This window comes from Cohnella xylanilytica, assembly GCF_014212175.1.
In the GTDB taxonomy this organism is placed as follows: Bacteria; Bacillota; Bacilli; order Paenibacillales; family Paenibacillaceae; genus Cohnella; species Cohnella xylanilytica.
The window spans coordinates 1-112,470 of sequence record NZ_JACJVR010000005.1; the positions used below are offsets into that span (position 1 = coordinate 1).

Below are 112,470 nucleotides of genomic sequence, written 5' to 3' on the forward strand. Positions count from 1 at the left end.
TTCTGCTGGCCGTCGTCGGCCTGGCGGGGGGCTTCGCAGTCGGCAGCGCGTTCGTGGCCCTCTTGATCGTGCTCGACCTGATCCCGCGCCTCGTGCAGCTGACTCGGGGCCATCGCCGCTCCGGGTGGTTCGAATCGGCTCTGCTTATGGGGGCGTTGTATTGGAGTTGCGCGGATTTTTTCGATTGGGTGCTGCCGCTGCCCCTCGCCGTCCTGCTGGTGCCGTCCGTCTTCCAGGGGGTGTTCGTCGGCATGCTCGCGGCGGCGCTGACCGAAGTGTTGAATGTCATTCCGATTCTGACGAAGCGGCTGAAGCTGAAGGAGTACCTGTTCGCGCTTCTGCTCGCGATGGTGCTCGGCAAAGTAGCCGGCTCGCTCGTCGACTGGCTCATCTTGCAGCCGAAATAATCGAAGTCATCTACGGAGAAGGAGATGAAGCGGATGGAGACGAACGAACACGGCAGCATGGATCTGCGGCTGGAACGGCCCCCTGCCGGCCCGGGCCCCGGGGACGAACCGCGCGGCGGCCGGGAGGAGGCGCCGGGGATGATCCGGCCGAAGCCGGTCGAGGAGTTCATCCGGGACGGACGGGAGCGCCATGGCGGAAGCCGAAGCTTCGAGTCTCGGGAGGAGCGGCGCGACGACAGCAGCTTCGAACCTCGGGAGCAACGGCGCGACGACAGCTTCGAGGCGAGAGAGAAGCGTCATGACATGCGAAGCGCCGAGACGCGCGAGGCCGGCCGAGATTCGGGAGCGCACGATGAGCGAAGCCTGGAATCGGGACGGGGGCAGGAGTCCGAGCGCGGCCGGGAAGGCGAGAAGAACCGCGAAGCGGGAGCGGCTTCGGGAGCCAGCCAAGGACGAGGCGAAGAAGCGGAACCGGACGACCGCATCGAGCCTCGCTTCGAGGAATGGCTGGATCAATTGCGCGAATTCGCCGGCTACGAGGCGAGCTTCGACGTGCAGGTGCGCCAGATGACGTTCGGCGGACGGCGGACCGGGCTGCTGTTCCTCAGCACGTTCGCCAAGGATTCCGCCCTGACGGAGATTCTCAAGCGCCTCTCCTACCTGGATCCGGAATCCGAAGTCGATCGGGACGCGCTCGAATCGTATTTGCTCCTCTACGTGCCCGCCATTCAAGTGACGAGAACCCGTTCCCGGTCGAAAATGATCGAGGAGATGCTGATCGGCAACACGGCGCTGTACGTGGACGGCGATTCGGAAGTGCTCCTCATCGACGCGAAGCAGTACCCGGCCCGCACGCCCGACGAGCCGGTGCTCGAGAAGGTCGTCCGCGGCAGCAAGGACGGCTTCACCGAGACGCTGCTCGTCAACGTCGCCCTCGTGCGCCGGCGGATCCGCGATCCGCGCCTTCGCTTCGAGATTCTGAAGGTCGGCAAGCGGACGCAGACCGACGTGGCGATCGGCTACATCGAGGACATCGCCGATCCGAAGCTGATCGAATCGCTGCGCGACAAGATCCAGGCGGTCAACATCGACGGCATTCCGCTCGCGGACAAGCAGCTCGAGGAGATGACCGTCAAGACGAACTGGAATCCGTTCCCGCTCGTGCGGTATTCGGAGCGGCCCGACGTCGTCGCCTCGCATCTGCTCGACGGCAGCGTCACCGTGATCGTCGATACGTCGCCTAGCGTCATGCTGCTGCCGACGACCTACTTCGATCTGATCCAGCACGCGGAGGAGAACCGCCAGAGCCCGTTCATCGGCACTTACCTGCGCTGGGTGCGCTTCTTCGGCATTCTGTCGTCGATCTATCTGCTGCCGCTATGGTACCTGTTCGCGCAGAACGCGTATCTGCGCCCGCATTGGCTCTGGTTCCTCGGCGCCGACAAGACCGGCCAGCTGCCCCTGATCGTCCAGTTCCTGCTCGTCGAGATCGGCGTCGATCTGATGCGGCTCGCGGCCGTCCATACGCCGTCGCCGCTCGTCACCGCGATGTCCCTGGTATCGGCCATCCTCGTCGGGGACATCGCGGTCAAGACGGGGCTCTTCGTGAACGAGGTCATTCTATACATGGCCGTGTCGGCGATCGGCATGTTCGCGACGCCGAGCTACGAGCTCGGCCTGGCGAACCGGATCGTGAGGCTCGCGCTGCTGCTCGCGACCTACCTGTTCCAAGTGATGGGATTCGTCATTTGCGCCACCGTCATTTTCATCGCGCTCGTGCTCGTCCGCTCGTTCAACGCTCCGTACATGTGGCCGCTTCTTCCGTTCAACGCGAAGGCGCTGTTCGCGGTCGCCTTCCGCCGGCCGCTGCCGGAGAACAAGACGAGGCCGTCCATCTACCGGACGAAGCGCAACCGCAAGCAGCCGGTCGGATAGTCCGGGCGTTTGCCGCGGGGCAGGAATGCAAATGTTCCGGTAAATTCTCCATTTCCCAAGCGGACGGTTTCGGCTATACTCGGGTTATAGTGCAAACTTCAACGGATGTATCGCGTCGGTGTGCGACCCGAGTCCGAATCTTACATGTCAAAGGGGAAATAGCGATGTATTTGCATGGAACGAGCCGTATCAACGCCAAGGGTCATCTGGAGATCGGAGGATGCGACGTCACCGATCTGGCCAAGGAGTTCGGGACTCCGCTGTATATCGTGGACGAAGCGCTCGTCCGCCAGCGCGCGCGCGAGTATATGGAAGCGTTCCGCGAGACGGGGCTCCGCTTCCAGGTGGCGTACGCCTCCAAGGCGTTCTGCGTCATGGCGATGTGCCGCCTCGCCGAAGAAGAAGGCATGAGCCTCGACGTCGTCTCGGACGGCGAGCTGTACACGGCCCTGCAGGCGGGCTTCCCGCCGGAGCGGATCCACTTCCACGGCAACAACAAGACGCCGGAAGAGATCGAGATGGCGTTGAACGCGAACATCGGCTGCTTCGTCGTGGACAACTTCATGGAGCTGTCGCTGCTGAACGCGATCGCGGCCGAGCACGGCAAGACCGTCAACATTCTGCTGCGCGTCACGCCGGGCGTCGAAGCGCATACGCACGATTACATCTCGACGGGCCAGCAGGATTCGAAGTTCGGCTTCGACGTCGGCAACGGCACGGCGTTCAAGGCGGTCGAAGAAGCGCTGAAGCAGCCTCAGCTGAAGCTGCTGGGCGTTCACTCCCACATCGGCTCCCAGATCTTCGAGGTCGATGGCTTCCGCATGGCGGTCGAGAAGGTCGCCGCGTTCTCCATCGACGTCCGCTCCAAGCTTAACGTGACGTTCCCCGTCATCAACCTGGGCGGCGGCTTCGGCATCCGCTACGTCGAAGGCGACACTCCGCTGCCGCTCGGCACGTACGTCAAGGCGATCACGGACGCCATCATCAGCGAGTTCACCGCCGCGGACTATCCGCTGCCGGAGATCTGGATCGAGCCGGGCCGCAGCATGGTCGGCGATGCCGGCACGACGCTGTACACGATCGGCTCGAGCAAAGACATTCCGGGCGTGCGCAAGTATATCGCCGTCGACGGAGGCATGACGGACAACCCCCGTCCGGCCCTGTACGAATCCAAGTACGAGGCGATCCTCGCCAACCGCGCGAACGACGAGCCGAGCGAAGTCGTCTCCATCGCCGGCAAGTGCTGCGAGAGCGGCGACATGCTCATCTGGGACCTGAAGCTTCCGGAAGCGCGCAAGGACGACCTGCTTGCGGTATTCTGCACGGGCGCGTACAATTATGCCATGGCGAGCAACTACAACCGCATTCGCCGTCCGGCCGTCGTGTTCGTCAAGGACGGACGCGCAGATCTGGTCGTCGCGCGCGAGACGTACGAGAACATCGTCGGCAACGACATCATTCCGGAGCGTCTTCGCAAGCAAGCGGTCGCGAAATAAGAGAGGATGAATCGATATGGCTAAACAAGCGGTTATCAAGATGGAAGACGGCAACGAGGTCGTTCTCGATCTGTTCGAGAAGGACGCTCCCAACACGGTGGCGAACTTCGAGAAGCTGGCGAATTCCGGCTTCTACGACGGCGTCGTGTTCCACCGCGTCATTCCGGGCTTCGTCGCCCAAGGCGGCTGCCCGAACGGCAACGGCACGGGCGGACCGGGCTACGAGATCGACTGCGAGATCAACCCGAACAAGCACGAGCGCGGAGCCCTCGCGATGGCGCATCGCGGCCCGAACACGGGCGGCAGCCAGTTCTACATCGTGTACCAGCCGCAGCCGCACCTGGACGGCGTACACACCGTCTTCGGCAAGGTCGTCTCCGGCATGGAGCACGTGGACAACTTCCGCGGCCGCGACAAGATGGAATCGATCCGCGTCAGCGAAGTCGGCTGAGGCGAAGGCGGGAGGAGAAGCTTGCGAGGGCGCCGGGAGGCGTCTCTCGCAGGCTTTTTTTAGCTGCCTCTTGCGACTGCAAAGGCCGAACCGGTAGGCCGGCAAATCCGTAAACCGATCATATCGGGTAGGAGCGGGAGCGAGCCCGCCGACCTTCCAAATCGTTCTCGCTCGTCCGGAAGAAGGGGACGCGCGATTTCGCGGGAACGGCGCATCCCGCCCGGTTTCGAAGCTATCCATGGACAAAGCCGCCGGAACACAGAATGAAAAATGCCTTGCATTTTTCAATTTGGAGTGGTACCATTCCAATCAACGTTAGTTGCCGGGTTTTGCCGCCCGCCTAACGGTGATTTCGAATAGCATTGAATCAGCGACTTACCTTCGGGGCGAGGTGCAATTCCTCACCGGCGGTGATCGGCGGCCGGGAGCCGCGAGCCTCTGACGAAGAGGCCGCGTCCGGTACGCCGTCAGTCCGTGACCCGTCATTGCACCTACCGGTCAACCGGTGGGCGTGATGCGGTGGACCCGGTGCGAATCCGGGACCGACAGTAACAGTCTGGATGGGAGAAGGGAGCGCAGCGCGGCCGTGCCGCGTCCATATGGCTGCCGACGCCGGCTGGCGCCGATCGATTCCGCATGCTCTCGTGAACGGGGATGCTAAGTTCCTTTTTTCACAAGTGATTGCGGAACGGATCGCTGCAGTCTAGGCGAGTTGAAGTACGGGCTCCGACCTGTATTTCTCGTTCGGCGTCCCTATCGACGCGGAGATGAGGTCTATTTGACGCTGTGTGACCAGAGCCCCCGGGGGAATCCCGGGGGTTATTTTTGCGTAGGGAGAGGTGCGGCGTGGATCGGATCAATGACGAATTTTACATGCGCCTGGCCTTGAACGCCGCGGCGGGAGCGGCCGGACAGACGGGGATCAACCCGATGGTCGGCTGCGTCGTGGCGAAGGACGGAAGGGTCGTCGGCATCGGGGCTCACCTGAAGCGCGGCGAAGGGCATGCGGAAGTGCACGCGCTCAACATGGCGGGCGACAACGCCCGGGGAGCGACCGCGTACGTGACGCTCGAGCCTTGCAGCCATCACGGGCGGACGCCGCCCTGCTGCGAACGGCTCATCCGCGAAGGCGTGGCGCGGGTCGTCGTGGCGACGACGGACCCGAACCCCGTCGTCGCGGGCCGGGGCATCGAGCGGCTGCGCGAAGCCGGAATCGCGGTGGACGTCGGATTGCTCGGCGAAGAATCGCGCAAGCTGAACGAAGCGTTCAACAAGTACATCGTGACGGGGCTCCCCTTCGTCACGATCAAGACGGCCGTCACGCTGGACGGCAAGATCGCGACCCGGACGGGGCATAGCAAGTGGATCACGGGCCCGGACGCCCGCGAAGCGGTCCACACGCTTCGCCACCGGAACAACGCGATCATGGTCGGCGCGGACACGGTGCTGGCCGACGATCCCGAGCTGACGACGAGGCTGTCCGTCCCGGGACTGAACCCGGTCCGGATCGTCGTCGATTCGACGCTCCGGATTCCGGTTACGGCCCGCGTGCTGAACGCGGAGGCGCCGACCTGGGTGCTGACGGCGGCGCGGGCTTCCGCCGAGCGGGTCGAAGCGCTGCGCGGCGCCGGCGCGGAAGTGATCGTATGCGGCGACGGGCCGCGGGTCGACCTGGCGGCCGCCGTGGCGGAGCTCGGCAAGCGGGAGATCGCCTCCGTGCTGGTCGAAGGAGGAGGCGGGCTGAACGGCGCGCTGATGGAAGCGGGGCTCGTCGACAAGCTGATGCTGTTCTACGCGCCGAAGATAGCCGGCGCGGACGCGCCTTCGGCCTTCGGGTTCGCAAGCCCCGAGTCGATGGGGGACGCGCTTCGGATCGAGAACGTCGAGATCGAGCGCTTCGGCGACGACTGGTGCGTGACCGGATATCCGGCGAGGCGTTAATCATGGCATTGGAATCGGCTAGGAAGGAGAGTCGGGTCATGTTCACGGGACTCATCGAAGAGATCGGCGTCCTGCGCAGGGCGCAGCGAAGGGGCGAAGCGATGGTGCTGACGCTCTCCGGCTCGAAGGTGCTCGAGGACGTCAAGCTGGGCGACAGCATCTCGGTCAACGGGGTGTGCCTCACCGTCATCGCCTTCGACGGAGGCTCGTTCTCCGTCGACGTGATGCCGCAGACGTTCCGGCACACGAACCTGAGCGAGTTGAAGCCGGGCAGCCCGGTCAACCTGGAGAGGGCGATGATGGCCGGCGGCAGGTTCGGAGGCCATATCGTGCAGGGCCATGTCGACGGAACGGGCGTCATCGTCGGCCGTTCGGCGGAAGCGAACGCGGTCGTCTTCACGATCAAGCCGCACGACGAGGGGCTGCTGCGTCACGTCGTCTCCCAAGGCTCGATCACGCTGGACGGCATCAGCCTGACAGTCGCGGTCGTCGACCGGGAAGCGGGAACGCTGACGGTGTCCATCATTCCCCACACGCTCAAGGAGACCGCCTTGCAATATAAGCAAGCGGGAGATACGGTCAACGTCGAATGCGACATTCTGGGCAAGTACGTCGACCACTTGCTGAGCCAGCGGGGGCGCGGAGCTTCCGAAGCGGCGCCTGCGAGGGGCCGAGGCGGCTTGACGGAAGAGCTGCTTAGAGACTACGGATTTTAACATAGAAGGAGGACGACGGCATGAACGACGCAACGGTCAACAACGGCGAGGTTCCGTTCGTGTTCGACACGATCGAAGACGCGATCGCGGATCTCAAGCAAGGCAAGGCGATCGTCGTCGTGGACGACGAGGACCGCGAGAACGAAGGCGACCTGATCGTGCTCGCGGAGCAGGCGACGCCCGATATCATCAACTTCATGATCACGCAGGGCAGAGGGCTCGTCTGCGTGCCGATCACGCAGGAGCGCGCGGAGCAGCTTGACCTTCCGCCGATGGTCAATCACAATACGGATTATCACGGCACCGCCTTCACCGTCTCGGTCGACCACGTGTCGACTTCGACCGGCATCTCCGCCCATGAGCGGGCGGATACGGTTCGCGGCTTGATCGACCCGAACGCGGGTCCGTCGGACTTCCGGCGCCCGGGGCACATGTTCCCGCTGATCGCCAAGGACGGCGGCGTGCTGCGGCGGGCCGGGCACACCGAAGCGGCGGTCGACCTCGCCCGTCTGTGCGGCTCCACGCCCGCGGCCGTCATCTGCGAGATCATCAAGGAAGACGGAACGATGGCGCGGCTGCCCGATCTCGTTCATTTTACCAAGGAACACGGTCTTCGGCTCATCACGATCCAGGAGCTGATCCGGTACCGGAACGAGAAGGAGAAGCTCGTCAAGCGCGAAGTGGAAGTGCGCATGCCGACCGACTTCGGGGAATTCCGGGCGATCGGGTACACGAACGCGGTCGATTCCAAGGAGCACGTCGCCTTCGTGAAGGGGACGATCGACAGCTCGAAGCCCGTGCTCGTGCGGGTTCATTCCGAATGCCTGACCGGCGACGTGTTCCATTCGCACCGGTGCGATTGCGGTCCGCAGCTCGAAGCGGCCTTAAGACGGATCGACGAAGAGGGCAGCGGCGTGTTATTGTATATGCGGCAGGAAGGACGGGGCATCGGCCTGATCAACAAGCTCCGCGCTTATCAGCTGCAGGAGCAGGGTCTCGACACCGTCGACGCGAATCTGAAGCTCGGGTTCGCTCCCGATCTGAGGGATTACGGCATCGGCGCGCAGATTCTGAAGGATCTCGGCGTCCGCAGCATCCGGCTGCTCACGAACAACCCTCGCAAGATCAAGGGCTTGGAAGGATACGGCCTCAGCGTGGCCGAGAGGGTGCCGCTGCAGATGGTCGAGAACGAGGACAACAGCCGGTATCTGCACACCAAGCAAGCGAAGCTCGGCCACCTGCTGTCGTTCCGGGACGACCAGGAACCGGCCGCTGCCGTTCCGGCTATCGAACAGAACGAACCCCGATTGGGCTAACATTATTGAGAGGATGATCGAATATGGCAGTGGTTTACGAAGGCAATCTCGTCTCGCAAGGGTTGAAATACGGAGTCGTCGTCGGAAGGTTCAACGAATTCATCTCTTCCCGACTGCTCTCGGGAGCGCTCGACGCGTTCAAGCGCCACGGCGCCGAAGAGCATGAAGTCGAAGTCGCCTGGGTTCCGGGCGCCTTCGAGATTCCGCTCATCGCGCAGAAGATGGCGGAGAGCGGCAAGTACGACGCGGTCGTCACGCTCGGCGCCGTCATTCGCGGCTCCACCCCCCACTTCGACTACGTCTGCAACGAAGTGGCGAAGGGCGTGGCCGCTATCTCGCTGAAGACCGGCGTGCCGACGATCTTCGGCGTTCTGACGACGGACAGCATCGAGCAAGCCGTCGAGCGCGCCGGCACCAAGGCCGGCAACAAGGGCTGGGAAGCGGCCGCCACCGCCATCGAGATGGCGAACCTGACGAACGCGCTGAAGGGCTGAGCGCCGGATCGGCCGTCGTCTTGACGGGATACCTTCGGCCATAGGCGGAAGGATCCGAATAAGACGTCGGCGGAGAGCGATCGGCGTCAAGGAAGCGCCGCGCAGCGCAAGGCAAGGGGAAGGTGACATTCGGCCATGACGGTTCTTTACAAGCTGGAGACGTTCGAGGGACCGCTGGATCTGCTGCTTCACTTGATCGACAAAGCGGAGATCGACATCCAGGATATCTCGATCAGCGAGATTACGGACCAATATATCGAATACCTGGACGCGATGCAGGAGCTGGAGCTCGACGTGACGAGCGAGTTCCTCGTCATGGCGGCGACGCTGCTCGCCATGAAGAGCCGAATGCTGCTGCCGAAGCCTCCGGTGACGGACGAGCCCTGGGTGACCGTCGACGAGGACGAGGATCTCGATCCGCGCGAGGAGCTGATCCGCAAGCTGATCGAGTACCGGAAGTACAAGGCGATCGCGAGCCAGCTGAGGGAGCAGGAATACGAGCGAAGCCTCGTGTTCACGCGGGATCCCGCCGACCTGGCGCCGTTCGTGCCGGACGTTCCCCGGAACCCGGTCGAAGGCCTTCACGTGGACGATCTCGTCCGCGCCTTCCGCAAAGTGCTGCGGCGCGTGGCCGGACGCAACCGCATCTCGGCCATTCAACGGGACGAGATCTCGATCAAGGACCGCATCCGCGACATCATGGACGCGCTTAAGACGAAGGCGGCGGAAGGGGAGAGCAAGGTGCTGTTCTCCTCCTTGATCGGGGAGCGGATGGACCGGCAGGAAGTCGTCGTCACGTTCCTGGCCATCCTCGAGCTGATGAAGCGGCGCTGGATCGCGTGCTACCAGAATCATTTGTTCGACGAGATCGTGCTGTCCTGGACGGGGAAGGAGGTGGCGGAGGATGGACTATTCGAGATTGAAATCGATTCTTGAAGGCCTGCTGTTCGTCTCGGGCGAGGATGGCTTGAGCGCCAAGGCGATCGCCGAAGTCGTCGAGATGGACGTCGACGTCGTGCGGGACGTGCTGCGGGATCTTCAGAGCGACCTGGCCCGCGACGGCCGGGGAGTCCGCGTCGCCGAGGTGGCGGGCGGCTTCCGGCTGACGACCGCTCCCGAGCACGCTCCCTACTTCGAGAAGCTCGCCTATTCGCCGGCGCGCTCTTCTTTGTCCCAGGCGGCGCTCGAGACGCTGTCGATTATCGCCTACCGGCAGCCGATCACGCGGATCGAGATCGAAGAGATCCGCGGCGTCAAGGCCGACCGGGCGATCCATACGCTGGTCGCGAAGGATCTGATCGAGGAGGTCGGACGGGCGGACGCCCTCGGACGGCCGATCCTGTACGGGACGACGAAGTCGTTCCTCGATTACTTCGGCCTCGCCGGCATCGACCAGCTGCCGGATCCGGTCGTCAGCGAATCGGAGGACGAGCTGGAGGAGCGCACGAAGCTGCTGTTCGAGAGAATCGAAGGGCGACAGCTGTCGCTCGACGACCTGAGAGCGCTGGAAGCGGAATGAAGCGTTGGCAACCGAATGAAATTCGCGAGGAGAAGGCCATACTATCCCCATCGAAAGGCGGGGGAAGTATGGCTTTTGTATGGTTATGGACATTGGCCGCCGCGGCGGCGGCGGCGCTCGTGACGGCGGCGCTGCTGTCCTCGATCCGCATCCGGGTCCGCTATTCGCGAAGCGGCCGGCTCGATCAGCTCGTCATCGTCGTGCGGGCGCTGTTCGGCCTCGTCCGGATGCATACGATCGTCCCCTCGATCGCGATTCGGGGCTGGGACATCGTCTATAACCAGAAGTACCGGACGGAAGCGGGGACGTTCGGCGGACGAGCCCAGAAGAAGCGCCGCTTGTCCTGGAGGACGATCGTCCGCTACCGGGGCGTCATGGAGGACCTCGTGACGTCGGCGGGAGAATTCAAGCGGTGGACGCGGCGGACGCTGCGCAAGCTGGAGTGCACCCGGTGGAGGATGGACGTGACGGTCGGAACGGGAGACGCGGCGCTGACGGGCGTCGTGTCCGGGCTGTTCTGGAGCGTTCTCGGCTGCGCCGTCGCGGCGACGGGACAATTCACGACGCTGCGGACCCATCCGCACGGCAGCGTGAAGCCGGTCTATTCCGGGGAAGAATTCACCCTCGTCTGGGAAGCGGACTTCCGCATGAGCATGGGCACGGCCTTGCTCTGCGGCATGCGGCTGGGCACGAGGGCGCTGAAGCTCGGCAAGACGCTGAAGGCGATGAGAAGGTGGGCGGCGCAGCCCGATCGCGCATGAGGGGAGAGCCCGAGGCCCGAATAGAATCGCCGGCGGACAGGCAAGCTAACGGGAGAAAGGAGGATTCCACAATGTCCGAGCATCCGATTCAAGGCCTAATGCAGACTGCCATGGAAAACATCAAGGAAATGGTCGACGTCAACACGATCGTCGGCGAGCCGGTTCAAACCCCCGACGGCAGCGTCATCATGCCGATCTCCAAGGTCGGCTTCGGCTTCGCGGCGGGCGGCAGCGAATTTATGGGAATGGACGACGCGGGAGCCCACGGCCATTCGAACGCCGGAGGAGCGCACGGCGGCGAGAACGGCAAGAACGCGCACAACGCGTCGGTCCAAATGCCGTTCGGCGGAGGAAGCGGCGGCGGGGTCTCGATCACTCCGATCGCCTTCTTGGTCGTCGGCACGCAGGGCGTCAAGGTCGTCCCCCTCGACAACCAGACCCATCTGTTCGAACGGCTGATCGATTCGGCTCCCCAGTGGGTGGACAAGATCCAATCGCTGTTCCAGCGCAACGGAAGCGAGACCGCAAGCGAACAGATCGCGATCCGTTCTTCCAACAACAGCAGCCTCATGTAACGCGCGCGGGGTCCGCCGACTCCGCTCCGGCCGCAAGGCCGGTTTTTTTGTTGAATCATTTGGGACACGCCTACATAAATTGAAGGTAGAGATCCTTAAGCAGCGGCGGCTCTTCGCAACCAAGGAGGACGAATTCACGAATGACCCGTATCCGAACCCGCAACCGTACCCGAACATGCCTTCGCGCCGGCGGACGAATCGGCAGGTTAGGGCCGCTTCTCCGAAAATCGGCTCTGCTGGCCCTCCTACCGGCCATCGCGTGGACCGCTTGGCCTTCGGCCGCATCGGCCAAGCCCGGTCAAGGAACCGACGGCCCCGGAACGCATGCCCAAGCGGCTTCCCTGGTCGACGTGACGTCGGGCCGGGTGCTCTACAGCCGCAACGGCGACAAGGAGATGCGAATCGCCAGCCTGACGAAGATCATGACGGCGATCGTCGCGATCGAGCACGGCAAGCTGGGCGATACCGTCACCGTCAGCCGGCGGGCCGCGGGCAAGGAGGGCTCCTCGCTGTATTTGAAGGCGGGGGAGAAGATCAAGCTGGAGAACTTGCTGTACGGGCTTATGCTGCGTTCCGGCAACGACGCCGCCGAAGCGATCGCGGAGCACGTCGGCGGCTCGCTCGACGGCTTCGTGTACCTGATGAACCGCAAAGCCGAGGAGCTCGGGCTGTCGCACAGCCATTTCGCCAACCCGCACGGTCTCGACCAGCCGGGACATTACTCGTCGGCCAACGACCTCGCCGCGCTGACGGCGTACGCGCTGCATAACGAAGCGTTCCGCGCCATCGTGAGGACGAAGGTGAGGACCGCTCCGAACCCGCACGAGCAATGGGATTATAAATGGGTGAACAAAAACAAGATGCTCTTCATGTACGACGGTGCCGACGGAGTGAAGACGGGGTATACGAAGCTGGCGCTGCGGTGCCTCGTCACCTCCGCCACTCGCGGCGGGCAGCAGCTCGTCGCCGTCACGCTGAACGACCGCGACGACTGGGCCGACCACCGGAGGATGCTCGATTACGGCTTCGCCCGTTATCCGCTTCAGCGCGTCGTCGCCAAGGGGGACCCGGTCTCCGGTTACCCGTTCGCGTCGCTCGGCGACTTCCGGTACCCGTTCGCCGCCGGCGAGCGGGACAAGCTGGAATCGAAGCTCGCCCCGCTCGACCCGTCGAGCGTCGAGTACCGATTCGGCTACCGAGGCAAGATGATCTTCCGGCTGAACGGCAAGGACATCGGCGCGGTGGGCTTGAAGGCGATACCCGCCGAACCGCCGGCGGCGGCCGGCGAATGAAGGCATAGGTGAACAAAGGAGGCGATCGCGATGGTGAACTGGATCTGGCTCGGCATGATTCTGTTCAGCGTCGTCTATGCCGCCGCGAACGGGCGGGTGCAGCAGGTGACCGAAGCCGCGTTCTCCGGCGCCCAGACCGGCGTAACGGTCTGCATCGGCTTGATCAGCATTCTCGTGTTCTGGCTCGGGCTTATGCGGATCGCCGAAGCGTCCGGGCTCGTGGCCAAGCTGGCCCGGGCGGTCGCTCCGGCCGTCCGCTGGCTGTTCCCGGACGTTCCGCGGGATCACCCCGCGTTCGGCTACATCCTCTCCAACATGAGCGCCAACCTGCTCGGGCTCGGCAACGCGGCGACGCCGATGGGCATCCGCGCGATGCAGGAGCTGCAGAAGCTGAACCCCGACCCGAACACCGCCACCCCGGCCATGTGCACGCTGCTCGCGCTCAATACGGCCAGCATCACGCTCGTGCCGACCACCTTGATCGCGATCCGAATGAATTTCGGGTCGCAGCACCCGACCGACATCGTCGCTTCGACGCTGCTCGCGACGATCGTCTCGACCGGCGCGGCCATCCTCGCCGACCGCTGGTACCGATACCGCAGCGGCCCGCCCCCTCTTATGATTCCATCCGCGACCGAGACGAAAGGAGGCTGAACCGTGGTCTCCTTTCTTCATGCCTTGTCGGCCTGGTCCATTCCGATCATGATCGTGCTTATCCCGCTCTACGCGGCGTTCCGCAAAGTGCCCGTCTACGAGACGTTCATCGACGGGGCGAAGGACGGCTTCCAGACGGCGGTGAGCATCATCCCGCATCTTGTCGGGATGATGACCGCCATCGGCATGTTCCGCGCCTCCGGGGCGATGGACGCGATGCTCGGCCTCGTCCGCCCGTTGTTCGAGCGGATCGGCATCCCGGGCGAAGTGCTGCCGCTCGGCCTGCTGCGGCCGATCAGCGGCTCCGGCTCCCTCGCCTACGTCACCGATCTGATCAAGACGCACGGTCCGGACTCGATGATCGCCCGGATCGCCTCCACGATTCAAGGAAGCACCGACACGACCCTCTACGTGCTGACCGTCTACTTCGGCGCGATCGGCATCCGCAAAACCCGCTACGCCCTGAAGGTCGGCCTGTTCTCCGACGCCGTCGGCTTCTTCGCCGCGGCGGCGGCCTGCTGGCTGTTGTTTTAAGCCCGTCCGCAAGGTATGATGGGTGTTGAGGTGAATGTCATTGGAACGTCTGCAGAAGATTCTCGCGAACGCCGGCGTCGCATCGCGGCGCAAGTGCGAAGAGCTGATCACGGCCGGCAAGGTGACGGTCAACGACAAGGTCGTGACGGAACTCGGCGCGAAGGCCGATCCCTTCGTCGACGTCATCGCGGTGAACGGCAGGAAGATCAAGAACGAATCGAAGGTTTACCTGATTTTCAACAAGCCCAAGGGCGTCATTACGAGCTTGAGCGATCCGAAGGGGCGCTCGATCGTCGCGGACTACCTGAAGGACGTCAAGGAGCGGGTGTACCCCGTCGGACGGCTGGATTACGATACGGAGGGGCTGCTGCTCCTGACCAACGACGGAGACCTGGCGCATAAGCTGACCCACCCGAAGCACCACGTGCCGAAGACGTACCTGGCGACCGTCGAGCGGATTCCGCACGGCGACGCGCTGGCCAAGCTGGCCAAGGGCATCAAGCTGGAGGACGGCATGACCGCTCCCGCCGAGGTCGAATACCACGACGTCGATCCCGACAACAAGCAGGCGACGATCTCGATTACGATCCGCGAGGGCCGCAACCGGCAGGTGCGCCGTATGTTCGAAGCGATCCATCATCCGGTCATCCGGCTGAAGCGGATCGCGTTCGGCGGCATTACGCTGGACAACCTGCAGAGGGGCAAGTACCGCAAGCTGACCAAGGAAGAGCTGCTCGCGCTTCGTGCGGCGGCCGAATCTGCGCCGGATCGTGATTGAAGTCACACAATGTTCAAAACCGGAGGTCGGGACGGTCGTCCCTGGCCCCGGTATTTTCGTTATAATCGAGTAAAACGGTTACGATTCCCATTCCGGGGCGGATCCGTCAGCCCAATCGTACGGTGGTGATAACGTGAAGCGTTACCGCAAACCCATTCAATACGTCATTCTGGCGTTCGTCATCCTGATCGGCGGATACGCGATCGGCCGCTCGTTCTTCCACTCGAAGGAAGTGCTGAAGGCCGGAAGCGAGGCCCCGTCGTTCGTTCTGGCCGATCTGCAGGGCGAGACGCATTCGTTGGAGTCGTACCGGGGCAAGCCTCTCGTGCTCAATTTCTGGGGGACGTTCTGTCCGCCTTGCCGCAACGAGATGCCTGCTCTGCAGGCCGAATACGACAAATGGAAGGACCAGGGGCTCCAGCTGGTCGGCATCAACCTGAGCGAGGACCGGATCACGGTGCAGAGATTCGCTTCGGGAGTCGGGGCGTACTTCCCGATCCTGCTCGACAGGAACAAGAAGACGGAGAAGCTGTACGGCCTGAAGGAATACCCGACGACGTACTTCATCTCGGCGGACGGGGTCATTCAGGACGTCGTCGTCGGGGGACCGATGAGCGAGGAAGACATCGACTCGCGGATCCGGAAGCTGTTCCAACAGTAGTAACGCGTCCAGCGCGAACGTTCGCTTTAAATTAGGAGGCTGTGTCGGTTGTTTCAGAACACCAAATGCGAATGCGGACACCAGAATCCGACGGGGACGGTCCTCTGCGAATCGTGCGGCAAGCCGCTCGTGGAGGACCTGCCTCTCGACAGTCCGCTCGAGATGAGATACGACGGCGCCGCCAGACGCTCGCAGAAGGCCAACCCGGATCTGATCGACCGGGTCTGGAACTTCTTCTCGTCGGTGAAGATCGCCGTCTATTTGATCGTCATCACGCTCATAGGCGCCGCCATCGGCACGATCTATCCGCAGGAGAACACGTTCATCAACCTCGACGATCCCGCCCAGTACTATAAGGACACGTACGGGACGTGGGGACAGATCTATCAAACGCTCGGCTTCTCCCGCACGTACGAGTCGTGGTGGTTCGTCGGGCTGCTCGTCATGATCGGAACGTCGCTCGTCATCTGCAGCCTCGACCGGGTGCTGCCGCTGTACAAGGCGCTGTCGAAGCAGCAGGTGCGCAAGCACCTGACGTTCATCAACCGTCAGCAGACGGTCTACAGCGGAACGCTGGAGCAGGACCCGGAAGCATGGACCGCGGCCTTCGAGCAGCAGCTGAAGCGCAAGCGCTACCGCGTCTGGCGCGACGGCACCGCGCTGCTGGCCGAGAAGAACCGGTTCAGCCGCTGGGGGCCGTACATCAACCATATCGGGCTGATCGTCTTCCTGCTCGCCGTCCTCGGCCGCGGAGTGCCCGCCTGGCACATGGACCAGTACGTGTCCATCGACGAAGGGCAGACGAAGCCGATTCCGAACACGAACTATTACGTGAAGAACGAGAAGTTCACCGTCGAGTTCTACAAGGACGAGGAGCTTCCCGAAGGGCTGAAGGGAACGAACCGGGCGAAGCTGTACGAGACGAAGGCGGTCCTGTACGCTTGCACGCAATATTGCGACGATCCGGTGAAGGACCCGGTGCTGACCGAAGTCGAGAAGCACGACATTCATGTCAACAGCCCGCTCTCTTATAAAGGGTTGAAATTATACCAATACAATTACGAGGAACGGATTCGCCTGATCTCGGTCCGTCCGATGCTCGTCGATTCGCAGACCGGACAATCGTACGGTCCGTTCGACCTGCCGATGAACAATCCGCCATTGACTTATAAGGCCGGGCCTTATACGCTGAAATTAAGCGACGTTTTCCCCGATTTTGGCATGGACGAGCAGAATCGGCCGATGACGAAGTCGCGCGATCCGAACAATCCCGCGTTCGTCTTCATCGTGACGGGCCCCGGCCTGCCCGAAGACGGAGAGATCTATATCTACTTCCCGCTGCCGACCGCCGAAGACAAGACGCTTCAGCAGCAGATCAACGCCAGCTTCCAGAAGAGCGGCAACAATTCCGGAAGGTTCTCCTTCCAGGTCGGGAAGATGGAGAACGTCAAGTTCTCGCAATACACGACTTATCTGAACGTGCGCGTCGACCGCGCGATGCCGTACATCTGGGTCGGCGCGGCCATCTCGATGATCGGTCTCGTCATGGGCTTCTACTGGCAGCACCGCCGCATCTGGCTGCGGATCGACGACGGGAAGCTCTCGCTGGGCGCCCATACGAACAAGAATACGTACGGCATTCGGGCCGAAGTGGCCGCCGCGCTGGGCAAGACCGGTATCCAGGTCGATCCCAAGGCGTTGGATAACAGGAGGAATACACGTTGAATTCTTGGCTCCATACTAGCAGCAACGCGTTTATCGTCGCCTTTTTCCTCTATTGCTTCTCGTTCATCGGTTACGCCGTCGCCGTCGCCGGCCGCCGCTGGAGCAACCGCGACCCGGAAGCCCATACGAAGCGCTGGGGGCGGATCGCGTTCGCCCTCGCCATTCTGGGCTGGATCGCGCATCTGACCTTCTTCTTCACGCGCTGGAAGGGCGGAGGGCACATTCCGACGAGCAACATGTACGAGTTCATGACCTTCCTCGGCATGGCCATCATGTTCGCGTTCATCGTCGTCAACCTGATCTACAAGAATCCGCTCGTCGGCGCCTTCGCGACGCCGCTCGTCGTTATCATCATCGCCTACGCGTCCGTCTTCCCGTCCGAGGTGCAGCCTCTGATCCCGGCGCTCAACTCGATCTGGCTCAAGGTGCACGTTACGACGGCGGCTACGGGCGAAGCGTTCTTCGCGGTCGGCTTCGCCGCCGCGCTCGTCCAGCTGCTCCGGGTCGTCGACTTCTCCCGCACGGACAAGGCCGGCAAGCGCCAGCAGCGCTGGGTCGAAGGCGTGCTGTTCTTCATCATTATCGTCGTCGGCTTCCTCGTATCGGTGTTCGGCTTCCGGGCGGGAGGCTACCATGCCGAGTTCCGGCAGGAGCAGTTCCGCATCGACCAGCAGGGCAACGAGGTGTCCACGGTGGCGAAGGTCGAATACGGGCTGCCTCCGATCGTGAAGCCCTACAACAGCGAGACGCTGTCCATGGACTCGTTCCTCGGCGTCGACAAGCCGCTGTTCGAAGCTCCGTCCTGGATGAACGGCGTCAACGCGGGCCGCAAGCTCAACACGGTCATCTGGTCGATCATCTCCGGCCTCATTCTGTACGGCCTGATCCGGCTCGTCCTTCGCAAGCCGCTGGCGGCGAAGATTCATCCGTACCTGGACGGCATCGACCCGGAAGACCTGGACGAGATCAGCTATCGCGCGATCGCCATCGGGTTCCCGGTGTTCACGCTGGGAGCGCTGATCTTCGCGATGATCTGGGCGCAAATCGCCTGGTCGCGCTTCTGGGGCTGGGACCCGAAGGAAGTGTGGGCGCTCATCACCTGGCTCTTCTACAGCGCTTATCTGCACCTTCGCCTATCCCGCGGCTGGCAGGGGACGCGTTCCGCCTGGCTCGCGGTTATCGGCTTCATCGTCGTTCTGTTCACGCTGATCGGCGTCAACCTGGTGATCGCCGGTCTGCATTCCTACGCCGGCGTCTAAGCAGCGCGTGCGGATAGCGAGTGATCTTGTACCAACCAGCAGCCTTATACGAAGGAGTCGGTCGAAATGAACGAAGTGGGCAACCGGATCTTGGTCGTCGACGACGAGGAGCGAATCCGTCGTCTGCTCCGCATGTATCTGGAGAAGGAAGGCTACGTCATCGAGGAAGCGGAAGACGGGGAGACCGCGCTGCGCAAGGCGCTGCAGACCGACTTCGACCTGATCGTCCTCGACCTGATGCTGCCGGGAATGGACGGCATCGAGGTGTGCACGCGCCTTCGCCAGAGCAAGGCGACTCCCGTCGTCATGCTCACCGCCAAGGGCGAAGAGGTCAACCGCGTGCAGGGCTTCGAGGTCGGCGCGGACGATTACGTCGTCAAGCCGTTCAGCCCGCGCGAGGTCATCTTCCGGATCAAGGCGATCCTTCGCCGTTCGTCGGCGACCGCCTTCCTGTCCAAGGACCTGGCGACGAGCAACAATATCGTGTTCCCGCATCTGGTCATCGAGCACGACGCGCACCGCGTGACGGCCGGGGGCCAGGAGGTCAATCTGACGCCGAAGGAATACGAGCTGCTGCACTATCTGGCGAGCTCCCCCGACAAGGTGTTCTCGCGCGAAGACTTGCTGAAGGACGTCTGGAACTACGACTTCTTCGGCGATCTCCGCACGGTGGACACCCACGTCAAGCGGCTCCGGGAGAAGCTGAACCGGGTGTCCGTCGAGGCGGCGTCGATGATCACGACCGTCTGGGGCGTCGGCTACAAGCTCGAGGTGGCGAAGTAAGCGTATGGCGATCTGGAGAAGCGTAGTCGGCAAGCTGTGGCTGACGATCATCGGACTCGTCGCCGTCGTCATCTCGACCATCGGGCTCTTCTTGCTCAATTACATCGATCTGACGTTCGTCGATGCGGGCAAGATCAAGCATCTATTCGTTTATTCGGGGGCTGTCGGCTTTTTGCTGACAACCTTTTTCGCTTTTTTCCTGCTGACCAAGATCACGCAGCCGCTCCGCGAGATGAAGGAAGCGGCGGACCAGATCGCGCAGGGCGATTACACGGCGCGCGTCGCCATCCGCTCGTCGGACGAGATCGGCGAGCTGGCGAACACGTTCAACGCAATGGGATCGGAGATCGACACGCTCATCCGCGCCTTGGAGCATGAACGCGACCATCTGAGCAGCGTCCTGCGGAGCATGACGGACGCGGTCATCTCGTTCAACAAGGAAGGCGGCGTCATTCTGACCAACCCTCAGGGCAAGAACCTGCTCGAGGAGTGGAATTCGGTCGACTGGAGCGACTCGGACGCCGAGCGCAGGGGCGAAGTGCCGGGACCGCTGCTCGACACGTACCGGACCGTGATCCGCAGCGGAAGGGAATGGACGAACAAGATTCACGTGCAGAGCGAGGTGTACTCCGTCGTCATGACTCCGCTCGTGTCGTCGGACGGCATCCGGGGGGCGGTCGCGGTGCTGCGGGACGTCACCGAGGAATTCCGCGTGGAGAAGCTGCGTAAAGATTTCGTAGCGAACGTGTCGCACGAGATCCGGACGCCGCTGTCGATGGTGCAGGGATACAGCGAGGCGCTTATGGACGATATCGCGGCGTCGCCGGAAGAGCGCAAGGAGCTCGTGCAGGTCATTCACGACGAATCGCTGCGGATGGGCCGTCTCGTCCGAGATCTGCTCGATCTGGCCCGCATGGAGGCCGGCCACCTGGAGATGAACTACCAGGAGCTCGACGTGAACGCGCTGCTCGGCCGGGTATTCCGGAAGTTCTCCGCCCTGACGAAGGAGAGAGGCATCTCGCTGACCAAGTCGGAGGACCGGGACGATCTCGTTCTCGCGGCGGCGGACGGCGACCGTCTGGAGCAGGTCTTGACGAATCTGCTGGACAACGCCATCCGCCACACGCCGGCGGGAGCTTCTATCCGGATGACCGCGGAGAGAATCGGCGGCTCGCGGGGAGACGAGATCAGGCTGACGGTGGAGGACGAGGGCCAGGGCATACCGCAAGAAGATTTGCCGTACATCTTCGAGAGGTTCTACAAGGCCGACAAGGCGCGCAAGCGCGACCACAGCGGGGGAACGGGGCTGGGGCTCGCGATCGTCAAGAACCTGGTGGAGGCGCACGGGGGCAAAATCTCGGCCGCCAGCGAAGCGGGAAGCGGAACGAAGTTCACGATTTTGCTTCCCGTGAACGGCAGACGCTGATATCGAATAGAAGACGAATCGATTATCGCAGAGGAACATCGGGATCGACGCCCTCGGCCCAAGGCCGAGGGCTAACGCGATGAGGGGGAACGCCGCGTGAACTGGGGTAATCGCTTACATCGAACGGCCGAACGTTTGACGGGGGCTCTCGGCTTGAGCCGGGAAGCGTGCGTGTCGCTGTTCATTCACGGATGCTTCCAATTCGGGGCGTCCATGTCGGGGTTGTTCCTGAACTTATACTTATGGCGCTTGACCGGGGATTTATGGATTAACGGGGTATTCAATATCATCGTCTACGCAATGACTCCGATCGCGTTCGCTCTGGGAGGGTGGATCGCGAAGAGGATGGACCGAATGGTGACGTACCGGGTCGGCATCGTTCTGATCGCGGCCTTTTATTTGGTCGTTATTTTCGCCCGGGACAGCGTCGCGGATTATTACCCGTTGTTCGCCACCTGCAACGGGCTCGCGCTCGGCCTCTATTGGATAGGCTACCTCGTGCTCATGTACGACGTGACCGATGCGAGAAGCCGAGGGAGGTACCTCGGCGTCAACATGATCGTGTTCAACTCGGCCGGGCTCGCCGGGCCGGCTCTGGCGGGCTACTTGATCGGCCTGTTCAAGGGGCTGCAAGGCTATATCGTCATGTTCGGCGTCGCCTGCTTCATGTTCCTGGTATCCGCGGTATCCAGCACGCAGATCAAGAGGAAGAGCTCGCATCACCGGACGTATTATTTGAAGTTCGCGACGCCGATCATGAGACGCAACCGCATCTGGCTGCTCTCCTTGATCAGCTTCCTGATGCTCGGCGTGTTCCAAGGCATTATGCTGTTCCTGCCGAACATTCTGCTGTATCAGACGGTCGGCAGCGAGAGATGGGTCGGCCTGCTGACGGTGTTCTTCTCGCTGCTCACGATCTCGATGGGCTTCCTTATCTCCAGACGGAGGGGAGAACGCTCCGTTCGCAGGGACGTACTCGTATCCGTCTTGCTGATCACCGCCGCGGCTTGCGCGCTGCTCGTCGAGATCCGGCTGTGGTCGGTGCTCGTCTTCATGATCGCGTTCTCGTTCCTGAATCCGCTTACCGTCAACTCGCTGACCTTCTATTATTACCGACTGATGGACGATCTCCCGTTAAAAGGGCAATTCCGCATCGAGTCCGTGGTCGTTCGGGAGCTGTTCCTGAACGTGGGGCGCGTCATCTCGATCTTCACCCTCATCCGCTTCGCCGAGAACCCGGAGGCTTCTTCGCTTCCGGTCGTGCTCGTCGCGACGTCGGCGCTGCAATTCGTCATCGTCGGGCTGCTTCGCAAGTCGGAGCGGCTGCCTGCCTAGACGAAGCAAAAAGAACCGGCCGTCGGCCGGTTCTTCGTGTTCCATGACGCGATTCCGTCAAGATTATACCAATTGGATCTCCTTGGCGCTGACGAGATCCGTCAGGGCGGCCACTTGGGACAGCACTTCCTTCGGAACCGCCTTGTCGACGCCGAGGACCATGATCGCCGCTCCGCCGGCGAGCTTCCGGCCGACCTGCATCGTGGCGATGTTGACGTCGTTCGAGCCGAGGCACGTGCCGACGCGGCCGATGATGCCCGGCTTGTCGTGGTGGGAGATCAGCAGGATGTGGCCTTCCGGCGAGACGTCCACCGGATATTGGTCGATCTGCGTGATGCGTTCGCCGAACCCGTTGAGCAGGGCGCCAGCGACGGTGCGCTCCTCCTTGCCGGTGCGCAGCGTGACGGAGACGAGGTTCGTGAAGCCCTTGCTCGCCTGGGACTTGTTGACGACGATATTGACCCCGCGAGTCTTCGCCAGGTGCATCGCGTTAACGGCGTTGACTTGATCCGAACCGAGGTGGTGGGACAGGACGCCTTGCACCACGTAGCGGGTCAGCGGCTGCGTGTCGACGTCCGCAAGCTCGCCGGAGTAGCCGACGACGATCTCCTTGACCGCTCCTTCGGCGGATTGCGCCGCGAAGCTGCCCAGCTTCCGTCCGAGCGTGAAGTACGGCTCCAGCTTGGACAGGACGTCGGCCGGGACCGGAGGCATGTTCACCGCGTTCTTGTAAGGCTCTCCGCGCAGAATGTGCAGGAGCTGCTCCGAGACGTCGATCGCTACGTTCTCCTGCGCTTCGACGGTCGAGGCGCCGAGGTGAGGGGTGACGATGATCTTCGGATGCTTCAGGAACGGATGGTCCGGCTTCGGCGGCTCTTCCTCGAATACGTCGAACGCGGCTCCGGCGACGATGCCGGCGTCGATCGCTTCGACGAGAGCCTGCTCGTCGATGATGCCGCCGCGAGCGCAGTTCACGATGCGCACGCCCTTCTTGATCCGGGAGAACTGCTCCTTGCCGATCATGTGGCGGGTCTCCGGCGTGAGCGGGGTATGCACGGTGATGAAGTCGGCTTCGCGCACGACGTCGTCGACGGAGGCGAGGCGGACGCCGAGCTTCTCCGCGCGCTCTTCCGTCAGGAACGGGTCGTAGCCGAGCACCGTCATGCCGAACGCCTTGGCGCGGGCGGCCACTTCGCTGCCGATCCGGCCCATGCCGAGCACGCCCAGAACCTTGTTGCGCAGCTCGACGCCGACGAACGACTTGCGGTCCCATTCGCCGCCGACGGTCTTCAGGTAAGCTTGCGGAATGTGGCGGGCGAGCGCCATCATCATCGCGAAGGTATGCTCGCAAGTCGTGATCGTGTTGCCGTCCGGAGCGTTGATGACGACGATCCCGCGCTTGGTGGCAGCTTCCAGATCGATGTTGTCGACGCCGACGCCGGCGCGTCCGATCACCTTCAGCTGCTTGCCGGCGGTCATGATGCGATCGGTGACGCGGGTCTGGCTGCGTACGAGAAGGGCGTCGTATTCGCCGATGATCGCGACGAGCTCGTCTTCGGACAGCCCCGTTTTCTTGTCGATGGAGATGTCGGACGCCTCCACCAGAAGAGAGATGCCCAGATCGCTGATCGGGTCCGATACCAACACTTTAAACATGCAAGATCCCCCTAAACTTCATAAGTATAGAAAACACCCTCAGCCTCCCCGTGTCCGCCGTCAGGCGAACGAACGGTGCGATGAGGGTGATGACGCCGAAAGATCGTCCTGTCTGATCCTGCGCTTCAATAACCTTTACTATTTTATAGCAAGGGGACAGGCAAATCAATGGTCAAAAAGCGACAATACGTCGCCGGATCCGACGGATTCGCCTCTTTTACTTGTCCGGCGAGAAAAAGGGAAGCTGCGGAAGCAGCTGCTTCGCGTAGAAGCGATTCTTCAAGCTGAGGAAATCCCCGCTTCGGACCGCGTCCGTCCGGGTGAGCAGCTCGGCGATGGAGCCCATCGTCTTCAGCTTCATCTTCTCGGCTTGGCCGGAGGCGATGAAGCTGTCGATTCGAGCGGTCAGGTCGTGCGGCAGGAAGTCGCTCATCAGCGATTGCTCCTGCAGGTAGCGGGCCGTCAGCTCGTTCTTCGCCACGAGAGGGAGAATCTTCCACTGCGTCAAGCCGATCGTCGTCTTGTAATCGGAATCGAACGGAATGTCCATGTCGACGGAGGAGGCCCACTTGACCATCGAATCGTAATAGCTCCGCTGGGCCGACAGGCCGTTCTTCAAGCCTTCCTTGTAGTAGGCGTCCCCCCGAATCTTGTTCAAGGCGATGCCGGCCGTGCCCTCGTTCGCCGACGCGACGTTCTCCGAGAACGCGGAGGCGTACAGCTTCAAGCTCTTCAGGTATTGGTCCTGCGCTTCCTTCAGAAGCGGAGAGACGGGATTCGTATAGGCCACTTTGACCGATGCGTATTTGCCCGTCGCGGCCTTGGCCAGCTCCTTCAGAGAAGAGGAGCGGTCGATCGAATCGTCGGCGAGCCACTTCTGCTGGGCGGCCTGCCAATCGGACATGAATTCACGATAAGGCAAAAATACGGTATGATAGAAGGATACGAGGTCTTGCAGCTGGTATGCGACGGCCGCGGCGGGAGAGGCGGATTCCGTCGGGGCGTCCTTCTCCTGCCTGGCTTCGGCCTGGGACGTTCCGACTTTGACTCCGTAGAAGAAGGCTCCTACCGCAACGATGAGCATGAAGAGAAAACCAAGAGCGAACATGAGATCAATGCGAGTTAGACGTTTTTCCATCATAGACTCCTCTTTACGGTCGATTTGTTAGGTCTAGTATAGTGAATAATGGAACATCTCAACAATATTAAAGTGATCGAAGCGCAGGGGGAACATGAGAAAATTCGACATTCGCAAGCTCAGGTTGCGCAAGCTGACGCTGGAAGACATGAACGACCGCCTGCTGCTCGTCAATCTGTATTTCACGCAGCTTATTACATTCATTATCGGTTTATTGTGGGTGATTTTACAGGGGAGAAACCCCATTTCTTTGTTCGAAATGCCCGATAGCCCCGGTTTTCTCGGATATGCCGTCGGATTGGCCGCGCTGGTCGTCTTGTTCGACCTCGCGATCTCCCGGTGGGTGCCGGAAGAGGCGATGGAGGACGGCGGAGTGAACGAGAGGATCTTCAAGACGCGGCCGATCTGGCACATCGCCCTCATCTGCCTCGTCGTCAGCGTCTGCGAGGAGCTTCTCTTCCGGGGCGCGATCCAGCACGCCATCGGCCCCTATTGGACGAGCATCGTGTTCGCCGCCATCCACGTGCGCTACTTGCGGCACTGGATTCCGACCGGCCTGGTGTTCGCCATCAGCTACGCGTTCGGCTGGATCTATATTTGGACCGATACGATCTGGGCGCCGGTCGTCGCCCATTTCCTGTTCGATCTCGTCATGGGACTCATTATCCGTTTACGGAGGGAATCGCAAGCATGAAAGAGGAAGACCGTTCCTCGGTGTGGGATCGCTTCATGGAAGCGAAGCGGCACGCGTTCGAGGAACCGGAAGGAGAGGACGCGGAGCCGGACGCTCCGCGGACGCTGGAGGAGCTGGAAGCGGCCATCGCCAAGGCGGCGGAGTCGTCCGGCATTCCGGAGACGGGGATGCCCCCGCGGGCATCCGTCCATCCTTCGAGCCGCCGGAATTGGAGCCGTTGGTTTTACCGCGCGCTGGTCGTTCTGTTCGCGGCGCTGGTATCCGGCCTGTTCTGGTGGGGCAATCAGCAATAGTCTTCGGGCTCCGGCGTACCGGGCGAACGCGGCCTTCAGCTCCCGGCGTCGACGAGAGCCGGGTCGACGAAGGAATAGCCTCTTTTCTCGAGCTCGGTCAAGAGGGGATCCAGCGCTTCGCCCGTCCACGGAAGCTCGTGCATCAGAATATTGCTTCCGGAGTGAAGCTGGCCGGTTACGTTCTTCACGATGGCCGACGTCTTGTCTTTGATCTTCGTCCCGCTCATCTCCCAATCGAGAGAGCCGTTGGACCACGTCATATACAGCAGGCCGTACTCCTTGGCGATCGCGCGGGCGTCCGCGTTGCCGGACGCGTGGGGCGGCCGGAAGAAGGCCGGCGTCTTGCCCGTCGTCTCCTTGACGATGTCCTGCACGTCGCCGATCTGCTTGCGGATCGTCTCGGCCTTCTCCCGGCCGAGCTTGATATGGTCCCAGGAGTGGTTGCCGATCGTCTGGCCGCGGGCGTCGATCTCCTTCAGCAGTTCGGGATGCTCCTTGACGCGGTAGCCGTTGACGAAGAAGATCGCTTTGGCATGGTGCTTGTCCAGCGCGTCGAGAATCGGCTTCAGCGTCTCTTCGGACTTCGGGCCGTCGTCGAAGGTCAGCAGAACGACCTTGGAAGGCGTCTTCTCCTTGTCGATCGGCACGATGTCGTAGTTCTTGTTCATCTTATACGTCTTCTCCGGCGCCTCGTTCTCGGAGGACGGGGACGACCCGGACGGCGATGCCGGCGGGGCTGCCGATGCGGGAGCCGCGGAAGCGGACTCCGCCGGAGAGCCGGAGGCTTGGCCGGAGGGCGGCGCAGCCTTGGCCGATGCGGAAGCGGAAGCGGAAGGAGCGGAGCCTCCGGAGGAGGCTGACGGCTCGAATCCGCCGCAAGCGGGCAAGGCGGCCAAGGACAGGAGCAAGACGGGTACGGCGGCGGCAGAAGCCAAGCGGTTCATGGAAGCAAGCTCCTTCTCGTAGGGGGAATTGGGGCTTGGGCGAGCCGTGTCGTCGCCCGAGCACCTCCGATTTTAGCATATCCCCTTCGTCGCGGCACTGGGGACTCTTCCTTATTTTGAGGGGGAATGAGCCGTCGGAACCGAGCCACACTAGACATTGTCGGACCCGGAAGACGGGGGCCTGAAGGCTACAGGAGGTGCACGGAATGAAGATCGGAACATTCGTATTGGGCGGATTGGCCGGAGCCGCGCTGGTCATGGTCATGCAAAGGAACGGCCGCTTGTCCGCCATGGCGGGAAGCGTCGGCCAGCAGATGCGGAGCCGGATGGGCGGCATGAAGGAAGACGCGATCGGGAAGATGCTGAACATGCGGTTCGGCGGAAGCCGAAGCTCTTCGGGCGGTGACGCCTCCGCGTCCCGCAGGAACAACGCTTCGGACGCCGCGAAGAGCGGCGGTCTGGACGAGATCGCCCATCTGGCCTCGCAGGACTCCGAAGTCCAGCAGCAGGTGAACGAGATTCTCGACCAGAACGGGCAGCACCGAATTTGACGGCGAGCCGCGGCGGACGCCGCATGATGGCCGGACGGCGCTTGGAATGCTCCCCGAGGGGCAACCAGGCGCCGTTTTTTTGCTTTTCGTGGGTTTTCCCTAGTGCATTTCATAGGAAGAAGTGATAACATGTTGTCAAAGCAGAAATCAATCACACATTATATGCCGCGTCATACGCTGTTATCACCCATCGTGCGCAGAAGGAGGATCCTGTCATGAGGATGGAGCGGCTTAGCCAGGACAAGATTAGGATTTTCCTTACTTTTGACGATTTGTCGGAACGCGGGATCCAGAAGGAAGACATGTGGCGGGAGATTCCCAAAGTCCACGAATTGTTCAGCGAAATGATGGACCAAGCTTACAACGAGCTCGGGTTCGACGCTTCGGGCCCGCTGGCGGTCGAAGTGTTCGCGATGCCCGCCCAGGGGATGGTCGTCATCGTCACGCGAGGGAAGCTGGACCGGGATGTCGAATCGTCGTCCGAGGAAGAGCTCGAGGAAGAAGTTTACGAGATGGAAGTTACGCTCGAGCAGAGCGAAGCCATTATATATCGTTTCCGGGACATCGAAGACGCCATCGGGGCCGCCAAGACGCTGAATCATCACTTGACGGAAGAAGGACGCATGTACCGCTACCAGAATCAGTGGGTTCTCTGCTTCGATCCCGCCGGTCTCGAGACCGCGGGGTACAACGCGCTGATCGCGGTGCTCGCCGAATACGGCGAAGCGACGTCCGTCACTCCCGCCGTTCTGGAGGAGTACGGGCAGCTGGTCATCGCCTCCAACGCCGTCAAGGTGCTCGCCGAGCATTTCGCTTGATCGCCGGAAGGATTATCGCATGAACGAACGCGTTCTCTTGTCTGTGGGGTTGGCCGATACCGGTTTAATAAGAAGCGGACATTTTGCGCTGAACGGACGACGTTTACCGCGGAATGTTCGCTTTTTGTTCATGGAAGAATCGAGGAACTTGCTTCCAACCGGGTGTCCTTCGCCGCCGAAGGATGTATAATGGGTTCAGGAAAGGAGGGAGAACGCTAGGTGCTTCTCTTCTCGATGCTGGCCGCGGCCATCGCGCCGGGGATCGCGCTGCTCGCTTACTTCTATTGGAAAGACCGCTACGACGCGGAGCCGCTCCCCATCGTCATCAAGCTGTTCTTGACCGGGGCGTTGACCGTGCTGCCCGTCATGATCGTCCAGAGAGCTCTCCTCTTGTGGCTCGGGGAATCGCCGTTCGCGTTCTCCTTCATCGTCTCGGAGGGCGTCGAGGAATTCATCAAGTGGTTCGTGCTGTTCCACATCATATACAATCATACCGAATTCGACGAGCCGTACGACGGCATCGTCTACGCGACGGCGGTGTCGCTCGGGTTCGCCACGCTGGAGAACGTGCTGTACGCCTTCACCGAGCCGGTCACCTTTGGCATGCTGCTCGTCCGGGCGCTGCTTCCCGTGTCGGGCCACGCGCTGTTCGGCGTGTTCATGGGCTATTCCATGGGACGGGCCAAGTTCTCGTCCGGGAAGCAGATCAAGCTTCATCTGGTCCTCTCTCTGCTGCTGCCGGTGGCCGCCCACGGCCTCTTCGACTTCATCATGAAGACCGTGCCGTCCCGTTGGCTGTGGATCATGGTGCCGTTCATGTTTATCCTGTGGCTGCGGGGCATCCGGAGCGTCAACCGGGCCAACTCGGTCTCCCCCTTTCGCTTGATCAAGCGGGAGGAAGAGGTTAAATCGTAGCGAACCCGTCCATACTTCCGAATATAGACGACAAGGCGGAGTCCGTCTCCGCGCGTACATGGGAGGGTAAGCGATGTCGGCGCCTCGGGTGAAGGTGACGATCCGGTGCAACCGCTGCGGCGAGAAGTTCGTGCTGCGAGGCCGCAGGGAGCGGGGAAGAGTCGATACCGGGTTCAAGATGTGCCTGTGCAGCAACGCGGAAGATTTCGATATCGAAGAAGAACGGGCGTGAATAAAGTCGGCCTCGAATTCCCACAATAACGCCGAACGGCAGTCTGGGAATGAAAGGGGTCGGCTTTTCATGTATAAGCGTCTGAGCGCGGTGCTGTTTCCGATCGCAACGTTGCTGTTTGTCGGGTCCATTCTATGGGGCTATCAGGAGCATCAGGAGAAGAACGCGATTCTGATCAAGGCGGAGAACCAGTACCAGCGGGCATTCCACGATCTGACGAATCATATGGGCCGTCTGCAGGACGAGCTGGGGCAGACGCTCGCCGTCTCGTCGGTATCGCACGGAATGCAACGCAAGGGCCTCGTCAAAGTATGGAGACTGACGGGCGAAGCGCAGAACGAGATCAACCAATTGCCTCTCGCCATGCTTCCATTCAACAAGGCCGGGGACTTCCTGTCGCGGATCGCGGACTTCGCCTACAACACGTCCGTGCGGGATCTGACCAAGGAGCCTCTCTCTCAGGACGAGCTCAAGACGATGAAGTCGCTGTACGCCAAGGCGACGGACATCAATCGGGATCTGGGGAAAATCCAGAACGCGGTGCTGTCCGATCATCTGCGGTGGATGGACGTCGAAGTGGCGATGGCGGGCAAGGACGAGCCTCACAACAATACGATCATCGACGGATTCAAAGCCGTGGACAAGAAAATCTCCTCTTATCCGGAGAACGATTGGGGTCCGTCGGCGATGTCGACCAAGCGCCGCCGTTCGGTGCACGTGCTGTCCGGCCGCGACGCGACTCCCGACGAGATCGGAAGGGCGGCGCTCGCCTTCATCGGCACGACGGTCCACTCCGGTACGGGGCATAACGTGCACGTATCCGAGAACGGCAAGAACACGGACATGCCGGGCTACACGGCCACGGTCGCGGGAGCGAACGGGGAGAACATCCAGCTCAACTACACCCGCAAGGGCGGACAGCTTCTCTGGTACATGAACGCCCGCGACGTGAAGGCGCGCAAGCTCGACTTCGCCGAGGCGAAGAACAAGGCGACCCAATTCCTCGTCCGACACGGGTACAAGGACATGACGCCCGTCACTTACGACGAGTACGACCACGTGGCCGTCTTCACTTACGTCGCGCTGAAGGACAACGTCCGGATCTATCCGGACAAGGTGACGGTGCGCGTCGCGCTCGACAACGGGGAAGCGGTCGGCCTGCAGGCGTCCGACCACGTGTTCGCTCCCAAGACGCCCGCGGCCGGCAGCCCCAAGATCGCGAAGGAGAAGGCCCAGAAGGCGCTCCATCCCGAATTCAAGGTGCAGAATTACAGCTTGGCCGTCATCGAGAACGAGCAGAACAAGCCCGTCTTGTGCCATGAATTCACCGGAGGGGTGAACGGCGGCAAGTACCGGATTTACATCAACGCCGACACGGGGCTGGAAGAGACGGTCGAGAAGATTCCGGAGACGGCGAGGGCATTGTTGAAATAACTCGAAAAAAGTCGGCTGCCCGACGCGCCATTCGAGCGGAGGGCGGCTATTTTTTTCGAAGCGGAGGAGTGTTCTGGGCCTTGCGTCATGGTATAATCGGGAAGTACGGCGGATACGTGCCGAATATGCCGCCTCTTGGAGGGTTCAGGGTGCTTCCCAAAGTTAACCAGACGATGTTTATTCAAGCTTCTCAGGACGCGGGACAAGAGCACGCGGCAACGCTTCGTTCGCGCGTCGCGGACATGAACGCGACTTCCCTATACCTCGAGATCCCGCTGGACGAGAAGTCCGGAAGGTACCATCGGGCCCGGGCCGGCGAGGAATTTCGGGTTACATACTATACGGCCGAAGGCGTCAAGCATCAATTCTCGACGACGGTGACCGGCTTCCGCAAGGAAGAAGCGATGTCGCTGATCGAAGTCCGCAAGCCGGCCGCCGAGGAGATCGCGCGCGAGCAGAGAAGAAGCTTCCTGCGGGTGGAGGCGCAGCTCGAGATCGCCGTCCGCATCGGGGACAAGCTTCGCTTCGTCGCCTTGACGGAGGACGTCGGCGGGGGAGGAGTCTCGTTCCGCTGCGAGAGGAAGTGGCCGATCAACCCGGGGCTGAAGCTGATGTGCTGGCTGCTCATACCGTACCGCTCGGGCAGCATCGAGCACGCGCAATTCGCGGCCGAGGTCGTTCGGGTGAAGGAAGCCGAGCCGAATCATTATATCGTCATGATGAAGTTCGACGACATCTCCGACGTCGATCAGCAGAAGGTCATCCGGTATTGCTTCGAACGACAACTCGATTTTCGCAAGGACTGATGAACATGAACGATCGCGATCGGAACAGGCGGGCGGCCGAATGGTTCGCCGCCGCCGAGAGCTGGATCCGGAAGGGGATCGCCGTTCTCGCGGCGCTGCTCGTTCTGGCGCAGCTGGCGCTGCACTATCCTGCGGCGAGGTCGCTGCTGACCCCGGCCGTCCACGGAGAAGGAACCCGCTACCGTTCGGAATGACGGAACGAAGCCGGTTCCGCTTTTTTGCATCTGCGGGTGGGGTGTGGTATAATTTGCTCATTCGCATGCAGGCATAGCTTGCCTGCGTTTTCTTTAAACGGTTCGGAGAGCAGCAGATCCCCGCCGATTCTTGTCTGAATCGTCAACGCGAAGCCGATTCGCCGTCGGACGACGCCGAAGAAGCCGGTCATGGGGCAGTCGACTAGGAGGAGCTTGCACTTTCGATGAATTCGCATTCGAGGCATCCGATCAACATAGCGATCGACGGGCCCGCGGGCGCGGGGAAGAGTACCGTGGCCCGGCTGGTCGCGAACGCGCTTCAGTATATATACGTGGATACCGGCGCCATGTACAGGGCCGTGACCGCGGTTGCGCTGGAACGCGGCATTCCTCCGGACGATGAGGAAGCCGTCGGTCGATTGGCCGAGAACCTGGACGTCGTCCTGTTGCCCGGGGACGAAGGTCAGAGGGTGTTGGCGGACGGAACGGACGTTACGTCGCGCATACGGACCATCGAGGTGAACCGCAACGTCTCGCGGGTGGCTACATACGAAGCCGTGCGGACGAAGATGGCCGAAGCCCAGAGGCGCATGGCCAAGGCCAAGGGAGTCGTCATGGACGGGCGGGACATCGGGACCCACGTGCTTCCCGACGCCGAACTGAAGGTCTTCTTGACGGCTACTCCCCGAGAGCGCGCCCTCCGCAGATTCAAGGAGATGGGAGATCAAGCGAACATCACCCTGAAGCAGCTGGAGCGCGATATCGCCGAGCGGGACCGAATGGACCAGGAGCGGGAGATCGCTCCGCTTCTTCGCGCGCCGGATGCCAAGTTCATCGATTCGACGGGACGGACGATCGAGCAGATCGTGGACGAGATCGTCGAATGGGGACGGGCGGCATCAAGAACCATTTCGGCGGGGGAGAAGTAGACTATGTTGTATCGGTTCTGTCGGCTTCTGCTTAGAGTCCTGTTCAAGGTCGTCTACCGGTTCGAAGCGAGAGGAGTCTCCCATATTCCGCTCGACGGGCCCGTCGTCCTCAGCAGCAATCACAAGAGCTTGATCGACCCGATGACCCTCGGCATCGCCGTGCCCCGCAAGGTGCATTACATGGCGAAGCAGGAGCTGTTCGGCATTCCGTTGTTCGGCCCGTTCATCCGGGCTCTCGGCGCCTTCCCCGTCAAGCGCGGAGGCGTCAGCAAGGAAGCGATCCGGACGGCGCTCTCGATTCTCGAAGAGGGCAAGGTCATGGGCATCTTCCCGGAAGGAACCCGCAAGGGAGAGAGAATCGACGGAGTCGCGATGGGCAAGCGAGGCGCGATCAGCATGGCCGCCCGTTCCGGAGCCGCCGTCGTGCCGGTCGCTCTCGTGGGGGATTACCGTCCCTTCCGCAAGATGATGGCCGTCTACGGGGCCCCGCTCGACTTGAGCCCCTATCTGGTCAAGGGAGCCGAGGATTACGAGGCGGCGACCGAGCTGATGATGTCCCGGATTCGCGAGATGATCCGAACCGGCCGGCCGGCCGAATGATTCGCCCGCGCCGTGCATGATTCGCGCGCATTACCATCATACTACAGGTATTATTTGGTTTATCACCGTTCCGTGTGATTTAAACGCCGCTATCGATGCGGGTTTAAATAAAGTTGGGGTAGAACTGAGGAGGTATTTTCATGTCTGAAGAAATCAAAGTCCAGGAAGCGGCTGCCGCCGAGACGGTCAGCCAGGATGCGTTGGAGAACGTCGTATCCTTGAAGAAGGGCGATACGGTCAAAGGAACGATCGTCAAAATCGAGGACAACCAAGCATTCGTAAGCCTTGGATATAAATACGATGGAGTCATTCCGCTGCGCGAATTGTCCTCCGTCAATCTGGACAACGCGTCGGACGCCGTTCAAATCGGCCAAGAGGTCGAAGCGAAGGTCGTCAGCATCAACGACGAGAAGGAGAGCCTCGTTCTCTCCAAGCGCCAGATCGACAGCGCCCGCGCCTGGGACGATCTGCAAGCGAAGTACGATAACGGCGAAGCGTTCGAAGTGACCGTCGCCGACGTCGTCAAGGGCGGCCTCGTCGCCGACGTAGGCGTTCGCGGCTTCATCCCGGCTTCGATGGTGGAACGCCACTTCGTCGAAGACTTCTCGGGCTACAAGGGCCGCACGCTCCGCGTCAAGATCAAGGAGATCGACCGCGAGAACAACAAGGTCATCCTGTCCCAGAAGGAAGTTCTCGAAGCCGAGTACGAAGAGCAGAAGCAGAAGATCATGGCTTCGCTCGAGCCGGGCCAAATCATCGAAGGAACCGTTCAACGCCTGACTCCGTTCGGCGCCTTCGTCGATATCGGCGGCATCGACGGCCTCGTGCACGTATCCGAGATCGCCTGGACGCACGTCGCCCACCCGGCCGACGTCGTATCCGAAGGCCAGCAAGTAAAGGTTAAAGTGCTGAAGGTCGATCCTTCGATCGGCAAGATCAGCCTGAGCATCAAGGCCGCTCAACCGGGCCCGTGGGAGACGGCAGCCGGCCAATTCCACACCGGCGAGATCGTCACCGGCGTCGTCAAGCGCCTCGTCAGCTTCGGCGCGTTCGTCGAGATCGCTCCGGGCGTCGAGGGACTCGTCCACATCTCCCAGATCGCTCATCGCCATGTCGTAACTCCGTTCGAGGTTCTGAAGGAAGGCCAAGAAGTCAAGGCGAAGATCCTCGACTTCAACCCGGCCGAGAAGCGCGTCTCCCTCTCCATCAAGGAGACGGAGGAAGCTCCTCCCCGCGAAGAACGCGAGCGCGCTCCTCGCGGCAACCGCGGACCGAAGGAAGAGACCAACCTTCCTCCCGCGGAATCCATGAGCTTCACGCTCGGCGAGAAGTTCGGCGACAAGCTGAGCAAGTTCAAGTAATCGAGATTTCGACACGCCCCGGGATTACGGTCCCGGGGTTTTCTTTTTTTTCTCCTCCTTCGCTCCCATCCCGAGGACCTTCAAGCATGCTAAGGCAGCCGCGCGGCGAATACTAAGGGCGCGCGATAGAGGGGGGAGTCGAATGCCGGCGGGTTACGTATCCGCCGTCGTCTGGATGACGGCGGTCATTCTCTGGTGGAGCGGTTGGAGAAGGGAGATGGCGGACGGGATTCCGGGCTCGCTTATCACTCTCTTCCTGATCGGCTGGGGGCTCTGCGTTCGCGCCACGATCCCGGCAAGCTGGCTCGGACAAGGGGCGCTTGTTCACGGCGCCACGGCGTTCACGCTAGCCGCCGCGGCGGCGATCGCCTTCCGGGTCGAAGGCGCGGGGAGGTTGGCGGCTTGCGCGGCGGGCATCCTGCTGGCGTCCATCGCCTTGTTCCTGGACAAGCTCGCCGAGTTCGTGCCGGGGCTAATGACGATGGAGCCGATCTGGTGCACGTCGGCGATTCTGTCCGTCGTCGCCGCGATCGTCGTCCGCGGAGCGGGCGAGCAGTTCGTCGCCCTGACGCTCGGACTCGCCTTGTCCGAGACGGCCGCCGCGATGCTGGGCGATCCTGCCGGAGGGCCGATTCGGTTCGGGGGCTTCGAGTGGACGGATCGCTGGTGGCTGACGGCGGCTTCGGTCCGGGCGCTCTCGACGGCGGCCGCCTGGCTGCCGCGGCGGGCGGAAGACGGACGGTGGAAGCGCGGCGAAGAGCGATCGTGATCCCAGAGGCCGCCTGCCGCCGTCCGGCATCGAGATTCGGCGTCGGCCAACTAGAGTTAGCCAACGGAAGCTATTTTTGTTATGATGAAGATTGTGAGCAAATATGGTTGACCATTGAGGAGTGAAGGTATGGCAAGACCCGTCATCGCCATCGTAGGACGGCCGAACGTGGGCAAGTCTACGATTTTCAACCGGATTATCGGCGACCGGCTGGCCATCGTTGAAGACAAACCCGGAATCACCCGCGACCGCATCTACGGCTCCGGCGAATGGAACGGCATCGCGTTTAGCGTTATTGATACGGGCGGTATCGAGATCGACGGAGAGGACGGACTGCTGCGGCTGGTACGCGCCCAGGCCGAGCTCGCCATCGAAGAAGCCGACGTCATCGTCTTCATGGTGGACGCCAAGGCCGGCTTGACGAACGCGGACGAGGAAGTGGCGCAGATTCTGTTCCGTTCCGGCAAACCGGTCGTGGTCGGCGTCAACAAAGTCGATAATCTTCAACGAATGGACGATATTTACGAATTTTATTCGCTCGGCTTCGGCGACCCCGTCGCGCTGTCCGGTTCCCACGGCATCGGCATCGGGGATCTGTTGGACGCCGCCGTCGCGAAGCTGCCCGTCACGGAAGACCAGGAATACGACGAAGACGTGATCAAGGTCGCCTTGATCGGAAGGCCGAACGTGGGCAAGTCGTCGCTCGTCAACGCCATTCTGGGCGAGGAGCGCGTCATCGTCAGCGAGATCGCGGGCACGACGCGCGACGCGATCGACACGCCGTTCGAGAAGGACGGCCAGCGGTACGTGCTTATCGATACGGCGGGCATGCGCAAGCGCGGCAAGGTGTACGAGACGACGGAGAAGTACAGCGTCATGCGTTCGATGAAGGCGATCGAGAGGGCCGACGTCGCCTTGATCGTCATCAACGGCGAGGAAGGCATTATCGAGCAGGACAAACATATCGCCGGCTACGCCCACGAGCTGGGCAAGGCTTCCGTCATCGTCGTGAACAAGTGGGACGTCGTCGAGAAGGACGACAAGACGATGCAGAACTTCACGAATACGATTCGCGACCATTTCCTGTTCATGTCGTATGCACCGATCGTGTTCTTGTCGGCGAAGACGAAGCAACGGCTGAACAAGCTGTTCCCCGTTATCGACCGGGTGGCCGAGCAGCACGCGATGCGCGTGCCGACCCATCTGCTGAACGATATCGTGGCGGACGCGGTGGCCGTCACTCCGCCTCCTACGGACAAGGGGCGCCGGCTCCGGATCAATTACGTGACCCAAGTATCGGTCAAGCCGCCGACGCTTCTTGTTTTCGTGAACGATCCGGAACTGATGCACTTCTCGTACGAGAGGTTCTTGGAGAACAAGATCCGGGGAGCCTTCAGCTTCGAGGGAACCCCCCTGCGGCTGTTCACCCGCCGCAAGTCCGATCAGGAATAGGAGAGACGGCATTGACGGGAACGATTATCGCCATCGCGGCCAGCTATTTGCTCGGCTCCGTATCCTTCAGCATTCTATTCGCGCGCTGGCTGCGCAAGATCGACATCCGCGAGCACGGCAGCGGCAACGCGGGCGCGACCAACACGCTGCGCGTCCTCGGCAAGGGACCGGCGATCGCCGTGTTCCTGCTCGACATCGCCAAGGGCGTCGTCGCCGTCCTGCTCGGACGCGCCCTGATGGGAGACGACTACGCCTGGCTGCCGGTCGTCTGCGGACTCGCTTCGATCGCCGGCCATAACTGGCCGATCTTCTTCCGCTTCAAGGGCGGCAAGGGCATCGCCACCACCGTCGGAGCGATGATCGCTCTCGCCTTCGTTCCCGTGCTCATCGCGGGAATGACGGCCATCCTTATTATCGCTCTTACGCGTTACGTCTCGCTCGGCTCGATGATCTTCGCCGTCCTGCTGCCCATTATCCTGGCGATCGGCGGGTGGGACCGGCCGATGATCTGGGGAGCCGTGATCGTGGCCGTCCTCGCGGTGGTTCGCCATCGCAAGAACATCGTCAAGCTGCTGAACGGCACCGAGAACAAGCTGGGAGGCAGCAAGAAAGGAGAGCCGCATGGCGTCTAAATCCGTCGCGGTGCTTGTGGCCGGGAGCTGGGGCACCGCCCTCGCGCGCGTTCTCGCGGACAACGGCCACCGGGTCACGCTCTGGACGAGGAACGCGGCTCAGGCGAAGGAGATCAACGAAGAGAAGCGCAACTCCAAATATTTGCCCGAAGCGCGCCTGCCCGACGCGCTGGCGGCATCGACCGACATAGAGCGGACCGTCGGCTCCGCCGACGCCGTCGTCTTCGTCTCGCCGTCGGCGGCGATGCGCGAAGTCGCCCGCCTCGCCGCCCCGCACTTGAAGCCGGGCGCGCTCGTCGTGCACGCGACGAAGGGCTTCGAGAGCGAATCGCTGAAGCGGATGTCCACCGTGCTGTCGGAGGAGCTCGCGCGGCCGGAGGAAGAGATCGTCGTCCTGTCCGGTCCCAGCCACGCGGAAGAAGTGATCGACCGGCATCCGACGACCGTCGTCGTCGCTTCGAGCTCGATTCCGATCGCGGAAGAGGCGCAGGACCTGTTCATGAACGACAACTACTTCCGCGTCTATACGAATCCCGATATCGTCGGCGTCGAGACGGCCGGAGCGATCAAGAACATCATCGCGCTCGGCGCGGGTCTCTCCGACGGGCTCGGCTTCGGCGACAACGCCAGAGCCGCCCTCATCACGCGCGGGCTCGCCGAGATCGGCCGGCTCGGCGCGGCGATGGGCGCGAGCCCGCTCACCTTCGCCGGGCTCGCCGGCGTAGGGGACCTGATCGTGACGTGCACGAGCCGTCACAGCCGCAATTGGCGAGCCGGGTCGATGCTCGCGCAAGGGCTCGGCCTCGATGAAGTGCTGCGGCGGATGGGCATGGTCGTCGAGGGCGTCCGCACGACCCAAGCGGCGCACAAGCTCGCCCGGCAATTCGGCGTGGAGATGCCGATCACGAACGAGCTTCATCGCGTGCTGTTCGAGAACAAGCCGCCTTCCGACGCCGTCGGCGCCCTGATGGGACGCGTCCGCACGCACGAGATCGAGAGCGCGGGCCTGCGCCTAAACGGGTAAGAGACGACGGCCTGCCCGCACCGTTTGCCCCTCCTCTTCATAGGATACAATGCATCAACCCGGAGGAGGGGAAGCATGGACAAGAAATTTTCCAAGGACATTCTGAACACCGTCAACAAGAAGACGGGCAAAACGATCAGCGAATCGTCGCTCAAGAAGATCGCGGGCAACGTGACCCCGTCGACCTTGCAAAGCGAGACTCAAATCCGGCAGCTGATCAAGCAGGTGTCGACGATGGCCGGCGTGCCGGTATCGGAGGATACGGTCAAGGAGATCGTCGGCGCCGTGAAGAAGAGCGGGATGAACCTCGACAATCTCGAGGGCTTGATGAAAATGATGATCAAAAAGTGAGCTCGGCGATCGGACGGAACAGGGCCATTTCTTTTCCAGACGGAAAGAAATGGTTCTTTTTTTGCGCGGGATGCGACGGTCCGGATACGGGGAAAATAAGGCCGCGACATCATGAAGGAGGAGACGAATCCCATGACAACGGCTCAATTGACGGACGAGCTTCTTGCCGCGATCGCCAAGAGGCGCACCTACTATTCCATCGGCAAAGAAGCGGTCGTCCCGGATTCCCGGATCGAACAAATCTTGCGCGAGGCGATTCTTCACGTGCCTTCGTCGTTCAATTCCCAGTCGACGAGAATCGCGCTGCTTCTCGGCGCCCAGCACGACAAGCTGTGGGATCTCGTGAAGGAGACGCTGCGCAAAGTCGTGAACGACGCCGAGAAGTTCAAATCGACGGAAGAGAAGATGGCTTCGTTCAAGAACGGGTACGGAACGGTGCTGTTTTTCGAGGACCAGGACGTCGTGAAGCAGCTTCAAAGCCAGTTCGAATCGTACGCCGACCGATTCCCGACCTGGGCGGAGCACGCGTCGGCCATGCATCAGTTCGCCGTCTGGACAAGCCTCGAGACGGAAGGGTTCGGCGCGTCGCTGCAGCACTACAATCCGCTTATCGACGAAGAGGTCCGCAAGACGTGGGGGCTGCCGGACAGCTGGAAGCTGATCGCCCAGATGCCGTTCGGCAAACCGACGGGCCAGCCCGGCGAGAAGTCGTTCCAGCCGGTCGAACAGCGCCTCAAAATTTTCAAGTAAGCTTTCCAAAGAAGCGCAAAGGCCAAAAGACCAGAAGGCTAAAAGACCAGAAGAGCAGAAGGCCAAAAGGCCAAAAGGCTAAATACCGAAAAAGCGAAATGCGAAGGATGCCCTGTGCGACAAAGCCGCGCAAGGGCTTCCTTTTTTTTCGTCCCTATTAATGGTATAATATTCTCCGTTTTGTAGGGATATCGCGGAGAGGAATAACGACGATGGATCCGATGATGAAGATGTGGGTGTCGTTCGTGGGGATCGGCCTTATGGTTCTCGCGGCGGTGCTGATTATGGTTACGAGGATGAAGACGAGAGGCGTTCTGCGGTTCCTGCTGTCGCTGGTCGCCTTCGTCATGCTGTTCGCGGGTATGATCTGCGGACTTATCTCCATTGTATAGTAGAGATTCGGGGGAACAACATGATTACGTTGACGGGACGAACCCTGACGAAGACGGTCGAGTCCGGCGTCGGCCGGACGCTCCTGGAGCTGGCCAAGCAGGCCGGCGTCGATTGGCAGTTCAACTGCTCGCGCGGCACCTGCGCCCGTTGCCGGTGCCGGATCGAATCGGGAGCGGACCTGCTGGAAGAGTACACCGACGAGGAATGGGACCGCCTGGGCCCGGAAGAGCTGGATCAGGGATACCGGCTCGGCTGCCAAGCCGTCGTGAAGCGGGACGGCGAGCTGACGGCGGTGAACCGAACTTATTTTTAGATAGCCAAGGACGGAGGGGGCGCGATGTCGGGAACGCCGACGGTCCGGGTTACGTTTCTGCCGGACGGACAGACCGCTGCCGTTCGCTCGGGCACGACGCTGCTCGAAGCTTCCCGGCGGGCGAAGGCGCAAGTCCGGACGCGCTGCGGAGGCGTGGCCGGCTGCTTGATGTGCAAGGTAGCGGTCGACGCGGATGAAGCGGCGGCGCTCTCCGAGCCGACGCCCGCGGAGCGGCGGAAGCTCGGCCCCCTGCTCGCGGAAGGGACCCGGCTGTCCTGCCAGGCGAGGGTACGGGCGGACGTCACGGTCCGCGTGCCGGAGGATCCGCTGAAGGCGGCGGTCCGCAGGATGCTGGCCAAGCAGCGGGAAGAAGAAGAATTGTGGTAATGCGGGAGGATGAACGTTAGATATGACAGCAATGATACGGGGCTTGGCGCGGCGGGGGAGCCGGCGGGCGGCCGCGCTCGCGATGCTCGTCCTGGCCATGGCGGCCTTATCCGGATGTCTGTACCCCGACGACGCGACGCCGGGGCACGATGCCTCCGACCGGCAGGCGGTGCTCGCCGTTCAGGACGCCGTCGACCGGTACAAGGAAGCGACGGGGCTGCTGCCGATCGTCAGCGCGGAGGAGTCGACGCCGGTCTACGAGAAGTTCAAGATCGACCTCGGCAAGCTGAAGCGGATGGATTACCTGGGAAGCATCCCGGGGGCGGCCTTCGAGAACGGGGGGCATAACCAGTTCCTCGTCATCGACGAAGAGACGAAGCCGACCGTGAAGCTTCTGAACATCCCGGCGTTCCAACAGGCGCTGACGGTCCAGGGCAAGGTCGATGCCTACATGAACAAGCACGGAGGCAAGCCGCCGCTCGGCGAGGAGCGCTACCCGGGCTTCTGGAGCGTCGACTTCAAGAAGCTGGGCGCATCGGAGCCCGATGTCCGCAGCATGTACTCCGGGCAGACGCTGTCGTTCCTGGCGGACGAGGCGGGTCGCGTGTACTACGATTACGCGCTGGATATCGCGACGGCCGTGCGCAAGTCCGGCAAGACGCCGTCCGCGGACGAGGATCTGCGCCGGGTTCTGGTGGACGAGTCGTATTACGTTCCCGTCAAGTCGCCCGTCTATGCCTGGGTGAACGGAGAACCCGTCGCGCGCCTGGAGGATTGACGAGCCGCAGACGGACGAGCCGCGTGCGAATCCGATCCGGACGACTGATGGATCGCCTTCGGCGCTCGATTCATGGCGATAGAACCGCATAGAAGGGCCAGACCGCTATTCCCGCAGATGGGATGGCGGTCTTCTTTTTTGTTCCCTCCGACATACGCCGGCCGATCCTCTCATAAGATCATGGGGAATGAGAGGAACGCGGGCCTGTTTTTTAACGGGATTTCTTCTTCGGTTGCGTCATAAACCGGGCTTACGCACATACAATGGTAGCAGTCCAAGTTCGTGTACGAGTCCGTCGCGCTGACGGATCCACGCAGGCTTCGCGATTACGAAGGGGAGGGAATCTCATTGGAAAAAGTGGACATTTTCAAGGATATCGCCGAACGTACGGGCGGCGATATCTACCTCGGGGTCGTCGGCGCCGTCCGGACGGGCAAATCGACCTTCATCAAACGGTTCGTCGAGACCGTCGTACTGCCGAATATCGCGCATGAAGCGGACCGGGTGCGTGCGATCGACGAGCTTCCCCAGAGCGCGGCGGGCAGAACCATCATGACGACGGAACCGAAGTTCGTGCCCAACAACGCGGTGCAGATCAAGGTGGCGGAAGGTCTCGAAGTCAATGTCCGGCTCGTCGATTGCGTCGGCTACGCGGTCGAAGGAGCGAAGGGCTACGAGGACGAGAACGGCCCGCGCATGATCTCGACCCCCTGGTTCGAGGAAGCGATTCCGTTCCAGGAAGCGGCCGAGATCGGAACCCGCAAGGTCATTCAAGAGCATTCGACGCTCGGCGTCGTCGTCACGACCGACGGCACCATCGCCGAGATTCCGCGGAGCGCTTACGTCGAAGCGGAAGAACGGGTCGTGCAGGAGCTGAAGGAAGTCGGCAAGCCGTTCGTGCTCATCGTCAACTCGACCCGGCCGAGAAGCGAGGAAGCGCTCGCGCTGCGGGGCGAGCTGGCCGCCAAATACGATATTCCCGTCATTACGCTCAGCGTCGCCACGATGGGCGAAGAGGAAGTCATGAGCGTTCTGCGCGAGGTGCTCTACGAATTCCCGGTTCACGAAGTGAACGTCAATCTCCCGAGCTGGGTCATGGTGCTCGGCGAGCGCCACTGGCTGCGTTCCAGCTACGAGAACTCCGTCCGCGACACGGTCAAGGACATTCGGCGCTTGAGGGACGTCGACCGCGTCGTCTCGAACTTCCTCGAATACGACTTCATCGCCAAAGCCGGCCTCAGCGGCATGAACATGGGCCAAGGGGTCGCCGAGATCGACCTGTACGCTCCCGATGAGCTGTACGACCGCATCCTGCAGGAGGTCGTCGGAACGGAGATCCGCGGCAAGGATCATCTGCTGCAGCTGATGCAGGAGTTCGCGCACGCGAAGCGGGAGTACGACCGGTTCGCGGAAGCGCTCGAGATGGTCAAGACGACGGGCTACGGCATCGCCGCCCCGACGCTCGCGGAGATGCAGCTCGACGAGCCGGAGCTCATCCGCCAGGGCTCGCGATTCGGCGTCCGCCTGAAGGCGACCGCTCCTTCGATCCACATGATCCGCGTCGACGTCGAGTCGGAATTCGCGCCGATCATCGGAACGGAGAAGCAGAGCGAGGAGCTCGTCCGTTACCTGATGCAGGACTTCGAGAAGGACCCGATCAAGATCTGGGAATCCGATATCTTCGGCCGGTCGCTGCACTCCATCGTCCGCGAAGGCATCCAGGGCAAGATCGCCATGATGCCGGACAACGCCCGCTACAAGCTGCAAGAGACGCTGGGCCGCATCATCAACGAAGGCTCCGGTGGCCTGATCGCCATCATCCTGTAACATTCGCCGCCGATACGGTTCGGCGGGAGAGCGCCTCCCCTCGGGGAGGCGTTTTTTTGATGCGAAAGACCGTCTCAATAGCGATTTCTCGGAATATGAGGGTTCGGAATTCGAAAATCGAACGAATCCCGAAATCCAGTCGGCAGAACGATTGGAACGTTGCCGTTAACGGGTATGCTCGTTCTAAATGGATCGGTCTCAATAGGCGTTTAGAGGGGAGCCGCGCATGGCGGACGGGCGATTGCGAGCTTAAAAGTCAGCGCAGCGTCTTCCCGCGTTCTTACGCGCAGATCAAATCGTGGCTCCGGTCGCCTATAAAGCAACGGTTCCGATTCCGCGCGATTCCAAGCTTGCCGATGGCGTTTTGCGCAAATCTATGAAAATACTCTTGTTATTTCGACATAATTCGCATAAAATTTGATTTTGTGAGCGGTATTCGCGATTAAGTCTGGAAAACCAATTGACATAGTCGGGAATAGCAACTAAGATAAGTTCTAGCAAATGAGACAAGCTATACTAGGGGAGGAACAGAACGACATGAAACAAACGAAACGCATCGGCGTCTGGCTGTCGCTCGTGCTGGTGCTCGCGCTGGCGCTGACGGCTTGCGGCAGCAAGAACAACAATAACGGCGGAGCGAGCGAATCCGCTTCGGCATCGCCTTCCGCGTCGGCATCCGCATCCGGCTCCGCTTCTCCGGAAGCTTCCGGGTCCGGCGTCGAGTCGCTGAAGGGCAAGAGGATCGCCCTGGTCATGCAGTTCAACCAAGGCACGTTCTCGGCTCAATACATCGACGGCGTGAAGAAGCAAGCCGCGAAGTTCGGCGGCGAAGTGACCGTATTCGCGTCCGACAACGACCTGAGCAAGATGGCGTCCAACCTGGACGCGGCCGTCAACCAGAAGTTCGACGGCATCCTGATCGACCACGGCAACGCCGACGCCCTGACGGCCGGCGTCAACAAGGCGAAGGAAGCCGGCATTCCGGTCGTCGCCTTCGACGCGGCGCTTGGCATCGGAGGCGTCACCGACCTGTCGCAGAACGACCAGAAGATGGCCGAACAGACGCTGGAGCAGCTGGCTAAAGACGCCGGCGGCAAAGGCAACATCGTCAAAGTATGGGTAGCCGGCTTCGCTCCGATGGAGCGCCGCCAGGAATCGTACGCGGCCTTCCAGAAGAAGTATCCGGACATTAAGGAGATCACGTCCTTCGGCGATGCGTCCAACCCTCAGCTTGACGCGCAGACGAGAATGGAAGCCATTCTGAAGCAGTATCCGGAGAAGGGCAGCATCACGGCCGTATGGGCGGCATGGGACGAATTCGCGAAGGGCGCCTCCAACGCGATCAAGCAAGCCGGCCGCGACGAGATCAAGGTGTACGGCATCGACATGAGCGACGAAGACCTGGCGATGATCCAGGATCCGACGAGCCCGTGGGTCGCTTCGGCGGCCGTCGATCCGACGACGATCGGCACGGTTCAAGTCCGTTACCTGTACCAAGCGCTGCACGGCGACACGCCGGAGGCGGCCGTACAGATCGACTCCGTCTACGTCAGCCGCGACGCCCTGCCGAAGGACAAGCAAGTGACGACGGCGGACCTGGCCCAGTACGTTCCGGGCTGGGGCGAGAGCGACCAAGGCAACACCGATTACTTGAAAGAGCTTGAAGCGGCCGTCGGCGCGAAATAAGGACGGCTCGAATGAACGGATAGCGGTACGGCGCGGGCGAATAGCCGCGCCGTTTCCTGCTGTCTGAAGCAATCTGCACAAAGGATGTGACGATAGCGAATGGGTAACGCGAACTTGCTTCAGATGAGCGGAATCTCCAAGTCGTTCTCCGGCGTCAAGGCGCTCCACGAAGCCGAATTCGCGGTGCGGGGGGGCGAGATCCACGCGCTGCTCGGGGCGAACGGCGCCGGGAAGAGCACGCTCATGAAGATTCTGTCCGGCGCCTACGAAGCCGACGAAGGCTCCATCCGGATCGAAGGCCGCGAGATCGGCATGCGCTCGCCGGCGGACGCGAAGGCGGCCGGGGTCCACTGCGTCTATCAAGAGGTGGACACGTCGCTCGTGCCGCAGCTGTCGGTCGCGGAGAACATCTTCCTGGACCGCATCGCGTCGAAGAAGACGGGCGCCTGGCTGAATTGGGGCAATCTGTACGCGGAAGCCGAGAAGCTTCTCGCGGAGCTCGGCCTGAGCATCCCCGTCCGCAAGAAGATCGAGGAGCTGACTCTCGCGGAGAAGCAGATGGTGCTCATCGCGCGCGTGATGGTGGAGGAAGCGAAAATCGTTATTTTCGACGAACCGACCGCCCCTCTCAGCACGGAAGAAACTGAGCATTTGTTCCGCATCATGGATAAGCTGAAGGCGTCGGGCATCGGCATCGTGTTCATCTCTCACCGTCTGCACGAGGTGTTCCGGATCAGCGACACGATCACCGTCATGCGCGACGGCCGCATGATTCTGACGGAACCGGCGAGCCGGCTCGAGACGTCCGACGTTATCCATGCGATGCTCGGCCGGAGCTTGGAGGACGAATATCCGAAAATCGAGACGACGATCGGCGAGACCGTCCTGTCCGTGAAGGATCTGGCTCTCGGCAAGCGAGTCCGGGGCGTGGACCTCGAAGTGCGACGGGGCGAGATCGTCGCGGTCGTGGGCCTCGTCGGCGCCGGGAAGACGGAGCTGTCGAGGCTGCTCTTCGGCGCGGACGTCGCCGAACGGGGGACGGTGGAGGTCGCCGGGAAGCGGTCCGACCTCGGATCCCCGACGGGCGCGATCGAATCCGGCATCGTCCTCGTACCCGAGGAGCGGCGCAAGGAAGGCATTCTCGTCAAGGAGTCGGTTCTGCACAACCTGAGCCTGCCGATCCTGCGCCAGATCAGCTCCTGGGGCTTCCTCTCCGGCTCCCGCGAGAAGGGCAACGCGTCGGGCGTCATCGAGCGTCTCGGCATCAAGACGCCATCCGCCGGCCAGCTGACGGGCTACCTGAGCGGCGGCAACCAGCAGAAGGTAGCCATCGGCAAGTGGCTGAACACGAACGCGGACGTGTTCGTGTTCGACGAGCCGACGAAGGGCGTCGACGTCGGGGCGAAGCGCGACATCTTCGTCATCATCGGGGAGCTCGCCGCCCAAGGCAAGGGCATTCTGTATTTGACCTGCGAATTCGCGGAGGCGCTTGGCCTGGCCGACCGGATTCTGGTCATGTGCGACGGACGGATCGTTAAACAATTCCTTCGCGGAGAGGCGACGCAGGAGAATCTGCTCTACTTCGCGAGCGCGGGTCAGGAGGAGCCAGCTTGAAAAACAAACTGATGCAATTCTCGTTCAAATACGGCGCCCTCATCTTCATCGGCGTCATCCTGCTTTTTTTCTCGCTCTATAACGAATTCTTCTTCACCTACGGGAATCTGACCGACATCCTGCGTTCGATCTCGATCGTGACGTTCATCGCCATCGGCGTGACGATCTCGCTCACGGTCGACGGCTTCGACCTGTCGGTCGGCTCGACCGTGTCGCTGTCCACCGTCGTGACGGCGACGATGATGGTCTGGTTCGAGATGCCGCTCGTCGTCGTTCTCGTCGTTCCCCTCGTCGTGGGGGCGCTCGTCGGCCTGCTGAATTCGCTTCTGATCGTCAAGATCCGCATCCCGGACCTGCTGGCGACGCTGGCCGTCATGTACATCATCAGCGGCGTGCACAAGACGTACACGAAGGGCTACGCGATTTACAGCCATATGCAGCGGACCGACGGCACGAAGGCGCCTGGGGAGATGTACAAGGACTTCCTGTGGATCGGGCAGGGCAAGCTGCTCGGCATTCCGTTCCCGGTTATTCTGATGGTCATAGCGGTCGTCGCCGTTCACCTGTTCTTCAAATACACCCGCTGGGGCCGCCAGATGATCATGACGGGCGGCAACGAGGAAGCGGCTCGCCTGTCGGGCCTGCGCGTCAAGCGCGTGCGCACGTACGCGTACATCGCGTCCGGCGTGCTGGCGTCCATCGGCGGCATCCTGTTCGCCGCGCGCGTCGGCTCCGGCCAGATCGACGCCGGGGCGCCGCTGCTCATGGAAGCGGTGGCCGCCGTCTTCGTCGGCTATTCCGTGCTTGGCGCCGGACGTCCGAACGTTATCGGGACGTTCGTAGGCGCCGTCCTGATCGGCGTTCTGGTAAACGGCTTGACGATGCTTCACGTCGAGTATTACGTGAACGATATCGTCAAGGGCGCCGTCCTCGTGCTGGCGCTGGCCGTCACCTTCATCAACATGCATCGCAAGAGAACGTAGCCGCCATAGATGCCGCGAAGTCCCGCGAGCCGCGTCTCGCTTGAAACTTCGCGGCATCTCTGTGTATAATTTCTGGTGAAACGGATAAACAGATAACAAGCCAGTATCCGCCCAGGGAGGTGAAAGTCATGAACAAAACCGAACTGATCGCCAAAGTATCCGAATTGACCGATCTGTCCAAGAAGGACGCGACCTCGGCCGTCGACGCCGTATTCGACGTAATCTCCGAAGCTCTGCAGAACGGAGACAAGGTTCAGCTCGTCGGCTTCGGCAACTTCGAGGTGCGCGAACGTTCCGCGCGGAAGGGCCGCAACCCGCAAACCGGCGTGGAGATCGAGATTCCGGCCGGCAAGATCCCTGCCTTCAAGCCGGGCAAGGCTTTGAAGGAAGGCATTAAATAAAAGAAGATTTGCTTTATTTTGTGATGGTTCCGGGGTTGCGCTTCGCTTTCGGCCTGTGCTATAATCACTCTCGTACTTCTTTCGGGGTATAGCGCAGCCTGGTAGCGCGCATCCTTGGGGTGGATGAGGCCGTGGGTTCGAATCCCGCTACTCCGACCATTACATACGAGCCGCGGCGCTTGATGCGAAGCCCGCTCAACGTTGAAGACCACTTACTCCTAGGAGCAAGTGGTCTTTCCATTGACAGGGACCGCCGCGATCGTTCATAGTGAGATTCAAAGAGGAGGCTGACTATCGATGGATCCGGTAGCAACGAACGGGGAATATATCGTCGTGAAGGCGAAGGACAACGGAGTCCACGTGATCGGACTGACACGGGGGCAGGATACGCGGTTCCACCATACGGAGAAGCTGGACCGCGGCGAAGTGCTGATCGCCCAGTTCACGAACCATACGGGCGCGATCAAGGTGCGGGGCAAGGCCACGATCATGACCAAGTTCGGAGTCGTCGAGACCGACGATTAACGGATCCGCCGGCCGCCGCCGCGGGCCGCTCCGGCGGCCTCATGCCTTCCCGCGCCCGCCCGGACCGCGGAATTTCGCCGGACTATTCTTCGAGTCGCAGGCATAGCCTGCCTCTTTTTTTTGTAGAATGGGTAATGGGGGATAGAAGGACGGGAAGGCGGGGATACGGTGACGTTCGATCGGAGATGGGCCTATCTGCTGGCGGCCTCGTTCGCGGTCGTCGTTCTGCTCGGCCAACTGCCCCGTCTGGACCGATGGACGGAGGAGCGCAGGGAGTCCGCCAGAGCCGCGTTCACGCCGCAGCGCGTCGAAGCTCTCTCGGACGACGTTCTCGTCGACGCCCTGATCTCGCTTCCGCTGGAGCCGCGTCTCTCGAGAGTGTCGTGGAACCACGACATCCTGTCGGTCGATCTGAAGATCGCCCCGGGAACCGATCCCGAGCGGACGTTCTGGATGGACGCCGCGGAGCTCGTCCGGCTCGCCTACGGGACGTCTTCCAACGTCCGCGGGCTGCTCATCCGCGTCTTCGAAGAAGAGGACGGCAAGCGCAGGCTGCTGCTCGCGGCGGATACCCGAGCGTCGGATTGGCCGGACTTCCGGGAGGAGGACCTTCGGCGCGCGCGGCTGGGTCTTGAGCCCGAGTGGGACGGGAAGCTGCGCTTGTCCTGGACGGCGGCGGGAGAGAGGGCGAGAAGAAATTTTGCGAAATCGTGAATTCCTGACCCCTCTTATGCGAGGGCCGACGGGATATGTTATAATAATAGTCACGCAATCGGACCAAGTGCTCCCTTTGAATGCTCGGAGGCTGAACAATGACACGTAAACCTTTGGCACAATTGGCCCAGAAATATATGGACTACGACATGATCTCGATCCATACGGACTTGCCGGAGTTCCCGGAAGGACGGATTCGGCTTCTTCACGCGATGCTGGCCCATCAGCCGGCCTCCGCCACCCGCAAGGAGATGCTGGCCGTCGTCGCTTCGCTCGTCCAGATGGGTCTGGATACCCATGATATGGTAGACGACGGGCCGGCTCCGGAGAGAGGCGGCTTGATCGCCATGCGCGCGCGCCAGCTCAAGGTGCTCGCGGGCGACTACTTCAGCGGCCGCTTCTATAATATTCTGTCGCAGGCCGGCCAGATCGAGATGGTGCGGAGGCTCGGGGACGCGATCTGCGAGCTGAACCGGATCAAGGTCCATTTCTATTCCCGAATGAAGCAGATGAAGCTGGACGCGGAGGAATACTTGCTGCACGGGGCGGAGCTGAAGTCCGGCCTTTTTAAGTCGTTCACGCACCTGATGGGCGGCCTGTACGAGAGGCTGTGGCCGGAAGTCGTCGGAAGCTTCGCCCGCTGCGAGCTGCTCCTGCAGGAGATGGCGCGCATGGAGAAGCCCGGCGTGCTCGGCGGCAGCTGGGGCGTCTGGCACATCCTGCAGGAGGGAACGGAAGAGGATCGCCGGGCGGTCGTCGAGAAGAAGGACGATCCGAGCCTGCTGAGGCCTCTGCTCGACAAGTATTCCGTCTCCGAGAAGCTGGCCGGCCTGCTGGGACAGGCGGTCGCGCATTTGCAGTCGCTGCTGCAGCGGCTGCCCTCCGACAAGCTGGCCAAAGAACTGCAGCCGCTCGTGGAGCCGTTCCTCAGGGCTATCGGCCCCGTGCGCGCAACCGCGATGACAGAATTGGGGTGAGCCGTGTGAACGCTAGGTCCGACAAGAGTCACGTGCATGCCGTCTTCGAGAGCATCGCGCCGAAGTACGACATGATGAACGATATTATCAGCTTCCGCCGCCATAAGGCGTGGCGGAGATTCACGATGCGCAAGATGGACGTCAAGCCGGGCGACACCGCCCTCGACGTCTGCTGCGGCACGTGCGACTGGACGATCGATCTCGCCCGCGCGAACGGCGGGGCCCGGACGGTCGGGCTCGACTTCAGCCGCAACATGCTCGACATCGGACAGGCCAAGGTCGACAAGCTGGGCCTGGGGAGCTCGATCGAGCTCGTCCAGGGCAACGCGATGGAGCTTCCTTTTCCCGACGACAGCTTCGACTTCATCACGATCGGCTTCGGCCTGCGCAACGTGCCGGACATCGACCGCGTGCTGCGCGAGATGAAGCGGGTCGTCAAGCCGGGCGGCAAGGTCGTCTGCCTCGAAGTGTCGAAGCCGATGTGGCAGCCGTTCAAGTGGCTCTTCAATTTCTACTTCCAGAGACTTATGCCGCTTATGGGCAAGTGGCTTGTCAAACGCTACGAGCAATACCGCTGGCTGCCCGAATCTCTCGTGAACTTCCCCGATCTGCAGGCGTTGGCCGAGATGTTCCGGAGCGCCGGCATGCGCAACGTCAGGGCGTACCCGCTCACGGGCGGCGTCGCCGCGTTGCATATCGGGACGAAGGGGAACGACGGAATATGATTCGCAAAATCAAGATTTTCCTCGAAATGATCAAGATCGAGCATACGATGTTCGCGCTGCCGTTCGCGTACGTCGGAACGATTCTCGGCTCGGTGACGGAGAACCATCATCTCCCCACCTGGGCCCAATGCGGCTGGATCCTGATGGCGATGGTCGGCGCGAGAAGCGCCGCGATGGGGCTTAACCGGGTTATCGACCGGGCGATCGACGCGCGCAATCCGCGCACCGAGAAGCGGGCGATTCCCGCGGGCTTGCTGAAGGCCGGAGAAGTCATCCTGTTCATCGTCGTCTCGTTCGCCTTGCTCTTCTGGGCGGCGGCCAACCTGAATTCGCTCGCGCTGAAGCTGATGCCGATCGCGGTCTTCATGACGGTTATTTATTCCTACACGAAGCGCTTCACCTGGCTATGCCACGTCGTTCTCGGCCTGACGCTCGGCCTTGCGCCTTTAGGCGGCTGGGTGGCGGTGACGGGAACGATCTCGCTTCCGGCCGTTATCCTCTATTTAAGCGTGGCGCTCTGGACGGCCGGCTTCGACGTCATCTACTCCTGCCAGGACATCGAGATCGACCGGAAGGAAGGACTGCACTCGATTCCGGCCCGCTTCGGCGTCGAGAAGGCGCTTCGCATCGCGAAGGCCATGCACGCGGTGACGGTAATCGGCTTCGTTCTGCTGCTGGCGACGACCGATCTCAGCTGGTGGTATCTGGCGGGCACCGTCGTCTCGGCGGGCCTGCTGTTCTATGAGCATCAGCTCGTGAAGCCTTCCGACATGAGCAAGCTGCAAGCGGCGTTCTTCACGATGAACTGGGTCGTCAGCACCGTCGTGTTCGTGTTCACGTTCATCGATCTCGTGGTGGTGAAGTCGTGGTAACGGGACAAGCGGGCCGCGCGGCGCCTCGCAGGTGGGTCGTCGGCTGGACGGGGGCGAGCGGGGCTGTCTACGGCGTCACCTTGGTCAAGGAGCTGATCGCCGCCGGCATTCAGGTGCATCTCGTCGTGTCGGACGCCGCCTGGCGGGTGCTGAAGGAAGAGATGGGCTGGGACGCGACGAAGCGCAGGGAAGCGCTGCTATCGGGCCTCGGGCTCGAAGAGGGGGACGAGCGCTTCGTCTACCATCCCCAAGGCGACATCGGAGCCGCGATCGCCAGCGGCTCGTTCGTCTGCGAAGGGATGGCCGTCGTGCCCTGCTCGATGGGGACGCTGTCGGCGATCGCCCACGGCTCGTCGGACAACCTGCTGGCCCGGGCGGCCGACGTCGCGCTGAAGGAAGGGCGTCCGCTGCTGCTCGTGCCGCGCGAGACGCCGCTGAACGCCATACATCTCGAGAATATGCTGAAGCTCGCGCGGCTCGGCGTACGCATCATTCCGGCTATGCCGGCCTTCTATTCCGGGCCGCAGACGCTGGACGACGCCGTGCGGTTCATGGTCGGCAAAGTGATGGATTCCATGGGAATCCCGCACCGGCTGTACAGGAGGTGGGGAGAACCCGATGACCAAGCTTGATTCCGCGCCGATCCGGATCGGCCGCATCGATTACACGAACGTCTGGCCCGTCTTCCACCACTTCGACCCGACGCGGCTTCGCGCCGAGACGGAGCTCGTCTACGGCATGCCGGCGGATCTCAACCGCAAGCTGCGCGCCGGGGAGATCGACGTCGCGGCGATCTCCTCCTTCGCCTACGGCTTAAACTCCGAGGACTATTGGCTGCTGCCGGACCTGTCCGTCAGCGCGCTCGGGCAAGTCCAGTCGCTGCTGCTGTTCCTGAAGTCGCCCCTGGAGCAAGCGCGCGACGGCCGCATCGCCTTGACGACGACGTCGGCGACGACCGTCAATCTTCTGAAGATCGTCATGCGGAAGTTCTATGGGGGGAGCCCCGTCTACGAGACCGCGGAGCCGTGTCTCGACTCGATGCTGGAGAAGGCCGACGCCGCCCTGCTTATCGGCGACCATGCCATCAAGGCGTCCTGGCGCGACCACGGATACCGGGTGCTCGATCTCGGCGATATTTGGAGGCTGTGGACGGGGCGCTGGATGACCTTCGCCGTATGGGCGGTCCGCAAGGACGCCGTGCGCAGGAATCCGGAGGCGATCGCGGAGATCTACCGCGAGCTGGTCGCTTCGAAGCGTCGCTCCGCGGCCGACCCGGAGCCGCTCGTCGGGGAAGCCGTACGCCGCGTGGGCGGCACGCCCGAGTATTGGCGCGGCTACTTCCGCGGCTTGTGCCACGACTTCGGTCCCGACCAGAGGGCCGGACTGTCCCTGTACTTTCAATATGCGAGGGAGCTCGGCCTGTTGGACAAGGCCGTGACCCTAGCGGATTGGCCGGATTCCGTTCACGCTTAAACAGGCCATATTCCCTTCCGAAGGTGAACCTATGAAGTTGATGCAATTGTACGCTTCCTTGAAGTCGGATCTGCAGACGATCGAGGATACCCTCGCGAAGAGCGTGTCCTCCGATCTGCCGCTGCTGAACGAATCCGCCCAGCACTTGCTGAAGGCCGGCGGCAAGCGCCTGCGCCCCGTCATCGTGCTGCTCGGCGGCAAGTTCGGCGAATACTCCCTGGACCGGATCAAGCCGATCGCCGCCGCGCTGGAGCTGATCCATATGGCGTCTCTCGTCCACGACGACGTGATCGACGATGCCGCGACGAGGCGCGGACAGCCGACGGTCAAGGCCAAATGGGACAATCGCATCGCGATGTTCACCGGAGACTACATCAACGGCAAGGCGCTGGTCGTGGCGAGCGAGCTCGGCGATCCGCGCATCCATCAGATTCTGTCCGGCGCCATCGTGCAGATGTGCATCGGAGAGATGGAGCAGATCCGCGACTTCTTCAACACGGATCAGTCGGTCCGCAATTACCTGCTGCGGATCCGGCGCAAGACCGCGCTGCTGATCGCGATCAGCTGCCAGCTCGGCGCCATCGCGGCCGGCGCCGCTCCCGCCGTCAGCAACGCCCTGTACCGCTTCGGCTATCAAGTCGGCATGGCGTTCCAGATTACGGACGATCTGCTCGATATTTGCGGAACGGAGAAGAAGATCGGCAAGCCTCCCGGCAGCGACCTGCGCCAGGGCAACATCACGCTGCCGGTGCTCCACGCCCTGAACGAGCCGGCGATTCGGGACGAGCTGCTGAGAGAGATCGCCCGCATCCGCGACGGCGAGGGGGCCGCGGATTCCGCGGCCGCGGTGAAGCTCGTGCGGGCGAGCGGCGGCATCCGCGCTTCCGAGCTGCTGGCCGACCGCTTCAAGGACAAGGCGCTGCGGGAGCTGGAGAAGCTGCCGAACATTCCGGCGAGGAAGAATCTGGCCGATATCGCGAAATTCGTCGCCCAGAGAAGCTATTGATTATGGTAGAATGAGACAAACGAGGCAACGACGAGAAGGGGGATCGGTAATGGAGAGAACGTATCTGATGGTCAAACCCGACGGCGTGCAGCGGGGACTGATCGGAGACATCGTCGGCCGTCTGGAGCGCAAGGGGCTGCAGCTGGTCGGCGCCAAGCTTATGCACGTCAGCCTGGAACAGGCGAAGAAGCATTACGCGGAGCACGAAGGCAAGGACTTCTACGAGCGGCTCCTGACCTTCATCACCTCCGGACCGGTCTTCGCCATGGTGTGGCAAGGGGACGACGCGGTCGCCGCCGCCCGCCAGCTCATCGGGAAGACGAACGGTCTCGAAGCGGCTCCCGGCACGATCCGGGGGGATTACGCGATACATACGAATTACAATCTGATTCACGGCTCGGACTCGCACGATAACGCGGAACGCGAGATCGGCATCTTCTTCCGAGAATCCGAGTTGACCTCCTACGAGAAAGTCATCCAGAAGTGGATTTAATCGCATCATTGGGAGCGTGTGAACCGGCATGAAGGAACTGGGAGCTAGCCCGCTGCGACGGTCTCCGGAAGACGAGGATTTCGCCAGATTCGTAGCCGATATCCGCCGGACGACCTCGATCGACCTGTCGCAGTACAAGGAGACGCAGATGCGCCGGAGGCTGACGACGCTTCGGCTGAAGCACGGATTCAACGACTTCGCCTCGTACTTCGCCGCTCTCTCGGCCGACGCGAAGCTGCGCAACGAATTCCTCGACCGGATGACGATCAACGTCTCCGAGTTCTGGCGCAATCCGAACCGCTGGCAAGTGCTGAAGGACAAGTTTTTCCCGGAGATGATCAAGCAGACGAACCGGCTGCAGGTGTGGAGCGCCGCCTGCTCGACCGGCGAGGAGCCGTACACGCTGGCGATGATTCTCGACCGTCTCGGCGTCCTCGATTCTTCTTCCATCCTGGCGACCGACATCGACGAAGGGGTGCTCGCGAAGGCGAAGGAAGGCGTCTACCTGGAGCGATCGCTTCGGGACGTTCCGCCCGACTTCGCCCGCGCCTACTTCAAGCCGGAGGACGGCGCCTATCGCGTGGCGGACAAGCTGAAGCGGGCGATCCGCTTCCAGAAGCAGAACCTGCTGCTCGATCCGTTCGGCGAGCGGTTCGATCTGATCGTCTGCCGCAACGTCATGATCTACTTCACGGAGGAAGCGAAGGCGACGCTCTACGCGAAGTTCGCGAAGGCGCTGAAGCCGGGCGGCCTGCTGTTCGTCGGCAGCACGGAGCAGATTTTCTCTCCGGGTCAATACGGCCTGGAGACCGCGGACACGTTTTTCTACCGGCGCACGGTATGAGCTTGCCCCGCGCAAGCGATACTAGGAATAACCAATTCCATACCGGAGGAACTCCATGGATAAGCGCAAAGTGATTGCCGCCTATCGCCGCGGACTGATCTCCTCGCAGGAATGCGCTCAAATCCTGGGGCTCGACAATCAGGATTTGCTCGGGTTCGTGCGGGATACGCTGCCCGAACCGCCGATGAAGCTCCGCAAACAGTCCGTCCGTTCGTGACGGGCTGTTTTCTTGTCAAAATCTTCGAGGCTGTACTATAATGAGCAAAGAGTTTATCGGGTTGAAGCAATAAAGCGCATCGACGGGGGCGTTCGTCCCGGATCGCCGCATCGGACCGAATTCCCTGTATTCGCGACGCCGGAAGAGGGATTCGCCGGGCTTCATATGAGGAGGATCATAGACTTGAGCTTACGTTATCTGACCGCGGGAGAGACCCACGGTCCCCAGCTTACCGCCATCATCGAAGGACTGCCCAGCAATCTCGAGATCGACTTCGAAGCGCTCAACTTCCAGCTGCATCGCAGGCAGAAGGGCCACGGCCGCGGACGCCGGATGCAGATCGAGAAGGATACGGCCCAGATCGTCGGCGGCGTTCGCCACGGACGCACGACCGGAGCGCCGGTCGCCCTCGTCGTCGCCAACAACGACTGGAAGCATTGGACGAACGTCATGAACGTGGAGCCGATCGAAGGGAACGACGAGGCCAAGCGCCGGATTCACCGGCCGCGTCCCGGCCACGCCGACCTGAACGGCGGCATCAAATACGATCTGAAGGATCTTCGCAACGTGCTCGAGCGCTCGAGCGCCCGCGAGACGGCGGCCCGCGTGGCGGTCGGCGCGGTAGCGCGCCAACTGCTCGAGAAGTTCGGCATCCGCGTCGCCGGCCATGTCGTCTCCATCGGCGGCATCGTCGCTCCGACGCCGGACCTGCCGATCGAGGAGCTAATCGCGAAGACGGAAGAATCGCCGGTTCGCGTCGCCGACCCGGAGACCGAAGCGAAGATGATCGCCCTTATCGACCAGACGAAGGCGGACGGCGATTCCATCGGCGGCGTCGTGGAATGCATCGTGACCGGCCTGCCGATCGGCCTCGGCAGCCACGTGCAGTGGGATCGCAAGCTGGACGGTCGCATCGCGCAAGCGGTCGTCTCCATTAACGCGTTCAAGGGCGTGGAGTTCGGCATCGGCTTCGAAGCCGCGAACCGTCCCGGCTCGCAGGTGCACGACGAGATTCTCTATTCGGAAGAGAGAGGCTATCACCGCGCCAGCAACCGGCTGGGCGGCTTCGAGGGCGGAATGACGAACGGCATGCCGATCGTCGTGCGCGGCGTCATGAAGCCGATTCCGACGCTGTACAAGCCGCTGCAGAGCGTCGACATCGACACGAAGGAGCCGTTCACGGCCCAAGTCGAGCGTTCGGACGCCTGCGCGGTTCCGGCGGCCAGCGTCGTCATGGAGAGCGTCGTCGCCTGGGAAGTGGCGAAGGCGTTCCTCGAGAAGTTCGGCGGCGATTCGATGGAGGAGATCCGCGCGAACTACGACAACTACCTGAGACAGGCGGCTGAATATTGATGGCCGGGGGAGCGGAGATTCGGGAGCTGACGGTCGATCTGGGGGAACGGTCCTATCCGATTCTGATCGGGGCCGGGTTGCTGAAGAGAACGGGGAGCCTGTTCGCGGAACGCGGCTTCCCCGTCAAGTCTCCGGTTCTGCTCGTGGCGGACAGCGCGGTGGACGGCCTGTACGCCGGCACCGTCGAGGAGTCGCTGAAGTCGGCGGGCTATTCGGTCGCGCGGGCGGTCGTCCCGTCCGGGGAGAAGTCGAAGTCTCTAGCCGCGTTCGAGGAGCTCGTGACGGCCGCGCTCGAGGCGGGGCTCGACCGCCGCTCGACGGTCATCGCCCTCGGCGGCGGCGTCGTCGGGGATCTGGCCGGCTTCGTGGCCGCCTCCTACATGCGCGGCATCCGGTTCGTCCAGATGCCGACGACGATTCTCGCGCACGACAGCAGCGTCGGCGGGAAGGTCGCGGTCAATCACCGGCTGGCGAAGAACATCATCGGGGCGTTCCACCAGCCGGAGATCGTCCTGTACGACCTCGATACGCTGAAGAGCTTGCCCCCGCGCGACGTCCGGTCGGGCTACGCGGAGATGATCAAGCACGGGCTCATCTGGGACGAATCGTTCGCGCGCTGGTGCGACGAGAACGCCGAGAGGCTGCTCGCTCTCGAGCCCGACGCGCTCGGCCGCGGCCTCTACGAAGGCTGCCGGGTCAAGTCGATCGTCGTCTCGCGGGACGAGAAGGAGAACGACCTGCGCGCGATTCTGAACCTGGGGCATACGATCGGCCACGCGCTCGAGGCGGTCTCGCATTACGGGGAGCTGCTGCACGGCGAAGCGATCTCGATCGGCATGGTCGGCTCGGCCCGGCTCGCCGCCAAGTTCGGCTACGGGGACGAGCTTGCGGCCGAGACGGAGCGGCTGCTGCGCAAGTTCGGCTTGCCGGTGCGAATCCCGGCCGGCTACGACACGGACGCGATCATGAGCGCGATGCAGCACGACAAGAAGTTCAAGGAAGGCAGCATGGTGTTCGTGGTGCCGAAGCGGATCGGAGAAGTGGAGATTCGCGGAGACGTCCCGGTCCAGTGGGTGCGCGACATCGTGGAGCAACTGAAGGAGGAGGCCGGCAAGCCATGAGCGTAAGGGGAATTCGCGGGGCGATCACGGTAGAAACCAACGAGAGGCAGCAGATTCTGGACGCTTCCGTCCAGCTCATGAACGCGATCGTCGAAGTGAACGGGATCGCGCCGGAGGACATCGCCTGCGTCTATATTACGGTCACGCAGGATATCGACGCGGCGTTCCCGGCGAAGTCGATCCGCGAGCTCGAGGGCTGGGAGTACGTTCCGCTCATGTGCTCGGTCGAGATTCCCGTGAAGGGGAGCCTGGAGAAGTGCATCCGCTTCATGGTGCTCGTGAACACGGACCTGAAGCAGGCGGACATGAGACACGTCTATCTGGGCGGCGCGGAAGCGCTGCGGCCGGACTTGTCGCGGGCCCGTTGACGCGGGCGCCCGGCGGTGCTATAGTGGCAATAGAACTTGTCGCGGAACCGTCGGCCGGAGGGACGACGACTTACGCGAGGGTGAGCTTAGCAGAGACGAGATGAGCGGAGGTGCCGTACGCCTCGGGGAACGCGCGCGTTCAGACGAGGAAGTCGGCAGAGATTCGGCCTCGGAAGGCCCGGTTTAACGATGAACCGGAGCGCCGCCGTCGGCCTGTCCGAACCTGTCCCTTATCGAACGAACGCATCTCTGCGGAAGCGGAGATGCTTTTTTGTTTTTCTCTGCGATTCGATTAGGTCCCCGGCGGAAGCCGAACCCGGCGCCCGAGGCGTCCGCGGCCGGCCTTCCGGGACTTCAGTGGCGAGACCGCGTGCCGGCGCGGCTCGGAGAGGAGAGAGAAGGAACATGGAACAGCGCGAGCAGGAGCTTCAGAACGTGATCCGACTGGCGGGGGAGTACAACGTCATACCCGTCGTGCGCCGGCTGATGGCCGATACGGAGACCCCGATCCGGGTCTTCCAGCAGCTGAGCCGGGATCGCCGCGCCTTCCTGCTGGAGAGCGTGGAGGGCGGCATCAAATGGGCGAGGTATTCGTTTATCGGGACGGATCCTTTTCTCATCCTCAAGCTGAAGAAGAATAAAGTGACCATCTCGGAAGGCGGCAAATCGCAATCGTTCGCGACGGACGATCCGCTGAAGCTCCTGCGGGAGAGGCTGCGTCAATACCGCAGCCCCGCGCTGCCGGACCTGCCTCCTTTTACGGGGGGAGCCATCGGGTTCTTCGGTTACGATCTTCTGCAGTATTACGAGCGCAAGCTGCCGCCGCACAAGACGGACGATCTGGTCATGGACGACATGCAGTTCATGTTCTGCGACCGCGTCGTCGTGTTCGACCACTTGAAGCAGCAAGTGCTCGTCATCGGCAACGTTCACGTCAAGGAAGGAGCGTCGGAGGCGGACATCCGGATCGCGTACCAGGACGCGTCTCTCGGCATCGAGGAGATCGTCCAGCGCCTGCAAGGTCCCTCCGCCCCGGCGGTCTCGGCTTCCGGAGCGCCTCCCGCGGACCCGGAGCTCGGCGACGTTCGGTCCAACCTGACGAAGGAGCAGTTCATCCGCAACGTCGAGCAGGCGAAGGAGTATATCCGCGCGGGCGACATCTTCCAGGCGGTTCTGTCCCAACGGTTCCACATCGAGACGGAAGTCGATCCGCTGCAAGTGTACCGGGTGCTGCGCACGATGAATCCTTCCCCTTACATGTACGTGCTGAAGCTGGACGAAGAGGTGATCGTCGGCACGAGCCCGGAGCTGCTGGTGAAGGTCGACGGCGATCGCGTGGAGACGAGGCCGATCGCGGGAACGAGACCGCGCGGCCGGACGCCGGAGGAAGACCTGGCGCTCGAGAAGGAGCTGCTCGCGGACGAGAAGGAGAGAGCCGAGCACGTCATGCTCGTCGATCTCGGACGCAACGATCTGGGACGGGTGTCCGCTTACGGCTCGGTCAAATGCGATTCCTACATGGAGATCGAGCGCTACTCCCACGTCATGCATATCGTTTCCAACGTGACGGGCAAACTCCGGGAGGACAAGGACTTCTTCGACGCCTTCCTGAGCTGCCTCCCGGCCGGAACGGTGTCGGGCGCGCCGAAGCTGCGGGCGATGGAGATCATCGCCGAGCTGGAGAACGAAGCGAGAGGCGCCTACGCGGGAGCGATCGGCTACCTCGGCTTCTCCGGCAATCTCGATACGTGCATCACGATCCGGACGATCATCTTCAAGAACGGCAAAGCCTACGTCCAAGCGGGCGCCGGCATCGTCTGGGATTCCGTCCCCGAGAAGGAATACGAGGAGACGGTCAACAAGGCCAAAGGGATGCTCAAGGCGATCCGCGCCGCCGAAGCGGCGTTCCCGGCGCGAAGCTCCGGGAAGCTGGCCGCCGCCGCCGACCGCAGGTCGAGCCTGGATTACGCCTAACGAACAGGAGGAGAGAACGATGATCGATAACATGGACGGCATGCTGACGATGCCGCAGGCGCTCGCCAAGCTGACGGGCGGCGGCGATCTGACGCTGGACGAAGCCAAGGCGGTCATGAGCCGCATCATGAGCGGAGAAGCGACTCCCTCCCAGATCGCGGGCGTCGTCGTCGCCTTGAGAATGAAGGGCGAGACGGTCGACGAGATTACGGGCTTCGCCGAAGCGATGCGCTCGTTCTCGGATCGCGTCCGCACGGAGACCGACGATCTGCTCGACACGTGCGGCACCGGCGGCTCCGGCATTCATAAATTCAACATCTCGACTTCGTCGGCGATCATCGCCGCCGCCGCGGGCGCGCGCGTGGCCAAGCACGGCAACCGCGCCATGTCCGGCAAGGCCGGAAGCGCGGACGTGCTCGAGGCGCTCGGCGTCAACATCTCGCTGACCGCGGAGCAGGCGGCCGAGTGCCTGGAGCGCACGGGCATCTGCTTCCTGTTCGCCCAGCTGTACCATCCCGCGCTTAAGCACGCCGCCGCGCCGCGCCGCGAGCTGGGCGTCCGGACGATCTTCAACATGCTCGGGCCGCTCGCCAATCCAGCGAATGCCGACCGCCAGCTGATGGGCCTCTACGACCGGACGAAGACGGAGACGGTCGCGCGGGTGCTCGGCCGGCTCGGCCTGAAGCGGGCGATGGTCGTCGGCAGCCACGACGGCCTGGACGAGATCAGCATCTCGGCGCCGACCCGCATCTCGGAGCTGAAGAACGGAGAAGTGACGACTTACGATATTACGCCGGAGGACCTCGGCCTTCAGACGGTCTCTCTCGGCGAGGTGAAGGGCGGAGACGCCGTCGTCAACGCGGCGATCATCCGGCGCGTGCTCGGCGGGGAGCGCGGCGCGTACCGCGAAGTCGTGCTGGCGAACGCGGGCGCGTGCATCTACGTGGCGGGGCGCGCGGACACGCTGGCGGACGGAGTCGCCCTGGCGGCGCGCACGATCGATTCGGGCGCGGCGCTTCGCAAGCTGGAACAATGGATCGAGACGACGGGAGAAGTGAGCTATGTTTCTTGATCGGATAGTCGCGACGAAGCGGCAGGAAGTCGAACGGTTGAAAAGCACGCTGGTCCTCGCGGACGCGGAGAGAACGATCTCCGCCATGCCCGCTTGCCGGGGCTTCGAGGCCGCGCTGAAGGAAGGCGCGCGCAAGCGTCCGGTCGGGCTGATCGCGGAAGTGAAGAAGGCGAGCCCCTCCAAGGGGCTCATCCGTCCCGACTTCGAGCCGGTCGCGCTGGCGAAGGCGTACGAAGCGGCGGGAACGGATTGCATCTCCGTTCTGACCGATACCGATTATTTTCAAGGAAGCAACGAGTATTTGACCCGGGTGAAGGCGGAAGTGAACGTCCCGCTTCTCCGCAAGGACTTCACGATCGACGAGAGCCAGATTTACGAGGCTCGCCTCATCGGCGCCGACGCCGTGCTGCTCATCGCCGCCATTCTGACGAAGGAGCAGCTGTCCTCGTTCCACTCCCTGGCGCGCTCCCTTGGCTTGGACGTGCTGGTGGAGGTGCATAACCGTCCCGAGCTGGAGACGGTGCTGGACATCGGCCAAGCGAGCTTGATCGGGGTCAACAACCGCGACCTGCACACGTTCAAGACCGATCTGCGCGTGACGGAGGAGCTGATCTCGCTGCTGCCTCCGGGGGTGACGACGGTGAGCGAGAGCGCGATCTCGTCGCCGGAAGACGTCGACTTCGTTCGCCGCGCCGGCGCCCATGCCGTGCTCGTCGGCGAGCACTTCATGCGCCATGACGACGTAGGAGCGGCGGTGAACGCGCTGCTCGGTCCGGCCCGGAAGGAAGGCGTCCGCTGATGGCGGAGCGCGAAGACCGGCCGCTGGTCAAAATATGCGGCATCAAGGATGAAGCGACGCTGTCCGGCATGAACGGATTGCCGGTCGACTACGTCGGGTTCTTGTTCGCGCCGAGCAAGCGCCAAGTGTCCCCCGAGCGGGCGGCGTCGCTTCTGGCCGCGGCGAAGGCGACGGCGATGGCGGGCGGGCGTCCGCCGCGGGCCGTCGGCGTGTTCGTCAATCCGACGATGCAGGAGCTGGCGGATACGCTGGCGGCCGTGCAGCTGGACGTCGTTCAGCTGCACGGGGACGAATCTCCCGAATTCGCCAAGGAAGCGGGAGAGAGGTTCGGCGTGGAAGTGTGGCGCGCCCTGCCCGCCGAAGGCGAACCTGGAGCGGCCGGGGCGGCCGGCGAAGGCGAAGGCGAAGGGACCGGAAAGTCCGGCGAATCCCGAGAGGCCGCGGGCGGCGCTTCCCGCCTGGAAGCGTACCGGGGCGCGGTGTCCGCCGTGCTCATCGACACGGCCGGGGGAGGAACGGGACGGACGTTCCGGTGGGATCTGATTCCCGAATACCGGGAGAAGGCCCGCTCGCTCGGCTTGAAGCTGATCGTGGCCGGGGGCCTGAGCCCCGACAACGTCGGAGAGCTGCTGGCCCGCTACGAGACGGACGGCGTCGACATCTCCAGCGGCGTGGAGACCGACGGCGTCAAAGACAATGCCAAAATCGCCGCATTCGCGGAAAGGGTGAAGAAGCCATCATGATTCAAGTACCCGATACTTACGGGCGCTTCGGGCCGTTCGGCGGCCGGTACGTGCCGGAGACGCTGATGAACGCGCTGCTCGAGCTCGAAGAGGCTTACAACCGATACAAGGACGACCCGGAATTCCTGGACGAGCTTAATTATCTATTAGCGCAATACGCGGGCCGGCCGTCGCCTCTCTATTATGCGGAGAGACTGACGAAGCATCTCGGCGGCGCCAAGATCTATCTGAAGCGCGAGGACCTGAACCATACCGGCTCGCACAAGATCAACAACGCTCTCGGCCAGGCGCTGCTGGCGAAGCGGATGGGCAAGAAGAAGGTCATCGCCGAGACGGGAGCGGGCCAGCACGGGGTCGCGACCGCGACGGTGGCGGCGCTGCTCGGAATGGAGTGCAAGGTGTTCATGGGAGAGGAAGACACGAAGCGCCAGAAGCTGAACGTGTTCCGGATGAACCTGCTCGGTTCGGAAGTCGTTCCGGTCACGTCGGGCACGAGGACGCTGAAGGACGCCTGCAACGAGACGCTGCGCTATTGGGTCAGCCACGTCGACGACACGTACTACATTCTCGGTTCGGTGACCGGGCCGCACCCGTATCCGATGATGGTTCGCGACTTCCAGCGCATCATCGGGGTCGAAGCGAAGGAGCAGCTGCTGAAGCAGGAAGGCCGTCTGCCGGACGTCGTCGTCGCGGCCGTCGGCGGCGGGAGCAATGCGATGGGCATCTTCCACGACTTCGTGGGCGACGAATCCGTCCGCCTGATCGGCGTCGAAGCGGCCGGCCGCGGCGTCGACACCGACAAGCATGCGGCGACGATGACCAAGGGCCGTCCCGGCGTGTTCCAGGGCTCGATGAGCTACGTGCTGCAGGACGAAGGCGGGCAGGTGCAGGAAGCCCATTCGATCTCGGCAGGCCTCGACTACCCGGGCATCGGACCGGAGCACGCGTACTTGAAGGATACGAAGAGAGCGGAATACGTGCCGATCACGGACGCCGAAGCGCTCGAAGCGCTGCAGCTTCTGTCGCGGCAGGAAGGTATCATTCCGGCGCTCGAATCGTCGCACGCGATCGCCCATACGGTGAAGCTGGCGCCGACGCTGCCGAAGGATTCGATCGTCGTCGTCAGCCTGTCCGGCCGCGGCGACAAGGACGTCGAAGCGATCATGCCGTACCTGGGAGGGGAATCGCAATGAGCACCGCAACCGCCAACGCCATCGATACGGTATTCGCCGAGCTGAAGGCGAAGGGAGAGACGGCCCTCATCCCGTTCCTGACGATGGGCGACCCGGACTTGAACGTCTCGGTCGAGCTCGTCCAGGCCGCGGAGGCCGCCGGCGCGAGCATGATCGAGCTCGGAGTGCCGTATTCCGATCCGCTCGCCGACGGACCCGTCATCCAGCGGGCGTCCGAGAGGGCGCTCCGCCAGCCGATCAAGCTGACCGACTGCATGGCGGTCGCATCGGAAGCCCGCCGCCGCGGCGTCCGGATGCCGTTCATTCTGTTCACGTATTTCAACCCGGCGCTCCAGCTCGGCCTGGAGAGGTTCTTCTCCCTGCTGCAGGAGCACGGCTTCAGCGGCGTCATCATTCCGGATCTTCCCCTCGAGGAAGACGCGGAGACGCGGGCCATCGCCGAGCGGACGGGCATCCACCTGATCCCGCTCGTCGCCCCGACGTCGGAGGCGCGCGTCGAGCGGATCGCTTCCAAGGCACGAGGCTTCGTCTATTGCGTCTCGTCCCTCGGCGTGACCGGGGTGCGCGCGACGTTCCACGAAGGGATCGATTCGTTCCTCGCCACCGTGCGCAGAGCGGCGAGCGTGCCGATCTGCGTCGGCTTCGGGATCTCTTCCCGCGAGCAGGCGGAGCGGTTCGCCGGCCAATGCGACGGCGTCATCGTCGGCAGCGCCATCGTCCGCAAGGTCGAGGAAGCGCTGCCCCAGCTGACCGCCGAGGACGAGACCGTTCATCGCGCGGGCGTCGAAGCCGTGCAGGCGTTCATCGCCGATCTGAAGCCGCGCGCGAAGCGGGCGTAGCGCCGGCTTCGGGAGCCCGAGGACTTTTCCATCTGTACAGCTTCCTTCCTATATGTCAAAATAGAATACAGTCTAATTCGCGGAGCGTTCTACGCTCCGTTTTGAATTGCATTCGCGAAATTCGAACGCAAGGTTATTACAGGAGGTTATCCCATGCAACCCAAACCGAATATCGTCCATCTGCCGGTTTACCAGCCGGGCAAACCCATCGAGGAAGTGAAGCGAGAGCTCGGCCTGACCGAGGTCATCAAGCTGGCGTCCAACGAGAACCCGTTCGGCAGCTCGCCGAAGGCGCTCGAAGCGATCAAGCGCGAGCTGGACAACGTCAGCATCTACCCGGACGGCGCCGCCGTCGAGCTGACGAACGCCCTTGCGAAGCGTCTCGGCGTCGATCCGGACCAGATCATCTTCGGAGCGGGCTCGGACGAGGTCATCCTGATGATCGCCCGCGCGTTCCTGCTGCCCGGCGACGAGAATATCACCGCCGACCAGACGTTCCCGCAGTACCGGCATAACATAGAGATCGAGAACGGCGTCGTCGTCGAAGTTCCGCTTAAGGACGGCACGCACGACCTGCACGGCATGCTCGCCAAGGTGAACCCGAAGACGAAGATCGTCTGGATCTGCAACCCGAACAACCCGACCGGAACGATCGTCACCCACGACGAAGTGGAATGGTTCCTGTCCAAGGTGCCTTCGAACGTTATGGTCGTATTGGACGAGGCGTACTGCGAATACATCGACGATCCGTCGTTCCCGAACGGCCTGGAGCTGCTCAAGAAATACCCGAACCTCGTGCTGCTTCGCACGTTCTCGAAGATTTACGGCCTCGCGTCCCTGCGCATCGGCTACGGCGTCGGCCGCGCGGAGCTGATCCGTTCGATCAACCAGGTCCGCGAACCGTTCAATACGTCGCGCTTCGGCCAAGCGGCCGCGCTGGCCGCCTTGGAGGATCAAGCGTTTATCGACCGCTGCCGCGAAGCGAACAAGCAGGGTCTCGTTACGCTGCGAGCCGCGTTCGACCGTCTCGGCCTTCCGGCGTTCCCGGCGTACGGCAACTTCATCATGGTCGACGTGAAGCGTCCCGCCCAGGACGTATTCCAGGCGCTGCTTCGCAAAGGCGTCATCGTGCGGGCCGGCCACAAGCATTACCCGACGCATATCCGCATTACGGTCGGCAGCGCCGAGCAGAACGCCAAAGTGATCTCCGCGCTGGAAGAAGTTCTCCAAGAGATCGCGGTGCAGGTGTAACGGATGGGGATGGACAACGGCGAGTTTAGCGGTTTTACGGGCATGGAAGCATCGGCCCCGCAGCCGGCGCCCAAGAAGATCGCGATCTTCGGCGTCGGCTTGATCGGGGGCTCGCTCGCGCTCTGCTGGAAGGGCAAGCCGGGCTATCGGGTCGTCGGCCATTCGGTCAACGCGTCCTCCGTGGAGAAGTACGTCTCCCTGGGCGTCGTGGACGAAGGCACGACGTCGCTCGCGGAAGCGGCGGCGGACGCCGACTTTATTTTCCTATGCGTGCCGGTGGGCAGGCTGGGCGATTACATCGACGAGCTGGCCAAGCTCCCGCTGAAGCCGGGCTGCATCCTGACCGACGTCGGCAGCACGAAGGCGTCGGTCGTCGCCCACGCCGAGCGGCTCGGGCTGAAGGACGCGGTGTTCATCGGAGGCCATCCGATGGCGGGCTCGGAGCGATCGGGCGTGGAGGCGGCCAGCGCGGACCTGTTCGAGAACGCGTATTACGTGCTGACGCCGACCGCCGCGACGCCGCCGGAAGCGATCGCCGAGCTCGAGGAGCTGCTGCGCTGGACGAGGGCGAAGGTCGTCATGACCGACGCGGACAACCACGACGGCATCGTCGGAGCGATCAGCCACCTGCCGCACATCATCGCGGTCGCGCTCGTGAACCAGGTCGCCGGCTACAACGAGACGGACGACCTGTACCGCCGGCTCGCGGCCGGAGGCTTCCGCGACATTACCCGGATCGCCTCCAGCGATCCGAAGATTTGGCGCGACATTCTCGTGAACAACAAGCGCGTCCTGCTCCAGCTGATGAACGACTGGCGCGGGGAGATGGACCGATTCACCGCGCTGCTCGAAGCGGAGGACGGGGAAGGGATCGAGCGGCGGTTCCGCGAAGCGAACGAATTCCGCAGCCAGCTGCCCGAACGGCGCAAAGGCATGATCACGTCGCTTCACGAATGCTACGTGAACGTGCCGGACCAGCCGGGCGTCGTCGGACGAATCGCCACCGAGCTCGGCCAGGCGCGAATCAACCTGAGCAATCTTCATATCATCGAGAGCCGCGAGGACGTTCCCGGCGTGCTGCGCCTGTCGTTCCGGCAGCAGGAAGATCTGGACCGCGCGGTCGAACTTATCCGAACGATGAATTACGAAGTTTATTTTTAACGGATTGGCGGGCCGCTCGCAACGGTCCGTTTTTTTTTCGGGCGATCGGCAGCGCCGGATGGCGAGACTTTTTTTCGAAAACGCTCACATTTTTTTGTAAGCGCTTATTGACAAGATGGAAACGGATACATATAATAAAAGTACAGTATGGTTTCTCTCCACTCCTATCCAATATCCGAGTGTTCACGTAACGCTCGCGCCACTATTCGTAGTGGCGTTTTCTTTTTTTTAACGGCGTTTTTCCTAATAATATTGGACGACGTTTCATTGTCGGAGTCGCATTCGAAGCGGCAATGGCGTATGATGGGCTAAGCGCCTGCGAACGCGTCTGGATAACATTGGAACGCGCAATTTTAAAATTTTTTAAGATATCCGCTATCCCCGATATGATACAATACCAATAGTTATGTAAAAAACTGGACTTGTTCCAAAACGACTGCGCGCTCGTCGCGCAACTTTTGCGTTTTCGGCCGGTATAAGAAGTAGACCGGCCTTGAACGATCACCCTGTACGGGGGGAGGATCGCGACCATCCATGACCGATTCTCAATTGATTCGGGAGATCAAGGACGGCAATGTGGATTTATACTCGGCTTTAATGGCAAGATACCAGAAGAAGATTCTGTCATTCATATATCAGATGCTAAGAAGCGCAAGGCTCGAATTGATGGCGGAGGATCTGTGCTCCGAGACCTTCTACAAGGCGTACCGGAGCCTGCATTCGTTCCGGGAAGTGGACGCTTCGTTCTCGACCTGGCTGTATACGATCGCCCGGAACACCGTCCTGAGCGAGCTGCGCAAGCACAAGGCATCGCATATGTCGTTAGACGATACCGCGTACATACCGGCCGCTCCGCCGGAAGCCGCGCCGGAACAGGCGCTGCTTCGCAACGAGAAAGTAACGATGGTGCGGGAAGCGATCAACAACTTGCCGGAGAAGCAGCGTTCCGCTCTCATTCTTCGCGAGTACGACGGGCTGGATTACCAAGAGATCGCCAGCATTCTGGGGCAGACGGTCAGCGCCGTGAAGTCGCTCCTGTTCCGGGCGCGCGCCAGCGTCAAGACGCAGATGGAATCTTATTACAACGAACCGGCGTTCATGCAGGAGTACGAGGAGATGAAATATCGATGAAAAGCGACTGCGGCCTTATTCAGGAGCGGTTTGTCGATTATTGGGACGGGGAGGCCGGTCCGGCCGACCGATTGCTGATCGAGGAGCATCTGGCGGGCTGCCCGGATTGCGCCGAAGAATTCAGGCTCTGGGAAGAGAGCACGAAGCTGATCCGCGATATGCAGCTGGACGACGACTATATCGAAGACGTCGCCACGGCCGCGGAAGTGAACCAGAACGTCATGAACCGGATCTACGCCGAGCAGAGCTGGTTCATGCCGGCGGTCCGGCGCACCTATGCGTTCTCCGGCGGATTCCGGCTCAAGGTGGGCGGAATGCTGGCATCTCTGTTGGCCGTGTTCCTGTGCGGCTTGGGCTATGTGATTTTCGACCGGATGAACGGTTCGAATTCGCCCGCCACCGGCGTCATGGAGACCGCCGACGCCTACGGGGCCGGCGGCCAGATGGCCAACAGCGTCCTCGTGGACGTCCCCGTCGCCAGCCTGAGCGATCCGATCGTCCTGCACGTGAACCCGGTCATGCCCGAGTATTGGGTCGCGTTCGCTCTTCTCGGCATCCTCGTGACGCTGCTGATCATGAATTGGTTCTCGAGGGTGCGCGTATGAGCTCGAAGATGAGAATGGGCTGGGTGCGCCATGGCCTGACGTCCTGGAACAAAGCGGGCAAAATCCAGGGATTGACGGACATTCCGCTCAGCGCGGAAGGGAAGATGCAAGCGCATCGGCTCGCCTATCGCCTGGCGGCGGAGAGCCGGGTCTGGCACGGCGTCGTCTGCAGCGATCTGCAGCGCGCGGCCAAGACGGGCGAGATTCTGGCGGAGAGGCTGGGCATTCCGCTGTTGACCGACGGCAGGCTCCGGGAGAGAGGCTTCGGGGAAGCCGAGGGGACGACCGAGGCCGAACGAATCGCCCGTTGGGGGACGAATTGGCGCGGGAACGTCCCGGGGCAGGAGACCGACGCCCAGATTCGCGAGCGCGGGCTCGCGTTCGTCGAAGAGTTCTCAAGCCGGCACCCCGGCGAGAACTGGCTCGTCGTCACGCACGGCAGCTTCCTCGCGCAGATGCTGCAGGCGCTGAAGACCGGGGTGGACGACAGCCATATCGCCAACCTGTCGCTGACGATTCTCGAGCGCGAGGAAGACCGCTGGATTCCGATTCTGCATAACTGCACCGCCCATCTGAACGATCAACCCGTCTAGTCGACAACGCCGGCCGCAGCGCCGGCGTTTTTATTTTGTCGGCGAGACGGCGGGGAGCGACGTTTAAACCGGCGGCATTCCACCGATAATGGAGAGTAAATCGTCCGGAAACGGGGAATGCCGATGAACTTGGCGGATATGCTGTGTTACGCCGATATCGACCAGCTCGCCCGGATCGCCGACACGTACCGGTGCGAGTGCAGCAGCCATTCGAAGAACGAGCTGATCCAGACGATTCTGTCGACCGTCCAGAGGCGCGACGTTCTCGAGTCCCGGGTCGAGGACATGAGTCTGGAAGACATGCGCTTCCTGAATTCTCTCTTGTTCGAGCAGCGCGCTTCGTACAGCTTGGAAGAATTGACGGCCCGGGCACAGTCGGCGGCGCCTGAGCCCGCGACGCCGGAGGCGGTGCCGCCGCCACCAACGCCGACGCCGGCGAAGACGGCGGGCCGGAAGCGGTCGGCCAAGGCCAAGGCGGAAGCGCCTCCCCCGGAGCCCGACAACTCGGCGCGGGCGGCCATCGCCCGATTCAAGAGATTCGGCTGGCTGTTCAGCGGCTTCTCGCACCAGACCCGATTCTTGTACCACGTGCCGGAAGACGTCAAACGCAAATTGCAAGACGCCATCGACCGGAGGTTCCGGCAATCGCTCGAGACCCGAGGGGAACCGGCCGCCTACCGGGACGAGAGGGGACTTATCGAGGACGACGTCCGGGCGCTGCTCGAATTCGCGAGGGACAACGACGTTCCTCTCACGGCCGACGGCGTCATGTACAAGAGGCAGCTTCAGCTGGCGCTGGACCGGATGGCCATCGTCGAAGCGGTTCCGGGCCGCAGCGGCTGGCGGTTCGGCTACGGGCGCAGGTTCCGCGATTATCCGGACCGATTCTCGCTTCTGTACGATTACGCCGTCTTCGAGAAGTGGCTGCAAGAATGGCCGGATCGGCTCGAGCTCACCGAAGAAGGGAAGACCCGCCTGGCGGACAAGGGGCGAATGGACCCGGCCGCCGTCTATCGGTTCTGGCTGCGGCTGTACAAGAACCCCGTGCCGAACCTGATCTCTCTCGTCCAATGGGTGTCCCGGCTCGCCGAGGAGTGGACGACGGTAGAGTCGATCGAGCGCATCCTGCTGCCTCTCGTTCGTCCGTTCTACTACGACGCTCCCCAGGACGTTCTTCGGAAAAGGGTGCTAGGCTCGATGATGCACCTGGGCCTGCTGATGTGGGGGGAGACGGAGAGCGGAGAGTCGGTCGTCCGAATGACGCCCCAAGGACGGAAGATCGTCGCGGGCAACGAGATCCGGTTCGAAGACCGCTTGACCTGGGCCGGGAGCTCCGAGTACGGCGGATAGAACGGCATTCGGAATCTCTTCCGGCAGCTTGAACATCCTTCGACGGACGTGCATATCGGACCCGGGAGAATCGTATGGTTTAATGCCGTCCGATCGCGAATCGTCGGCCGAGATGTCGGAGGCCGTCGACGCGGCCGACCGGACGGAACCGGCGGGCCTAGCGAATCCCGGCCCCCGCGAATCGCGGAGGACGGACAGCCCGCCGGAAGCGGCCATCCTCCTCGGATGCCGCATAGGCAAGGGTACATTGATCGGCATGGGGGCCATTGTCCTGAACGGGGCCGACATCGATGAATATGCTTTAGTGGGAGCCGGCGCGCTCGTAACCGAACGACAGGCGGACCGCCGCGCGTTAAACAGGTTACCCGTGCGCCAACCCCTAAGGAGCCCTTTACGCCGGGAATTTGGAGGTGCAACCGATGGACATGAAAGTCGCCTATGAGACGATGTTGGGTTTGGCGGCGGAAATGGTCCTTGACGAGGCGCTGCGCAAACACCGGACGGAAAAGATTTACGAGGCTATCGACGTTGCGCTGGCGAAAGGGGACGCGGAGACCTTCCTGCGTCTGACCGATGAGTTGAAGACCATACAAACGTGACAGGCTTCGGGCGCATGCCCGGGGTCTGGCCGAAGCGACGGGCGCGTCGGACGGAGGAGAAGCGGTTCTCCTTCGCCCGGCGCTTTTTTTGGCAAGAAATCGCTTTAATAATGGCTCCTTTTGCAGTAGGATGGACTAGGAACCTCGCGTTCCGCGAAATCTCCATGCGAGACGAAAGGATGGACCGCGCCATGCCGTTGGTGGACATGCCCTTAGACCAATTGAAGAAGTACGAAGGAATCAGCCCGAGACCCGGCGACTTCGACGAATACTGGGAACGCGCGCTCGCCGAGATGCGGGCGGTCGATCCCGAACTGTCGATCGCGCCTTCGGCTTTCCAGGTACCGTTCGCGGAATGCTACGATCTTTACTACACCGGGGTGAGAGGCGCCCGGATCTACGCGCAATACGTCAAGCCGAAGAACGTCCCCGAGCCGCATCCGGCTCTCGTTCAGTTCCACGGCTATTCCGGCCACTCCGGGGACTGGACGTCCAAGCTCGGCTATGCGGCGTTAGGCTTCTCGGTGCTCGCGATGGACGTCCGCGGACAGGGCGGCAAGTCGGAGGACACCGGCGGCGTCAAAGGGAACACGCTGCGGGGACACATTATCCGGGGGGTGGACGATCACCCGGACAACCTGCTGTTCCGCCACGTCTTCCTGGACGCGGCCCAATTGGCCGGCATCGCGATGAGCTTGCCGGAAGTCGACCCGGAGCGGGTCGCCGCCAGCGGGGGCAGCCAGGGCGGAGCCCTGACGCTGGCCTGCGCCGCCCTGGAGCCGAGAATCGCCAAGCTGGCGCCCGTCTATCCGTTCCTGAGCGATTACCGCCGGGTATGGGAGATGGATCTTGCGAAGGACGCCTACGAGGAGATCCGGGCATACTTCCGCTCGTTCGACCCTCGGCACGAACGGGAAGAGTCTTTTTTCCGCACGCTCGGCTATATCGACGTCCAGCACCTGGCGCCGCGCATCCGGGGCGACGTCCTGATGGCGGTCGGACTGATGGATACGGTCACTCCGCCGTCCACGCAATTCGCCGCCTACAACAAGATCGCCTCGAACAAGGACGTGGTCGTATACCCCGACTTCGGCCACGAATGGCTGCCGGGCTTCGACGAGAAGGCGATGGAGTTCTTCAAGCAGCTGCTCTGACAGCAAGAAAGGAAGATCGAGATGAAATTCAGCGAGCTCGACCACAACGGATGGGCGGAGCTGCAGCTCTACCTGGACACGTGCCTGCTGCCCGTCACCGGCTTGACGGGACTGGAATCCCCGCCGGAAGCGACGGACAAGGCGGCCAAGACGGGGGAATGGCTGTCTCCGCTGGAATCGGCGTTCCGCGGCCGAACGGTCACGCTGCCCGCGTACCATTATTACGACGCCGAAGACGAGGAGGAGCGGCGCAAGCTCGAACGGTATTGCGAGAGAGTGAAAAGGACGGGATTCCGCTACCTGGCGATCGTCAGCGGGGAGAGCGGCTGGAGAGCCGCCGACTATCCTTCCGCGGATCTGATCGTCGCCCCCGGGAACGATGGCGAAGCGCCCGATCCGGAAGCGATCCGCGCCGCCGTCGCTTCTTTATGGAAGAAAGAGAGCAAGTAAGCGTTTGCGGGCTCAACGTTTCTTTTCTTGTCCTTTCGCGAATAAGATGTCGCCGGCCATGCAAACAATAAGCGGGAACCGACCCAGGCGAATTGTGACAATTTGAGAACATTTTAGTCCGGCCTTTCGCGCGCGGGCTCGAATCCGCAATGGCAATTCTTGACGCCCCTATAAGCCTGGGCTATTATAGTTATGTCTTTGTGAACAAAAGGTGAAGTCCGTGAAGGACGCGACATTGGTGGGCAAAGGGGGTTGAACAGATGAACCACAATGAGCAGCACGAGACCGCGCACAAGCCGATCAAGCGCAAAGAAATGACCAGGCGACAATTCCTGTCCTATACGTTGGGCGGAGCCACCGCATTCATGGGGATGGGCGCCGTCTTGCCTATGTTGCGTTTCGCCGTCGACCCGATTCTGACCAAGAAGCAGGCCGGCGCGTTCGTCAAGGTTATCGAAGAGGCGGAAGTGACCAAGGAGCCGAAGCAGGTGGCTTTCAAAGTCCATCAGGTCGACGGCTGGTACGAGAGCGATCCGAAGATGGAAGCCTACATCGCCAAGGGCGACGACGGCAAGATCTTCGCGTTGTCTCCGGTGTGCAAGCACTTGGGATGCACGATCAGCTGGGGCGGCGAAGAGGCGCCCAACGAGTACCATTGCCCTTGCCACGGCGCGCGATATACGAAGGACGGCAAGAATCTGAAGGTGGCGCCGAAGCCGCTGGACGAATACGAAGTGAAGGTCGAGAACGGCTGGGTTTACCTCGGTCCGCTCGAACCGAACACACGGGTTTAGAAGGAGGGCGTTTCGTCCCATGTTCAAAAGCATGTACAATTGGATTGACGAACGTCTGGATGTCACGCCGATGTGGAGGGACATCGCCGATCACGAGGTGCCTGAGCACGTCAACCCGGCGCATCACTTCTCCGCATTCGTCTACTGCTTCGGCGGCCTGACGTTTTTCATCACCGTCATTCAGATCCTCTCGGGGATGTTCTTGACGATGTATTACGTGCCGGATATTATCAACGCTTATTACAGCGTCGATTACCTGCAGCACCAAGTCGCGTTCGGCGTTATCGTGCGCGGCATGCACCACTGGGGCGCGAGCTTGGTCATCGTGATGATGTTCCTACATACTTTGCGGGTGTTCTTCACCGGCTCTTACAAGGCGCCGCGCGAGATGAACTGGGTCGTGGGCATGCTTATCTTCTTCGTCATGCTGGGACTCGGCTTCACGGGCTACCTGCTGCCGTGGGATAACAAGGCTTACTTCGCCACCAAGGTCGGCATGGAGATCGCCGGTTCCGTTCCTTGGATCGGAAGCTACATCAAGGAGTTGTTGGCGGGCGGCACGATCGTCGGGGCGCAGACGCTTACCCGGTTCTTCGCGATCCACGTGTTCTTCCTGCCCGGCGTGCTGCTGACGCTGCTTGCCGCACACTTCTTCATGATTCGCAAACAGGGCATTTCCGGGCCGCTGTAAGAGAGAGGAGAGTGGCAAGCTGTGGCACACGGACACGGTAACAGATCGAACGAGAAGGTCGTCTACGTTGGCGACTCGCGCATTCGCAAGCCCGGCCCGAGGCCGGCGCCGCCGGATTACACGGCGTTCCCGGGCAAGTCGGAAGCGTTTATCCCGAACTTCCTGCTCAAGGAATGGATGGCAGGTGTCGTCGTACTCGTCGGCTTCCTCGTGCTGACGATCGCGGAGCCGGCGCCGCTCGGTTATCCGGCGGATCCGCTCAACGGATCGTTCATTCCGATGCCTGACTGGTACTTCCTGTTCATCTATCAATTGCTGAAATACCCGTACACCTCGGAGGACTTCATCGTCCTCGGCACGATCGGCATTCCGGGTATCGCGTTCGGCGCGCTTCTGCTCGTGCCGTTCCTCGATACCGGCAAGGAGCGCCGCTTCTACCGCCGGCCGATCACGTCTTCGCTCATGATCGTGTCGCTGATCGCCAGCGTCTACCTGACCTGGGTATCCTGGCACCACTACACGGAAGAGCTGGAGAAGAGCGGCGTCGTTCCGGAGCACATCGAGCGCGAGGAGAAGAACAAGGAATCGATCGAATCCGGCAAGGGCCGTTGGATCCCGGGCAAGGAGAAGACGGTCGCGCTCGTCAAGCCGGACGATCCCGCGTTCGAGATCATGAAGAAGGCCCAGTGCATCGCCTGCCACGGCGGCGAGCTGGAAGGCGGCGGAGCTCCTTCGCTCCGCGGCATCGGCGACACGCTCTCCAAGGATGAGCTCGTCGATACGATCACGAACGGGCGCGCGAACGGCGCGATGCCTTCCTTCAAGGGCACGCTGTCGGAGGCGGAGATCGACCAGGTCGCCACCTGGCTGTCCGAGCAGAAGGCGGAAGCCGCAGAATAAGGCGTCACGCACCATAACCTGACCGCTTGCGGTCAGGTTTTTTCATAGGCGGCTTGGCCTGCCGAACGGAGGGTTACGATGAGTTGGAGATTCTATCTGTCGCGTACGTTCCTGATGAACCCGACGCTGCTGACGCTTATGACGATCTTCTACGTCCCGGGAACGGTATACGGCTATATCTGGTACCGGGGACAGCTGATCGACACCTGGAACGAGCATCCCCATTGGCAGCTGCCGTTCGTGCCGGACAGCCCGACGGCTTCGCTGTTCTTCGCGCTGGCGCTGATCTGGCTCTGGGCGGCGCCGAAGCGTCCCGCCTCCGCGTTTGTCCGGGGCGTGCGCGGAATCGTCGAGGCGCTCGGCGTCGTCACTTCGATCAAATACGGCATCTGGGCGGCCGCGATCATCTTCGCGGGGGCGGCTCAAGGCGACGAGCTCGTCTGGCAGGATTGGATGCTGGTCGTCTCCCACGGGGCGATGGCGATCTGCGCGCTTCTGTACGCGCGCTTCTTCTCCTTCGGACCGGCCGCTCTGGCCGTCGCGGCGGCGTGGACGTTCTTGAACGACGCGGTCGATTACGGCTTCGGCGTCTATCCGTACTTGCCGTTCGTTCTGAAGGACGATCTGACGGGAGTCGCCTGGTTCACGTTCTTGCTGACGGCGTTCAGCGTGCTGGCGGCCCTCTGGGCCCGATTCGCGCCGGAAGCGGCCCGGGGGAGAACTTCTCTCGTTCCGAATAAGAAGTTCTAGCGCGGGACATCCCCTCATAAGCTGGGGGCAGGAGGGGATGTCCATGCCTGGAACGGGCTCTCGCGGAAGAAGCGCATGGATTCGCAGGATCGGTTGGATCGTATTCGCGGCCTGGTCGTTCATCGGCTTGCTGCCGATCTCCAATAAGGCGGAAGCCGCCGCGGAAGGGACGGGAGCGGATTCCGTACGCGCGTTCCGGGAGTCGGCGGACAAGCTGTATGCCGCGGTCTCGCAGGGGAATCGGCTTGAAGCGTCCCGGTCGCTCCGGGAGCTGGAGCGCTCGCTGCGCGGACTTCCGCTGAAGGGAATCGCGACCGCCGAAGGCGTTCAGGCGCTGGGCGGCAGCGTCGCGGAGATGAAGCGGGCTTGGGCGTCGGCGACGCCGGACGCGGCGCGGCTCGAGGCGGCCGCGGGGGAGATTCGCTTGGCCGCGGACGCGCTCGCGAATCCGGACAAGCCGATGTGGCACCGCTATCGCCCCATTCTGAAGGAAGACGCGAACGCGCTGGCGGCCGCCGTCGGGGACGGGACCGGCTTCGCGGGTCCCGACGCGAGATCGGCGCTCGAACGATTGAAGAAGCATTACCGGCTCATCCGGACGGCCGCGTCGCTGCGGGGCGAGCCGTCGGCCATCGAGAGAGGGGATTCCGTTCTTCGCTACGCGGAGAAGATCTTGAAGCCGGACGAACCGGAGGCCTCGCTCGCCAGAGAGTTGGCTCCGTCCGTCCGCGAGGCGATGGAAGGGCTGTTCCCGGCCGAAGGGCGGGAGACGGCGGCTCCGGCGACGTTCATGCCCCCTTCGTGGGGGTTCGCGGCGACGATCGGGTCGTTCATCGTCACGATTCTGTCGTGGGCCGGCTGGAGGCGATTCCGATACGAGCGCGACCATCCTCCGTCGAAGCCTCCGGCGCAACCACCGGCGCATCCTTCGGCCCATCCTTCGGCCCATCCTCCGGTCAATCCTCCCGGAAGCCTTCCCCCAGAACGTCGTGAACGTCGTTAATAACGATAAAAGCCTGTCTGTCGTGTTCGCGGACCAGGCTTTTTAATTTGCGGATCTCGAAGCGGCTGACGACGCAATAAACCATCATCCGCTTCTCGCCCGAATAGCCGCCGACGGCCGGCAGAAGCGTGACGCCGCGGTCGAGCTCCTTGGTGATGGCGGCGGCGAGCCTCTCCGGATTTTGGCAGATGATCGTAAACGCTTTGGCGGCGTAAGCCCCCTCCTGGATAAAATCGATCACCCGCGAGGAGATGAACACGCTCACCAGCGTGTACAGCACCTTCTCCTTCGGGATGAAGAGAAGCGCGCTTCCGAGAATGACGACGTCCATCGTCAGGATGATCTGGCCCATGCTCCAGCCGCGCCAACGATGAACGATGCGGGCGATGATGTCGACGCCCCCCGTCGTCCCGCCCGAGCGGAACACGAGCCCGAGGCCGGCCCCGAGCGTCACTCCCGCATAGAGGACGACGAGGATAAAGTCCTGCTTCGTCGTGAAGGGCCGGATCCAGCCGGCGTCGATCGTTCTCTCCCACAGCCAGAGGAACAAGGAGAGCAGCAGCGTGCCCCCGATCGTGTAGACCATCGCCCCGCGGCCCAGCAGCCGCCAGCCGAAGACGAAGAGGGGAAGGTTGATGGCGAGCGACGTGATCGCGGGCGGAAGCCCGGCCGCGTATTGCAGCAGAACGGCGATCCCGGTGACGCCGCCCTCCATGAGTAGATTCGGAAGGATGAAATATTCGATTCCGAAGGCGTAGACGGCCGTTCCGAGCGCCAGGATCAACCACGTCCTCGCCGCTTCCCTAACCCGTTCTCCGTTCATTCTCGTCCGCTCCCCGCCGCAAATTTGCATTTGTTTTTGACACCGTCTTAGGCTAACATAGGATTGATGCGCCATGCGGAATTTGTCGCCGGCATGCGCCGTTCGACCCCGCGCGCCGGGCTGCCGCACTTGTGGCCGCTGAACCCATTATAATCAGACCGATCCAGAGAAAGGAAGCTTGTCATGGCAGAGTCTCGCATCGCCGGCAAGCCGCTCGCGGAGAAGACGCTGGCCGACATTCAACGCGAAGTGGACGCCTACATAACGCAATTCAAGGAAGGCTACTTCTCGCCTCTCGCCCTGCTCGCCCGGATGACGGAGGAAGTCGGGGAGCTGGCCCGGGAAGTGAACCACCAATACGGCGAGAAGCCGAAGAAGGCGGACGAGGCCGACAATTCGATCGAGCTGGAGCTGGGCGATATTCTGTTCATCGTCCTCTGCTTCGCCAATTCGGAAGGCATCGACCTGACGGAAGCGTTCAACCAGGTCATGCACAAATTCAATACGCGCGACGCGAACCGGTGGACGAAGAAGGACACGGACGCCGAATAGCTCTCATATGCTGTACCATCCCCATGCTCGAGAGGAGGATGGTCCGGCATGAACGGGGAGAGCTGCGTTCAACAAGCGTACGAATCGATTCTTCGCGGAGACTTCGAAGCCGCGGCGGAATGGTTCGAACGGGCGGTCGAAGCGGAGCCCGATAATCCGTCTTATTATTATAAAGGCTCGATCACGCTGGCGAGAAGCGGCAAGCTTCCTCTGGCGCTCGACTACGCGAAGCGAGCCGTCGAGCTGGCTCCGGGCGAGCCCGCCTACGAGCTGCAGCTGCGGATGCTGAGGTCGCGGCTGCGCATCGCGGAAGCGCGGGAGCTGCTGTCGGCGAACCCGCCGCGGACGGAGCCGGCGATCGGCTTGCTGAAGGAAGCCTTCCGCCTCGATCCTCTCGCCGCCGACGCGAGGCTTCTGCTCGGAATCGCCTACCGGATGCGAGGGGAGTACGGCCGGTCGATCGAAGCCTTGCGGGAAGCCCTGCAGTTGAACCCGCAGTACGAAGAGGCGCGAAGGCTGCTCCGCGAGGTGCGGTCGGAGCGCCGCCGAACGCTTAAACAACTCTATGATCCGATCAATCACAAAAGGGACAGGTGAATCGAATGTCGCAACGAATCTCCGTCGCGGTAGCCGGAGCCGCAGGGCGAATGGGCCGCGAAGTCGTCAAAATGGTGCTGGAAGATCCCGAGCTGCGGCTCGCGGCGGCGGTCTCCCGCTCGACCGGACCGGTGGACGCCGGTGCTCTCGCAGGCAAGCCGGACACCGGCGTCCTCGTGTCCGCCGATCTCGAGGCGGCCCTCGAAGCGACGCGCCCCGACGTGCTCGTCGACTTCACGAATCCGAAATCCGCGGTGCCGAACACGGAAGCCGCGATCCGGCACGGCGTCCGCCCGGTTATCGGGACGACGGGATTCACGCCGGAGCAGATCGCCGAGCTGGACAAGCAGTGCAAAGAACGAGGCATCGGCGGCTTGATCGCCCCGAACTTCTCCATCGGCGCCATCCTTATGATGAAGTTTGCCGCAACCGCGGCGAAATATTTACCTCATGTGGAGATTATCGAATATCATGGGGATCAGAAGCTGGACGCCCCTTCGGGTACTTCCATCAAGACGGCGGAATGGATCTCCGAAGCGAGACGCGAGCTTCGCCAAGGGAACCCGAACGAGGAAGAGGTCATCGAAGGCGCGCGGGGCGGCTATTACAACGGATTCCGCATACATAGCGTCCGGCTGCCGGGCGTATTCGCGCAGCAGGAGGTCGTCTTCGGCGGGCACGGGCAGACGCTCAAGATCCGCCACGATTCGTACGAACGCGCGGGCTACATGCCGGGCGTCAACACGGCTATCAAGAAGGTCATGCAGACGACGGGCATGGTATACGGTTTCGAGCATTTTCTGGACTGACAAGAGCACCGGGGGAAAAGGAGACGGCAGCCATGATGCAAATCGCATTGATCGCGCACGACCGCAAGAAGGACGAGATGGTGAACTTCGCCATCGCTTACGAGCACGTACTGAAGCCTCACAAGCTGTACGCCACGGGGACGACCGGGACCCGGATCATGGAGAACACGTCCCTGCAGGTGCACCGCTTCATGTCGGGGCCGCTCGGAGGGGACCAGCAGATCGGCGCCTTGGTCGCCCAGAACGAGATGGATCTCATTATCTTCCTGAGAGACCCGCTCATGGCGCAGCCCCACGAGCCGGACATCATCGCGCTGCTTCGCCTGTGCGACGTGCAGGGAATCCCGGTGGCGACGAACGTCGCGACCGCGGAGCTGCTCGTGAAGAGCCTGCAGAGGGGAGACTTCGCCTGGCGCGAGCTCGTTCATAAATACAAGCCGGGGATCGACGGATGAGCGGGGGCGCTCCATCCTTCTACGGACTCGATCTGCTCGTGTTCGCCGCGCATCCGGACGACGCGGAGATCGGCATGGGCGGCACGATCGCCAAGGCGATCCGCGCCGGCCAGAAGGTCGGGCTCGTCGACTTGACGTACGCCGAGATGTCGTCGAACGGGGACGTCGAGACGAGGCAGCGCGAAGCGGCGGCGGCGTCCGCCGCGCTCGGCCTGACGGTGCGCGAGAACCTGGGCTTGCCGGACCGCGGCCTGCGGACGGACGCCGAGCAGGTGGACAAGCTCGTGTCGGCCATCCGCCGGCACCGTCCGCGCGTCGTGTTCGCGCCGTACGCGATCGACCGCCACCCGGACCATACGATGTGCAGCCGCATGGCGGAGGAAGCGGTGTTCAACGCCAAGCTCAGGCGTTACATGCCGGAAGAGCCGGCGTGGACGGCGGACATGCTATACTTCTACTTCATTAACGACGTCCATCCGCCGCAGCTCGTCGTCGACATCACCGACGTTCAAGAGACGAAGATGAACGCGCTAAGGGCGTACCGCTCTCAATTCGAGCCGTTCGGCTCCGAAGCCGACTGGGTGCCCACGCCGCTGACCGCCGGCTATCTCGGCAACGTCGAGGCGAGGGACAAGCTGTTCGGCCAGCCGAAGAAGTTCGCCTACGCGGAAGGCTTCATCGCCAAAGGACCGATCGCCGTCGATCGGTTCTAATTCGGACGGATCTCGTTCTGGCGGATCGCGCTGTAGCGCGGCTTCCGCGCCGATTCGCCGGAACGCTTTTGCGACCATTTCTACGATTCCATATATGTCGTTCCCGTCGGGGGCGACAATCCCGATTCACGCACCCAAGGACGCCTATCGGCGTCTTTCGTCGCCCTGCCGGGCAGAATAAGAGCAAGGAAGCAAGCCGGCGGGGAATAAACATGGAGGAAGGAGGAGTGCGTATGAACCGACCGCTCAAAATCGGCATTACCTGTTACCCTTCGCTCGGCGGCTCCGGCGTCGTCGCGACCGAACTCGGGAAGCTGCTCGCGGAGAAGGGACACGAGATTCACTTCATCACGCATAGCATGCCGTTCCGACTCGGGAAGTTCCATCGCAACGTCTACTACCACGAAGTCGAAGTCTCGGACTATTACGTGTTCCGTTATCCTCCTTACGACTTGTCGCTCGCGAGCAAGATGCATCAAGTCGCGAAGCTTCAGCAGCTCGACCTGCTTCACGTCCACTACGCGGTTCCGCACGCTATCTGCGCCTACCTGGCCAAGCAGATGTCCGGGGATCAGCTTAAAGTCGTCACGACGCTTCACGGCACCGATATTACCGTTCTGGCGCAGGACGTCTCGCTGAAGGACATCATCCGGCTCGGCATCCGGAGCAGCGACGCGGTCACGGCGGTCAGCCAGGACTTGATCCGCGAGACGAGGGAGCTGCTCGACATCGTGGAGCCGATCGACCTCACGTACAACTTCGTCGACAAGCGCGTCTACTATCCGCGCGACTGCACGGACCTGCGGGGAGACTTCGCGGAGCCGCACGAGAAGGTGCTGATGCATATCTCCAACTTCCGGCCGGTCAAGCGGACGGCGGACGTGGTCGATATCTTCGCGCGGGTGAGCTCCAAGATCCCATGCAAGCTGCTGCTCGTCGGGGAAGGGCCCGACATGCCGCGAATCCAGGCCAAGATCGACGCGATGGGCTTAAGCCACCGCGTCCATTACTTGGGCAAGCAGGACGACGTGGCGCAGGTCATCTCGCTCGCCGACCTGATGCTGCTGCCTTCGGAGAAGGAGAGCTTCGGCCTCGTGGCGCTCGAGGCGATGGCGTGCGGCGTGCCGACGATCGGCTCGCAGGCGGGAGGCATTCCGGAGCTCGTCGTGAACGGGGAGACGGGCTTCCTGTCCCCGATCGGCCGGACCGACGAGATGGCCGCGAACGCGCTGAAGCTGCTGACGGATCCGAAGCTGTACGCCGACTTCCGCGAAGCGTGCCTGCAGCGCGCGCGGACGGAATTTTGCAACGATCGGATCACGGCGCAATACGAGAATATTTATTATAGGGTGCTCGGTCTCGACGCTCGCGTTCCGATGCCGATATGCGAAGCATGAAGCCGCGCGGCGAAGGAGGCTCGAGCCCGGAGATGGAGCCGGCCGGCGGCGAATCTTCCTGGCAGGCGGGGATGAGCCTCGCGGCCGTCCTGGAGGCGGCCGGGCACGAAGCGTATCTGGTCGGCGGCTGCGTTCGCGACCGGCTGCTTGGGCGGGAGATTCGCGATATCGACATCGCCACTTCGGCCTTGCCGGAGCAGGTGATGGAGCTGTTCCCGAAGGTCGTGCCGACGGGCTTGAAGCACGGAACCGTAACCGTCGTCCGGGACGGGGAGCATTTCGAAGTCACGACCTTCCGGCACGAGTCCGCCTATAGCGACGCCCGGCATCCGGACGAGGTCGTCTTCGTCCGCGATCTCCGCGAGGATCTGGCGAGAAGGGACTTCACGATCAACGCGATGGCCGTCGGAACGAGCGGGAAGACCGTCGATCCGTTCGGCGGGTTGGACGATCTTCGCCGCGGCCTCGTCCGTTGCGTCGGGGAGGCGGAGGAGAGATTCGGCGAGGACGCCTTGCGCATGCTTCGCGGCATTCGGTTCGCGGCGGAGTTCGGGTTCGCGCTCGAAGAAGCGACGTGGAGCGGGCTGCTCGCCCGCCGGGAGAAGCTGCGGCATGTCGCGATGGAGCGGGTCGGCTCCGAACTGGACAAGATGATGGCCGGACGCGATCCCGGCGAAGCCGTCCGCCTGCTGCGGACAAGCAATCTTCTCGCGTTCGCGAAGGAGCCCCTTCCGACGGAGCTTCCCGATCTGGCGGGGCTAGCTTCGGACGGGTCCGAGAGGGATGAGGAGAGCCGGACGGTCTGGAGCCGCCTGCCGAACCCGGACGCGAGGTGGGCCGCGCTCTGGCTGCTGTCGGGCGCGGATCGGGCGTTGGCGCTGGAATGGGCGAGAAGGCTGAAGTTCAGCATTCGCCGGGGAGAAGCGATCGCGGCGGTCGTCGGCGTGCACGGGCGGCTGGCCGGTTCGGCCGTCGAACCTGGAACGGATGATTCGGAGAAGCGCCGCATCTGGGCGGAGGCGGTCATCCGCTTCGGCGCGGAAGCGGCGCGTATGTATCTGGACGTCGCGAAGGCCTTCCCTTCCGTCCCCGATTCCGTCCGGTGGGGGGAAGGCTGGGTTCGGAAGGCGGAGGACTGGCTGGACCGGATGCCCGCTTCCGCGATCCGGGAGCTAGCCGTTCGCGGAGACGAGCTGGTCGCCTTGCGCGGGCTTAAGGCCGGCCCGTGGGTCGCCGAAGAGCTGAACCGCTTGCTGACGCTGGTCGCTCTGGAAGCCGTGCCCAACGAGGCGCATGCGCTGAAGTCGGCCGCCGCCGAAGGATGGGCCGCGAAGAAGCCGGATCCGATAGATCCGGAAGAGAAGATAGACAAGACCGTTCAGTAAGTTAGGGCAGATTACGCCGAACAACCCCGATAAGGCTGTAAAGCAGTAAGGCAAAGGCAAGTAAGGCATAAGGCAAGTAAGGCATTAAGGTTGATAATGCAGTAAAGCAGTAAAGCGGTAAACAGTAAAAACAGACAAAGCGGTAAAAAGTCGTATAAGAAGATAATGCAGTAAGCAGAGAAGGCAATCGAGGGAGAGTAAGTCATGGATCAGCCTACGCTGTTATCGTTATTGGAGGAGCGGCCCGGGCAATTCGTCTCCGGCGAGGAGATCAGCCAGAAGCTGAACGTCAGCCGGACCGCGATCTGGAAGCAGATACGCAAGCTGGAGGGGCAAGGCTACGTCGTCGAGGCGGTGCCCAGAGTCGGCTACCGGATCGTCTCGAAGCCGTCGCGAATCTCCCCGGTCGAGCTCGGTCACAAGCTGCGCACGCGTTCCTTCGGCCGCAACCTGAAGCTGCTCGACGTCGTTGCCTCGACGCAGGACGTCCTGCGCGACCTGGCCGAGCAAGGGGCGCCGGAGGGAACGCTCGTCGTCGCCGAGCAGCAGAATCAGGGACGCGGCCGAATGGGACGCTCCTGGGTGTCGCCGGCCGGCAAGGGCGTCTGGATGAGCCTCCTTCTGCGGCCGGACGTTCCGCTGCTCCGCACGCCGCAGCTCACGCTGTTGGCGGCCGTGGCTCTATGCCGGGCGATCGAGAGGCTGACGGGGCTCGAGATCGGCATCAAGTGGCCGAACGATCTCCTCGTGGACGGGCGCAAGATCAGCGGAATTCTGCTGGAATCCGCCGCCGAGGACGAGCGGTTGCGCTATATCGTCGTCGGGATCGGCATCTCGGCCAACCTCGATCCCGAGGACTATCCGGAAGACGTCGCGGCCAAGGCGATCTCCCTGAAGATGGCGAGCGGCCGCGCCGTCGACCGGGCCGGGCTGATCGCCGAAGCGCTCAAGGAATTCGAGGATCTGTACCAGCTCTACTTGACGGAAGGCTTCGAGCCGATTCGTCTCTTGTGGGAGGCCCGCTCCATCAACCTGAACCGGCATACGGTGCTCACGACGGCCCGAGGGACGATCGAGGGGGTGCCGCGAGGTCTCGCCGAGACGGGAGGCCTTCTCGTCGAACTCGAAGGAGGACGGATCGAGACCGTCTACTCCGCGGAGATCAATCCGTGGGAGCAGAAGGCTTAAAGCCCCTTACCCTCCGATTCGGAGGCGGCCGCCGGAGCCGGAGCCGGTCCCGCCGGCTCGTCTGAGCAGCTCGGGAAGCGAGACGCCGAGCAGGACCAGACCGACGCCCAACCATTGGATCGCGCTTACGCGTTCGTGGAGAACGACGGCGGACAGCAGGACCGCCACGGGCAGCTCGGCCGCGCCGAGAATGCCGGTCAAGCCTTCCCCGATGCGCGGAACCCCGATGGCGTACAAGAGCGGAGGCAGGAAGGCGCCGAACAAGCCGAGCATGACCCCGAACGGCAGCAAGCCGGTCAGCAGCGTTCCGTCGATCAGGAAGGCCGGCGGGAACAGGACGAAGACGAGCGCCAGGCCGCCCGTGATCATCCATGCGCTGCGGGAGGCCGGATGCGCGCCGGGAACCGCTCTTCCGCTGAGCAGAATAAAGGCCGTATAACTGACCGCGGACGATAGCCCGAACAGGACGCCCAGCCAATGGAACCGGTTCAAGCCTTGATCGAGGACGCCCGCCGCGAGCAGGGTGCCGCCGAGCAGCACGGCGATGGTCGCCAGCATGACGCCGTTCGGGCGCTGCCGCTTCCCGATCGCGTGAACGAGCACGCCCATCCAGGTGAATTGGAACAGCAGCAGGATCGCGAGCGAGTTCGGAATATACCGAAGCGATTGGTAATACAGCAGACCGGTCACGGCCGTCGGCATGCCGGCAGCCATCAGGACGAGACGCTGCTTCCAAGTCGGAACGGTTCCGCCGGACCTCTCGGACGCCGTCCGATGGCCTTCATCGCCGCGTCTCTTCTTCCATCTCGCGATCAGAACGAGACACCAAGCGAGACAGGCGCCCGTCAACAGCTGGCTTCCGACGATTTGCCCGAGCGTATAGCCCTGTTCGTACGCTTTCGTCACGATCGTCGACAAGATGCCGTAACAAACCGCGCCCAACAACACCGATAACCTGTATTTCATTTTCGATACCGCACTCCTTCGTTATGAACAAAATAAAAAAACTTCCCGCCGCGGAATACGGAGGCGTCCCAGACGCTTCCGATATTCGTAGCAAGGAAGTTCGGCTTCCCGTAGAGACCCCCGCCCATCTTCGCGGGGTTATACGAACGGTCATTGATTCGGTTGTCATTCGTCGAAAAGCAACAGCAAAAATAATAAAACGACCGCTCCCGATTGTCAATAGTCGTTAAGAAAGCGCCGGCTCGATATTCGCGTCCTCGATGCCGAGTCGTCGATGCCGGCCGCCGCTCATGGACGATCGCGCGAATATCTGTTATAATCAGGAACGCAAGGCGGTATCGGTTGACGAATTGCACTTGCGGAGATTCTAATCGATAGTACGCAATTATCCTGTTGCTCGCGCAACGAACAAGTGAATACCGTGATGATTCGCGGCGGATTCTGCTCTGAGCCGAAGGGACCGAGACAGAAGGACGTGAAGCGCGCTCCTGCTGAATGGATACCTTTGTTTGCTTATGGGCAAATGCAAAGGTTTTTTTGTTTTTTTATAAGCCGATGTAGGAGGCGTCATCTTCCATGAGACAACCGCTAACCTTGCCCCGATTGAAGGCGCTCAAAGCCAAAGGCGAGAAAATCGCGATGCTGACCGCGTACGATTATCCGTCCGCCCGGCTCGCCGAGGAGGCCGAAGTCGACATTCTGCTCGTCGGCGATTCCCTCGGCAACGTCGTGCTCGGCTACGATACGACGGTACCGGTGAAGCTCGAGGATATGATTTACCATACGCGGGCGGTCGTCCGGGGAGCCCCGGGCACGATGGTCGTAACGGATATGCCGTTCGGCACGTACCGGCTCGGCCCCGAAGCGACGCTGCGCAACGCCGTTCGCCTGATGCAGGAAGGCGGTTCCCACGGGGTGAAGCTGGAAGGGGGCGCCGACATCGCGGACGAAGTGAAGCGGTTGACGTCGGCGGGCATCCCGGTGCTCGGGCACCTCGGACTGACCCCTCAGTCGGTGCTGCAGATCGGGGGCTACAAAGTGCAAGGGAAGGACCGCGCGGAAGCCGACCGCCTGATCGCGGACGCCCGCGCGCTGGAGGAAGCCGGAGCGTTCGGCATCGTTCTCGAGCTGGTGACGGAGCAGGTGGCGGCGGCCGTGACGCGCGCGGTCGGCATTCCGACCATCGGCATCGGCGCCGGGCGGGGGTGCGACGGGCAGGTGCTCGTTTTCCACGACATCCTCAGGTACGGCTCGGGAATTCGCGACAAGCGGTTCGTCAAGACGTACGCGGACGTCGGGGAGACGATTCGCGCCGCGATCTCGGAGTACGTCGGCGACGTGCGCGGCGCCCGGTTCCCCGAAGAGAAGAACGGCTTCGCCCTGGACGATCAAGCGGCCAAGGAATTCATCGATTCTGTCTATGGAGGGGATCGGACATGAGCACGGCAGCCGTATCCGCCCCGCGCGTCGTTCGGACGATCGCGGAGCTTCGCAAGGAGATCGGGAATTACCGCGCCGCGGCTCCCCAGGGGGGCAAGGTAGGGCTCGTGCCGACGATGGGATTCCTGCACGAGGGACATGCCAGCCTCATTCGCCGCAGCGCCGAAGAGAACGGCTTGACGGTGCTGAGCGTCTTCGTCAACCCGCTTCAGTTCGGGCCGAACGAAGACTTCGACCGCTATCCCCGGGACGAGAAGCGGGATTTGACCGTCGCTTCGGAAGCGGGGGCGAACCTGGTCTTCATGCCGGACGTCAAGGAGATGTATCCTCGCCCGAGCCAGACCTCGATTCTGATCGGCGGCATAACGGACCGTCTCTGCGGCGCGAGCCGCCCCGGCCACTTCGACGGAGTCGGAGTCGTCGTCTCCAAGCTGTTCAACCTGGTCCAGCCCGACCGGGCCTACTTCGGCCTGAAGGACGCCCAGCAGGTGGCGGTCGTGACGAGAATGGCCGAAGACCTGAACGTTCCCGTCGAGATCGTGCCTTGTCCCATCGTTCGCGACGCCGACGGCCTCGCGCTCAGCTCCCGCAACGTCTACTTGACCCCGGAGGAACGCGAGCAGGCTCTCGTCCTGTCGCGTACGCTCCGGCTCGTGCCGGAATGGATCCGCGAAGGGCTGACCGCGTCCGAGCTGACGGACCGCATGAAGCGGCAGATCCGGGAGATGCCTCTGGCCGACATCGATTACGTCGAAGCGTTGACCTATCCCGACCTGCTTCCGCCGGAGGAGAGCGCCCCGCTGGCCTCGTCCCCCGCGTCGCTGCTCGTCGCGGTGGCCGTCCGCTTCGGAAGAACGAGACTGATCGACAATATTCTGCTGCCAGCCGCGAAAGGGTGAGCCCTATGTTCCGCCAAATGATGAAATCCAAAATTCACCGGGCCACGGTGACCGAAGCCAACTTGAATTACGTAGGCAGCATTACGATCGACCAGGATCTGATGGAGGCCGTCGACATCCTGCCCGACGAGAAGGTTCAGATCGTCAACAACAATAACGGAGCCCGCTTCGAGACGTACGCGATTCCGGGTCCTCGCGGCTCCGGGGTCATCTGCCTCAACGGAGCGGCGGCCCGGCTCGTTCAGCCGGGCGACGTGGTCATCATCATCGCCTACGGCTACATGACCGACGAGGAAGCGCGCAGCCATCATCCGAAGGTGGCGATCATGGACGAACGCAACCGCGTGTCCCGATTGATGGCGGAAGAGCCGCATTCGACCGCGTTGTAACGCGTATGAAACCCCCCCGCGAAACGCAGAATGACCATACAGCCGAACGCGCGAGGGGGATGCGGAAATGATCGAGCAGTGGTTTGACGCCATGAACGATACGCTGGACGAATTGCTTAGCCGTTATCCGAAAGCCTCCGACCAAGAAAAAAAGGACCTGACCGAGCAATGGAACGTGTTAAAATCGATAAGTGATGATATCATTGAAGCATGGCTTCGATTCGAAGACAAAATGGCCTTATTCCGGACATTGACGCAAGAACATGATATCGCCGCCCAAGCGCACGATTATTCCGACGTTCTGATGGGACCTTACGTCAAGGGCCAGGGCTACTTCAAGCTCCAGATGTTCCGCGACGCCGCCGGCCAATTCGAGGAGACGCTCCGGCTCGAGCCCGAGCTGAACGTGGCCCGCTTATTTCTAGCCATGTGCCGGATGCACTTGGGCCACTTCCCGGAAGCGCAGCGGCACTTCCAATTGATCGCAGCCCTGGCGGACGAAGCCAAGCTGAGGGCCATCGCCTACAACGCGCTCGGATGCATTCAGGCGGTAGGGGCGAACCTGAAGCTGGCCGAGAGCTACTTCCGCCAAGCGGCCGAGACCGATCCGACGTTAGAGGATCCGAAGCGCAACCTCGAATCGTGCCGATCCCTCTCCGCGAAGGGGCCGCTTAAGCTTCAATTCGGAAGCTCGGAGATGCAGACGCTCGTCATGACGTAAGGATCGCTTTTCGATACAGGTTGGATGGCCAGGAAAGGAAGACAGGCATGAAATTCGCCGTGCTCGATTTTGAAACGACGGGAACTTCTCCCGAACAAGATGAGATTATTCAAGCGGGACTGGCTCTCGTCGACGAGACGGGAGCCGTTCTCGCGACTTACGCTTCGCTCGTGAAGCCGCTGAAGCCGATTCCCGATTGGATCGCGAAGCTGACCGGCATCGACGACGAAGCGGTGAAGGACGCGCCCGCGATCGATGACGTCATCGCCGAATTGGTCCCGTATCTGCAGGATGCCGTGCTCGTCGCCCACAACGTCGAGTTCGACGCCGCGTTCCTGCAGGCCGCGCTGGACCGGTGCGGCTATTTGCCGTTCGCGGGAAGAATGCTCGACACGGTGGAGCTGGCTCGGATCGCCTATCCGTCGATGCCGTCCTACCGCCTGTCGTCCCTGACGCACGGGCTCGGCGTCGTCCACGACCGGCCGCACCAGGCGGACAGCGACGCGGTAGCGACCGCCGAGGTGTTCGCCCATTGCGTTCGCCGGCTGCGGGAGCTTCCGCTTCTGACGATTCAGCGGCTCTCCAGCCTGTTCCACCCCGATACCAACGATCTCGGTTGGCTGCTCGCCGATCTGGCGGCTTGGCGGGAAGCTCATCCGCCGCTCGCCTCGGAGCAGGAAGACTACCAATTCTACCGTCAATTCGCCATGAAGATCGGCGATTGGACGGAAGAAGAAGCCGAAGACGGGAAGGACGAAGAAGCCGAAGCGCCGGCGAAGCTTCTGGCCGAGAAGACGTTCCCCGAATTCGTCGAGTCGGTTCGCGCGCGGCTGAAGGAGATGCTTCCTTCCTTCGAGCCCCGGGAAGGGCAGGAGATCATGTACGGCGAAGTGCTCGAAGCGCTGGACAAGGACTCGCACCTGCTCGTGGAAGCCGGCACCGGCACGGGCAAGTCGCTCGGCTACCTGCTTCCCTCCCTCTATTATGGATTAAAGGAATCCAAAAAAATCGTCGTCACGACCCATACGATCCAGCTTCAAGAGCAGCTTCGCCAGAGAGACTTGCCTCTGCTGCGCGAAGCGCTCCCCGTTCCCTTCAAGGCGGCGGTGTTCAAGGGACGGAACAACTACCTGTGCCTGCGCAAATTCGAGCAGCAGCAGCTCGTCCCGGAGATGGCTCTCTCCCGGGACGAAGCCGTGACGCGCGGACAGATGGCCGTCTGGCTGACCGAGACCGAGCGGGGAGAGGCGGAGGAGCTCAACCTGAGCGGCCGCTCCAAGGACGAGTGGAACGCCGTCGCGAGCGACGCCGATTCGTGCTTGAACCGCCAATGCCCGTGGTTCCGCAAGTGCTTCTACCACAGAGCCCGCCAGGACGCCAACAAGGCGGATCTGATCATTACGAACCATGCCATGGTGTTCACCGACATGCGGGCGGACAATCGCTTGCTGCCTTCCTACGACCGCTTGATCGTCGACGAGGCCCATCATCTGGAAGAAGTGGCGAGCAACCACCTCGGCCAGAAGACGGGGTATTCCACGCTGCTCAACCCTTTGACGCGCCTGTGGAAGGACGCACGCAACGGCCAGCTGCCGCACTTGATCGGCCTGGTGGCCGCTTCGGGAGACGAGATGGCGCAGGCGTGGGCCGAGAAGCTGGACGAAGCGGTCGGAACGGTTCACGAGATCCGGGAATCGTGGGAACGCTGGATGGAGCGCTTGTTCGCGCTGCTCGCATCGGAGGCCGCCGCGGACGAGAGCGGCAGCCTGACGCTTCGGCTCAAGCCGAACCAGCTTCCCGCGGGGTGGGACGATACCCTCGTCGACGGCCATAATACGATCCAGCTGCTGAGCGATCTGCTGCGTCCTCTGGACAAGATCGTCGGAGACATCCGGGAGAGGCTGGACGAGCTCGCGATTCAGAGCTTGATCACGGATATGAACGGCAGTTTGAAGGATCTGGCGTCCGTCCGCGCGGAGCTGCAGGCGTTCGTCACTCTCGGCAACCCGGACTTCGTCTACTGGCTGGAAGGGCATTCCCAATATCGTTCCCGCTCGCTCTGGCTGTACGGAGTGCCGGCGGACGTCAGCAACCTGCTCAGAGAGGGCATGTTCGAGCGCAAGTCGAGCGTCGTGCTCACATCGGCCACGCTGACGGTGGACAAGAAGTTCGAATTCGTCAAGGAGCAGCTCGGCCTGGGCGCGTCCGAACGGGAAGGACGCCTGCGAACCGCGCTGCTGCCGTCGCCGTTCAACTACCGCGAGCAGGCGCTCGTGCTCATCCCGCGGGACTTCCCGAACATCCGGGGGCGAGACGGCGATCCGCAATTCATGCAGGCGCTCACGAAGTCGCTGGCGGAAGTCGCGGAAGCGACGGGCGGCCGCATGCTCGTGCTGTTCACTTCGTACCGCATGCTTAGGTCCGTGTACGCCCCGCTCAAGGAGGCGCTCGGCCCGAGCGGCATCGACGTGATGGGCCAAGGCGTCGACGGCGGCAGCCGCAGCCGCCTCACCCGGCAGTTCATGGAGCGGCCGGCTTCGGTGCTTCTCGGCACGAGCAGCTTCTGGGAAGGCGTCGACCTTCCCGGCGACGCGCTCACTTGTCTTGCGATCGTACGCTTGCCGTTCCAGCCGCCGAATCATCCGGTTATCGAAGCGAAGTCCGAGAAGCTTCAGGCGGAGAAGAAGAACCCGTTCATGAAGCTGTCGCTGCCGCAAGCGGTCATCCGCTTCAAGCAGGGCTTCGGCCGGCTCGTCCGCACGGCCACCGACAAGGGGATCGTCATCCTGTACGATACCCGCGTGCTGGATACGAGCTACGGCAAGTACTTTCTCTATTCGCTGCCGGGACCGAAGATGGAGCATCTTCCGAACGCCGGACTCGTCCCCCGCGTGACCGAGTGGCTGCGCGGCCAAGGGGCGCAAGAACCGCGAGACGAGACCGCGGTCGCGGCGGCGACGCAGGAAGGAGAAGGCGAATGACGAAGCAGGTCAAAATATCCGAGGCGGTCGTTCGCCGGCTGCCGGTTTACTTGCGTTATCTGAACGAGCTGAGCCTCAGCGGGGTGCAGACGGTATCCTCGCAGGACCTCGGCGAGAAGCTCGACCTGAACCCGGCGCAGATCCGCAAGGATCTCGCCTACTTCGGGGATTTCGGCCGGAAGGGCGTCGGCTACAACGTCAGCTACCTGATCGAGAAGATCCGCCAGATTCTGAAGCTGGACCGGCCGCTGCACGTCGCCCTCGTCGGCACGGGGAATCTTGGCCGGGCGCTCTGCAACTACAACATGTATTTGAAGGAAAACATGAAGATTATCGCCGTGTTCGACGCCGATCCGTCCAAGGTCGGGACGGTGATCAACAATTTGACCGTCCAGCCGACGGAAGAGCTCGGCGCCACGGTCGCGGAGAAGGACATCTCCATCGGGATCATCACGGTGCCCGCGGCCGAAGCCCAGAACGTGGCGGACCGGTTCGTCGCGGCGGGCATCCGCGGCATTCTGAACTTCGCGCCGACGGTGCTGCGGGCTCCCGAGGGCGTGCGCATCCATCAGACCGATTTTACGGCGGACTTGTTGAGCTTGGCTTATTATATGAATAACGATAACGAGGATACGACGAGAGGAACAGTGGACGATGAACCGATGGCTGATTGAGAACGGAACGCTCGTAACGATGGACCCGGCGGCGCCGATCGTGCACGGCTGGCTCGCCGTGGAGGGTTCCGCGATCGCCGGGATGGGAGCGGGAGAAGCCCCGGAGGAAGAGAAGCGCAAGGCGCGGGAGACCGTGAACGGCAAAGGGCTGCTGTTCCTACCGGGTCTCGTCAACACGCACGGGCACGCGGCCATGTCGCTGCTTCGGGGACTCGCGGACGATCTGGCTCTGCAGGATTGGCTCGAGAATCACATGTGGCCGATGGAAGCGAAGTTTACCGGCGACGACGTCTATTGGGGGTCGTCCCTCGCCGCCGCCGAGATGATCTTGAGCGGAACGACGACGTTCGTCGACATGTACGACCATATGGACCGCGTCGCCCAAGTCGTCGAGGCGTCGGGGCTTCGGGCGAGCCTGACGCGCGGCGTCATCGGCTTGTGCCCTCCCGACGTGCAGACGGCCAAGCTGAACGACGCCATCCAGTTCGCGCGGGATTGGCACGGCAAGGCGGACGGGCGCATTCAAGCGATGATGTCGCCGCACGCGCCGTACACGTGCCCGCCGGATTACATCGAGCGCATCGTGGCGGCCGCGCACGAGCTCGGGCTGCCGCTGCATACGCACATGTCGGAGTCGGCCGCGGAAGTGGCGCAGAACGTCAAGGATTACGGCGTTCGCCCGGTCGAGCATCTGGACCGTCTCGGCTTGTTCTCCCGCCCGGCGCTCGTCGCCCACGCGGTCCATCTGACGGACGAGGAGATCGCCTTGCTGGCGGAGCGGGGCGTCGCCGTCTCGCATAACCCGGTGAGCAACCTGAAGCTGGCGAGCGGAGTGGCGAGAGTGCCGGACCTGCTGCGGGCGGGCGTAACCGTCTCGCTCGGCACCGACAGCGCGGCGAGCAACAACAACCTCGACCTGTTCGAGGAGATTCGCCTCGCGGCCCTGCTGCACAAAGGCGTCTCGGGCGACCCGACCGCCGTTCCGGCAGCCGAAGCGCTGCGGATGGGAACGGTATACGGGGCGAAGTCGATCGGCCTGGAAGGCCAAGTCGGCATGCTGAAGCCCGGCATGAAGGCGGACCTGATCGCCGTCTCGATCGCGAAGCCTCACTTCGTGCCCGCAACCGATTACGTCTCGCACCTCGTCTACGCCGCCAGCGGCGCGGACGTCGCCCACGTCTGGGTCGACGGCAAGCAGCTGCTTCGCGACCGCGAGCTGCTCACCCTGGATATCGAGCGCATCCGCTTCGAAGCCCAGCGCTCGTTCGAGAGGCTGAGGGGATGAGCCTGAGCCGCAGCGAGAACCGGAAGAGGGCGCCCCTCATGACGCCCGGACGCTGGATCCTGCTTATCGCCGGCTTCCTGCTGTTCGCCGCCGTCTCGTTCGCGCTGTACGTCCGGTCCGCGGACGCGGATTATCGGAACGAGGAGATCCATGCGATCAAGCGGGCCAAGCAGGAGGCGGGCCTGAAGTCGGCTTCGGAAGCGTACAAGCACGTCTGGGAAGAGACGGTATGGGTCGTCATAGGCAAAGACGCGGAGGGCGTCAAGTGGTTCGTCTGGGAGAAGCAGGACGGAATCGTGAAGGAGAGGGAAGACGCCGGGGAATCGAAGGACGAGATCGCGGACCGCTTCCGCGTCGAGCATCCCGGCAATAAGATCGTCCGGCTTATGCCCGGCTGGTTCCAGGGCCGGCCGGCGTGGGAGATCCGCTACGTCGCCGATCCGTCGAACGGGCGGCAGGCGATCGACTTCTATTCGTTCCAGGACGGCTCGAAGCTGAAGACGTACGATCTTCCGGGCAAGTAGGAGACGGATGCCGGCAACGGGCCCGGTCCATCCATTCGATAACGATAAGCCAGATTCCGAGAACGCCGCAAGGCGTTTTTCTTTTTGGCCGCGCATCCGCGCCGAACCGCCGGAATGGCACGACTGCCAACCATTAGCTGACGATTTATCTATCAAGAAGTGATATACTCGTTGATGTACTCGGTTTGACCAACTTTATCTTTCGCCAATGAAAATAAAAGGAGGGCATACGCCTTGAAATTGCGAATATGGCCTGTTGCGATAACAGCCGCGTTGTCTGCGGCAATCCTGTTCGGAGGCTGGTATGCCTACGGACATTACGGAATCGAGAAGCCGCTCGACCGGGTCGCCGAAGCGATTCCGGGAGTCGAGTCGGCCGAGACGAACAGCACCGTAGGCGGCGTCGAGCTCGCGGTGAAGCTGTCGCCGGACGCGGATCTCGCCGCGATCTACCGGCAAGTGCAGGAGCAAGGCTCCAAGACGATCGGCGGCAAGAAGCTGAACCTGGTCGTGAACGAGCCTTCGGACCCGACTCTCGAGAAGGCTTGGGGACAAGCGCTCTTCGACGTCGCCGAAGCGATGGACCATCGCCGTTATTCCGAGATCCGGGACGCGATGGACAAGCTGACGAAGGCGAATCCGGGACTGACGGCGACGACGGAGATGGACGATTCCAACGTCTACATCCGCCTGCGTTCGGGCGACGCCGTCAAATCCGTCATTCTTCCTCGGGTGCCCGAGAAGCTGGGGGTGTGGCCGAATGCGTAAGCTCGGACAATACGGCAAAGAGATCGCGATCGGCTTCGTCCCCGTGCTTCTCGTCTTCCTGATCTTCGCCGGCGTTCCGGCGCTCCCGCTTCTGATGGGAGTCTGCCTGACGGCCGGCTTGCTTCTGCTCGCCCGGGCGAGGGGAGGGCTTGCGGTCGGCGCTGCCGCGAAGAAGGCGCCGGCCCGCTCCCCGCAGTATCTGACGTTCGAAGATATCGGAGGCCAGGAGCAGGCGAAGCGCGAGCTGACGGAAGCCCTTGAATTCCTGGTCCAAAGAGACAAGCTGTCCAAGCTGGGCATCCGCCCGCTTAAGGGCATTCTGCTGACCGGGCCTCCGGGCACCGGCAAGACGCTGCTGGCCAAGGCGGCCGCGCAGCACACGAATTCCGTCTTCGCGGCGGCTTCGGGCAGCGAATTCGTCGAGATGTACGTCGGCGTCGGCGCCGGCCGCATCCGCGACCTGTTCCAGCAGGCGCGCCGCCAGGCGATCAAGGAGAAGAAGGACTGCGCGATCATCTTCATCGACGAGATCGACGGCATCGGCGGCAAGCGCGACGGCGGACAGCACCGCGAGTACGACCAGACGCTGAACCAGCTGCTGACCGAGATGGACGGCATCCAGGGCGACGAGCATCCGCGCGTGCTTCTGATCGCGGCGACGAACCGCAAGGAGCTGCTCGACTCGGCCCTGCTGCGGCCGGGCCGGTTCGACCGCCATATCCAGGTCGACCTGCCGGACAAGACGGGCCGCGAGCATATTCTGGAGCTTCACGCCCGGAACAAGCCGCTCGCGGAAGACGTCTCCCTGGCGAAGATCGCCGACGAGACGTTCGGCTTCTCGGGCGCCCAGCTCGAGAGCGTCATGAACGAAGCGGCGATCTACGCGATGCGCGAAGAGAACGAGACGATCAGCGCCGCGAACCTGGCCCAGGCGATCGACAAGGTCATGATGGGCGAGCGGATGGACCGGGAGACGACCCGCGAGGAGCGGGAGCGCGTCGCCATCCACGAGCTCGGGCACGCCATCATGGCCGAGACCGTCCGGCCGGGCAGCGTCGCGCAGGTGTCGCTGACGCCTCGCGGCCAGGCGCTCGGCTACGTCCGCCATCACCCGAGCCAAGACCGTTACCTGTACACGAAGACGTTCCTCGAGGAGCAAATCATGGTGGCCCTCGGCGGAGCCGTAGCGGAGGAGCTGAATTACGGCGGCCGGAGCACGGGCTCCCGGGGCGACTTCGACCAGGCGACGAACATCGTCCGCTCGATCATCGAATCCGGCATGTCGGACCTCGGCATCGTTCACCCCGAGGCGCTGACGGCCGAGCAGTGGTCGAAGGAGAACGCCCGGATTCTGAACGATCTGACGGAGAGAACGCGGGAGCTGCTGGGCCGCCGCCTGGACACGTTCCAGAGGCTGCTCGCCGTTCTGGTCCAAGAGGAGACGCTGTCGGGAGAGAGACTTCGCGAGGAATTGAACCGTACCGCCGCTTGATTCGGCACCTATCGGGCGCTTTCGGACTTTCGGGTCCGGGAGCGCCTTTTCGTCGATGGCGAACCCGCTCGAAATCTTAAACTTTTCCTCAACAATTCCCGTCTTTCTTTAGGAGTATTTAAAGGAAATAAACGAGCAATTGTGGTAGCATAAAAAGAGGTCAATCGATCCGGAACCCCTCTATCGGGGAATTCCGGTTTTTCTTTGAACCGAACGGGCGTCATGTTCGTCAAATAAGAGGTGAACGGTTTGAATTCCGAGGCGAATTTCGATTATTTGAGATATATGACCGATCATGAGGACAAGAAGGCGCTGCTCGGCGAGCTCATGACGGTTTACGGCAAGGAAGTTTGGAATTATGCTTATAGCATTACCCGCAAGTGGGATATGGCGGACGATATCGCCCAGGAAGTGTTCATCAAGGTATACAAGAACCTTCACAGCTTCCGCAGCGACGCCTCCGTCAAGACGTGGCTTCTTACGATCACCCGCAATACGGCCATCGACTTCCAGCGCTCCGCGTTTATCCGGAAGGTCACCTTGACCGATTGGGTCGGAGAGACCGGCGAGCGCCGGTCGGTCGAGCAGGACGTGATCGAGAACCAGGCGGTGAACGAGATGTGGAATCTCGTGCTGAAGCTGCCGGTCAAGTATCGGGAGGTTCTTATCCTATACGCTCATAACCAGTTATCGCTGAAGGAGATAGCGGACATGCTCGGAGTGACGGAAGGCACGGTCAAGTCGAGAATGTTCCACGCCCGCAAGAAACTATCGAAGATGAAGGAGCGGATGGAGTATGGATCCGACCGATAAGGAACTGAAGGAGCAGCTCTCGCAAGGACCGCTCGTTCGGAACGGGTTCGACGACCGCCTGCGCAAACGTATCGAAGACAGCCTGGACCGGCCGCGCAGCCGGTTCGGACGGACGACCCGCGTCCGCTGGAGTACCGCCGGAGCCGCCGCGCTTCTGCTGATCTTCGCGCTGGCCGGCATCTGGCATTGGGCTCCCGGAAGCGGGGGGACGAATCCGATGGGCTCGCACGCGAGCCTCGCGGGCCCCTCCGAGTCCAAGGCGGTCCCGGGCTCGGAGGAGAACGAGGAGCTTCGCTCGGCGCTGCTGCTCGGGCTGCGCAAGGACGTGACCGTACCGGACGGACAGATCGTCAGCACGTACCGGACCGTTCTCGTCGCCCCGCAGGACGGGAAGCTCGCCGTCGCGGCCCAAGGTCCCGGCATCGTCATGCCGTATAAGCAGACGTTCTGGAAGATCGAATCGACCGCCGACGACGGGAGCACGGAGTCCCAGAGCCTGATCGCCTACCAGGCGTACGGAAGCAAGGCGCTGACCGAGAGACCGGCGTCCACCGTCGCCAACCCGCGCGAGGGACTCGCGACCGAGAGAATCTTGTACGTCGGCAAGGAGTACGTGTCGGTCGCTCAGGAGGTCGACGCCAAGGGCGTGCCGGGCGAATACCGCTTCGTCAAGACGATCAAGCAGCTGGCCGCCTCCGCGGGAACCGACTTCGACGCCCGGACGGAGCCTCACGTCGATCTCGAGACCGTCCTGAAGGATGAGGCCGTCGCGAGCAGCGAGCCGACGGCGAACGTCGACCTGTGGAGCGACGCGTCCGCGGTGACGATCTCGAGCGGCAGGACGGAGCAGTGGGCGATCGTCCGCAAGCCGGGTCAATGGACCGGCGTTACGTACGCCCAATCGGCGGAGCTGGGAGCCCTCGACGTGAATACGGAGAAGGAAGTTCCCGTGACGATGCCGAACGCGGTCGTGCCGGAAGACCGGCTGCTGCTCGATTGGGACCAGATCCGCAAGATCGAGCCGTCGGCCACCGACGCGTATATGTTCCAGGAGCTGCTGGCCGCGGTCGTCGACCGGGAGATCAGGATCTATCCCTACAAGCAGAAGAACGGCCTGAACAATCCGCTGTCGCTCGAATTGGAGCCGAACGAATCCATCATTATGGTGGAGTGGGCGCTCAACCAGTCGGAGACGAAGAATTACGCCGATCAGTGGCGGACGAAGGTCGCCGCCATCCTCGGCCAATCGTAACGGAGAATCGCTCTTGCCGTTCGCGGCGGGGCGTGGTATTCTAACGTTAATTTCATCCCGACATCATGCCGATGAAGAGCATCCAACTCGGAGGCGTTCCCGTCAAGCCGCCGATCCCGCGCCATGCGGATCGCCGGTCGAAGTCAACCGGCCCCGCCCGTTACCGCGGAACCAAGAGGATCGGCCCTTGCGGCCGGTCAAGTTGGGTGGCACCGCGAGCGAACGCTCCTCGTCCCAATCGGACGCGGAGCGTTTTTTTGTATTTTTGGCGATAACCGAATGAACGAAGGAGATGGGGACGATAGAGACGCGCAAGATGAACTTCAATCCGGGACCGGCCGCGCTGCCGCTCGAAGTGCTGGAGGAGGCGAGGGACAGTCTCGTCTCGCACGGCAAGCTGGGCATGTCGATCATGGAGGCCTCCCACCGCAGTCCCGCCGTCGAGGAGTTGTTCCGGGAGACGGAGAGACGGCTGCTCTCGCTGGCGGAAGCGCCGGCGGGCTATCGGGTACTCTTCATGGGGGGAGGCGCGAGCGCTCAATTCGCCCTCGTTCCGATGAACCTGCTGCCGCGCGGGGGCTTCGCCGCCTATGCGTTGACCGGAAGCTTCGCCGAGAAGGCGTACGAGGAAGCGGCCCGGGTCGGCCGGGCCGAGATCGCGTTCAGCTCGAAGGAATCGGGCTGGCGGCGAGCCCCCGTTCCGGAAGAAGTCCGGTCGACGCCGGGGGCGGCCTACCTTCACGTTACGGTAAACAATACGATCGAAGGCTCGCAATGGAACGGCCTTCCCGTGACGGGCGGCGCGCCGCTCGTCGGCGACGTCACGAGCTGCCTGCTCGGCAGGCGGCTGGATCTGTCGAAGTTCTCGCTCGTCTACGCGGGAGCGCAGAAGAATCTCGGACCGGCCGGCGTGACGGCGGTCATTGCGAAGGAATCGATCCTGGCCGATGCCGGAGAGGGGCTGCCCCTTATTTTCCGCTACGCCACGTACTTGAAGAACGATTCCCTCTATAACACGCCGCCGGTGCATTCGGTGTATATGATGAATCTCGTGCTCCGCTGGACCGAGAGGCAGGGGGGCGTCGCCGCGCTGGAGACGGCCAACGCCGCCAAGGCGAAGCGGCTGTACGACGCGATCGACCGAAGCGGGGGCTTCTACGAAGGAGCGGTGGAGGAAGCCGCCCGGTCTATGATGAACGTCATATGGCGGATCGCCGATCGAAAGCTGGAGAATCGCTTCCTTGCGATGGCGGAAGAGAACGGGTTCGAAGGCTTGGCGGGACACCGGAGCGTAGGCGGGATGCGGGCTTCCCTGTACAACGCGGTGTCCCCGGAGAGCTGCGGCGCGCTCGCCGAATTCATGAACGAATTCGCGCGCTTGCACGGCTGATCCCCCTCGCATTCTTCATATTATCGTCGATTTTAAGGCCGATACCGGGTATGTTAAAATGAAGGGGATTAAACCGAGAGATATCGCACCGCAGGACGGGCAGTGGAGGGAATCCGGATGTTTCGCAGCATTGGGGTAGTCGGAGGAGGCACCATGGGGCAGAGCATCGCCGAGATGCTCGCCGTCAAGGGGCTGGACGTGCATTTGACGGAGAAGACGCCGGATCGGCTGTCGGCGGCGCTGCAGGCGATCGAGACGAGCCTGGACCGCCAGATCGAGAAGTGGGCCATCACGTTGGCCGAGAAGAAGCTCATTCTGAACCGAATCCATACCGCTCCTTCCTTGGAGCATCTCGCGCAATGCGATCTCGTCATCGAGACGATCAGCGAGGATCTGGACAGCAAGCAGTCGGTGTTCGCCCAATTGGACGCGATCCTGCCGCAGGAGACGGTCATCGCGAGCAATACGTCGACGCTCAGCTTGACGGAGCTGGCGGGGGCGACCCGCCATCCGGAGAGGGTCATCGGCATGCACTTCGTCTATCCCGCGATTCGGATCGACGTCGTCGAGATCATTCGCGGCCTGCAGACGTCCGACGAGACGTTCCGCGCGACGAAGGACTTCATCGAGCAGGTGCTCGCCAAGAAGGGCGTCATGGTATACGAGTCGCCGGGCTTCGTCACGACGCGATTGATCTGCCTGCTCATCAACGAAGCGCTGCATCTGCTCGAGGAAGGGGTCGCTTCCGCGGAGGATATCGACGCTTCGATGCGCATCGGCTATTCGTTCCAGCACGGCCCGCTCGAGATGGCCGACCGCTTCGGCCTCGATTCGGTGCTCGCGGCGCTGGAGCGGATGTTCCGCGAATACGGGGAGCTTAAGTACCGTCCGTCCATCTTGCTGAAGAAGAAGGTACGAGCCGGCCAGCTCGGCGTCAAGACGGGCATCGGATTTTTCGGCTACGACAAGGACGGTGAACGCGTCTCATGAACGTGCTGGTCATCAACGCGGGAAGCTCGTCGCTCAAGTATCAGCTCTATGACATGAACAACGAATCGGTGCTGGCCAAGGGGCGCGTCGAACGAATCGGCATGGAGTCTTCCATTCTGACGCACGAGGTCGAGGGCCAGGCGGAGGTTCGGGAAGTAAGCGAGATTCTCGAGCATACGACCGCCGTGCGCAAGGTGCTCGACATGCTGACGCACCGCAAGTTCGGCGTTCTCCGCAACATCGAGGACATCCAGGCCGTCGGCCATCGGATCGTGCACGGAGGGGAGTCGTTCCGGGAGTCGGTGCTGATCGACGACGAGGTCAAGCTGGAGATTCGCAAGCTGTTCGACCTGGCGCCTCTTCACAATCCGGCCCACATGATGGGCATTACGGCGGTCGAAGCGAACCTGCCCGGCGTGCCGCAGGCGGTCGTCTTCGACACGGCGTTTCATCAATCGATGCCGCCGTCCTCGTACCTGTACGCGATCCCGACCGTACTGTACCGCAAGCACAAGATCCGGCGGTACGGCTTCCACGGCACCTCGCACGACTACGTCAGCAAGCAGGCGGCCGAGTTCCTCGGCCGGCCGCTGGATTCGCTCAAGATCGTCAGCTGCCATATCGGCAACGGGGCGAGCTGCACGGCGATTCTGAACGGCAAGTCGTACGACACGTCCATGGGGATGACGCCGCTCGAAGGGCTGATGATGGGAACGAGAAGCGGCGACCTGGACCCGGCGATCGTCCCGTACACGATCAATAAGGAAGATTTGACGCTGAACGAAGTCAATTCGATGCTCAACAAGCACAGCGGGCTGATGGCCGTCTCCGGCATCAGCAGCGACATGCGCGAAGTCGTCCAGGCGATGGAAGAGGGCAGCGATTCGGCCCGCCTCGCGTTCGAGATGTACGCGTACCGCATTCGCAAGTACGTCGGCGCTTACGCGGCGGCGATGAACGGCATCGACGTCCTGCTGTTCACGGCAGGGGTCGGGGAGAATTCCGCCGTGCTGCGCAAGCGGGTCTGCGAGGGGCTGACGTTCCTCGGCATCGACCTGGACGAGAACCGCAACGAGGTCCGCTCCGGCGAGACGCGGCGGATCTCGGCGGACAGGTCCAGGGTGGAGGTGCTCGTCGTGCCGACGAACGAGGAGCTGCTTATCGCGCGGGACACGTACCGGCTCGCGCGGAATCGGGCCTTGACCGACACGCTCGGAGATTGAAGGCACGGCAGACCGGCTAGCTCGGGAAGCTTGGGAAGCTCGGGAAGCTCGGGAAGCACAGGAAGTTCGACAAGTTCGACAAGCCGGCCGGTACGACAAGTACGGCGAGCTCGCAAGTTGGCTGGAGTTACGTCGACAGCAGCGCAATTGCAAAGGAGGATGGCCATGGCATCGGAGACGAGGACCGATATCGCGGGCGCGGGAGCGCACGCGGGCAAGGCGGTAACGATCGGCTGCTGGCTCGCCCGCAAGCGTTCCAGCGGGAAGATCCAGTTCCTGCAGCTAAGGGACGGAACCGGCTTCATCCAAGGCGTGTTGGCGAAGGACGAAGCCGCGCCGGACGTCTGGGAAGCCGCCGGCAAGCTGACGCAGGAATCTTCTCTGTACGTCACGGGCGTCGTCCGGGAAGAGCCCCGCAGCCCTTCCGGCTTCGAGATCGCGGTGACGGGCATCGATATCTTGCAGATCGCGAAGGATTACCCGATCACGCCGAAGGAGCACGGCGTCGACTTCCTGATGGACCATCGGCACCTGTGGCTCCGTGCCCCGCGGCAGAGGGCGATTCTGCGGATCCGGGCGGAGATCATTGCCGCGGTCCAGAGGTTCTTCGACGAGCGGGGCTTCACGCGGGTCGATCCGCCGATTCTGACCCCGTCCGCCGCCGAAGGGACGACCAACCTGTTCCATACGAAGTACTTCGACGAGGACGCCTATCTGACCCAGAGCGGGCAGCTGTACATGGAAGCCGCCGCGATGGCGCTCGGGAAGGTGTACTCGTTCGGACCGACGTTCCGGGCGGAGAAGTCGAAGACGCGGCGCCACCTGATCGAGTTCTGGATGATCGAGCCGGAGATGGCGTTCGTCGAGCACGAGGAGAGCTTGCGGGTAGAGGAGCAGTTCGTCTCCTACGTCGTCGCTCAAGTGCTCGAACGCTGCCGGCCGGAGCTGGCGACGCTCGGCAGGGACGTCGCCGCGCTCGAACGGGTGAAGCCTCCGTTCCCGCGGATCAGCTACGACGAGGCGATCGGGTTGCTGAAGGAAGCGGGGATGGAGCTGCCTTGGGGCGAAGACTTCGGAGCGCCGCACGAGACGGCGATCGCGGAGAAGTTCGACCGCCCCGTGTTCATCACCCGATATCCGACGGCGATCAAGGCCTTCTATATGAAGCCGGATCCGGAGCGGCCGGAGGTCGTCCTGTGCGCGGACCTGATCGCGCCCGAGGGCTACGGCGAGATCATCGGCGGCTCGCAGCGCATCGACGATCCCGGGCTGCTGGAGGCCCGCTTCGCGGAGCACACGCTGCCGAAGGAAGCGTACGAATGGTACCTGGATTTGCGGCGTTACGGCTCGGTGCCCCATTCCGGGTTCGGCCTGGGCCTGGAGCGAACGGTGGCCTGGATCTGCGGGCTGGACCACGTCCGGGAGACGATCCCGTTCCCGCGGATGCTGTACCGGCTGTATCCGTAATTCCGTTCCGGAAGCGTAAGAGAGGAGAGGATGGACATGTTTGACCGCAACGCCGTCGCCAGGGGATTGGCGGAGGCTTACATGGACGGGGCGGTCAGCTTGCCCTACGCCTTGCTGCGCAGCTACCGGGCGCTGAAGCTGACCGATACCGAATGCATGCTCGTCATCCAGCTGCTGGCGTTCCGCCAGCTGGAGCAGAACGAGTTCCCGACGATGGAGCAGCTTCAGGAGAGGCTCGGCTGCTCCCCGGCTGTCGTCGGGCAAGCGATGCAGAAGCTCGTCAAGAACGGCTTCGTCTCCATCGACGAAGCGTTCGATCCGATCACGGGGGTGCAGTCGGAGCGCTACAACGTCTCCGGCCTGTTCCAGAAGATCGCGGCGCTGCTGGCGGCGGAGGAGGTGCCGATCCGCAGCGGGGCGAGGGCGGACGCCTTCGGCCGCGAAGGGCCGGCGATTCCGGTTCCGGCCGCGGCGGCAGGAGGGCTCGCCGCGGCGCCCGCCCTGCCGAACCTCTACTCCGTGTTCGAGCAAGAATTCGGAAGGCCGCTCACTCCGATGGAATGCGAGACCATCGCGGGATGGCTCGACGCGGACGGATATCCCGAGGAGCTGATCCTGTTCGCTCTGAAGGAATCCGTCTTCGCCGGCAAGCTGCACTTCCGCTACATCGACCGCATCCTGCTGGAATGGAGCCGCAACCGCGTGCAGAACGTCGACGAGGCGCGCGCCCATGCCCAGAAGTTCCGCGGCCGCTGACCGCGGCCCTGATAGCCCGATTCATCCGAAGCCTTCGTCCCGTCCGGTGTCCCGGACCGGGGCGAAGGCTTCCGTTCGCTTCGAGGGCATCGTCCTCTTCCGCGGCGAAGGCGGGAATCGTTCATCCCGCACCCGAAGCTAGGCGGCTGCATAAGATGTGCTATGCGACTCGATGCCGAAGGGAGGGATGCGTCATGCTTACCGGCGTGCAGGTCGTTCTCGCGGGCGGCGACGCCCGGCAATTGGAGGTTATCCGAAGGCTGACCGAGATGGACGCGTCGGTTACGATCGTCGGGTTCGATCGTCTCGATACGCCGTTCTCCGGGGTGGTGAGAGGGGAATGGACGCCCGACGTGCTTCGCCAGGCCGACGCCTTGGTGCTGCCCCCGGTCGGAACGGAGGATGACGGCAGCATCGCCGCCATCTTCACGGAAGAGGAGATGAAGCTGACCGACGATTATTTGGCGGCGCTGCCCAAAACGAGCAAAATTTATTGCGGCATGGCGAAGCCGTATTTGCGCGAAATGGCCGACAAGCATCATCTCGGACTCGTGGAGCTGTTCGAGAGAGACGACGTGGCCATCTACAATTCGATACCGACCGCCGAAGGCGCGGTCATGATGGCGATCCAGAACACCGATATTACGATCCACGGCTCCAATTGCATGGTTCTCGGGCTCGGCCGGACCGGCTTGACGCTGGCCCGGACGCTGCAAGGATTGGGAGCGTCCGTCAAGGCGGGAGTGAGGCGCGAGGAGACGTTCGCGCGCGCTTACGAGATGGGATTCGAGCCTTTCTACATGCCCGATTTGGCGCGTCAGACGGGGAATATCGACTTGCTTTTTAATACGATTCCGAATATGATAGTCACAGCACAAGTGATCGCGGGACTCCCCCTGCGCGCGGTAATAATCGACCTGGCATCGAGGCCGGGCGGCACCGACTTTCGATTCGCGGAGAAGCGCGGAATCAAGGCGATGCTCGCTCCCGGGCTTCCCGGAATCGTCGCCCCGAAGACGGCAGGTCGGATCATCGCGGGCGGTCTCATCCAGATGCTTCTGGAAGACAACCGACAACGGGGGAATGCGACATGAATTGGCAAGGAGTCACCGTCGGCTACGCGTTATCCGGCTCTCATTGCACGCTGCCGGAAGTGTTGCCGCAGATCAAGAGATTCACGGACGCGGGCGCCAACGTCATCCCGATCGTCAGCCCTTCGATCATGACGACGGACACCCGCTTCGGAACGTCCGAGCATTGGCAGAAGGAGCTTCGGGCGCTGACGGGGAACGAGCTCATCAGCACGATCGTGGACGCCGAGCCGCTCGGGCCGTCCAAGAAGCTGGACGTTCTGACCATCGCTCCTTGCACCGGGAATACGACGAGCCGGCTGGCCAACGCGATTACGGACAGCCCCGTGCTGATGGCCGCCAAGGCGCAGATGCGCAACGGAAGGCCGCTCGTTCTGGCGATCTCCACGAACGACGGGCTCGGGCTGAACGCCGCCAATATCGCCAAGCTGCTCGTGGCGAAGAACATCTACTTCGTCCCGTTCGGCCAGGACAATCCGGAAGGCAAGCCGAATTCGCTCGTGGCGAGAATGGATCTGGTCATGGAGGCGTGCGAAGCCGCCCTGCAGGGCAAGCAGCTGCAGCCTATGCTCATAGAGCGTTACTTATACGCTTGAGTTCTTTTGTACCGCCGACCCGGGATTTGGGGGTCTCTTCCCTATGCCTTCCCGCGGCTGCCGAACCCGGGCGACGACAGGTCGGTCCCCGAGTCGTTGAGAGAATCGAAGATGCACCAAGGATCCCACTTCATACGCCTTAACGTACATCCTTCCACGAATTCATAGGATGGAGGCAGAATGGCGGCATGATCACGGTGCAGAAATTCGGAGGGACGTCGCTGTCCGACGAGGTGGGTCGGCGGCACGTCCTCCGTCATATTTCCCGCGAACGCGAAGCGGGCCGTTCGGTCGTCGCCGTCGTCTCGGCGATGGGCCGAAGAGGCGAGCCGTACGCCACCGATACGCTGCTCGAATGGATCGGGTCGAACGGCAATTCGCTTCCGGAGCGGGAGAAGGATCTTCTGCTCAGCTGCGGCGAGCTGATCTCCGCGGCGACGTTGTGCAGCATGCTGAACAACGAAGGAATCCCGAGCGTCGTCCTCACCGGAGGGCAGGCGGGAATCGTCACGGACGGGCGCTTCGGCTTCGCGAGAATTCTCAGAGTCGAGCCTTCGAGGATCGAAGAGTACCTCGCGGAGGAGCGGGTCGTCGTCGTGGCCGGCTTCCAGGGCAGAACCGAGGACGGCGAGATCACGACTCTCGGCCGGGGCGGCAGCGATACGTCCGCCACCGCGCTCGGGGCGGCGCTCGGGGCGTCCGCGGTCGAGATTTACACCGACGTGGACGGCATCCTGACGGCCGATCCGCGGCTCGTCGGCGATGCTCGTCCTCTCCCGTTCGTAAGCTACGAGGAGATCTGCAACATGGCGTACAACGGCGCCAAGGTCATTCATCCGCGGGCGGTCGAGATCGCCATGCGGGCGGGCGTGCCCGTCCGGGTGCGGTCGACCTTCTCCGACGGGGAAGGGACGCTCGTCACGAACGCCGAAGACGTCCGCGGCCGGATCGGCTGGACCGACCGGACGGTGACCGGGCTCGCCCACGTCCGCGGAGTGACCCAACTGGCGGTCGAGACGTCGGCCGGTCCTTCGGATCTTCAGCTTCGCGTCTTCCGCGCCATGGCGAAGAGCGCGATCAGCGTCGACTTCATCAACGTCACGCCGGCGGGCGTGCTCTATACCGTCGGCGACTCGGACGCTCCTCACGCCGTCAGGCTGCTCCATGAGATGGGGTTCAGCCCGCGCGTTCAATCCGGCTGCGCCAAAGTATCGGTCATCGGCGGGGGAATGAACGGGGAGCCGGGCGTGATGGCCCGAATCGTGGAAGCGCTGACGGCCAGGAATATCCCCATTCTGCAATCGGCAGACTCCAACGCGACGATATGGGTGTTGGTGGCTGAGAACGATATGGTGCCCGCTCTTCAAGCGCTGCACACGGCGTTCGGACTGCATCTCGCTCCCTGAACGAGAAGCGGCACAAGGTCCGGACGCTCTCAAGGAACGCTTCGCGCAACTACGAGGAGGAAAGGTCAATGAGCTTTGGTCGTTTGATTACGGCGATGGTTACTCCCTTCAACGAGAAGCTTGAGATCGATTGGGAGGTCACGGGCCGACTGATCGATTATCTGATCGACGAACAGAAGTCCGACAGCCTCGTCGTCAGCGGGACGACGGGGGAGTCCCCGACGCTGACGGACGACGAGAAGGAGGCGCTGTTCCGCTTCGCGGTCAATCGGGCGGCAGGGCGCTGCAAGATAATCGCGGGAACGGGGAGCAACGACACCGCGCATTCGATAGAGCTGACCCGCCTGGCCGAGGAGGCCGGGGTCGACGGGGTGCTGCTGGTGGCGCCATATTACAACAAGCCCAACCAGGAGGGGCTCTATCGGCACTTCAAGGCGATCGCCGAGTCGACAAGCCTTCCGGTCATGCTCTACAACGTTCCGGGACGGACAGGCGTCAGCCTGTCGGTGGAGACGACCCTTCGGCTCGCACGGCTGCCGAACGTGTTCGCGACGAAGGAATGCGCGTCCGTCGAGCAGATGACGGAGATCGTCAAGGACGCGCCGGAAGGCTTCGTCCTCTACTCCGGGGACGACGCGTTAACCTTGCCGGCTCTTGCCGTCGGCGCCCAGGGGATCGTCAGCGTAGCCAGCCACGTCGTCGGCGCGGACATGGCGAAGCTGATCGAGGCCTATTCCGAAGGACGCGTGGCGGAAGCGGCGAAGATCAACGCCCGCTGCTATCCGTTCTTCAAAGGATTGTTCCATTGCCCTCATCCGGTACCGAATCCCGTCGCCGTCAAATACGCGCTTACCCAGAAGGGCCTTCCGGTCGGAGGAGTGCGGTTGCCGCTCGTGGAAGCTTCCGAAGATGAAGCGGCGTTCATCCGCAAGCTGCTCGGCTAAGGCGCTTCCAACGGGACGAACTCGTCATGCCGATGCCTGCGCCTAGGCATCGGTTTTCTTCGTTATGGGGACCTTAACCGGGACGGCTTGCGGGCGGATTCCCCCAGATCGATCCGGTTGAATTCCAGCTTTTGCTTCATGTATAATGAGAACTGAGTGATTGGGTGCGGCCAAAAAAATAATTGCAACTTGACAATTCCATAGGAGCGGGATCGTCGAATCAATGTAGGAGGTACTAGACTTGTCCAAGAAGAACAACCAAGACAAATTAATTATTTTCGCGCTGGGTGGCGTCGGCGAGATCGGGAAGAACATGTACGTCGTCCAATACGGCAACGACATCGTCGTCGTCGACGCAGGCCTGAAGTTCCCGGAAGAAGAGATGCTCGGCATCGACGTCGTCATCCCGGATATTACGTACTTGCTCGAGAACCGCGATAAGGTACGAGCCATTCTGGTTACGCACGGCCACGAGGACCACATCGGCGGGCTGCCGTACGTCCTGAAGCAGCTGAATGTGCCCGTGTACGCCACGAAGCTGACGCTCGGCCTGATCGAGAACAAGCTCAAGGAAGCGGGGCTGCTCGGCGACACGAAGCGGATTCTGATCCATGCGGACTCGGAGGTGCAGCTCGGCTCCATCCGGGCGAGCTTCTTCAAGACGAACCACAGCATTCCCGACTCCGTCGGCGTCAGCCTCGACACGCCGGAAGGCAGCGTCGTGCATACGGGCGACTTCAAGTTCGACCATACGCCCGTCAACGATCAATACGCGGACCTGCAACGGATCGCCGAGATCGGCAAGCGCGGCGTGCTCGCCCTGCTGTCGGACAGCACCAACGCGGAGCGCCCGGGCTTCACGCCGTCGGAGAGCAATATCGGCAAGGAATTGATCGATATCTTCCGCAACGCGAAGCAGCGCGTCGTCGTCGCGACGTTCGCTTCGAACGTGCACCGGATCCAACAGATCATCGACGCGGCCATGGAGACGCGCCGCAAGATGACCGTCGTCGGCCGAAGCATGGTCAACATCGTCAGCATCGCTTCCGAGCTCGGCTACCTTCACGTTCCGGAAGGCATGCTGATCGAGCCGGAGGAAGTGAACAAGCTCCCGGCGGACCGCGTCGTCATCTTGTCGACCGGCAGCCAGGGCGAGCCGATGTCGGCGCTGACCCGCATGGCCCGTTCGACCCATCGCAAGGTCGACATTCTTCCGGGAGACACCGTCGTCATCTCGGCGACGCCGATCCCGGGCAACGAGCGTTACGTCGGCCGCACGGTGGACGAACTGATGCGCCTCGGCGCCCACGTCATCTACGGGCCGGGCTCCGTGTCGGGCGTGCACGTCTCCGGCCACGGCAGCCAAGAAGAGCTGAAGCTGATGCTTAACCTGATCCGTCCGAAGTTCTTCATTCCGATCCACGGCGAATACCGCATGCTTCGCCATCACGCGATGCTGGCGGAAGCCGTCGGCATCGACAAGGAGAACATCTTCCTGCTGGACAACGGCGACACGGTCGAGTTCCAGAACGGCTCGGCGCGCAAGGCGGGCAAGCTGCCGGCGGGCAACGTGCTGATCGACGGGCTCGGAGTCGGAGACGTCGGCAACATCGTGCTCCGCGACCGCAAGCTGCTGTCGCAGGACGGCATTCTGGTCGTCGTCGTAACTCTTAGCAAGCAGGACGGGGCCATCATGTCCGGCCCGGACATTATCTCGCGCGGCTTCGTCTACGTCCGCGAATCGGAAGGCCTGCTGGAGGAAGCGAACAAGATCGTCTCCGGCACGCTGCAGAAGCTGATGAGCGAGAACGTGAACGAATGGGCGTCGCTGAAGACGAACGTCAAGGACGCGCTCGGCCGCTTCCTGTACGAGCAGACGAGAAGAAGACCGATGATTCTGCCGATCATTATGGAAGTATAGAACGAAGAATCGAAGCATCACCCCACACTCGCGCATTCGGAAGGCCGCCCCTCTTCGGGAAGAAGAGAGGGCGGCCTTCCCGCGTTCCGGCGCCGCGCGGATGAATCGGGCGGGCCCCGTTCATACTATGCCAATCCCCGCAGCGACAGGGGCGGAACGGAGGAGCGAACCCATGAGCGATAGCGGCAAGCCGGAGACGAAGGCGGAGCAGCCGGCTCCCGGCGAAGAAGCGCGCAGAGCTTCCGCGGCGACGGACAGCCTGGTCCAGCTCGGCCAGGTGACGGTCCCGCCGGCGGAATCGAATATTTTCTGCCTGACGATCATCGGACAGGTCGAGGGGCATCTGATGCTGCCCCCGCAGAACAAGACGACCAAATACGAGCATGTCATTCCTCAATTGGTGGCCGCCGAGCAGAATCCGAAGGTCGAAGGGCTGCTCATCATCCTGAACACGGTAGGCGGAGACGTGGAAGCCGGACTCGCGATCGCCGAGATGATCTCGTCGCTGTCGAAGCCGAAGGTGGCGGTCGTTCTCGGCGGCGGCCATTCGATCGGGGTGCCGATCGCGGTGTCGGCCGACTACACGTTCATCGCCGAGACGGCCACGATGACGATTCACCCGATCCGGCTCAACGGGCTGATCATCGGAGTGCCGCAGACGTTCGAATATTTGGAGAAAATGCAGGAAAGAGTCGTCCGGTTCGTTACGAGCCATTCGCAGGTCAGCGAAGAGACGTTCAAGGACCTCATGTTCCGGACCGGCGAGCTGACCCGCGACATCGGGACGACGGTCATCGGCCAGGAAGCGGTCCGCCACGGCCTCATCAACGCCGTCGGCGG

Annotated in this window: 121 protein-coding genes, 1 tRNA gene and 2 riboswitches (1 of these 124 only partly in view); of the genes, 117 read left to right on the top strand and 5 right to left on the bottom strand. The window is 62.4% G+C overall.

The features are described from left to right. Window positions 1-2: 2 nt before the first annotated feature. The 22 genes from H7B90_RS01725 to H7B90_RS01830 all read left to right on the top strand — a co-directional run bounded on the left by H7B90_RS01725 (window position 3) and on the right by H7B90_RS01830 (window position 22,058). A complete protein-coding gene (locus tag H7B90_RS01725) occupies window positions 3-407 on the top strand; it encodes a stage V sporulation protein AB (protein WP_185134147.1) in 405 nt (134 codons plus the stop codon). Window positions 408-710: 303 nt separating this feature from the next. Further along, window positions 711-2,342 (top strand): spore germination protein, encoded by a 1,632-nt coding sequence (locus H7B90_RS01730; RefSeq protein WP_185134324.1) that lies wholly within the window; start codon window positions 711-713, stop codon window positions 2,340-2,342. Between the two features lie 164 nt (window positions 2,343-2,506). Next, window positions 2,507-3,838: a diaminopimelate decarboxylase gene (gene lysA, locus H7B90_RS01735; protein WP_185134148.1), complete on the top strand. Its 1,332-nt coding sequence runs from the start codon at window positions 2,507-2,509 to the stop codon at window positions 3,836-3,838. A gap of 16 nt (window positions 3,839-3,854) precedes the next feature. Beyond that, window positions 3,855-4,289 carry a peptidylprolyl isomerase gene (locus tag H7B90_RS01740; RefSeq protein ID WP_185134149.1) on the top strand — a complete coding sequence of 145 codons (435 nt, stop codon included), beginning with the start codon at window positions 3,855-3,857 and terminating at the stop codon, window positions 4,287-4,289. Window positions 4,290-4,662: 373 nt separating this feature from the next. Then, a riboswitch (FMN riboswitch) is annotated at window positions 4,663-4,865 on the top strand. Window positions 4,866-5,135: 270 nt separating this feature from the next. Then, on the top strand, window positions 5,136-6,230 hold the full coding sequence (ribD, locus tag H7B90_RS01745; RefSeq protein WP_311772666.1) for a bifunctional diaminohydroxyphosphoribosylaminopyrimidine deaminase/5-amino-6-(5-phosphoribosylamino)uracil reductase RibD: 1,095 nt from the start codon (window positions 5,136-5,138) through the stop codon (window positions 6,228-6,230). A gap of 38 nt (window positions 6,231-6,268) precedes the next feature. Then, window positions 6,269-6,946 (top strand): riboflavin synthase, encoded by a 678-nt coding sequence (ribE, locus tag H7B90_RS01750; RefSeq protein WP_185134150.1) that lies wholly within the window; start codon window positions 6,269-6,271, stop codon window positions 6,944-6,946. A gap of 20 nt (window positions 6,947-6,966) precedes the next feature. Then, entirely contained in the window at window positions 6,967-8,262 is a 1,296-nt protein-coding gene (locus tag H7B90_RS01755; protein WP_221481884.1) for a bifunctional 3,4-dihydroxy-2-butanone-4-phosphate synthase/GTP cyclohydrolase II, read from the top strand. 23 nt (window positions 8,263-8,285) lie between these two features. Beyond that, entirely contained in the window at window positions 8,286-8,756 is a 471-nt protein-coding gene (gene ribH, locus H7B90_RS01760; RefSeq protein WP_185134151.1) for a 6,7-dimethyl-8-ribityllumazine synthase, read from the top strand. A gap of 135 nt (window positions 8,757-8,891) precedes the next feature. Further along, a complete protein-coding gene (locus H7B90_RS01765; protein ID WP_185134152.1) occupies window positions 8,892-9,692 on the top strand; it encodes a segregation and condensation protein A in 801 nt (266 codons plus the stop codon). After that, complete coding sequence (gene scpB / locus H7B90_RS01770) at window positions 9,661-10,275, top strand: SMC-Scp complex subunit ScpB (protein WP_185134153.1); 615 nt, start codon at window positions 9,661-9,663, stop codon at window positions 10,273-10,275. Before H7B90_RS01765 ends, scpB begins: the two co-directional genes overlap by 32 nt. Window positions 10,276-10,343: 68 nt before the next feature. Continuing rightward, complete coding sequence (locus tag H7B90_RS01775; protein WP_185134154.1) at window positions 10,344-11,036, top strand: DUF2953 domain-containing protein; 693 nt, start codon at window positions 10,344-10,346, stop codon at window positions 11,034-11,036. A gap of 71 nt (window positions 11,037-11,107) precedes the next feature. Continuing rightward, window positions 11,108-11,611: a GerW family sporulation protein gene (ytfJ, locus tag H7B90_RS01780; protein WP_185134155.1), complete on the top strand. Its 504-nt coding sequence runs from the start codon at window positions 11,108-11,110 to the stop codon at window positions 11,609-11,611. 140 nt (window positions 11,612-11,751) lie between these two features. After that, on the top strand, window positions 11,752-12,903 hold the full coding sequence (locus tag H7B90_RS01785) for a D-alanyl-D-alanine carboxypeptidase family protein (protein ID WP_185134156.1): 1,152 nt from the start codon (window positions 11,752-11,754) through the stop codon (window positions 12,901-12,903). Between the two features lie 30 nt (window positions 12,904-12,933). Next, window positions 12,934-13,557 carry a nucleoside recognition domain-containing protein gene (locus H7B90_RS01790; protein WP_185134157.1) on the top strand — a complete coding sequence of 208 codons (624 nt, stop codon included), beginning with the start codon at window positions 12,934-12,936 and terminating at the stop codon, window positions 13,555-13,557. A 48-nt stretch (window positions 13,558-13,605) separates the two neighbouring features. Continuing rightward, window positions 13,606-14,091, top strand: a complete 486-nt coding sequence (locus H7B90_RS01795) for a spore maturation protein (protein ID WP_185134327.1) — start codon at window positions 13,606-13,608, stop codon at window positions 14,089-14,091. Between the two features lie 40 nt (window positions 14,092-14,131). Further along, window positions 14,132-14,869: a pseudouridine synthase gene (locus H7B90_RS01800; protein WP_185134328.1), complete on the top strand. Its 738-nt coding sequence runs from the start codon at window positions 14,132-14,134 to the stop codon at window positions 14,867-14,869. A 133-nt stretch (window positions 14,870-15,002) separates the two neighbouring features. Then, on the top strand, window positions 15,003-15,530 hold the full coding sequence (locus tag H7B90_RS01805) for a redoxin domain-containing protein (RefSeq protein WP_185134158.1): 528 nt from the start codon (window positions 15,003-15,005) through the stop codon (window positions 15,528-15,530). Window positions 15,531-15,578: 48 nt separating this feature from the next. Continuing rightward, window positions 15,579-17,255, top strand: coding sequence for a cytochrome c biogenesis protein ResB (gene resB / locus H7B90_RS01810; protein ID WP_185134159.1), 1,677 nt, complete (start codon window positions 15,579-15,581; stop codon window positions 17,253-17,255). Next, window positions 17,252-18,514, top strand: coding sequence for a cytochrome c biogenesis protein CcsA (gene ccsA / locus H7B90_RS01815; protein WP_185134160.1), 1,263 nt, complete (start codon window positions 17,252-17,254; stop codon window positions 18,512-18,514). Before resB ends, ccsA begins: the two co-directional genes overlap by 4 nt. 66 nt (window positions 18,515-18,580) lie before the next feature. Next, entirely contained in the window at window positions 18,581-19,297 is a 717-nt protein-coding gene (locus H7B90_RS01820) for a response regulator transcription factor (protein WP_185134161.1), read from the top strand. 4 nt (window positions 19,298-19,301) lie between these two features. Then, entirely contained in the window at window positions 19,302-20,723 is a 1,422-nt protein-coding gene (locus tag H7B90_RS01825; RefSeq protein ID WP_185134162.1) for a HAMP domain-containing sensor histidine kinase, read from the top strand. 96 nt (window positions 20,724-20,819) lie between these two features. After that, window positions 20,820-22,058, top strand: coding sequence for an MFS transporter (locus tag H7B90_RS01830; RefSeq protein WP_311772668.1), 1,239 nt, complete (start codon window positions 20,820-20,822; stop codon window positions 22,056-22,058). Window positions 22,059-22,121: 63 nt separating this feature from the next. Here the strand turns inward: H7B90_RS01830 and serA are convergent, their stop codons facing one another. Together serA and H7B90_RS01840 are read right to left on the bottom strand one after the other, a co-directional pair. After that, window positions 22,122-23,714 (bottom strand): phosphoglycerate dehydrogenase, encoded by a 1,593-nt coding sequence (gene serA / locus H7B90_RS01835; RefSeq protein ID WP_185134163.1) that lies wholly within the window; start codon window positions 23,712-23,714, stop codon window positions 22,122-22,124. A 217-nt stretch (window positions 23,715-23,931) separates the two neighbouring features. Beyond that, window positions 23,932-24,852: a hypothetical protein gene (locus H7B90_RS01840; protein WP_185134164.1), complete on the bottom strand. Its 921-nt coding sequence runs from the start codon at window positions 24,850-24,852 to the stop codon at window positions 23,932-23,934. 94 nt (window positions 24,853-24,946) lie between these two features. On the opposite strand from H7B90_RS01840, the gene H7B90_RS01845 reads away from it, so the two are divergent. Then, window positions 24,947-25,546 (top strand): type II CAAX endopeptidase family protein, encoded by a 600-nt coding sequence (locus H7B90_RS01845; protein ID WP_185134165.1) that lies wholly within the window; start codon window positions 24,947-24,949, stop codon window positions 25,544-25,546. Beyond that, entirely contained in the window at window positions 25,543-25,839 is a 297-nt protein-coding gene (locus H7B90_RS01850) for a hypothetical protein (RefSeq protein WP_185134166.1), read from the top strand. Before H7B90_RS01845 ends, H7B90_RS01850 begins: the two co-directional genes overlap by 4 nt. Window positions 25,840-25,874: 35 nt before the next feature. Here the strand turns inward: H7B90_RS01850 and H7B90_RS01855 are convergent, their stop codons facing one another. Further along, the gene (locus H7B90_RS01855; protein ID WP_306421751.1) at window positions 25,875-26,507 is read right to left on the bottom strand and encodes a polysaccharide deacetylase family protein; all 633 of its coding nucleotides are present in this window, start codon (window positions 26,505-26,507) and stop codon (window positions 25,875-25,877) included. On the opposite strand from H7B90_RS01855, the gene H7B90_RS33310 reads away from it, so the two are divergent. The 62 genes from H7B90_RS33310 (at window position 26,500) to H7B90_RS02160 (ending at window position 77,723) form a co-directional block, all read left to right on the top strand. Next, window positions 26,500-26,805: a hypothetical protein gene (locus tag H7B90_RS33310; protein WP_306421750.1), complete on the top strand. Its 306-nt coding sequence runs from the start codon at window positions 26,500-26,502 to the stop codon at window positions 26,803-26,805. The genes H7B90_RS01855 and H7B90_RS33310 overlap by 8 nt on opposite strands. A 184-nt stretch (window positions 26,806-26,989) precedes the next feature. After that, window positions 26,990-27,334, top strand: coding sequence for a hypothetical protein (locus tag H7B90_RS01860; protein WP_185134168.1), 345 nt, complete (start codon window positions 26,990-26,992; stop codon window positions 27,332-27,334). A 215-nt stretch (window positions 27,335-27,549) separates the two neighbouring features. Further along, window positions 27,550-28,152, top strand: a complete 603-nt coding sequence (locus tag H7B90_RS01865) for a genetic competence negative regulator (RefSeq protein WP_185134169.1) — start codon at window positions 27,550-27,552, stop codon at window positions 28,150-28,152. Between the two features lie 219 nt (window positions 28,153-28,371). Beyond that, window positions 28,372-29,067, top strand: coding sequence for a glutamic-type intramembrane protease PrsW (gene prsW, locus H7B90_RS01870; RefSeq protein ID WP_185134170.1), 696 nt, complete (start codon window positions 28,372-28,374; stop codon window positions 29,065-29,067). Window positions 29,068-29,140: 73 nt separating this feature from the next. Then, on the top strand, window positions 29,141-29,299 hold the full coding sequence (locus tag H7B90_RS01875; protein ID WP_185134171.1) for a hypothetical protein: 159 nt from the start codon (window positions 29,141-29,143) through the stop codon (window positions 29,297-29,299). Between the two features lie 69 nt (window positions 29,300-29,368). Further along, window positions 29,369-30,733 carry a germination protein YpeB gene (ypeB, locus tag H7B90_RS01880; RefSeq protein WP_185134172.1) on the top strand — a complete coding sequence of 455 codons (1,365 nt, stop codon included), beginning with the start codon at window positions 29,369-29,371 and terminating at the stop codon, window positions 30,731-30,733. A gap of 149 nt (window positions 30,734-30,882) precedes the next feature. Then, window positions 30,883-31,539: a flagellar brake protein gene (locus tag H7B90_RS01885; protein WP_185134173.1), complete on the top strand. Its 657-nt coding sequence runs from the start codon at window positions 30,883-30,885 to the stop codon at window positions 31,537-31,539. 5 nt (window positions 31,540-31,544) lie between these two features. Next, a complete protein-coding gene (locus H7B90_RS01890) occupies window positions 31,545-31,733 on the top strand; it encodes a hypothetical protein (protein WP_185134174.1) in 189 nt (62 codons plus the stop codon). A 224-nt stretch (window positions 31,734-31,957) separates the two neighbouring features. Next, window positions 31,958-32,662: a (d)CMP kinase gene (gene cmk / locus H7B90_RS01895; RefSeq protein WP_185134175.1), complete on the top strand. Its 705-nt coding sequence runs from the start codon at window positions 31,958-31,960 to the stop codon at window positions 32,660-32,662. A gap of 3 nt (window positions 32,663-32,665) precedes the next feature. Next, complete coding sequence (locus H7B90_RS01900; protein WP_185134176.1) at window positions 32,666-33,262, top strand: lysophospholipid acyltransferase family protein; 597 nt, start codon at window positions 32,666-32,668, stop codon at window positions 33,260-33,262. Between the two features lie 140 nt (window positions 33,263-33,402). Next, window positions 33,403-34,623, top strand: a complete 1,221-nt coding sequence (gene rpsA / locus H7B90_RS01905) for a 30S ribosomal protein S1 (protein WP_185134177.1) — start codon at window positions 33,403-33,405, stop codon at window positions 34,621-34,623. A gap of 142 nt (window positions 34,624-34,765) precedes the next feature. After that, window positions 34,766-35,392 carry a hypothetical protein gene (locus tag H7B90_RS01910; protein WP_185134178.1) on the top strand — a complete coding sequence of 209 codons (627 nt, stop codon included), beginning with the start codon at window positions 34,766-34,768 and terminating at the stop codon, window positions 35,390-35,392. Between the two features lie 129 nt (window positions 35,393-35,521). Next, the gene (gene der / locus H7B90_RS01915) at window positions 35,522-36,844 is read left to right on the top strand and encodes a ribosome biogenesis GTPase Der (RefSeq protein ID WP_185134179.1); all 1,323 of its coding nucleotides are present in this window, start codon (window positions 35,522-35,524) and stop codon (window positions 36,842-36,844) included. An 11-nt stretch (window positions 36,845-36,855) separates the two neighbouring features. Then, window positions 36,856-37,476, top strand: a complete 621-nt coding sequence (gene plsY / locus H7B90_RS01920) for a glycerol-3-phosphate 1-O-acyltransferase PlsY (RefSeq protein ID WP_185134180.1) — start codon at window positions 36,856-36,858, stop codon at window positions 37,474-37,476. Next, the gene (locus H7B90_RS01925) at window positions 37,466-38,500 is read left to right on the top strand and encodes an NAD(P)H-dependent glycerol-3-phosphate dehydrogenase (RefSeq protein WP_185134181.1); all 1,035 of its coding nucleotides are present in this window, start codon (window positions 37,466-37,468) and stop codon (window positions 38,498-38,500) included. The genes plsY and H7B90_RS01925 overlap by 11 nt, the downstream gene beginning before the upstream one ends. A 75-nt stretch (window positions 38,501-38,575) precedes the next feature. Further along, on the top strand, window positions 38,576-38,851 hold the full coding sequence (locus H7B90_RS01930; RefSeq protein ID WP_185134182.1) for a stage VI sporulation protein F: 276 nt from the start codon (window positions 38,576-38,578) through the stop codon (window positions 38,849-38,851). 132 nt (window positions 38,852-38,983) lie between these two features. Then, a complete protein-coding gene (locus H7B90_RS01935) occupies window positions 38,984-39,601 on the top strand; it encodes a nitroreductase family protein (protein ID WP_221481885.1) in 618 nt (205 codons plus the stop codon). A gap of 212 nt (window positions 39,602-39,813) precedes the next feature. Continuing rightward, window positions 39,814-39,993: a DUF2768 family protein gene (locus tag H7B90_RS01940; RefSeq protein WP_185134183.1), complete on the top strand. Its 180-nt coding sequence runs from the start codon at window positions 39,814-39,816 to the stop codon at window positions 39,991-39,993. A gap of 20 nt (window positions 39,994-40,013) precedes the next feature. Further along, window positions 40,014-40,307, top strand: coding sequence for a 2Fe-2S iron-sulfur cluster-binding protein (locus H7B90_RS01945; protein ID WP_185134184.1), 294 nt, complete (start codon window positions 40,014-40,016; stop codon window positions 40,305-40,307). Window positions 40,308-40,331: 24 nt separating this feature from the next. Next, a complete protein-coding gene (locus tag H7B90_RS01950; protein WP_185134185.1) occupies window positions 40,332-40,694 on the top strand; it encodes a 2Fe-2S iron-sulfur cluster-binding protein in 363 nt (120 codons plus the stop codon). A gap of 22 nt (window positions 40,695-40,716) precedes the next feature. After that, window positions 40,717-41,472: a YphF family lipoprotein gene (locus H7B90_RS01955; RefSeq protein WP_260410665.1), complete on the top strand. Its 756-nt coding sequence runs from the start codon at window positions 40,717-40,719 to the stop codon at window positions 41,470-41,472. Window positions 41,473-41,820: 348 nt separating this feature from the next. Continuing rightward, complete coding sequence (gene spoIVA, locus H7B90_RS01960) at window positions 41,821-43,299, top strand: stage IV sporulation protein A (RefSeq protein ID WP_185134186.1); 1,479 nt, start codon at window positions 41,821-41,823, stop codon at window positions 43,297-43,299. Window positions 43,300-43,836: 537 nt separating this feature from the next. After that, a complete protein-coding gene (locus tag H7B90_RS01965; protein WP_185134187.1) occupies window positions 43,837-44,985 on the top strand; it encodes a sugar ABC transporter substrate-binding protein in 1,149 nt (382 codons plus the stop codon). 99 nt (window positions 44,986-45,084) lie between these two features. After that, entirely contained in the window at window positions 45,085-46,599 is a 1,515-nt protein-coding gene (locus tag H7B90_RS01970) for a sugar ABC transporter ATP-binding protein (protein WP_260410666.1), read from the top strand. Further along, on the top strand, window positions 46,596-47,582 hold the full coding sequence (locus tag H7B90_RS01975) for an ABC transporter permease (protein WP_185134188.1): 987 nt from the start codon (window positions 46,596-46,598) through the stop codon (window positions 47,580-47,582). Before H7B90_RS01970 ends, H7B90_RS01975 begins: the two co-directional genes overlap by 4 nt. Before the next feature lie 128 nt (window positions 47,583-47,710). Continuing rightward, the gene (hbs, locus tag H7B90_RS01980; RefSeq protein WP_185134189.1) at window positions 47,711-47,983 is read left to right on the top strand and encodes a non-specific DNA-binding protein Hbs; all 273 of its coding nucleotides are present in this window, start codon (window positions 47,711-47,713) and stop codon (window positions 47,981-47,983) included. 82 nt (window positions 47,984-48,065) lie between these two features. Further along, window positions 48,066-48,142: transfer RNA gene (locus tag H7B90_RS01985), tRNA-Pro, on the top strand. A 138-nt stretch (window positions 48,143-48,280) separates the two neighbouring features. After that, window positions 48,281-48,508: a trp RNA-binding attenuation protein MtrB gene (gene mtrB, locus H7B90_RS01990; RefSeq protein WP_185134190.1), complete on the top strand. Its 228-nt coding sequence runs from the start codon at window positions 48,281-48,283 to the stop codon at window positions 48,506-48,508. Window positions 48,509-48,676: 168 nt separating this feature from the next. After that, a complete protein-coding gene (locus H7B90_RS01995; protein ID WP_185134191.1) occupies window positions 48,677-49,222 on the top strand; it encodes a hypothetical protein in 546 nt (181 codons plus the stop codon). 98 nt (window positions 49,223-49,320) lie between these two features. Next, window positions 49,321-50,199, top strand: a complete 879-nt coding sequence (locus H7B90_RS32680) for a heptaprenyl diphosphate synthase component 1 (RefSeq protein WP_185134192.1) — start codon at window positions 49,321-49,323, stop codon at window positions 50,197-50,199. A gap of 5 nt (window positions 50,200-50,204) precedes the next feature. Beyond that, window positions 50,205-50,924 carry a demethylmenaquinone methyltransferase gene (locus tag H7B90_RS02005; protein ID WP_376701710.1) on the top strand — a complete coding sequence of 240 codons (720 nt, stop codon included), beginning with the start codon at window positions 50,205-50,207 and terminating at the stop codon, window positions 50,922-50,924. After that, window positions 50,921-51,796 carry a UbiA-like polyprenyltransferase gene (locus H7B90_RS02010; protein WP_185134194.1) on the top strand — a complete coding sequence of 292 codons (876 nt, stop codon included), beginning with the start codon at window positions 50,921-50,923 and terminating at the stop codon, window positions 51,794-51,796. The genes H7B90_RS02005 and H7B90_RS02010 overlap by 4 nt, the downstream gene beginning before the upstream one ends. Next, window positions 51,790-52,428 carry a UbiX family flavin prenyltransferase gene (locus H7B90_RS02015; RefSeq protein ID WP_185134195.1) on the top strand — a complete coding sequence of 213 codons (639 nt, stop codon included), beginning with the start codon at window positions 51,790-51,792 and terminating at the stop codon, window positions 52,426-52,428. Before H7B90_RS02010 ends, H7B90_RS02015 begins: the two co-directional genes overlap by 7 nt. Then, a complete protein-coding gene (locus H7B90_RS02020; protein ID WP_185134196.1) occupies window positions 52,415-53,269 on the top strand; it encodes a menaquinone biosynthesis protein in 855 nt (284 codons plus the stop codon). Before H7B90_RS02015 ends, H7B90_RS02020 begins: the two co-directional genes overlap by 14 nt. 31 nt (window positions 53,270-53,300) lie before the next feature. Then, window positions 53,301-54,275 carry a polyprenyl synthetase family protein gene (locus H7B90_RS02025; protein WP_185134197.1) on the top strand — a complete coding sequence of 325 codons (975 nt, stop codon included), beginning with the start codon at window positions 53,301-53,303 and terminating at the stop codon, window positions 54,273-54,275. A 49-nt stretch (window positions 54,276-54,324) separates the two neighbouring features. Beyond that, on the top strand, window positions 54,325-54,768 hold the full coding sequence (gene ndk, locus H7B90_RS02030; RefSeq protein ID WP_185134198.1) for a nucleoside-diphosphate kinase: 444 nt from the start codon (window positions 54,325-54,327) through the stop codon (window positions 54,766-54,768). A 28-nt stretch (window positions 54,769-54,796) separates the two neighbouring features. Then, window positions 54,797-55,612, top strand: a complete 816-nt coding sequence (locus H7B90_RS02035; protein WP_185134199.1) for a CheR family methyltransferase — start codon at window positions 54,797-54,799, stop codon at window positions 55,610-55,612. Window positions 55,613-55,667: 55 nt separating this feature from the next. Next, window positions 55,668-55,829, top strand: a complete 162-nt coding sequence (locus tag H7B90_RS02040) for a hypothetical protein (protein WP_185134200.1) — start codon at window positions 55,668-55,670, stop codon at window positions 55,827-55,829. A gap of 183 nt (window positions 55,830-56,012) precedes the next feature. Further along, the gene (aroC, locus tag H7B90_RS02045; RefSeq protein ID WP_246578468.1) at window positions 56,013-57,182 is read left to right on the top strand and encodes a chorismate synthase; all 1,170 of its coding nucleotides are present in this window, start codon (window positions 56,013-56,015) and stop codon (window positions 57,180-57,182) included. Further along, window positions 57,182-58,303: a 3-dehydroquinate synthase gene (aroB, locus tag H7B90_RS02050; protein WP_185134202.1), complete on the top strand. Its 1,122-nt coding sequence runs from the start codon at window positions 57,182-57,184 to the stop codon at window positions 58,301-58,303. Before aroC ends, aroB begins: the two co-directional genes overlap by 1 nt. After that, on the top strand, window positions 58,300-58,671 hold the full coding sequence (aroH, locus tag H7B90_RS02055; protein ID WP_185134203.1) for a chorismate mutase: 372 nt from the start codon (window positions 58,300-58,302) through the stop codon (window positions 58,669-58,671). Before aroB ends, aroH begins: the two co-directional genes overlap by 4 nt. A gap of 405 nt (window positions 58,672-59,076) precedes the next feature. Continuing rightward, a complete protein-coding gene (gene trpE / locus H7B90_RS02060; RefSeq protein WP_185134204.1) occupies window positions 59,077-60,645 on the top strand; it encodes an anthranilate synthase component I in 1,569 nt (522 codons plus the stop codon). 31 nt (window positions 60,646-60,676) lie between these two features. Beyond that, the gene (gene trpD / locus H7B90_RS02065; protein WP_185134333.1) at window positions 60,677-61,717 is read left to right on the top strand and encodes an anthranilate phosphoribosyltransferase; all 1,041 of its coding nucleotides are present in this window, start codon (window positions 60,677-60,679) and stop codon (window positions 61,715-61,717) included. Continuing rightward, window positions 61,707-62,516: an indole-3-glycerol phosphate synthase TrpC gene (gene trpC, locus H7B90_RS02070; protein WP_185134205.1), complete on the top strand. Its 810-nt coding sequence runs from the start codon at window positions 61,707-61,709 to the stop codon at window positions 62,514-62,516. Before trpD ends, trpC begins: the two co-directional genes overlap by 11 nt. Beyond that, complete coding sequence (locus tag H7B90_RS02075; protein WP_185134206.1) at window positions 62,516-63,259, top strand: phosphoribosylanthranilate isomerase; 744 nt, start codon at window positions 62,516-62,518, stop codon at window positions 63,257-63,259. Before trpC ends, H7B90_RS02075 begins: the two co-directional genes overlap by 1 nt. Further along, the gene (trpB, locus tag H7B90_RS02080) at window positions 63,256-64,452 is read left to right on the top strand and encodes a tryptophan synthase subunit beta (RefSeq protein ID WP_185134207.1); all 1,197 of its coding nucleotides are present in this window, start codon (window positions 63,256-63,258) and stop codon (window positions 64,450-64,452) included. The genes H7B90_RS02075 and trpB overlap by 4 nt, the downstream gene beginning before the upstream one ends. Next, entirely contained in the window at window positions 64,449-65,291 is an 843-nt protein-coding gene (gene trpA, locus H7B90_RS02085) for a tryptophan synthase subunit alpha (RefSeq protein ID WP_185134208.1), read from the top strand. Before trpB ends, trpA begins: the two co-directional genes overlap by 4 nt. 153 nt (window positions 65,292-65,444) lie before the next feature. Beyond that, window positions 65,445-66,542, top strand: a complete 1,098-nt coding sequence (gene hisC / locus H7B90_RS02090; RefSeq protein WP_185134209.1) for a histidinol-phosphate transaminase — start codon at window positions 65,445-65,447, stop codon at window positions 66,540-66,542. Between the two features lie 42 nt (window positions 66,543-66,584). Further along, a complete protein-coding gene (locus H7B90_RS02095; RefSeq protein WP_185134210.1) occupies window positions 66,585-67,703 on the top strand; it encodes a prephenate dehydrogenase in 1,119 nt (372 codons plus the stop codon). A gap of 534 nt (window positions 67,704-68,237) precedes the next feature. After that, window positions 68,238-68,834: an RNA polymerase sigma factor gene (locus H7B90_RS02100; protein ID WP_185134211.1), complete on the top strand. Its 597-nt coding sequence runs from the start codon at window positions 68,238-68,240 to the stop codon at window positions 68,832-68,834. Beyond that, window positions 68,831-69,439 carry an anti-sigma factor family protein gene (locus H7B90_RS02105; RefSeq protein WP_185134212.1) on the top strand — a complete coding sequence of 203 codons (609 nt, stop codon included), beginning with the start codon at window positions 68,831-68,833 and terminating at the stop codon, window positions 69,437-69,439. The genes H7B90_RS02100 and H7B90_RS02105 overlap by 4 nt, the downstream gene beginning before the upstream one ends. Next, on the top strand, window positions 69,436-70,032 hold the full coding sequence (locus tag H7B90_RS02110; protein WP_246578467.1) for a histidine phosphatase family protein: 597 nt from the start codon (window positions 69,436-69,438) through the stop codon (window positions 70,030-70,032). Before H7B90_RS02105 ends, H7B90_RS02110 begins: the two co-directional genes overlap by 4 nt. Before the next feature lie 123 nt (window positions 70,033-70,155). Continuing rightward, window positions 70,156-71,382, top strand: coding sequence for a hypothetical protein (locus H7B90_RS33315; protein ID WP_185134213.1), 1,227 nt, complete (start codon window positions 70,156-70,158; stop codon window positions 71,380-71,382). 256 nt (window positions 71,383-71,638) lie between these two features. After that, window positions 71,639-71,824, top strand: coding sequence for a hypothetical protein (locus H7B90_RS02120; RefSeq protein WP_376701711.1), 186 nt, complete (start codon window positions 71,639-71,641; stop codon window positions 71,822-71,824). Then, window positions 71,802-71,981 (top strand): IDEAL domain-containing protein, encoded by a 180-nt coding sequence (locus H7B90_RS02125; protein WP_185134214.1) that lies wholly within the window; start codon window positions 71,802-71,804, stop codon window positions 71,979-71,981. Before H7B90_RS02120 ends, H7B90_RS02125 begins: the two co-directional genes overlap by 23 nt. A 191-nt stretch (window positions 71,982-72,172) precedes the next feature. Continuing rightward, complete coding sequence (locus H7B90_RS02130; RefSeq protein ID WP_185134215.1) at window positions 72,173-73,135, top strand: alpha/beta fold hydrolase; 963 nt, start codon at window positions 72,173-72,175, stop codon at window positions 73,133-73,135. Between the two features lie 21 nt (window positions 73,136-73,156). Further along, window positions 73,157-73,585 (top strand): DUF2487 family protein, encoded by a 429-nt coding sequence (locus tag H7B90_RS02135; protein ID WP_185134216.1) that lies wholly within the window; start codon window positions 73,157-73,159, stop codon window positions 73,583-73,585. 260 nt (window positions 73,586-73,845) lie between these two features. Next, window positions 73,846-74,379 (top strand): Rieske (2Fe-2S) protein, encoded by a 534-nt coding sequence (locus H7B90_RS02140; RefSeq protein WP_185134217.1) that lies wholly within the window; start codon window positions 73,846-73,848, stop codon window positions 74,377-74,379. Window positions 74,380-74,398: 19 nt separating this feature from the next. Next, window positions 74,399-75,070, top strand: a complete 672-nt coding sequence (qcrB, locus tag H7B90_RS02145) for a menaquinol-cytochrome c reductase cytochrome b subunit (RefSeq protein ID WP_185134218.1) — start codon at window positions 74,399-74,401, stop codon at window positions 75,068-75,070. Window positions 75,071-75,091: 21 nt separating this feature from the next. Next, window positions 75,092-75,970 carry a menaquinol-cytochrome c reductase cytochrome b/c subunit gene (locus H7B90_RS02150; RefSeq protein ID WP_185134219.1) on the top strand — a complete coding sequence of 293 codons (879 nt, stop codon included), beginning with the start codon at window positions 75,092-75,094 and terminating at the stop codon, window positions 75,968-75,970. Window positions 75,971-76,048: 78 nt separating this feature from the next. Then, on the top strand, window positions 76,049-76,720 hold the full coding sequence (locus H7B90_RS02155) for a DUF1405 domain-containing protein (protein ID WP_185134220.1): 672 nt from the start codon (window positions 76,049-76,051) through the stop codon (window positions 76,718-76,720). A gap of 43 nt (window positions 76,721-76,763) precedes the next feature. After that, window positions 76,764-77,723, top strand: a complete 960-nt coding sequence (locus H7B90_RS02160; protein WP_185134221.1) for a sporulation protein YpjB — start codon at window positions 76,764-76,766, stop codon at window positions 77,721-77,723. On the opposite strand, the gene H7B90_RS02165 is transcribed toward H7B90_RS02160, so the two are convergent. Continuing rightward, window positions 77,677-78,546 (bottom strand): YitT family protein, encoded by an 870-nt coding sequence (locus tag H7B90_RS02165; RefSeq protein ID WP_185134222.1) that lies wholly within the window; start codon window positions 78,544-78,546, stop codon window positions 77,677-77,679. The genes H7B90_RS02160 and H7B90_RS02165 overlap by 47 nt on opposite strands. 183 nt (window positions 78,547-78,729) lie before the next feature. Between H7B90_RS02165 and H7B90_RS02170 the strand changes: the two genes are divergently transcribed. From H7B90_RS02170 to H7B90_RS02205, 8 genes are all read left to right on the top strand, one after another. Then, on the top strand, window positions 78,730-79,098 hold the full coding sequence (locus H7B90_RS02170) for a nucleotide pyrophosphohydrolase (RefSeq protein ID WP_185134223.1): 369 nt from the start codon (window positions 78,730-78,732) through the stop codon (window positions 79,096-79,098). Window positions 79,099-79,146: 48 nt separating this feature from the next. Then, a complete protein-coding gene (locus H7B90_RS02175; protein WP_185134224.1) occupies window positions 79,147-79,695 on the top strand; it encodes a tetratricopeptide repeat protein in 549 nt (182 codons plus the stop codon). Between the two features lie 5 nt (window positions 79,696-79,700). Further along, window positions 79,701-80,504 (top strand): 4-hydroxy-tetrahydrodipicolinate reductase, encoded by an 804-nt coding sequence (gene dapB, locus H7B90_RS02180; RefSeq protein ID WP_185134225.1) that lies wholly within the window; start codon window positions 79,701-79,703, stop codon window positions 80,502-80,504. Between the two features lie 32 nt (window positions 80,505-80,536). After that, complete coding sequence (locus H7B90_RS02185; protein ID WP_185134226.1) at window positions 80,537-80,959, top strand: methylglyoxal synthase; 423 nt, start codon at window positions 80,537-80,539, stop codon at window positions 80,957-80,959. Next, window positions 80,956-81,672: a bacillithiol biosynthesis deacetylase BshB1 gene (bshB1, locus tag H7B90_RS02190; RefSeq protein ID WP_185134227.1), complete on the top strand. Its 717-nt coding sequence runs from the start codon at window positions 80,956-80,958 to the stop codon at window positions 81,670-81,672. The genes H7B90_RS02185 and bshB1 overlap by 4 nt, the downstream gene beginning before the upstream one ends. Window positions 81,673-81,905: 233 nt before the next feature. Further along, window positions 81,906-83,069, top strand: coding sequence for an N-acetyl-alpha-D-glucosaminyl L-malate synthase BshA (bshA, locus tag H7B90_RS02195; RefSeq protein ID WP_185134228.1), 1,164 nt, complete (start codon window positions 81,906-81,908; stop codon window positions 83,067-83,069). Between the two features lie 32 nt (window positions 83,070-83,101). Beyond that, window positions 83,102-84,454 (top strand): CCA tRNA nucleotidyltransferase, encoded by a 1,353-nt coding sequence (locus H7B90_RS02200; RefSeq protein ID WP_185134229.1) that lies wholly within the window; start codon window positions 83,102-83,104, stop codon window positions 84,452-84,454. 204 nt (window positions 84,455-84,658) lie between these two features. After that, complete coding sequence (locus H7B90_RS02205; protein WP_185134230.1) at window positions 84,659-85,642, top strand: biotin--[acetyl-CoA-carboxylase] ligase; 984 nt, start codon at window positions 84,659-84,661, stop codon at window positions 85,640-85,642. Between the two features lie 6 nt (window positions 85,643-85,648). On the opposite strand, the gene H7B90_RS02210 is transcribed toward H7B90_RS02205, so the two are convergent. Further along, window positions 85,649-86,608: an EamA family transporter gene (locus H7B90_RS02210; protein WP_185134231.1), complete on the bottom strand. Its 960-nt coding sequence runs from the start codon at window positions 86,606-86,608 to the stop codon at window positions 85,649-85,651. Window positions 86,609-86,676: 68 nt separating this feature from the next. Further along, a riboswitch (purine riboswitch) is annotated at window positions 86,677-86,774 on the bottom strand. Window positions 86,775-87,184: 410 nt separating this feature from the next. Here H7B90_RS02210 and panB point away from each other — a divergent pair. From panB to H7B90_RS02325, 23 genes are all read left to right on the top strand, one after another. Then, complete coding sequence (gene panB / locus H7B90_RS02215; RefSeq protein WP_185134232.1) at window positions 87,185-88,048, top strand: 3-methyl-2-oxobutanoate hydroxymethyltransferase; 864 nt, start codon at window positions 87,185-87,187, stop codon at window positions 88,046-88,048. After that, the gene (gene panC / locus H7B90_RS02220; RefSeq protein WP_185134233.1) at window positions 88,045-88,947 is read left to right on the top strand and encodes a pantoate--beta-alanine ligase; all 903 of its coding nucleotides are present in this window, start codon (window positions 88,045-88,047) and stop codon (window positions 88,945-88,947) included. The genes panB and panC overlap by 4 nt, the downstream gene beginning before the upstream one ends. Before the next feature lie 5 nt (window positions 88,948-88,952). Continuing rightward, window positions 88,953-89,336: an aspartate 1-decarboxylase gene (gene panD, locus H7B90_RS02225; protein ID WP_185134234.1), complete on the top strand. Its 384-nt coding sequence runs from the start codon at window positions 88,953-88,955 to the stop codon at window positions 89,334-89,336. Window positions 89,337-89,403: 67 nt separating this feature from the next. Continuing rightward, window positions 89,404-90,057, top strand: coding sequence for a tetratricopeptide repeat protein (locus tag H7B90_RS02230; protein ID WP_185134235.1), 654 nt, complete (start codon window positions 89,404-89,406; stop codon window positions 90,055-90,057). A gap of 47 nt (window positions 90,058-90,104) precedes the next feature. Continuing rightward, complete coding sequence (locus H7B90_RS02235) at window positions 90,105-93,038, top strand: ATP-dependent DNA helicase DinG, 3'-5' exoribonuclease type (RefSeq protein WP_185134236.1); 2,934 nt, start codon at window positions 90,105-90,107, stop codon at window positions 93,036-93,038. Beyond that, complete coding sequence (locus H7B90_RS02240) at window positions 93,035-93,712, top strand: redox-sensing transcriptional repressor Rex (RefSeq protein WP_185134237.1); 678 nt, start codon at window positions 93,035-93,037, stop codon at window positions 93,710-93,712. Before H7B90_RS02235 ends, H7B90_RS02240 begins: the two co-directional genes overlap by 4 nt. Then, window positions 93,693-94,997, top strand: a complete 1,305-nt coding sequence (locus H7B90_RS02245; protein ID WP_185134238.1) for an amidohydrolase — start codon at window positions 93,693-93,695, stop codon at window positions 94,995-94,997. Before H7B90_RS02240 ends, H7B90_RS02245 begins: the two co-directional genes overlap by 20 nt. Then, window positions 94,994-95,521 carry a cell wall elongation regulator TseB-like domain-containing protein gene (locus H7B90_RS02250; RefSeq protein WP_185134239.1) on the top strand — a complete coding sequence of 176 codons (528 nt, stop codon included), beginning with the start codon at window positions 94,994-94,996 and terminating at the stop codon, window positions 95,519-95,521. Before H7B90_RS02245 ends, H7B90_RS02250 begins: the two co-directional genes overlap by 4 nt. A gap of 234 nt (window positions 95,522-95,755) precedes the next feature. Then, window positions 95,756-96,289, top strand: coding sequence for a hypothetical protein (locus tag H7B90_RS02255; protein WP_185134240.1), 534 nt, complete (start codon window positions 95,756-95,758; stop codon window positions 96,287-96,289). After that, window positions 96,282-97,781 carry an AAA family ATPase gene (locus H7B90_RS02260; RefSeq protein ID WP_185134241.1) on the top strand — a complete coding sequence of 500 codons (1,500 nt, stop codon included), beginning with the start codon at window positions 96,282-96,284 and terminating at the stop codon, window positions 97,779-97,781. Before H7B90_RS02255 ends, H7B90_RS02260 begins: the two co-directional genes overlap by 8 nt. Window positions 97,782-98,030: 249 nt before the next feature. After that, on the top strand, window positions 98,031-98,594 hold the full coding sequence (locus tag H7B90_RS02265) for an RNA polymerase sigma factor (RefSeq protein WP_246578466.1): 564 nt from the start codon (window positions 98,031-98,033) through the stop codon (window positions 98,592-98,594). Then, a complete protein-coding gene (locus H7B90_RS02270) occupies window positions 98,578-99,846 on the top strand; it encodes a hypothetical protein (protein WP_185134242.1) in 1,269 nt (422 codons plus the stop codon). Before H7B90_RS02265 ends, H7B90_RS02270 begins: the two co-directional genes overlap by 17 nt. Window positions 99,847-100,162: 316 nt before the next feature. Continuing rightward, window positions 100,163-101,236 carry a 3-phosphoserine/phosphohydroxythreonine transaminase gene (gene serC, locus H7B90_RS02275; RefSeq protein ID WP_260410667.1) on the top strand — a complete coding sequence of 358 codons (1,074 nt, stop codon included), beginning with the start codon at window positions 100,163-100,165 and terminating at the stop codon, window positions 101,234-101,236. A gap of 117 nt (window positions 101,237-101,353) precedes the next feature. Next, the gene (locus H7B90_RS02280) at window positions 101,354-102,226 is read left to right on the top strand and encodes a 3-hydroxyacyl-CoA dehydrogenase family protein (protein ID WP_185134244.1); all 873 of its coding nucleotides are present in this window, start codon (window positions 101,354-101,356) and stop codon (window positions 102,224-102,226) included. Next, a complete protein-coding gene (locus H7B90_RS02285) occupies window positions 102,223-103,449 on the top strand; it encodes an acetate/propionate family kinase (protein WP_185134245.1) in 1,227 nt (408 codons plus the stop codon). The genes H7B90_RS02280 and H7B90_RS02285 overlap by 4 nt, the downstream gene beginning before the upstream one ends. Before the next feature lie 165 nt (window positions 103,450-103,614). After that, window positions 103,615-104,916: an asparagine--tRNA ligase gene (gene asnS / locus H7B90_RS02290; protein WP_185134246.1), complete on the top strand. Its 1,302-nt coding sequence runs from the start codon at window positions 103,615-103,617 to the stop codon at window positions 104,914-104,916. A 36-nt stretch (window positions 104,917-104,952) separates the two neighbouring features. Continuing rightward, window positions 104,953-105,672 carry a DnaD domain-containing protein gene (locus tag H7B90_RS02295; RefSeq protein WP_185134247.1) on the top strand — a complete coding sequence of 240 codons (720 nt, stop codon included), beginning with the start codon at window positions 104,953-104,955 and terminating at the stop codon, window positions 105,670-105,672. Between the two features lie 194 nt (window positions 105,673-105,866). Next, entirely contained in the window at window positions 105,867-106,766 is a 900-nt protein-coding gene (gene dpsA / locus H7B90_RS02300; RefSeq protein ID WP_185134248.1) for a dipicolinate synthase subunit DpsA, read from the top strand. After that, window positions 106,763-107,359 (top strand): dipicolinate synthase subunit B, encoded by a 597-nt coding sequence (locus H7B90_RS02305; protein WP_185134249.1) that lies wholly within the window; start codon window positions 106,763-106,765, stop codon window positions 107,357-107,359. Before dpsA ends, H7B90_RS02305 begins: the two co-directional genes overlap by 4 nt. A 188-nt stretch (window positions 107,360-107,547) precedes the next feature. After that, on the top strand, window positions 107,548-108,765 hold the full coding sequence (dapG, locus tag H7B90_RS02310; RefSeq protein ID WP_185134250.1) for an aspartate kinase: 1,218 nt from the start codon (window positions 107,548-107,550) through the stop codon (window positions 108,763-108,765). 68 nt (window positions 108,766-108,833) lie between these two features. Further along, a complete protein-coding gene (gene dapA / locus H7B90_RS02315) occupies window positions 108,834-109,709 on the top strand; it encodes a 4-hydroxy-tetrahydrodipicolinate synthase (protein WP_185134251.1) in 876 nt (291 codons plus the stop codon). A 241-nt stretch (window positions 109,710-109,950) separates the two neighbouring features. Next, window positions 109,951-111,630, top strand: a complete 1,680-nt coding sequence (locus H7B90_RS02320; protein WP_185134252.1) for a ribonuclease J — start codon at window positions 109,951-109,953, stop codon at window positions 111,628-111,630. Between the two features lie 172 nt (window positions 111,631-111,802). Continuing rightward, window positions 111,803-112,470, top strand: the 5' portion of a protein-coding gene (locus H7B90_RS02325) for a ClpP family protease (RefSeq protein ID WP_185134253.1). The gene runs 85 nt beyond the window's last position; only the first 668 of its 753 coding nucleotides appear in the window; the start codon lies at window positions 111,803-111,805; its stop codon lies off the right edge, out of view.

What these genes read in the sequence shown, in the direction of transcription:
- H7B90_RS01730 (WP_185134324.1), top strand. Translation starts at nt 711, where the DNA reads ATGCGAAGCGCCGAGACGCGCGAGGCCGGCCGAGATTCGGGAGCGCAC.
- lysA (WP_185134148.1), top strand. Translation starts at nt 2,507, where the DNA reads ATGTATTTGCATGGAACGAGCCGTATCAACGCCAAGGGTCATCTGGAG.
- H7B90_RS01740 (WP_185134149.1), top strand. Translation starts at nt 3,855, where the DNA reads ATGGCTAAACAAGCGGTTATCAAGATGGAAGACGGCAACGAGGTCGTT.
- ribE (WP_185134150.1), top strand. Translation starts at nt 6,269, where the DNA reads ATGTTCACGGGACTCATCGAAGAGATCGGCGTCCTGCGCAGGGCGCAG.
- H7B90_RS01755 (WP_221481884.1), top strand. Translation starts at nt 6,967, where the DNA reads ATGAACGACGCAACGGTCAACAACGGCGAGGTTCCGTTCGTGTTCGAC.
- ribH (WP_185134151.1), top strand. Translation starts at nt 8,286, where the DNA reads ATGGCAGTGGTTTACGAAGGCAATCTCGTCTCGCAAGGGTTGAAATAC.
- H7B90_RS01765 (WP_185134152.1), top strand. Translation starts at nt 8,892, where the DNA reads ATGACGGTTCTTTACAAGCTGGAGACGTTCGAGGGACCGCTGGATCTG.
- scpB (WP_185134153.1), top strand. Translation starts at nt 9,661, where the DNA reads ATGGACTATTCGAGATTGAAATCGATTCTTGAAGGCCTGCTGTTCGTC.
- H7B90_RS01775 (WP_185134154.1), top strand. Translation starts at nt 10,344, where the DNA reads ATGGCTTTTGTATGGTTATGGACATTGGCCGCCGCGGCGGCGGCGGCG.
- ytfJ (WP_185134155.1), top strand. Translation starts at nt 11,108, where the DNA reads ATGTCCGAGCATCCGATTCAAGGCCTAATGCAGACTGCCATGGAAAAC.
- H7B90_RS01785 (WP_185134156.1), top strand. Translation starts at nt 11,752, where the DNA reads ATGACCCGTATCCGAACCCGCAACCGTACCCGAACATGCCTTCGCGCC.
- H7B90_RS01790 (WP_185134157.1), top strand. Translation starts at nt 12,934, where the DNA reads ATGGTGAACTGGATCTGGCTCGGCATGATTCTGTTCAGCGTCGTCTAT.
- H7B90_RS01795 (WP_185134327.1), top strand. Translation starts at nt 13,606, where the DNA reads ATGATCGTGCTTATCCCGCTCTACGCGGCGTTCCGCAAAGTGCCCGTC.
- H7B90_RS01820 (WP_185134161.1), top strand. Translation starts at nt 18,581, where the DNA reads ATGAACGAAGTGGGCAACCGGATCTTGGTCGTCGACGACGAGGAGCGA.
- H7B90_RS01825 (WP_185134162.1), top strand. Translation starts at nt 19,302, where the DNA reads ATGGCGATCTGGAGAAGCGTAGTCGGCAAGCTGTGGCTGACGATCATC.
- serA (WP_185134163.1), bottom strand. Translation starts at nt 23,714, where the DNA reads ATGTTTAAAGTGTTGGTATCGGACCCGATCAGCGATCTGGGCATCTCT.
- H7B90_RS01840 (WP_185134164.1), bottom strand. Translation starts at nt 24,852, where the DNA reads ATGGAAAAACGTCTAACTCGCATTGATCTCATGTTCGCTCTTGGTTTT.
- H7B90_RS01845 (WP_185134165.1), top strand. Translation starts at nt 24,947, where the DNA reads ATGAGAAAATTCGACATTCGCAAGCTCAGGTTGCGCAAGCTGACGCTG.
- H7B90_RS01850 (WP_185134166.1), top strand. Translation starts at nt 25,543, where the DNA reads ATGAAAGAGGAAGACCGTTCCTCGGTGTGGGATCGCTTCATGGAAGCG.
- H7B90_RS01855 (WP_306421751.1), bottom strand. Translation starts at nt 26,507, where the DNA reads ATGAACAAGAACTACGACATCGTGCCGATCGACAAGGAGAAGACGCCT.
- H7B90_RS01860 (WP_185134168.1), top strand. Translation starts at nt 26,990, where the DNA reads ATGAAGATCGGAACATTCGTATTGGGCGGATTGGCCGGAGCCGCGCTG.
- H7B90_RS01865 (WP_185134169.1), top strand. Translation starts at nt 27,550, where the DNA reads ATGAGGATGGAGCGGCTTAGCCAGGACAAGATTAGGATTTTCCTTACT.
- H7B90_RS01875 (WP_185134171.1), top strand. Translation starts at nt 29,141, where the DNA reads ATGTCGGCGCCTCGGGTGAAGGTGACGATCCGGTGCAACCGCTGCGGC.
- ypeB (WP_185134172.1), top strand. Translation starts at nt 29,369, where the DNA reads ATGTATAAGCGTCTGAGCGCGGTGCTGTTTCCGATCGCAACGTTGCTG.
- H7B90_RS01890 (WP_185134174.1), top strand. Translation starts at nt 31,545, where the DNA reads ATGAACGATCGCGATCGGAACAGGCGGGCGGCCGAATGGTTCGCCGCC.
- cmk (WP_185134175.1), top strand. Translation starts at nt 31,958, where the DNA reads ATGAATTCGCATTCGAGGCATCCGATCAACATAGCGATCGACGGGCCC.
- H7B90_RS01900 (WP_185134176.1), top strand. Translation starts at nt 32,666, where the DNA reads ATGTTGTATCGGTTCTGTCGGCTTCTGCTTAGAGTCCTGTTCAAGGTC.
- rpsA (WP_185134177.1), top strand. Translation starts at nt 33,403, where the DNA reads ATGTCTGAAGAAATCAAAGTCCAGGAAGCGGCTGCCGCCGAGACGGTC.
- H7B90_RS01910 (WP_185134178.1), top strand. Translation starts at nt 34,766, where the DNA reads ATGCCGGCGGGTTACGTATCCGCCGTCGTCTGGATGACGGCGGTCATT.
- der (WP_185134179.1), top strand. Translation starts at nt 35,522, where the DNA reads ATGGCAAGACCCGTCATCGCCATCGTAGGACGGCCGAACGTGGGCAAG.
- H7B90_RS01925 (WP_185134181.1), top strand. Translation starts at nt 37,466, where the DNA reads ATGGCGTCTAAATCCGTCGCGGTGCTTGTGGCCGGGAGCTGGGGCACC.
- H7B90_RS01930 (WP_185134182.1), top strand. Translation starts at nt 38,576, where the DNA reads ATGGACAAGAAATTTTCCAAGGACATTCTGAACACCGTCAACAAGAAG.
- H7B90_RS01935 (WP_221481885.1), top strand. Translation starts at nt 38,984, where the DNA reads ATGACAACGGCTCAATTGACGGACGAGCTTCTTGCCGCGATCGCCAAG.
- H7B90_RS01940 (WP_185134183.1), top strand. Translation starts at nt 39,814, where the DNA reads ATGGATCCGATGATGAAGATGTGGGTGTCGTTCGTGGGGATCGGCCTT.
- H7B90_RS01945 (WP_185134184.1), top strand. Translation starts at nt 40,014, where the DNA reads ATGATTACGTTGACGGGACGAACCCTGACGAAGACGGTCGAGTCCGGC.
- H7B90_RS01950 (WP_185134185.1), top strand. Translation starts at nt 40,332, where the DNA reads ATGTCGGGAACGCCGACGGTCCGGGTTACGTTTCTGCCGGACGGACAG.
- H7B90_RS01955 (WP_260410665.1), top strand. Translation starts at nt 40,717, where the DNA reads ATGACAGCAATGATACGGGGCTTGGCGCGGCGGGGGAGCCGGCGGGCG.
- H7B90_RS01965 (WP_185134187.1), top strand. Translation starts at nt 43,837, where the DNA reads ATGAAACAAACGAAACGCATCGGCGTCTGGCTGTCGCTCGTGCTGGTG.
- H7B90_RS01970 (WP_260410666.1), top strand. Translation starts at nt 45,085, where the DNA reads ATGGGTAACGCGAACTTGCTTCAGATGAGCGGAATCTCCAAGTCGTTC.
- hbs (WP_185134189.1), top strand. Translation starts at nt 47,711, where the DNA reads ATGAACAAAACCGAACTGATCGCCAAAGTATCCGAATTGACCGATCTG.
- mtrB (WP_185134190.1), top strand. Translation starts at nt 48,281, where the DNA reads ATGGATCCGGTAGCAACGAACGGGGAATATATCGTCGTGAAGGCGAAG.
- H7B90_RS32680 (WP_185134192.1), top strand. Translation starts at nt 49,321, where the DNA reads ATGACACGTAAACCTTTGGCACAATTGGCCCAGAAATATATGGACTAC.
- H7B90_RS02010 (WP_185134194.1), top strand. Translation starts at nt 50,921, where the DNA reads ATGATTCGCAAAATCAAGATTTTCCTCGAAATGATCAAGATCGAGCAT.
- H7B90_RS02020 (WP_185134196.1), top strand. Translation starts at nt 52,415, where the DNA reads ATGACCAAGCTTGATTCCGCGCCGATCCGGATCGGCCGCATCGATTAC.
- H7B90_RS02025 (WP_185134197.1), top strand. Translation starts at nt 53,301, where the DNA reads ATGAAGTTGATGCAATTGTACGCTTCCTTGAAGTCGGATCTGCAGACG.
- ndk (WP_185134198.1), top strand. Translation starts at nt 54,325, where the DNA reads ATGGAGAGAACGTATCTGATGGTCAAACCCGACGGCGTGCAGCGGGGA.
- H7B90_RS02035 (WP_185134199.1), top strand. Translation starts at nt 54,797, where the DNA reads ATGAAGGAACTGGGAGCTAGCCCGCTGCGACGGTCTCCGGAAGACGAG.
- H7B90_RS02040 (WP_185134200.1), top strand. Translation starts at nt 55,668, where the DNA reads ATGGATAAGCGCAAAGTGATTGCCGCCTATCGCCGCGGACTGATCTCC.
- aroB (WP_185134202.1), top strand. Translation starts at nt 57,182, where the DNA reads ATGGCCGGGGGAGCGGAGATTCGGGAGCTGACGGTCGATCTGGGGGAA.
- aroH (WP_185134203.1), top strand. Translation starts at nt 58,300, where the DNA reads ATGAGCGTAAGGGGAATTCGCGGGGCGATCACGGTAGAAACCAACGAG.
- trpE (WP_185134204.1), top strand. Translation starts at nt 59,077, where the DNA reads ATGGAACAGCGCGAGCAGGAGCTTCAGAACGTGATCCGACTGGCGGGG.
- trpD (WP_185134333.1), top strand. Translation starts at nt 60,677, where the DNA reads ATGGACGGCATGCTGACGATGCCGCAGGCGCTCGCCAAGCTGACGGGC.
- trpC (WP_185134205.1), top strand. Translation starts at nt 61,707, where the DNA reads ATGTTTCTTGATCGGATAGTCGCGACGAAGCGGCAGGAAGTCGAACGG.
- H7B90_RS02075 (WP_185134206.1), top strand. Translation starts at nt 62,516, where the DNA reads ATGGCGGAGCGCGAAGACCGGCCGCTGGTCAAAATATGCGGCATCAAG.
- trpB (WP_185134207.1), top strand. Translation starts at nt 63,256, where the DNA reads ATGATTCAAGTACCCGATACTTACGGGCGCTTCGGGCCGTTCGGCGGC.
- trpA (WP_185134208.1), top strand. Translation starts at nt 64,449, where the DNA reads ATGAGCACCGCAACCGCCAACGCCATCGATACGGTATTCGCCGAGCTG.
- hisC (WP_185134209.1), top strand. Translation starts at nt 65,445, where the DNA reads ATGCAACCCAAACCGAATATCGTCCATCTGCCGGTTTACCAGCCGGGC.
- H7B90_RS02095 (WP_185134210.1), top strand. Translation starts at nt 66,585, where the DNA reads ATGGAAGCATCGGCCCCGCAGCCGGCGCCCAAGAAGATCGCGATCTTC.
- H7B90_RS02100 (WP_185134211.1), top strand. Translation starts at nt 68,238, where the DNA reads ATGACCGATTCTCAATTGATTCGGGAGATCAAGGACGGCAATGTGGAT.
- H7B90_RS02105 (WP_185134212.1), top strand. Translation starts at nt 68,831, where the DNA reads ATGAAAAGCGACTGCGGCCTTATTCAGGAGCGGTTTGTCGATTATTGG.
- H7B90_RS02110 (WP_246578467.1), top strand. Translation starts at nt 69,436, where the DNA reads ATGAGCTCGAAGATGAGAATGGGCTGGGTGCGCCATGGCCTGACGTCC.
- H7B90_RS33315 (WP_185134213.1), top strand. Translation starts at nt 70,156, where the DNA reads ATGAACTTGGCGGATATGCTGTGTTACGCCGATATCGACCAGCTCGCC.
- H7B90_RS02120 (WP_376701711.1), top strand. Translation starts at nt 71,639, where the DNA reads ATGGGGGCCATTGTCCTGAACGGGGCCGACATCGATGAATATGCTTTA.
- H7B90_RS02125 (WP_185134214.1), top strand. Translation starts at nt 71,802, where the DNA reads ATGGACATGAAAGTCGCCTATGAGACGATGTTGGGTTTGGCGGCGGAA.
- H7B90_RS02130 (WP_185134215.1), top strand. Translation starts at nt 72,173, where the DNA reads ATGCCGTTGGTGGACATGCCCTTAGACCAATTGAAGAAGTACGAAGGA.
- H7B90_RS02135 (WP_185134216.1), top strand. Translation starts at nt 73,157, where the DNA reads ATGAAATTCAGCGAGCTCGACCACAACGGATGGGCGGAGCTGCAGCTC.
- H7B90_RS02140 (WP_185134217.1), top strand. Translation starts at nt 73,846, where the DNA reads ATGAACCACAATGAGCAGCACGAGACCGCGCACAAGCCGATCAAGCGC.
- qcrB (WP_185134218.1), top strand. Translation starts at nt 74,399, where the DNA reads ATGTTCAAAAGCATGTACAATTGGATTGACGAACGTCTGGATGTCACG.
- H7B90_RS02155 (WP_185134220.1), top strand. Translation starts at nt 76,049, where the DNA reads ATGAGTTGGAGATTCTATCTGTCGCGTACGTTCCTGATGAACCCGACG.
- H7B90_RS02160 (WP_185134221.1), top strand. Translation starts at nt 76,764, where the DNA reads ATGCCTGGAACGGGCTCTCGCGGAAGAAGCGCATGGATTCGCAGGATC.
- H7B90_RS02165 (WP_185134222.1), bottom strand. Translation starts at nt 78,546, where the DNA reads ATGAACGGAGAACGGGTTAGGGAAGCGGCGAGGACGTGGTTGATCCTG.
- H7B90_RS02170 (WP_185134223.1), top strand. Translation starts at nt 78,730, where the DNA reads ATGGCAGAGTCTCGCATCGCCGGCAAGCCGCTCGCGGAGAAGACGCTG.
- H7B90_RS02175 (WP_185134224.1), top strand. Translation starts at nt 79,147, where the DNA reads ATGAACGGGGAGAGCTGCGTTCAACAAGCGTACGAATCGATTCTTCGC.
- dapB (WP_185134225.1), top strand. Translation starts at nt 79,701, where the DNA reads ATGTCGCAACGAATCTCCGTCGCGGTAGCCGGAGCCGCAGGGCGAATG.
- H7B90_RS02185 (WP_185134226.1), top strand. Translation starts at nt 80,537, where the DNA reads ATGATGCAAATCGCATTGATCGCGCACGACCGCAAGAAGGACGAGATG.
- bshB1 (WP_185134227.1), top strand. Translation starts at nt 80,956, where the DNA reads ATGAGCGGGGGCGCTCCATCCTTCTACGGACTCGATCTGCTCGTGTTC.
- bshA (WP_185134228.1), top strand. Translation starts at nt 81,906, where the DNA reads ATGAACCGACCGCTCAAAATCGGCATTACCTGTTACCCTTCGCTCGGC.
- H7B90_RS02200 (WP_185134229.1), top strand. Translation starts at nt 83,102, where the DNA reads ATGGAGCCGGCCGGCGGCGAATCTTCCTGGCAGGCGGGGATGAGCCTC.
- H7B90_RS02205 (WP_185134230.1), top strand. Translation starts at nt 84,659, where the DNA reads ATGGATCAGCCTACGCTGTTATCGTTATTGGAGGAGCGGCCCGGGCAA.
- H7B90_RS02210 (WP_185134231.1), bottom strand. Translation starts at nt 86,608, where the DNA reads ATGAAATACAGGTTATCGGTGTTGTTGGGCGCGGTTTGTTACGGCATC.
- panB (WP_185134232.1), top strand. Translation starts at nt 87,185, where the DNA reads ATGAGACAACCGCTAACCTTGCCCCGATTGAAGGCGCTCAAAGCCAAA.
- panC (WP_185134233.1), top strand. Translation starts at nt 88,045, where the DNA reads ATGAGCACGGCAGCCGTATCCGCCCCGCGCGTCGTTCGGACGATCGCG.
- panD (WP_185134234.1), top strand. Translation starts at nt 88,953, where the DNA reads ATGTTCCGCCAAATGATGAAATCCAAAATTCACCGGGCCACGGTGACC.
- H7B90_RS02230 (WP_185134235.1), top strand. Translation starts at nt 89,404, where the DNA reads ATGATCGAGCAGTGGTTTGACGCCATGAACGATACGCTGGACGAATTG.
- H7B90_RS02235 (WP_185134236.1), top strand. Translation starts at nt 90,105, where the DNA reads ATGAAATTCGCCGTGCTCGATTTTGAAACGACGGGAACTTCTCCCGAA.
- H7B90_RS02240 (WP_185134237.1), top strand. Translation starts at nt 93,035, where the DNA reads ATGACGAAGCAGGTCAAAATATCCGAGGCGGTCGTTCGCCGGCTGCCG.
- H7B90_RS02245 (WP_185134238.1), top strand. Translation starts at nt 93,693, where the DNA reads ATGAACCGATGGCTGATTGAGAACGGAACGCTCGTAACGATGGACCCG.
- H7B90_RS02250 (WP_185134239.1), top strand. Translation starts at nt 94,994, where the DNA reads ATGAGCCTGAGCCGCAGCGAGAACCGGAAGAGGGCGCCCCTCATGACG.
- H7B90_RS02260 (WP_185134241.1), top strand. Translation starts at nt 96,282, where the DNA reads ATGCGTAAGCTCGGACAATACGGCAAAGAGATCGCGATCGGCTTCGTC.
- H7B90_RS02270 (WP_185134242.1), top strand. Translation starts at nt 98,578, where the DNA reads ATGGATCCGACCGATAAGGAACTGAAGGAGCAGCTCTCGCAAGGACCG.
- serC (WP_260410667.1), top strand. Translation starts at nt 100,163, where the DNA reads ATGAACTTCAATCCGGGACCGGCCGCGCTGCCGCTCGAAGTGCTGGAG.
- H7B90_RS02280 (WP_185134244.1), top strand. Translation starts at nt 101,354, where the DNA reads ATGTTTCGCAGCATTGGGGTAGTCGGAGGAGGCACCATGGGGCAGAGC.
- H7B90_RS02285 (WP_185134245.1), top strand. Translation starts at nt 102,223, where the DNA reads ATGAACGTGCTGGTCATCAACGCGGGAAGCTCGTCGCTCAAGTATCAG.
- asnS (WP_185134246.1), top strand. Translation starts at nt 103,615, where the DNA reads ATGGCATCGGAGACGAGGACCGATATCGCGGGCGCGGGAGCGCACGCG.
- H7B90_RS02295 (WP_185134247.1), top strand. Translation starts at nt 104,953, where the DNA reads ATGTTTGACCGCAACGCCGTCGCCAGGGGATTGGCGGAGGCTTACATG.
- dpsA (WP_185134248.1), top strand. Translation starts at nt 105,867, where the DNA reads ATGCTTACCGGCGTGCAGGTCGTTCTCGCGGGCGGCGACGCCCGGCAA.
- H7B90_RS02305 (WP_185134249.1), top strand. Translation starts at nt 106,763, where the DNA reads ATGAATTGGCAAGGAGTCACCGTCGGCTACGCGTTATCCGGCTCTCAT.
- dapG (WP_185134250.1), top strand. Translation starts at nt 107,548, where the DNA reads ATGATCACGGTGCAGAAATTCGGAGGGACGTCGCTGTCCGACGAGGTG.
- dapA (WP_185134251.1), top strand. Translation starts at nt 108,834, where the DNA reads ATGAGCTTTGGTCGTTTGATTACGGCGATGGTTACTCCCTTCAACGAG.